A 114,110-nucleotide genomic window follows, 5' to 3' on the forward strand; every position below is an offset into this window, starting at 1 on the left:
GGGCCGAGTGCCCGTCGGACAATCCGCAGCCGCAGCGTGTTGCGGTGAACGCCGACCATCTGGCGTATGTGCTGTACACCTCCGGCACCACGGGGCTGCCCAAGGGGGCGATGGTCACGCATCGCGGGCTGAGCAACCTGCTGCTCTGGTGTCAGCGGTTCTGCGGCGAACGCGGGAGCATGCTGCACAAGATTCCATTCGGTTTCGACGCTTCGGCCTGGGAGATCTTCTGGCCGTTGCTCACCGGGGGCAGGCTGGTCATCGCCCGTCCCGGCGGGCATTTCGAGCCCGGTTACCTGGCGCAGGTGGTACGCGAACAAAGCGTCACCGCGATGGTGTTCGTGCCGGCCATGTTGCAACTGTTTCTGGAGGTCGAAGAGGTCAGCGCCTGTCACACCCTGAAGGATGTGTTCAGTGGCGGCGGGGAGCTGTCACCCGCAGTGGCCAGGCTGTTTCAGGCGCGTCTGCCACATGCCCGCCTGCATAACGTCTATGGTCCGACCGAAACCACAGTGATCAGCAGTGTCTGGACGCTGGAGCCCGGTGCCGACGTTCCGCCGCGCCAATTGCCCATTGGCCGGCCCATCGCCAACACCCGTTTTTACGTGCTCGACGAGCGTGATGCGCCGGTGCCGGCCGGGGTCACCGGTCAGTTGCACATTGGTGGTGTCGGCGTTGCACGGGGTTATCTGGGGCTGGACGAGCTGACTGCCGAACGGTTTATCGATAACCCGTTCGTTGCCGGTGACCGGTTGTACCGCAGCGGCGATCTGGCGCGTTATCGTCCGGACGGTCAGTTGGAGTTTATCGGTCGCAACGACTTTCAGGTCAAGTTGCGCGGCATTCGCCTGGAACTGAGTGAAATCGAAGCGCGGCTCGACCTGTTCCCCGGTATTCGCACCAGTGTGGCGTTGATCGTCGGTGACAGCGCGCAGAACCAGCGCCTGGTGGCGTGCTGCGTCACCGACAGCGCAGTGGACAAATCCGCACTGCGTGCGCACCTGGCAACGACTCTGTCCAGCGCCGTCATGCCCAGCGCTTATCTGTGGCTGGACGCCTTGCCGCTGACGGTCAACGGCAAGATCGACCGTGCCGCACTGGCGGCACTGGCCGATCAGGATCTGGCCGACCGGCAGGGCAACCTCGGCAGCCCCAGAGACCATATCGAGCTGACCCTGTATCAGATCTGGAAAGACCTGCTGCTGGTGCCGCAGATCGGCATTCGCGACAACTTCTTCAACGTCGGCGGGACATCGATTGCGGCGATCAAGATGGCCTACGAAATTGGCCGGGCGTTCAGCGTCGAGGTGCCTGTGCGTGTGATCCTCGGCCACCCGACCATCGAGGCGCTGGGCGGCTGGCTGCGTACCGGCGCCAGCCTGGCCGCGGCGCAGGACAACCTGATCGAATTCCGGCGCGGTGCCGGGCAACGCAACGTGGTGTGCATTCACCCGGCGGGCGGCACGGCGTTCTGCTACCTGTCGCTGGCCAAGGAGCTGCCGGAAAGCATCGGTGTTTACGGTGTGCAATCGCCGGGGTTGAACCCTGGAGAAAGCACCGAGCCGAGCGTTGAAGCGATGGCCGACGCCTATCTGCGGCGGATCGCGGCGTTGACCTCACAACCGCTGGTGCTCACCGGGCTGTCGTTCGGTGGTCTGGTGGCGTACGAAATGGCCCGGCGTCTGACGGCTGCCGGCCATCGTCAGGTGACGGTGGTGCTGCTTGATACCCAGGGCTCGGATGACCCGGGGTTCCGGCAACAGATCGGGACGGTGGACATGGCTGAGTTCCGCGACAAGCTGGTGCGCTTCAACGGCATGTACCCCGGCATCGAAGACGCGCAGGTCGAGCGGTATTTCCACCTCTACAACTACAACCGTCTGGCTATGGCCGCTTACGAGTGTGCGCCACACGCCGGACGCATTGTGTTGATTCAGGCCCGTGAAGGCTTCAGCCGCACGCAGTTGCATGAGCTGCGCAGCTTCTGGCGTCGCCGCGCGGGTGACGGTTACAAGGCCCGGCTGGTGCACGGCGGGCACTGGGACATGCTGGAAAGTGCCGAGGTGCATCGTGTCTCGCAGACGCTCAGGCAAGAGTTGCAACGTTTCGACACGCAGGAGGCGCAATGATGAGTCGGCACGAGGAGAACATCGCCCGCAACTCCATGACCCTGCTGTCGCGTTTTGCCGAGCAGGTACGCCGTAATCCTCAGGCGCTCGCCGTAATCGACCGGCAGGTACGGCTGACCTACGCGCAATTGGCCAGCGCCAGTGAACGCATCGCCAAAGGGCTGCTGGCACAAGGCGCAGGCCCTGCGGAGCCGATTGCCCTGTGCATGCCGCGCGGCTGGCAATGGGTCGCCACGATAATCGCCGTGCTGAAAGTCGGGGCTGTGGTGGTGCCGCTGGATCGGGCCAGCCCGGCCCGGCGTCGACAGCTGATGCTCGACGACGGGGGTTGCGTCGGGCTGGTGACCCTCGGCGAAGACGCGGACACCCTGGCAGCGCCACAACGTGGCTGGTACGTCAGCGTCGAAACCCTGCTGGAATTCCCCGATCAACCGGCACTGCCGCTGCCCGAGGATTTCGCTGCGTCGAGTTTCCTGTTCTACACCTCAGGCACCACCGGCACCCCGAAGGCTGTGGAGGTGGGCGAGCGCGGCCTGTTGCGTCTGGCCCGGACCGACGGCTGCCTCGACATTCGCGCAGGCGAGCGCGTGGCCTGCCTGTCCAACCCGGCGTTCGATGCCTGTAATTTCGAACTGTGGGCACCGCTGCTCAACGGCGGTTGCTGCGTCATCATTGCCGACGCAGACCTGCAGGACGCGCAACAGCTGGCCAGCGTGCTGGAAACGCAGCGGGTCGACAGCCTGTTCATGACCGTTTCGCTGTTCAACACCTTGAGCGCAGATAACCCCACCTGTTTCGCCAGCCTGCGCCAGGTGCTGATCGGCGGTGAGCAGGTCAGCGCCGCGGCGGTGCGTGCCTGGTATCAGGCCAATCCCGACAGCCGCTGCCGGATTTTCAACGCCTACGGACCCACTGAATGCACCACCTTCGCCGTGTGCTATCCGATCCCCCGCGACTTTTCCGGTGATGCGGTGCCGATCGGTCGGCCATTGCCCGACACCGGCGTGCAAGTGCTCGACCCGCAACAGCGCCCGGTTGCTCAAGGCGAGGCGGGTGAGCTTTACCTGAGCGGCAGCGGGATCGCACGCGGTTACCGCAACCGTCCCGCAGAGACCGCGCAGCATTTCCTGCGCCTGCCGACAATCGAGGCCGGTGACGTGCTGCATTACCGAACCGGCGATCAGGTGCGGGTCAATGCCGACGGGCTGATCGAGTACCTGGGGCGGATTGACCGTCAGGTGAAGGTCCGCGGTTTTCGCATCGAGCCGGGCGAGGTCGAGCAGCGTATTCTGGAGCACCCGAAGGTGGCGCAGGTGCATGTCTGTACGCGCAGGCAGGCAGCTGAAGACCACCAGTTGCTGGCCTTCATCGTGCCGCGCGAAGCGCTGGACTATCGCGATTTCGATCAGCACCTGCGCGAAAACCTGGCGGTATGGATGCGCCCGCATCAACTGTTTGTGCTGCAGCGCCTGCCGTTGACCCGCAATGGCAAGATCGATCAGCGTGCGCTGCTGGAGCAGCCCTTGAAGCCGTGGCGACCACAGGCCGGTTCACGTCCTGACGAGCAACACTCGCCCACGCTGGACTGGCTGCTGACCCAGGCCCGCAGGTTGCTGGCGCAACCTGAGCTGAACGGCGAGGATGACTGGCTGGGCAGCGGCGGCGACTCGCTCAAGGCCATGCGTTTGCGCTCTGCAATCCGCACACACTGGCGCCGGGAAATCACCCTGGGTGCGCTGCTGAGCGAATCGTTTTCGGCACTGGCCGAGCGCCTTGGCGATGATCAGGGTGCGGAATCTGCCTATCCGCCCGCGCCGCCCGTCAACCGTTCAGGGCGTGCGCCGGCCACTGCCGAGCAAAGTCGCCTGTGGTTGATGCAGCAGCGCGCGCCGCAGGCGACGGCCTACAACGTGCCAATCATCCTGCACCTGGCGGCAGGCGTGGAGCTGAACGCATTGGCCGACGCCGTGCAGCGCCTGCTGACTCGGCACAGCGGGCTGCGCACGGCGTTCGTGTCCGCTGCCGACGGTCTGCATCAGCAGGTTCACCAACGGGACGCGGTGTGCCAGACCTTTGCCACAGGAGCGTTCAGTGAACAGACCTGGCGCAGCTTTGCAGCCCTGGTGTTCGGCACACCTTTCGATCTGGCAACATCGGCGCTGTGTAAGGCCTGGCTGCTGCCGTTTGCCGATGGCAGCTGTCGCTTGCTGCTGAACCTGCACCACGTGGCCATCGACGGCTGGTCGATGAACCTGTTGTTCGATGATCTGGTGCAACTGTACGACGATGCGCTGCAGGGGCGGCCGAGTGCCGAAACCTCGCCCGGTCTGGGCACGCTGGAGTTCGCACTCTGGCAACGGCAATGGCGTGTCGACCCGCGTTACCGCGATCAGCGCCGCGCCCTGGCCGGGTTGCACGGTCAGCACCCGGCGCCTTCGCCCGCGCTGCTACCGGTTCGTGAGCCAGACCCGCAGGCACGGCTCTATCGTCAGCCGCTGGGAGCCACGCGCAGTGCTGCACTGGATCGGTTTTGCAGCCGCCAGCGTGTCACTCGTTATGAGGTGCTGTTCAGCGTTTATGCCTGGAGCATTTACGCCCTGACCGGTTGTGAACGGCCACGCATCGCCAGCCCGGTATCCAACCGTCCTCTGAGCGAATTCGAAGACGCAATCGGGATGTTCGCCAACACCGTGCTGATCCCCACGGCGTTCGACGGCGACAAGCCGCTCGACCAGCAGCTGCATCAGCAGACCGCCACAGTGCGTGAGGTGCTTGCCTTGCAGGACGTCGCTCTGGCGGACCTGGTGGAAGACCTGCGGCTGTCGTCGAGCAGTGCGCTGTTCGATTTCATGTTCGTACTGGAAAACACCGACTACGCCAGGCTGGCCCATACCGGCCTGCGGGCCACGCTGGAATTCAACGAGACGGTGCAGGCCAAGTGCCCGCTGACCTTGCTGGTGGTCGATGCCGGGTCACAATTGGAATGCTGGTGGGAGTACCAGTGCAGTTATTTCGATGCGGCACAAATGGTCGCCGTCAATCGGCTGTTGCAACAGGGGCTTGATCTGCTACTGGAGAAGCCGTTGGCCACCCTCGATGCGCTGCTCACGCCTTACCGCTTCAGCCTGCCGCCCGCCAGTCAGGGCGACAGCGCTGAGCCGCCGTTCAACACCGTGGCCGACTGGTTCGCCTATCAGGTCAGTTGCACGCCGGATGCTCCGGCACTGGTCGTCGATCAGCAGTGCATCAGCTACGCCGAACTGGATGCACTGGCCGATACGCTGGCGGCCACCCTGATCGAGCAGTGTCCGTTGCCGGAGGAAAATGGTGCGCCGCTGCAAGTGGTCCTGTACCTCGAGGCGTCGGTCGAGCACATCGTGGCCTTGCTGGCGCTGGCCAGGCTCAACCTGACGGCTGTGCCCCTCGATCCTGGCTATCCGCTGGCGGTGCAGCGTCAGGTCATGCAGCAGGCACAGCCCGGCTGTGTGCTGTACAGCGCGGCCACCGAGGCGGCACTGGAGCAATTGAACGCAGACCGGCAGATCTGTCATCAGGTCGACCTGAGCGCTGCGGCGCGACCGTTCGAGCGTCGCCGTCACGCGGGGCAACGACCGTTGTACACGCTGTTCACGTCCGGTTCGACGGGGACCCCGAAAGGGGTTCAGGTGCCGGACCGGACCCTTTGCAATCTGTTGCACTGGCAGCGCAATGAGGGGCAGTTGCCAGCGAAGTCCGTGACCCTGCAATTCTCCATGCTGTCGTTCGATGTGTCGTTTCAGGAGATTTTCAGCACCCTCTGCGGCGGAGGCTGTTACCACCTGATCAACCCGCGCTGGCGGCAGGATGCCCAGGCATTGCTGAGCTATCTGGTGCAGACGCGCATCGAGCGGTTGTTCCTGCCATGCGTGGCCTTGCAGCATCTGGCGCAGACCGCTGTCAGCCAGGGCGTGTATCCGCAGGCGTTGCGCGAAGTGATCACGGCGGGCGAGCAACTGCTGTGCACCGAGGCATTGCGCAACTGGTTCGGCGGCATACCCCAGGCACGGCTGTTCAATCATTACGGCCCGACCGAAACCCACGTGGTCAGCGCCTGGCGCTTGCCTGCGGCGGTTCAGGACTGGCCGCTGCGCGCGCCGATCGGGCGTGCAGTGAGCAATGCACGTCTGCTGCTGGTGGATGAACACGACCGGCCGGTGCCGCGTGGCAGTCAGGGCTATCTGCTGGTGGCAGGGCCGATGATTTCGCGCTGCTACCTCGCTGACCCGGTGCTGAATGCCGCGCGCTTTGTCGAGTTGCCGCAAGCTGAGGGCATGACCCTGTTCTATCGCACCGGGGATCTTGCGCGGGCTGATGAAAACGCCTGCCTGCACTACCTGGGTCGGGACGATCAGCAGATCAAGATCAGTGGCCAGCGTCTTGAACTGGGGCAGATCGAGGCCGCGCTGATGCAGGTCGCTCAGGTGAGCAACGCGGTGGTGGCCACGCAGGGTGAGCCGCCCCGGCTGGTGGCCTGGTTGCACAGCGAGGGTACGCTGCCCGATGCACAGCAGTTTGACCGACAGATCAGCCTGCACCTGCCAGCGCATGTGCGTATTGACGAGTACCGGCGGGTTGTCACCTGGCCGCGCACGCCGAGCGGCAAGGTTGATCGCAGGGCGCTGGGAGATCTGGGCGAGGTGTTGCAACGGCAGCGCACCGGGCTGCCTGCGGCGCCGTTGAGCGCACTTGAACAGCAATTGAGCGAGTTGTTCGTGGCGGTCATCGGTCGCGACATCGAGCCTGATCAGACCTTCTTCGAAGCCGGCGCCACCAGCCTTGGCCTGATGCGCCTGCACGCCCGTTACAACGAAGCACTGCCGCAGCCGGTGGCAATGGCAGCGTTGTTCGAGCATGTCAGCGTGCGTCGCCTGGCGCAGCATTTGTCCTTACCAGCAGGGCAAATGCCCGCGGCTGCTGAGGGCAATGAGCGAGGTGCCAAGGCTGGCGAACAACCCATGGCGATCATCGGCATGTCGGTGAATGTGGCCGGGGCGAGCAACCTCGCCGAGTTCTGGGCGATGGTCCAAGGAAACCGGTTGGGCATCGAGCAGTTCGACGCCGCCGAAGGGCTGGTCGGAGCGCGCAGTCAACTGACCGGCCTGCTGGATTTCGATCCCGAGTATTTCGGCATCAGCCTGCAGGAAGCACGGTTGATGGACCCGCAACAGCGGCACCTGCTGATGGGCTGTGTGCAGGCATTGCAACATGCCGGGCTCACGCCCAAAGCCGACGGTCCGCGCATCGGCCTGATCGCCAGTTGCGGCGAAACCACGTATTTCCAGCAAATGCTGCGAGAAACCGCTGAGGGTGATCTGCCGGACGGCTTTCAGATGGCGCTGCACCACGACAAGGACTTTCTGGCCACCAAGGCGGCTTACCACCTCGACCTCGGCGGCCCGGCACTCAGCGTCCAGGCGGCATGCGGCAGCTCGCTGATTGCCGTGCACCTGGCCGCGGCGATGCTGCGTCAGGGCGACAGTGACGTGATGTTGGCCGCCGGGGTGTTGATCGACCGGACTCTGACCGATGGCTACCGCTATCGTCCACAGCACATTTTTTCCCGCGACGGGCTGTGTCGCCCGTTCAGTGACGACGCCAGCGGCACCATCGGTGCCAGCGGTTATGGTGTGGTAGTACTTAAACCGCTGGACCGTGCCCAGGCCGACGGCGACCGGATCTACGCACTGGTCGAAGCCTCTGCGCTGAACAACGATGGCCGCGCCAAGATGAGTTACACCGCGCCGTCGGTGGCGGGGCAGAGTGCTGTGATCAGCGAGGCGTTGCGCAAGGCCGGGGTCAGTGGCGCCGACATGGGCTACATCGAGGCCCACGGTACCGGCACACTGTTGGGCGACCCGATTGAAGTGGCTGCCTTGACCAAGGCGTTCGGCGCGGCGCCGGCCGCCAGTTGCGCACTGGCTTCAGTGAAAAGCCAGGTGGGTCATCTGGGCGCGGCTGCCGGCGTGGTCGGGTTGATTCGCGCGACGCTTGCCGTGTTCCACGGAGTGATCCCGCCCAACCTCGGCTTTGCCCGAATCAATCCTCAAGTCGATCTGCAGCGCTCGCCATTCTACATACCCAGCACCTCACGGCCCTGGCCCGAGGGGCGTCGGCGTCTGGCCGGGGTCAGCAGTTTCGGCATCGGCGGCACCAACGCGCATGTGATTGTCGGCGCCGCGCCGCAGCAGACAGACCGCGTCGAGGATTGCCCGGCGTGCCTGCTGCTGTCAGCGCACAGCCGTACTGCCCTGGAGCGGGACATGCTGGCGATTGAAGCCTGGCTCAACGCCTTTCCCGAGCAGCAGGCCGCGTTGCTGCGTTACCTGCAAAACGGTCGACGCGCGTTGCCCTGGCGCTTCGCGATGATCTGCCCGCCCGGTCAGACGCCGCGCCTGCAAGCCTCGTCGATCCAGGAGGTGAAGCTTTCTGACGTGCGAGTAAACGCCAGCGAGCATTCGCCGCAGGCCCTGCTGGACGCTTGGTATGCGGGGGCCAGTATCGAAGGGTCGACCGGTTCGGCGCCGCCACCCTGGGACTTGCCACCGTCGGCATTCGATCTGCAGACCTTTCGCTTCAAAGCGGCCGCTCGCACCGAGCTGCAGAAATCGTCAGTCGTCGAGCGCCAGCCGCTGGCGGACTGGTTCTATCAGCGTCAGTGGCAGCGGGTAAACCGTCTGCGTACAAACCCGACTGGCGAGGGTCGTGAAGTGCTGGTGGTGTGCAGCCATGAGCGTCTGGATGCCACCACGCTTGGCAGCCTGCAGAGCGTCTATCGGCACGTCATTGAGGTGCAGGCCGGCAATGGCTACCAGCAGCTTGGCCCGAATCGTTATGAGCTCGACCCGCTGGACCCTGTGGCGTTGGGTCGATTGATCAGTGCGCTCGATCAGAGTGGGCAGACGGCGACCGAACTGGACTGGCTGCATGCCTTGCCGCTGTCGGTGGGCGGGGCGGTTGACGAGCAAAGCCTGGCGGCCGCGCAATGGGCCTGTCTGGATACGCTAAGCGCGTTGTTGCAGGCCTGGGGGCAGAACGCACAGAAGACCGCCCTGCGGCTCTGGCTGCTGTCCTGGCGAGCGTGCCCGGTGAACGGCCAGGTCATGCGCCCGGAACTGGCGGCGCTGGCCGGTATCACCGAAGTGGCGCCGCAGGAGTACCCAATACGCTGTCACTGGCTGGACCTGCCCACGGCGCAGTTGAGCACCCAAGCTCCGCACCTCGCAGCGCTGCTTGCCGAACCGGCGTCGCTGCCGCGACGCATGGCCATTCGTGATGGTTATCTGTGGCAGCCACAGCTGCTGGCCAGTCCGCTGGCGGCTCCGACGGCGGCTTCGAATCTGCTGCCGGCGAACGGCACGTTCCTGGTGCTGGGCGGCACAGGCGGCATCGGTCGTACCTTGTGTGAACACCTGCTGCGATCCAGCCAGCGCCGGGTAGTGCTGCTGTCGCGAGGTGGCGGGTGCCCGAAAGAACTGCACGCCTATGCTTCGCGCATCGACAGCATCGCTGCGGATATTGCCGACCTGGCGCGCTGGCCCACGGTGCTGGAACACTTGCGTGAGCGTTATGGTCACTTTGACGGCGTGATTCACGCGGCTGGCACCGGAGCAGGCAGTCTGATCCGTCAGCGCGATGCTCAGGTGCTGTCTGAGGCGATGGCCAGCAAGACCCGCGGCATGCTGGCGGTCGAAGCGTTGATCGAGCAGATGACGCCGGGGTTCGTGCTGTACAGCTCTTCGATGTCGGCACTGTTCGGCGGCGCCGGGCACCTGGACTATGCCGCCGCGAGTGCCGTGCTTGACGGTTTTACCCACCACCGTGCGCATGCCGAAAATGGCTGTGTGCGTCTGGGCATCAACTGGGACATCTGGCGCGATGTCGGCATGGCCGCTGCCAGTGGTGTCGGGGATGACGCGCATCAGCGACACCTGGCGGTCGGCATGTCGGCACAGGAGGGTTGCCGGGTATTCGATGCAGCCATGACGGCTCAACTGCCGCAACTGCTGATCTCGACCACCGATCCGGACACGGCGCGACAGTTTTACCCGGTTCGCCACAGCGCAGGTTCGACGCTGGCCGACACTGCGCCAGTGCTGGCGGCAGACACTGCAGCGCCGGACCGTCTGCCCGAGCATCTGCATGACTGCCTGTGCAAATGGCTCGGCGTGAGTGCGCTGCAGCCGGATGCCTCGCTCTATGAGCTGGGCGCCGATTCTCTGACCCTGCTGGACCTGATCGACGAACTGCAGGCCGCGACTGGCGTGGTCTTCCAGTTGTCGCAGTTCAGCCACAAGGTCAGCCTGGCCGAGGTGCTGGCGCTGGTGCGGACGTCAGTGCCCGAACCGGCTGCGGACGAAAACCAGTGGGCTGATGCAGTGAGGATCGATCAGTGGCATGCGGGCGCGGGCCGCGAGCGCCTGTATCTGATTCACCCGGTGGGTGGCGACGTGCAGGCGTATCGCGAGCTGGCCTCGGCGCTGCACCCTGATCTGGGCGTGTGGGTGATCGCCGATCCGGCCTTGCGCCTGCCCGAACTGCCGAACATCAGCGTGGATGAGCGCGCGCAGCTGTATCTCAAGGCGTTGCAGGCCCATCACCCCGACGGCACGGCATGGCGTCTGGCTGGCTGGTCGTTCGGCGCATGGGTGACGCAGGCGATGTGCAGCCTGCTGACGGAGGATTGCGAGCAGCCGTTGTTGTACCTGATCGATCCCCCCGCGCCGGATGCGGGTAACGAGCTGGCGCAGATCGGTGAAGCGCAGATTCAGCAGGTCTTCCAGCGCGAGTTTTCTGCACGGCGCGGCCTCAACACAGCCACCGGCACGACCAGCGAAGACACATCGCGTTACCTGCAAAGCCTGATTGTCTGCTGCCAGAACAACATGGCGAGCATGGCGGGCCACCGGCCCGTGGCGTTGTCGCGCACTCCCGTGCGGCTATTCATTGCCACGCAGCCCAATCCTTATGGCATGGGCAGCGCCTGGCGGATGGCCGATCTGCAGCGGGCCTGGCAAGGGCTGTTGCCGCACCTGCTGAGCTGGCAAGCACTGGACACCGATCACTACGGCATTGTCGCAGCGCCCTGGGCGCAGGTGATGGCCGAGATGATCAATGCCGATCTGTCGGCGGAGCAGGGCTGAACGTCAGCGGCAGGCTTTTCAGGCGGGGCTTATGTCCCCGCAAACGAACCACGGGCATGGTGATCGGCCATGCCAACAACCTGAAGGTGAGGGATCATGGATCAAATGGCACTCAAGGCCATAGAAGGCATCGCAGGCGCCGTGCGTGCGCCGTATCAGAGCATCACGGTCGACCGCCTGACACCGATCATCGGTGCCGAGGTCAGCGGTGTCGATCTGTCGCAGCCACCCAGTGCGGAGCAGTTGACAGAAATTCGCCGGGCCTTTCTGGAAAATCATGTGCTGGTGTTTCGCGATCAGCACCTGACGGTCGAACAGCACAAGGCGTTCGGTCGACTGTTTGGTCCGTTGCGCGCCTTGCCGGTGGACAGCATCGATGGCGATGACCCGGAACTGGTCGTGGTGCGCGCCAATGCGCAATCGCGTTTCGCTGCGGGCGAGCTATGGCACACCGACGGCACCGCTGATCTGGAGCCGTCGATGGGCTCGATGCTGTACGTCAAGGAAACCCCCGCCATCGGCACCGGCGGCGACACACTGTTTGCCAACATGCACCTGGCCATTGAAATGCTCTCGCCGGCGATGCAGCAGTTTCTCGGCGGGCTGACAGCCATTCACGATGGCGAGATTCCGTGGAAAGGCTATCAGCCGCCCGCCAACCTTCCGAAAAGCGAACACCCAGTGGTGGTTCGTCACCCTGAAACCGGGCGCCGCAGCCTATTCGTGAATTCCGGGTTCACCTCGCATATCGTGCAACTCTCGCCCGGCGAGAGCCGCACCGTACTGAATATGCTGTTCGATCTGATCGCCCGCGAACCCTGCCTCAGTTGCCGCGTGCGCTGGGAACCGAACACGCTGGTGTTCTGGGATAACCGCTGCACCCAGCATCACGCGGTGTGGGATTACTTCCCACACTCGCGCTATGGCGAGCGAGTGACGATTCTCGGAGGGCGGCCCCAGGCCTGAAGGTGTTTGCGATTGACCGGCGAACGCCGGTCAGTTGCTTCATCAGCGCAGTGGCAGGTGGTATATCAGGTCGTCGAACCACTGATCGCCGATTTGATAGGCCTGCGGGACACGGCGCTCGAAGGTAAAGCCGCATTTCTCCAGAACCTTGCAGGAGGCGATGTTGCCGTCGGTCACGGTCGATTCCAGTGAATCCAGGCCGATGGCAGTTGCGTAGTCGATGATTGCGCGGCGTGACTCGGTGCCGAAGCCCTTGCCTTGATGTTCCGGCAGTAACAGACAGCCCACTTCGGCATGACCCGGCGACAGGATGCGAAAGCCGCTGACCCCCAGCTCTGCATCGTTTTGTGTGTCGGTGACCACCAGGCACAGCCAGTGATCGGACTCCGGCGTCCAGTCGGGGAGGCGATGATCGAAGCCTTTGCGGATCTGCGCTTCTTCGATTTCTCCGAATACGTAGCGCATGGTCTCGGGCTCGGAGTGCAGCCTGAAAAACAGCGGCCAGTCGCTGGCGAGCAGGGTCCGCAGATAAAGTCGTTCGGTGTGTAGTTCCAGCATCCGTTGCTCCCGGGACAATCAAAAAAGGCACAGGGTTTTGTACCCGGCCTGCGGCCAATGATCAATAATGCACGCGCATTTCATTGCCATTGCTCACGGCAATCGTGGCGCAACGAGGCAGGGTCACATCCTTCTGCAGGTCAGGGACGAGTCAATGGCATTTCGCGTATTGGTCATCGGCGGCTACGGCAACTTCGGCAGCCTTATCTGCAATCATCTGGCGATGATGCCGGACATCGAACTGGTCATTTCCGGTCGCGACCCGCGCAAGCTGGCGGAAAAGGTTGCCGCACTGCAAACGCTGGCTGGCAGATTCTGCGAGAGCTGGTGCGTGGACATCATGCAGGACGGCGCGGGCAGTGAGCTGGGTGAATTGGGCATTGATCTGCTTATCCACACGGCGGGGCCTTTTCAGGGGCAGTCGTATGCCGTGGCCCGGCATTGCATCGAGGCGGGTGTGAATTATTGCGACCTGGCGGATTGCCGGGCATTTGTCGCCGGTATCGCCAGCCTCGATGCCCAGGCGCGTGAGGCAGGTGTCAGCGTGCTGAGCGGTTGCAGCTCGGTGCCGACGCTTTCGGCGGCCATCATCGATCAGCATCGCCAGCGTTTTCTGCGCATCGATTCGATAGAGCATGGCATCTCCTCGGCAGCGAAAATGCCCGGTCTGTCGACCGTACGTGGCGTACTGGCCAATGCCGGGCGGCCGATCAGGCAACTGCGCAACGGCAAGGTCCACGAAGTCCATGGCTGGATGGACCTGACCCTGCGCCGGATGCCCGGCATGGGCACACGGCTGGTGGCCAATGTCGACGTCCCGGACCTGGATGTATTCGCGACACGCTATGCCGCGCAGCATCTGAGTTTCAAGGCCGGCTCCGCGCTCAAGGCCGGCGGCATCGCGACCTGGCTGCTGGCGCTGGCGATTCGCTGTGGGCTGCTGCGCGATCCTGCGTCGTGGGCCGAGCGCCTGTACCGTTGGGGCGCGCGCTTTGAACAGTGGGGTGATCGAAAGAGCGCGATGTACATCGATGTCGATGGCGTCGACCTCGCCGGCCAGCCGTTGTACATGCGTGCGCAATTGACTGCACTGAACGACAAGGGCCCGGAGATCCCCGGCAGTGCTGCCGTCGCGCTGAGCAGCAAAATGGCCGGTGGCTATCGCCCACAACCGGGCGCACGGGCCTGCGTCGGAGAAATCACCGTAGACGAGTACCTGGCAGCGATCAACGAGCCGGAAAACATCCGGCTGGATGTTCATTTCACCGACCGCAACGTCTGACGCTGTTGCCAATCTCCGATGGCTCCGTACAGGCGAAGATCAAGGCAGTTTCATTGCGTGATCTTCCGGTTTCGCGCGGTGCCAATCATCGGAAAAATTCTGCTCAGGCGATTTAAATAAATATTCATCATCGCGCGCCGGCCCCGTAATTCATGGGCTTCAGGGTGCCTTCGATTGGCGCGTGCGTGATTCCGATAACGTTAACTATCAAGTTAAATCTTTCAGCGCCGACTCACGGGTATTCCGAAAAATCAAAGGCACACATGCAATGAGCGCAAAATGGTTGGACAATCTGAAAGTCAGCAAGAAGCTCGGGCTGGGCTTTGCCGCTATTTTGCTCGGAGTACTGACCGTCACCGTCATCGGCTACTCCAGCACCAACCTGCTGATCGAGCGCATGGGCAAAAGCAGCAAGGTCGCCGAGATCAAGGCTGACGTCCTGAATGCCCGGATTGCTGCGCAAGCCTATGCGACCGGCCCTACCGCCGCAGGTGTGCAGAATTACGCCAGCGCGCTGGATACCTTGAGCCGCAGTGTCGATCAGGGCCTGCAGGTGTTCGTGATCTCGAGCAACCTCGCCAAGCTGCGCGAGATCAAGGAGCAGGTGGGCGGTCTGAAGCAGACGTTCGACCAATTGGTCGGCATCAATCAGAAAGTCGACGAGGCGTTGAAACCGATCATCAAGGTGTCCGATGACGTCAGCGCGACCTTCGAGAATCTGCTGAACAAGACCATTGACGACACCTTGCGCTCGCCAAATGAAACCGGCATCAGGCAGGTCAAGATCGCTGGCGACCTGCGTAACGGCATGACCAATTTCCGTCTGGTGTTTCGTCGCTACCTGAGCGTTCCGAATGCCGACAACCGTCAGGCCACCTATAAGGCCGCCGACGCCCTGATCGCACAAGTGGACGCCGCTCGCAGCCAATTGCCTGTCGAGGCAAATGCTGCAGTGGATGCCGCGCTGGTGGCGTTGAAACAATACAAGGTCCTGATGTCGTCGATTTCGGACATGCTTCAGCAGACCGAGCAGATCCGCAACGATCTGCAACAGCAATCCGTAGCGACCGCAGCCCGTGCCGATGATCTGGCAGCGCTGCAGGTCATCAGTGCCAAGAAGGAACAACAAACCGCTGTGGTGCAATTGCTCAGCGTAGCGCTGGTCGTGCTGCTGGTCGGCATCTTTGCTGCGTTCCTGATCACGCGTCAGATTACCGTACCTTTGAACAGCACCGTGATTGCGGCGCGCCGGATTGCCGACGGTGATCTGACCCATGACAGCAGCACCACCCGCCAGGACGAACTGGGCCTGCTGCAGAACACCATGCAGCACATGACTGTTTCGCTGCGCGGCCTGATCGGTGGCATCGGCAACGGTGTTACGCAGATCGCCACGGCGGCCGAACAATTGTCTGCGGTCAGCGAGCAGACCAGCGCGGGTGTCACCCTGCAGAAAAACGAAGTCGATCAGGTCGCCACTGCCATGAACGAAATGGCCTCTACCGTACAGGAAGTGGCGCGCAACACCGAAGACGCTTCGCAAGCCGCCAAACAGGCCAGCGAGCGCGCTGCTCACGGTAGCAGTGTGGTGCAGCATGCTACGCGCGAAATCGGGCAATTGGCCGGTGAAGTGCAGCAATTGGGTGAAGCCATGCAGCGTCTGACCGAAGACAGCGGCAAGATCGGCAGCGTGATTGACGTGATCAAAGCGGTCGCCGAGCAAACCAACCTGCTGGCGCTCAACGCAGCCATCGAGGCCGCAAGGGCAGGCGAGCAGGGTCGCGGTTTTGCCGTGGTGGCTGACGAAGTCCGCTCGCTGGCTCAACGTACGCAGAACTCCACAACTGAAATCGAAGCGCTGATCCAGGCGTTGCAAAAAGGTACAGGCGCCGCCTCGGGCCTGATGGACGCCAGCCTGCAGCGCACTGAAGGCACCGTGGTGCTGGCTCGTCAGGCCGAACAGGCGCTGGTGGAAATCAACCAGTCCATCGGCACCATCGAACAGATGAGTCAGCAGATTTCCGCCGCGGCCGAGCAACAGAGCGCCGTGACCGAAGAAATCAACCGCAGCGTACTCAGCGTTCGCGACATTGCCGATCAGTCCGCTTCTGCCACTGAGCAAAGCGCTGCGTCGACCGTCGAGCTGGCCCGTCTGGGCAGCGATTTGCAGAGCATGGTCGCGCGTTTCAAGATTTAACCTGCGCCAGGCTCTGTACGAAAAGTCGGCGAGCGAAGGTCAGGCGAGGCAAAAACAGGCGAGGAACGGCCGGGGTCGCGTTCGACTCTACGTGTTGTAAATGAGCATTCCGATTGGACTCGCCCCCGAGCCTGTTTTTAACGAAGCATCACCGAGCGCAGCCACTTTTCTTACAGAGCCTAAGCAAAGTCGGCCTCCTGACCCCATCAGGAGGCCGACTGCCGTTGTTCCGCCCGCACCACCATCCACACGCCGATACCTGACACCGCCATGCCTGACGCCATCTGCCAGGACAGCGGTTCGTCGAACATTGCCCAGGCCCAGAGCATCGTCACCGGTGGGCTGAGGTACAGCACGCTGGCGACGCGGGTCGCCGTCGCGCGGCGCAGACACACCCAATACAGTCCGTACCCGCCCAGGGTTGCCAGCCCCACCGTCCATAGCACGCTCAGCGCAAAGCCGGTACTGGCTACAGGCGCCAGGCTGCCCTGTGTGCCCTGAATAATCGCGAAGGCCATGCTGGAAACAGCGCATTGCAGCCACAGGTTGGGCAGCAGTGCCATAGGCTGTGCGGTGCTGGACTGTTTCTGCCACAGCGTCGCGATGGCCAGTGACAACATGCCCAGCAGCGGCAGGCCGTAGGCCCACAACGGTGCGTCACCTACCGCCAGCGCGCTGTAGGTCACCAGCACTACACCGATCAGCCCGACCAACAGTCCCGCCCAGATTTGCCAGGCCAGCCGTTGTCCGAGCACCACTGCCGCCAGGAGCGCCATGCCCATGGGCAACAAATCGGCAAACAGTGCGGCGAGTCCGGCGGGCACGCCCAGCGCAATGCCCTGCGTGACACCGGCGACGTAGCCGGCCATGGCCAGCAGGCCGATACCTGCGTTTTTCAGCAGCGTGGCCGGCGCGATCGATCTAAGTTGCCTGGCGACAAAAGGCAGCAGGATCAGGGTGACCACCACACAGCGCCAGAACACCACCAGCAGCGGCGGCGCATGTTCCAGCGAAAAGCGTGCGCCGACGAAGCCCGAACTCCAGGTCAGAACCAGCGCAGCTTCAAGCAGGGGCAAGGGAATGGCCTGGTGCCAGGCAGGCCGCGAGACGCTCGGAGCAATCGACAGGTATGGGTTCATGGACGCAGGTTACGAAAACGGCGTAGTCTAATAAATCAAAATTAAATGCATGACTTATTCAGGAAATCTGAATCATGACGGCCATTCTCGACATCGAACTGGTGCGCACCTTCCATGCGGTGGCGCGGATAGGAAAGTTTTCGGCGGCTGCCGAACAACTTCATAAAAGCCCGGCAGCAGTAAGTGTGCATATCCAGCGCCTCGAGGCCGTAGCGGGCGGGCGCTTGCTCAACCGTGACAACCAGGCGGTGTCGCTGACGCCACTGGGCAAGCGCCTGCTGTTGTCGACGACAGAGTTGCTGTCCACGCATGACCGGGTGCTGGCGGATCTGCAAGGTACTCATCTGGCCGGACGCATCACGCTGGGGGTTCCGGATGAGTACGCCGTGCATGTCATTCGCGACATCCTGCCAGTGTTCGCGGCCGCGTGGCCCAATGTCGTGCTGGAGTTGAAATCCGCACCCAGCTACGCCCTGCGCGAGCAGGTTGCGCGCGGCAAGTTGCAGACAGCAGTGATCGCGCAACCCAAAGGGCAGCTGAGTGCTGATACGCAGTTTCTGGTATCGACCAAGCCGGTCTGGGTCGGGCCGGCCAGTGCCGCACTGGGATCTGCGGACCCGTTGCCGCTGGCGATTCACGCAGCGCAATGTCCTTATCGTGGAGCCATGCTGGCGTCACTCAAAGACAACGGCCGCAAAACCCGTGTGGTTCTCGAAAGCCCGTCCAACCAGGCGATCAAAGCCTGTGTGGAAGCGGGTCTGGCGATCAGCCTCATCGATCGGAGCGGGGTCACGGAAGCCATGCAGATTCTCGATGACCTGCCTGAAATACCCGAGCACGAAATCGTCTTCCTGCGCTCGCTGTCGTCGCAGAACGACGAGGCGGTGAGCCTGCTGGCGCAGGCGCTGCAGAAGTATTTTCGGGTTTAGCCGGGAACACTGCAGCCGAAGTGTGTTATCGACTGCAGGAACGCTTTCGGCTCAACCGTCCTTGAACAGGAAGCTGTAGGCATTCAACGCCGGCACGCCGCCCAGGTGGGCGTAGAGCACTTTCGAGCCTTCGGGGAATTCGCCGTTGCGCACCATGTCGATCATGCCGTGCATGGATTTGCCTTCGTAGACCGGGTCGGTCAACACGCCCTCCAGGCGGGCGCAGAGGCGGATGGCTTCGAGGGTGCCATCGTTCGGCAGGCCGTATTCCGGGTAGGCATAGCGGGTGTCGAGCACCACGTCTTCGGCGGTGATTTCGCGGCCCAGCTCCACCAGTTTTGCGGTGTTCTGAGCGATACGCAGAACCTGCGCGCGGGTCTTTTCCGGTTTGGCTGACGCGTCGATACCGATCACACGCTGTGCCCGGCCATCGGCAGCGAATCCCACCAGCATGCCTGCGTGAGTACTGCCGGTTACCGAGCAGACCACGATGTAGTCGAACTTGAAGCCCAGTTCTTCTTCCTGCTGGCGCACTTCATCGGCAAAACGCACGAACCCCAGGCCGCCATAAGGGTGCTCCGAGCAGCCCGCTGGAATCGGAAACGGTTTGCCGCCGCTTTCCTCGACGTCGGCCATGGCCTTTTCCCAACTCGGGCGAATGCCGATATCGAAGCCTGCCGAATCCAGGCGCACATCGGCGCCCATGATGCGCGACATCTCGATATTGCCGACCCGGTCGTACAACGCGTCGGAATAGTTGACCCAATTCTCCTGAACCAGCACGCACTTCATGCCCAGATGCGCCGCGACGGCTGCCACCTGACGGGTCTGGTTGGACTGGATGCCACCGATCGACACCAATGTGTCGTAGCCGCCGTCGATGGCTTCCGGCACCAGGTATTCCAGTTTGCGGGTCTTGTTGCCGCCGAAGGCCAGACCGCTGTTGCAATCCTCGCGCTTGGCGTACAGCTCGACCTTGCCGCCCAGATGCTCACTCAAGCGTTTCAGTGGGGTAATGGGCGAGGGGCCGAAGGTCAGAGGGTAGCGCTTGAACTTGCTCAGGTTCATATCGGGTCTCCGTTGATAAGTTGATCCGGGCATTGAAGGTGGAACTCGATGTGTTTATCGAGCGGCCCGGCATGGCTCCCATCATAGGAAAACTGCGAATAATCGTGGTTGCAAAGAATTGTCTATCTACAAAATAAACGTTAGCCTGAACACAACTAAACAGACTTTTATTCTGTGAATTTCATTATGAAAGCAATAAATGAACGCACTAAAAAGTCCGGTGCTGACATGACGCCGCTGCTGGACAGGATTGACCGCGCCATCCTCAAGACCCTGCAACGTGACGCGTCCATTTCCAATGTGGCACTTGCCGAGAAGGTCAAACTGAGTCCGCCTGCGTGCCTGCGGCGCGTCGAGCGGCTGAAAGAGGCGGGCGTGATCAAGGGCGTGGTGGCGTTGCTCAATGGCGATGTTCTGGACGCAGGCATGGTGGTGCTGATCGGTGTCGTACTGGACCGCTCGACACCGGATTCATTTGCTCAATTCGAAGCCGCCGCGCAGAAAGTTTCCGGCTGTATGGAGTTTCATGTCGTCACCGGCGAGTTCGACTACTTCATGTTGCTGCGCACCAAGGACAGTCAGAGCTTCAACCGCCTGCACGCCGAACAGTTACTGTACTTGCCCGGTGTCAGACAGATCCGTTCGTTCATGGGGCTGCGTCAGGTCGTTTCCACGACACAGTTGCCCATTTGACGGGTTTCGGCGTGGCCTGTTTGCTGCATGCAGCGTCAAACGTTCACGTCTGACCAAGGTCAGAGTTGCTGACTGCCACACGATTGACTCTGGCGCATGATTCAATCAGCGCCGTTTCTTTTTTTTACTTGCTCAAGGATTTTCATTTTGGCTGCTGGAAGCTTGCTTACCCTGCTTGACGATATTGCGACGTTGCTCGATGACGTGGCGCTGGCCACGAAGAAGACGGCGGGTGTGCTGGGTGATGATCTGGCGCTCAATGCCCAGCAGGTCACCGGTGTTTCAGCGGATCGCGAATTGCCGGTTGTCTGGGCCGTGGCCAAGGGGTCACTGCTCAACAAGGCCATTCTGGTTCCGGCAGCGCTGTTGATCAGTGCCTTCGCACCCTGGGCTATTCTGCCGTTGCTGATGATCGGCGGTGCGTTTCTGTGCTTCGAGGGCTTCGAGAAAATCGCCCATAAATGGCTGCATCCCGAAACCGGTGAAGAGCATGAGCAGCGCAAGCAGGCGTCGACGGATGCGTCCGTGGACATGGTGGCGTTCGAAAAGGAGCGCGTAAAAGGCGCGATTCGCACGGACTTCATTCTTTCGGCGGAAATCATCGTGCTCGCGCTGGGCGTGGTCTCGGCCAGACCCTTCATGGATCAGGTCGGTGTGCTGGTCATCGTCGCAGTGCTGATTACCGTAGGGGTCTACGGGCTGGTGGCCGGTATCGTCAAACTCGATGACCTGGGCCTGTACCTGAAGAAAAGTGCAGCTTCGGTGTCACAAAAGATCGGTGCCGGCCTGCTGTGGCTGGCACCGGTGTTGATGAAAGTGCTGTCGATCGTCGGTACTGCCGCCATGTTCATGGTCGGCGGCGGGATCCTGGTCCACGGCCTGCCGTTCGCTCATCATTGGGTCGAAGGCGTGACTGAAGCGGCAGCCGGTACGGTTGGCGGTCTGTCGATGATCGTTCCGACGCTGATCGATGCTGTTGCCGGGATCATTGCCGGTGCCGTGCTGGTGCTGGTCGTGACGCTGGTTGGCAAGGTCTGGAAAGCTGCGAAGGAGTGAGTGGAGGCGGTCTCCACACTTCTGATCCAGGGCCGTGGGGGGCGAGCCGGGTGACGCTTGGCTTGCTTGCGAAGGGGCTGGTACAGCCAACCGAAGGGTGTCTGAAACACCGCCTTCGCGAGCAAGCTCGCTCCCCAGAGACCTATGTAACGTAGAGCTTGGGAGTGAGCGTCATCACCGTCAAACAACGTGCTTAGAAGAACACCTTCACCAGCAAACTCGCGGTGTTCTGATCGGTGTCGAAGGAGCTGGTGTCCTTGATACCGTATTTGTTGGTCCAGTAGTCGTACTCAATACCCACGTAGAGCTGCCGCTCCGGATAATTCAGTGCCTTGCCCAGGTCATACTTGATCTGCGGGTTGAAGTGCAGGTTGGAGTGGTAAGTGCCACGCGAGGTTTTGTCGTTGTCGACCACCCAGTCCATGAAGCCGTCGATCAGCACATCCGATTTGCCCACCGGGATGGTGTAGGACCACACCGGAGTGATCTGCCACACGCCGTCGCCCGGGCGATTGCCTTCGGTCTGGCGCTGGTAGAAGTTAAGCTGGAAGTAGTCGAAACCCGGGATCTTCAGGTCGAACGCCGGACCGATCAGGTACGACTCGTTATCGCCTTCACCGAACTCGTAAGTTGCGGCAATCAGCACATCGCTGATCGGCCCGAACTCGAACTTCTGGCCGAAGATCTTGCCCAGCGACAGGCGTGGCGAGAACTCGCCGTAATAGGTGTTATCGCCAGCGGTTGCGTCTTTCTTGCCGTTGTAGAAGATCTTGTCGACGAAGAAGAAGTTGTCGCCGTACTTCCAGCTGTCCGCGTGCTCAAAGGTAAAGGTCTGCTGATTTTCCGGGTTGACAGCAAAGTCTCGTCCATTGAGATAGGTCAGGCTATTACTCTGCCACTGGAAGATATCCCCTGCCATGGCGGGTGCGGCAGCCAGCAGACTGCTGGCCAGTAATGCACTGGAAATCGTACGGTTCATGCGGTGAGCCCCTTGATGTAGATCGTGATTTTTTCGGACTGGCGCTCTATGCGTGACGCCTTGTCGGTGGTTGCAATAATTTGTCTGTCTGGTCAGCTTTGTGTTGTTAGCAAGAGCTGCGCCAATCAGTGAAAAAAAGTTTAAGTAACCCTTAAAACCGATATCGAAGTGTCGATTTCAGGTCTTTTTTTCCAATGCACAGCGTTCTGCGTGCCGTTCAGCCAGTGGGCCGCCCGGTCGGGTTCAGTTAGCGGGAAGTGGTGGGCGGGTTGGCAGCGGCGGCGGAGGATACTGACTCGCGTCGCCGTGCTCAAGTGCTCCAGAGCAGGGCGCCTGGAGCGAAAACAGGGCAATGCCCGTTGCTTCAGTTGATGTGTGCGCCCTGATCGATCCAGGCGCCTACCAGATCACGTTCCTGCTGGGTCATCTGGGTAATATTGCCCAGCGGCATGATCGGCGCGGTGATCGCCTGCGCCTTGATACGCGGCGCCTGTTGCTGGATCTGCTCAGGCGTATCGAACATCACGCCGGCCGGAGCGACGCTGAACAACTGACTGGTAGGCGTGGCCGAGTGACAGACCGAGCAACGTTGCCGAATGACGTCGTGCACCGTGTTGAAGTCTGCACCTGCCACCTTGGCAGGTTCGGGCTGGGCAGACGCTGCCTGGGCAGGCGCAGCGGCGGGTTGCGCAGGTTGCTCATCAGCCCGATGACCGCCGACCGCTGTACCGGGCAGTGGCTGATAGACGATCCTGGCCGGTGGTTGCGCAGGGCCGGTGACATACGCCAGGCACAGCATGCCCAGCGCCGCGACCGGCAGGGTCCAGGCGAAGCGGTGGCTGTTGTGCCGCGTATTGAAGTAATGGCGGACCAGCACGGCCAGCAGCGCGATGCCTGCGAGAATCAGCCAGTTGTACTCACTGCCGTAAGTGCTTGGAAAGTGATTGCTGATCATGATGAACAGCACAGGCAGAGTGAAGTAGTTGTTGTGCCGTGAACGTAACAGGCCCTTTGCCGGCAGGCTTGGGTCCGGCGTACGGTTCTCGGCAATGGCGGCTACCAGCGCGCGCTGGGCCGGCATGATGATGCGGAACACGTTGCCGACCATGATGGTGCCCATGATCGCGCCCACATGCAGATAGGCACCGCGACCGCTGAACACTTTGCTGAACCCGTATGCCGCCGCGACCAGCAGCACGAACAGGACCACGCCCAGCAGGGCAGGGCGCTTGCCCAGTGGCGAGTCACACAGAAAGCTGTAGATGAACCAGCCGACGAACAACGAACCCAGGCCGATGTGCACGCCCTCGGCACCACTCAGGCTGCTGCCCGGTGCCAGCAGGTACAGCGTCGGGTTGGCGTAGAACACCACGCACAACAGCGCGACCCCTGACAGCCAGGTCGAATAGGCTTCCCATTTGAACCAGTGCAGATTCTCCGGCATGGTCGGCGGTGCGAGCTTGTACTTCTCCAAGTGGTAGATGCCGCCGCCGTGGATCGCCCACAGATCACCCGACAGGCCTTCACGCGGGTTACTGCGGTTGAGGTTGTTCTCCAGCCAGACGAAGTAGAACGATGCGCCGATCCAGGCGACGCCGACAATCATGTGAATCCAGCGCACGCCCAGATTCAGCCATTCCATCATATGTGCCAGCACGGTGTTTACCCTTCCAGTGGGTGGGGATCGAGAACCAGCAACTGGCTCTCGGCAAAGTAATGCTCGTCGCAGTTGTTGCCTTCGCCACTGCGATCAACCACCAGGAAGTCATCCCGCTTTTCGATCGTCAGCACCGGATGGTGCCAGACGCCGCGATGGTAATTGACACCCTGCCTGCCGTTCGACACGAAGGCGCGGGTCAGCTCTGATTCAGGCACATCGCCAACCGGCGCGACCACGATCAGAAAGGGGTTGCCGAGCAACGGCACGAACGCCTGACTGCCCAGCGGATGACGCTCCAGCATGCCGATGGTCAACGGCATCGGCAGCGCTTCGGCGCGGAAGATGCTGATGATCGCCTTGTCTTCCGGCTGCGCGGTCTGCACATCAGCCAGACGATGAAAGCGCATGGTCGAGCCGTTATTGATCATGAAGTGATCGCTGCCGTCGGTTTCAATCACATCACCGAATGGCGCAAAGGCTTCCTTGGTCAGTGGCTCGATTATCAGTTTGCGCATGCGGGTTCTTCTTCAATGGTTTTGAGGGTGGGTCGTTTGCACATTCGTATTGATGACTATCGTGCCAATGCTCTGCGTTGGCATGCATTTCGTGACGCTCTGCGTCACAACTCTACGCCGCGCCACACATACTCAAGACTGGACGCAGAGCGTCCGGAACTGCATTCCCACGCAGAGCGTGGGAACGATAGCCTGTTGCCTTCTGCTGACTTCCGACGCGTTGTTACCTGGCCACCTTGCCCAGTACTCGCAGGCGGCTCACGCCCCCGTCCGGGAATACGTTCAGGCGGATGTGGGTGATCGGGCCGATCGCCTTGATCTGCTCGGCGAACTCGTGTTCTGCGTGCATGGTCAGCTTCTGGCTGGGCAGCAACTCGCGCCAGAACAGGCTCTGGGTTTCGATCTGGCTGTCGGTGCCACCCTTGACCAGAGCGCCCTGAATCGAGCAGCTGTCCGGGTAGTTACCTTTGAAGTGCAGGGTATCGACGATGACTTTCTCGACTTCGCCCTTATGCCCGAGTGCCACAATCACCCAATCGTTGCCGGGTGTGCGGCGGCGCGCGGTTTCCCAGCCGTCGCCCATGTTCACACCGCGCCCAGGGTTGAGGATATTGCTCATGCTGCCGTAATGTTCATCGGAGCAGGCAATCGATCGGCCGCCATTGAGCGCTGCAACCAGATCGATCTGCTCGTCCTCGCTGACTTTCGACCAGTCGCGATGCGGCACACCGTACACGCGCAGACGCGCGACGCCGCCATCCGGGTAGATGTTGAAGCGCAGGTGGCTGAACGCCTGATCGTTGCTGATCTCGTGGTAATGATGGCTGTTGCCTTGCAGCTCCACAGACGGCAGCACTTCGGTCCAGGCAGTGTTTTCATCGGGCTCGCCCGACGCCAGGAAGCACGCCTCCAGCGACGCGGAAGGCGGGAAGTTGCCGGTGAAAAACGAGGTGTCGATGTCCACACCCTTGATGGTTCCTGCCACACCGAGGCGAATCACTGCGCTGTCGTACCCTTCGAAACGCTTGCGGCGCGACTCCCAGCCGTCCATCCACTTGCCGTTGTCGTCGAACACGCCTTCTTTCCAGACGGCCGGGGTCGGCTGGAACAGCCGGTTGGCGTCGGCGAACCAGTCATCGGTGACCGAAAGGATTTTGGTGCCCAGACGTGCGTCGGCCAGGTTCACGAACTTCTCGAACGGTGCGGCGTAAACTTTCATGCTCTTTGTCTGCCTTCTGAATACGGTTATGACTGCGACGCTCAAAGCGCCTGTAGACGAAACAGTGCGATCTTGTTGATCTCGGCCAGGGCGCAAGCAAACTCGGCCTCGGGCGAGTGGTGGATGCGTTGTTCGAACGCTGCCAGAATTTTGTGCCTGTCGCTGCCCTTGACCGCCATGATGAACGGAAAGCCGAAGCGGGCCTTGTAAGCCTCGTTCAGCTCGGTAAAGCGCTGGAACTCCTCAGGCGTGCAGTGGTGGATACCGGCGCCGGCCTGTTCATCGGTACTGGCCTGAGTCAGCTCGCCCTGGACGGCAGCCTTGCCTGCCAGGTCCGGGTGGGCATTGATCAGTGCCAGTTGTTGCTCGTGTGTGGCACCCAGCAGGATCTCGCTCATGCGTGCGTGAAGGGTCTCGACCTGATCGAGATGCGCGCCTGTGCTTTGGTCGAACGCTTGCTGCGCGACCCACGTTGAGTGTTCGTAGATATCGGCAAAGGCCGCGATGAACGCCTCCCGGCCCAGGCTTGAAGGTGTCAGTGTCTTGAACGTGCTCATTGCTCGGCCTTGCCGCTAAACGGATGTTCAGTGTGCCAGTGCCGGGCGATATCGACACGACGAGTGAACCACACCTGCTCATGGCCTTTGGCGTACTCGATGAAACGCTTGAGTGCGGCGAGGCGGGCGGGGCGGCCGATCAGGCGGCAATGCAGGCCGATGGAAAGCATCTTCGGTGCGTCTTCGCCTTCGGCATACAGCACGTCGAACGCATCCTTGAGGTACTGAAAGAACTGCTCGCCATTGTTGAAGCCCTGCACCTGGGTGAAACGCATGTCGTTGGTGTCCAGGGTGTACGGAATCACCAGATGAGGCTTACCGGTCGGGTTGTTCGGCTCCCAGTACGGCAGGTCGTCGTCGTAGGTGTCGCAATCATAGAGAAACCCGCCTTCCTCCATGACCAGGCGCCGGGTGTTGGGGCCGGTGCGCCCGGTGTACCAGCCCAACGGCCGTTCGCCGCTGATGTCGGTGAGGATCTGGATCGCCTGGCGCATGTGCTCACGCTCCTGGGCTTCGTCCATGTTCTGGTAGTCGATCCAGCGATAGCCGTGGCTGCAGATCTCATGACCTTCGGCGACCATGGCGCGGATTACATCCGGATGACGTTGCGCGGCCATGGCCACGGCAAAAATGGTCAGGGGGATATCGAACTGCCTGAACAGCTTGAGAATGCGCCACACACCGGCGCGGCTGCCGTACTCGTACAGCGACTCCATGCTCATGTTGCGCTGGCCCTGGAGTGGCTGCGCGGCAACCATCTCGGACAGAAAGGCTTCTGATTCCTTGTCGCCATGTAGAATATTGCGCTCGCCACCTTCCTCGTAATTCAGCACGAAAGACAAGGCAATGCGCGCATTACCCGGCCAGCGTGGGTGAGGCGGGTTGTTGCCGTAACCGATCAGGTCGCGTGGGTAGTCAGCGCTCACTGCAAGCTTCCTTTTTCTACATGGGGTGCGTTGGATGCGTTAAGTCAGGTGCAATGCCAAGAGCGGTCAAGGCACTGCTGGGTCAAGATTGTATACAATTTTGTTTTCAGCTTGTAACCCTGTACGTTTCTGCACCGAAGCGTCTTGGTAGGCGTAAAACAAGCAAGAAACCTGCCTGACTGGTCAGCTAATCGTAAAAAACCTGATATTTTTCCTCTGCTTCCTATATCTCTGGCCAATCCTGCGCCCAGCCGGCGTCCTGGCCACGGGCTGTTGAACGATCAGGAATTTATTGTGTACAGCTTTTCCCGAAAGTGTCTTAATCGGTCGCAATCGCACGATGTAGAGCACTTCATTGGTGCACTGCTTGACCATGGCCGGATGTGAGGAGTGAAGTTTTGGGAAAATTGACCACACATGTACTGGATGCCGCCCACGGCTGCCCAGGCAGCGCCATCCACATAGAGCTGTACCGGGTCGAAGGCCAGCAACTGCTGCACGTTGTCAGTGCGCTCACCAATAGCGACGGGCGTTGCGATGCGCCGCTGCTGCAGGGCGAGGCCTATCAATCCGGCGTCTATCAGTTGCACTTCAAGGCTGGCGATTATTACCGCGCGCGGGGCGTGGCCCTGAATGAGCCTGCCTTTCTCGATGAGGTGGTGCTGCGCTTCGGCATTGATGCAGGTCAGGAACACTTTCATGTGCCGCTGTTAATCTCGCCATACAGCTACTCGACGTACAGGGGCAGCTGAATACCTCTTGCCCGCCCACACTGCGGGCTTTTTTTGCGCGTGTCTGCGCTTTTGCCCTGTGTACAATGCGCCAGTCCCGATGCCGTCATCCACCTGCGCACGAGTGCCCATGAACGACCAGTCCCTGCCCCTCAAGAAACAGCCGCGCAGCCTTGGCTCAAGCCGTAACGTCACGCAGGACGATGTCGTTTACGAACATGTCTTCGATGCCATTCTGGAACAGCGGCTGGCGCCGGGTACCAAATTGAGTGAAGAGGCGCTGGGCGAGATTTTCGGTGTGAGCCGTACCATCATTCGTCGCGCCCTGTCGCGGTTGGGCCATGAGGGCGTCGTGCTGCTGCGCCCCAACCGTGGCGCGGTGGTCGCCAGCCCCAGCGTTGAAGAGGCGCGGCAGGTGTTTTTCGCCCGGCGTATGGTCGAGAAGGCAATCACTGAACTGGCGGTCGAGCACGCCACTGCCGAGCAACTGGCCGAGCTGCGCCAGATGGTCAGCGACGAGCGCGACAGCTTCGCCCGCGGTGATCGGGGTGCCGGTATTCGTTTGTCCGGCGAATTCCATCTTCAGTTGGCCGTGGCCGCTAGAAACGCGCCGCTGATCAGCTTCCAGCGCAGCCTGGTGTCGCAGACCTCGCTGATCATTGCCCAGTACGAAACCGGCAATCGCACGCACTGTTCCTACGATGAGCACAACCAGTTGATCGACGCCATCGAAGCCCGCAATGCGGCACTGGCCGTCGAATTGATGATGCATCACATGGACCACATCGACAGCAAACTCAACCTTGACGAAGACAGCGCCACGGATGATTTGCATGCGGTGTTCTCGCACGTCATGGGCCGGAAAAAACCGGGCCGTTGAGGCTGTGTGGATGAACAATTATCGTGCGACGCAGAGCGTCGCGACCTGCATTCCCACGCGGAGCGTGAGGAACGATCATCTCAACTATCGTGCTGATGTCCTGCGTCGGTCTGAACAGACAATCCGATTATCGTGCGACGCTCCGCGTCGTCATGCCGTTCCGGACGCTCTGCGTCCTCTTGGCGACGCAGAGCGTCGAGACCTGCATTCCCACGCGGAGCGTGAGGAACGATCGTCTCAACTATCGTGCTGATGTTCTGCGTCGGTCTGAACAGACAATCCGATTATCGTGCGACGCTCCGCGTCGTCATGCCGTTCCGGACGCTCTGCGTCCTCTTGGCGACGCAGAGCGTCGAGACCTGCATTCCCACGCGGGAGCGTGAGTGGCGAGAGTTGTCCCGAGAGCAGGTTCAACTCCGCTCATGCACCAATCGCCCACCTGACCAGGTCTGCTTCACAGTCCGGTCATCACCAATCGTCATCAGCACGAACAGAATCTCTTCGATGCCTTTGGCTTGCTTCAAACGATACGACAGCAGCGGGGTGGCGTTGTAGTCGAGCACCAGGAAGTCAGCCTCGTTGCCTGGCTTCAGGCTACCGACCTTGTCTTCCAGGCGCAGAGCCCGCGCGCCGCCCAGCGTCGCCAGGTACAGCGACTTGAATGGATTGAGCCGCGCGCCCTGCATCTGCATGACCTTGTAGGCCTCGTTCAGGGTCTGCAGAATCGAAAAACTGGTGCCGCCGCCCACGTCGGTACCCAGACCGACATTCACCTTGTGCTTCTCGGCCATCGGCAAGTTGAACAGGCCGCTGCCCAGAAACAGGTTGGAGGTCGGGCAGAAAGCAATCGCCGAACCGGTCTGCGCCAGTCGGGCGCATTGTTCGTCGCACAGGTGCACGCCATGGGCGAACACCGAGCGCTCGCCGAGCAGGTTGAAGTGATCGTAGACGTCCAGGTAATGCTTGCGCTCCGGGAACAGCGCCTTGACCCACTCGATCTCCTGAAGGTTCTCGCTGATGTGGGTCTGCAGGTACAGGCCGGGGTATTCGGTCAGCAACTGGCCGGCCAGACTCAACTGCTCCGGGCTACTGGTTGGCGCGAATCGTGGGGTCACTGCGTAGCTCAAACGCCCTTTGCCATGCCAGCGCTCGATCAAAGCCTTGCTGTCGGCATACCCGGATTCTGGCGTATCGACCAGGTAGTCCGGCGCATTGCGGTCCATCATCACCTTGCCGGCGATCATGCGCAGATCAAGTGCCTGCGCCGCGCTGAAAAACGCCTCGACCGATTCCTTGTGCACGCTGCCGAACACCAGTGCCGTGGTTGTACCGTTGCGCAGCAGTTCCTTGATGAAGATGTCGGCCACCTGTGCTGAATGCGCGGGGTCGGCGAACTGGCTTTCGCAGGGGAAGGTGTAGGTGTTGAGCCAGTCCAGCAACTGCTCGCCGTAGGAGCCGATCATGCCGGTTTGCGGCAAGTGAATATGGGTGTCGATGAACCCCGGTGTGATGAGTGCGTCCGGGTACTCGATCAGCTCGACATCGTCGTCGAGGCGCTCCAGCAGATCGGCAGCGTGACCCACCGAAACGATCTTGCCGTCCTCGACCAGCAGCAAGCCGTCGGCAAAGTATTCACAGGATGCCTCCAGCGCCACTTCGGCCGGGTCGGCGAGGCTGTGAACGATGGCGGCGCGGTAGGCTTTACGGCGGGAAACTGAACTCATGGCACTCTCGTTGTGACTCATTGCGACTGACTGCGGCGCGATGCAGGCAGCAGTCTGGCGATAGGTTCGGCGTTGGCGGTGTGTTGGCCAAAGCTGACATTGTAAGTGGCGATTATTTCCGCGGCGATCGACACCGCGATCTCGATGGGCAGCTTGCCTTTGACCTCGGCCAGGCCCATCGGGCAACGCATGCGTTGCAGCAGACTGGCGTCGAAACCGCGTTCCCGCAAGCGATGTTCGAACTTGACCCGTTTGGTTTTCGAGCCGATCAGTCCGAAGTAACCGAAGTCACCACGCCCGAGGATGGCGGCGGTCAGTTCCAGATCCAGTTGATGGTTGTGGGTCATCACGACGCAATAGGTGCCCACAGGCAGTTGCGCGACCTCGTCGACCGGCTCGTCATTGACGATCTTCATCACGCCATCGGGCATCGACTCGGGGAATTCATGCTCGCGGCTGTCGATCCAGCGCACCCGGCAGGGCAGGCTGGCCAGCAGCGGCACCAGCGCGCGGCCGACATGACCGGCACCGAACACGGCGATCTGCGCGACGGGCTCGCCCATCGGTTCGAACAACAGTACGTTCACGCCGCCGCAGCACTGGCCCAGGCTTGCACCCAGGTTGAAACGTTCCAGGCGCGTCTGCCGTGTGCCGCTGGCAAGCATCTCGCGGGCGATCTCCATGGCCTTGTATTCCAGGTGGCCGCCACCGATGGTGTCGTGGATGCGCTCGGCGCAGACCACCATTTTCGATCCGGCATTGCGCGGCGTGGAGCCCAGCTCCTCGATGATCGTCACCAGAATGCCGGGTTCACCACGGGCCTGCAGCTCGGCCAGGGCGCTGATCCAGTTGTTCATTTCTGCTCCAGGACAGAGTGATCCAGGCCAGGCGCCTTCGCGAGCAAGCTGGCTCCCACGGGGGCATCCTGAATAGGTAAGGGCGAGCCTGGCGAAGCTTCACTTGCCCGCGAAGAGGCGGAAACAATCGGCTCGGCGCCTTCGCTGGATGCGCGACGCGCGGCGCTGTTCTGGCGCATCTGTTCACAGCCCCACAGCACTTTTTCCGGCGTCGCCGGGGCGTCGATGTTTGGTTGATGACGGTAGTCACCCAGGCTCGCCACGGCGTCCTTGATCGCGCACCAGGCGGCGATGCCGAGCATGAACGGCGGCTCGCCGACGGCCTTGGAATGAAACACCGTGTCTTCCGGGTTCTTGCGGTTCTCTACCAGCTTGATGCGCAGATCGAGCGGCATGTCCGCCACTGCCGGGATCTTGTAGGACGCCGGGCCGCTGGTCATCAGCTTGCCCTTGTCATTCCACACCAGTTCCTCGGTGGTCAGCCAGCCGGCGCCTTGAATGTAGCCGCCTTCGACCTGACCGATATCGATGGCCGGGTTCAGCGACGCGCCGACGTCGTGCAGGATGTCGGTGCGCAACATCTTGTATTCGCCGGTCAGCGTATCGACGATGACTTCCACGCAGGCTGCGCCAAAGGCGTAGTAATAGAACGGCCGGCCACGCGCCTGGCTGCGGTCGTAAAAAATCTTCGGCGTCTTGTAATAGCCGGTGCTGGACAGCGACACCTGGCCCATCCATGCCAATTGCGCCAGTTCGGCGAACGGCAGGAACAGCTCGCCGATCCGCACATGGCCATTGCGGAACTCGACGTCCGCTTCGCTTACCTGATAGTGCCTGGCGGCAAACTCCACCAGCCTTTGCTTGAGGATTTCAGCGGCATTCTGTGCCGCCTTGCCGTTCAGGTCCGTACCGCTCGAAGCGGCAGTGGGCGAGGTGTTGGGCACCTTGTCTGTGTTGGTCGCGGTGATCTGGATGCGCTCGATGTCCACCTGGAACACCTCGGCCACGACCTGCGCAACCTTGGTGTTCAAGCCCTGGCCCATTTCGGTGCCGCCATGGTTCAGGTGGATGCTGCCGTCGGTGTAGATATGAATCAGCGCACCGGCCTGATTGAGAAAACTGGCGGTGAACGAGATACCGAACTTGACCGGCGTCAGCGCCAGGCCTTTTTTCAGCACCGGGCTGCCGGCATTGAACGCACGAATCGCTTCGCGGCGCTCGGCGTACTGGCTGCTTTGCTCGAGGTCGGCGGTCATCTCTTCCAGCAGGTTGTGTTCGACCGTCTGGTAATAGTGGGTGACGTTACGCTCGGTCTTGCCGTAATAGTTGGCCTTGCGCACGTGCAGCGGGTCCTTGCCCAGGAAGCGTGCGATGCAGTCCATGACCTCTTCGATGGCGACCATGCCCTGCGGGCCGCCAAAGCCCCGGTAGGCGGTGTTGGAGGCGGTGTGCGTCTTGCAGCGGTGGCCGTTGACGGTGGCTTCGCCGAGGTAATAGGCGTTGTCGGCATGAAACATGGCGCGGTCGACGATGGATGCCGACAGGTCCGGCGAATAGCCGCAGTTGCCGGCCAGATCCAGTTGTATGCCCTGCAAGCGACCGTCATCATCGAAACCCACGTCGTACTCGATGTAGAACGGGTGGCGCTTGCCGGTCATCTGCATGTCTTCGAAGCGTTGCAGGCGCATCTTGGTGGGCTGGCCGGTCAAGCGGGCAATCACGGCGCACAGGCAGGCCGGGCTGGCCGCTTGGGTTTCCTTGCCGCCAAAACCACCGCCCATGCGCCGCATGTCGACCACGATGCGGTTCATTGGCACGCCCAGCACCTCGGCCACCAGCTTTTGGATTTCCGTGGGGTTCTGGGTCGAGCAATAGACGATCATGCCGCCGTCTTCGGTCGGCATCACCGACGAGATCTGGGTTTCCAGATAAAAGTGTTCCTGGCCGCCAATGTGCAGGTTGCCCTGAAGGCGGTGGGTTGCGCTTGCCAGCGCAGCGGCAGAGTCGCCACGCTTGTGCGTATGGCTGTCGAGCACGAAGTGTTTCTGGCGCAGGGCCTGGACCACATCCAGTACCGGTTCCAGGTCTTCGTATTCGATGATCGCCGCCATGGCCGCCTGGCGTGCAATGTCCAGGTCGCGAGCCGCCACGGCGAGCACCGGTTGCCCGACGAACTCCACCTTATCGATGGCCAGCAGTGGGTCGCCGGGCAGCAACGGCCCGATGTCCTTGAGCCCCGGAATATCCTGATGGGTAATCGCGATGCGTACACCTTCGAAGGCGTAGCAGGGCGAGGTATCGATGCTGACGATACGCGCATGGGCACGGTCGGAAAGACGTGCGTACACGTGCAACTGGTTGGGAAATTCCAAGCGATCGTCAATGTACACCGCTTCGCCGGACACGTGCTTGTCGGCACTGTCGTGCTTGACGCTGCGGCCGACGCCGGTGTTCAGGCCTTGTTGAAATACTGCAAGCATCTCGGCCTGGGTGAGGTGTGGGGAATGCTCAGACATAGTCAGTCACCCGCGTTGGAACGGCTGGGGTCTGTAACTCGATGAAGTACTTGCGCAGCAGGTTTTGCGCGCTCAACAGGCGGTATTCCTTGCTTGCACGGAAATCCGACAGCGGAGTGAAATCCTCGCTCAGTGCAGTGCAGGCGCGTTCGACGGTTGCATGGCTCCATGGTTGCCCGATCAGCGCCTGTTCGCAGGCCGCTGCACGTTTCGGAATCGCCGCCATGCCGCCGAACGCTACGCGAGCCTCGTGGACCACGCCATCTTCCAGGGTCAGGCGAAAAGCCGCGCAGACCGCCGAGATGTCGTCATCCAGCCGCTTGGAGACTTTATAGGCGCGGAAGATCTGCCGCGATGTGGCGGTGGGCACGATGATCTTTTCGATGAACTCGCTTTCCTGGCGGGCCGTGACCTTGTAGTCGATGAAATAGTCTTCCAGCGCCAAAGTACGCTGACTGTTGCCTTTGCGCAGCACGACCTGCGCGCCAAGGGCGATCAGCAGCGGCGGGGAATCGCCGATGGGGGAGGCGTTGCCGATGTTGCCACCCAGCGTGCCCTGATTGCGGATCTGCAACGAGGCGAAGCGCTGCAGTAACTCGCCAAAGTCCGGGTACTCGGCCTTGAGTGCGGCATAACAATCGGTCAGCGGAGTCGCTGCGCCGATCTCCAGGCGGTCGTTGAAACGCTTCACGCCCTTCATCGCGTCGATGTGTCCGACGTAAATCATCACCGGCAACTGTTTGTGAAACTGCGTGACTTCCAGAGCCAGATCGGTGCCGCCGGCCAGCAGGCGCGCCTGCGGATGGCTGTCGTAGAGGTCCGCCAGATCCGCCACGGTCAGCGGAATGAAGCAGCGTTTTTCGCCGTCATTCAGTTCATCGGTGCCGGCCGGAGCGATGGCGCGCAAGCGTTCGACGGTCTGCGCCTGGCGCTGATCGAACTGATCCGGCAGGCGCTGCGCGCAAGACTGCTCGGCAGCGGCCAGAATAGGGCGGTAGCCGGTGCAGCGACACAGGTTGCCGGCCAGGGCTTCGTGGGCCTGATGGGCATCGGCTTCGCTGCTGTTCTTTTGCAGGGCAAACAGCGACATCACAAAGCCCGGGGTACAAAAGCCGCATTGCGAGCCATGACACTCGACTATCGCCTTCTGCACGCTGTGCAACTGGCCCTGATGCCTGAGGTCTTCGACGCTGATCAATTGCTTGCCGTGCAGCGACGCCATAAATGTCAGGCACGAATTGAGGCTGCGATAACGCAGCGTTTGCTCGCCGTCAGCGTCACTGTGCAACTCGCCCACCACGACGGTGCAGGCGCCGCAGTCACCACTGGCACAACCTTCCTTGGTACCGGGCTTGTGTGCCTGCTCACGCAGGTAGGTCAGCACGGTCATGTTCGGATTCAGGCTGCGCTCGGTTTTTAGCTCTTGGTTCAAAAGGAACTGAATCACGGCGCAAAGCCCTCACGTTTATTGTCATCAGACATGTCGATGAATCTATCAGCTCTGTTTATTGGGTCAATTTGTTTCTGACTTCGGAGTCAGGAAATTGAGTTTTTCGACGATCTGCCGATCAAACAGCCTCTGGTTCTTGAATCGCCTGCCGGGTGTATTCAAGGTTTTGCGTATTTCGTGCCAGTTTCCGTGTTTATGGCCCTGCGCCACCCGTGCCGGTTGCGATACACTCCGCGACTTGCATGCTGAACTGGTTTTTTCTGAAGGATAGTCATGACGTTCAAGGCCCCGGACAGCCTCGCTGAGCAAATTGCTCATCATCTTGCCGAGCGGATCATTCGCGGTGAGCTCAAGCCTGGAGAGCGTATTCAGGAGCAGAAAGTCACGCAGGCGTTGAACGTCAGCCGTGGCTCCGTGCGCGAAGCACTGCTGATTCTGGAGCGCCGCCACCTGGTGGTGATCCTGCCGCGTCGTGGCGCGCAGGTCACGGTGCTCAACGCCCATAACGTCACCAGCCTGTGCTGCCTGATGAGCGAGCTTTACATTCTGCTGGCCAATGCGGTGGTCGAGCGCTGGAAGACCGAGGACGATCTTGCGCCGTTTCTGCAGATACAACAGCGTCTGCAGGGCAGTTTCCAGCAGCAGGACGTCAACGCATTCGTCGAAGAGAGCTTCAATGTGATGCGCGCGGCCTATCCGTTCGCCAACAACCCGTACCTCGAGGAAACCGTCGAGAACCTGCAGCCTTCCATGAGCCGCAGCTATTTCCTCGCGCTCGAGCAACGCAAGGCCGATATGGGCGACTACCTGGCATTGTTCGACGAACTGCTTGGCGCAGTGGTGGCGCGGGACATACCGAAGATTCGTGTCGTGCTGGTCAGCTACTGTCAGCGCAGCTGCCAGCTGGTGCTGGCCGCCCTGGCAAAGGGCTGACGCCGTGCGCCTGAAGTGCATCAAGCTGGCGGGGTTCAAATCTTTCGTCGACCCCACCACGGTGAACTTCCCCAGCAACATGGCGGCTGTCGTCGGCCCCAATGGCTGTGGCAAATCCAATATCATCGACGCCGTGCGCTGGGTGATGGGCGAAAGCTCGGCCAAGAACCTGCGCGGCGAGTCGATGACCGACGTCATCTTCAACGGCTCCACCAGCCGCAAACCGGTCAGCCAGGCCAGCATCGAACTGGTCTTCGACAACTCGGACGGCACGCTGGTCGGCGAGTACGCGGCGTATGCGGAAATCTCCATTCGCCGCAAAGTGACCCGCGACAGTCAGAACAGCTACTACCTCAACGGCACCAAATGCCGCCGTCGCGACATCACCGATATCTTTCTCGGCACCGGCCTGGGGCCGCGCAGCTATTCGATCATCGAACAGGGCATGATCTCCAAGCTGATCGAAGCCAAGCCCGAAGACCTGCGCAACTTCATCGAAGAGGCCGCAGGGATTTCCAAGTACAAGGAGCGGCGCCGGGAAACCGAAAACCGCATTCGTCGCACCCACGAGAACCTGGCGCGTCTGACCGACCTGCGTGAAGAGCTCGAGCGTCAGCTGGAGCGTCTGCACCGACAGGCTCAGGCCGCCGAGAAGTATCAGGAATACAAGGCCGAAGAGCGTCAGTTGAAAGCGCAATTGTCGGCCCTGCGCTGGCAGGCGCTGAATGATCTGGTGGGGCAGCGCGAGGCGGTGATCGGCAATCAGGAGGTCGGCTTCGAGGCGCTGGTGGCCGATCAGCGCAGTGCCGATGCGAGTATCGAAAGGCTGCGCGACGGCCACCATGATCTGTCCGAGCGCTTTAACCTGGTGCAGGGCCGCTTTTATTCGGTCGGCGGCGACATTGCCCGCGTCGAGCAGAGCATTCAGCACGGTCAGCAGCGGCTGCGCCAATTGCAGGATGACCTGCGCGAAGCCGAGCGTGCCCGCCAGGAAACCGAATCGCACCTTGGGCACGACACCACCTTGCTCGCCACCCTCGGCGAAGAGCTGGAGATGCTCGAGCCCGAGCAGGAAATGACCAGCGCCGCCGCCGAGGAGTCGGCCATCGCTCTGGAAGACGCCGAAGCGGCCATGCAGGGCTGGCAGGAGAAGTGGGACGTCTTCAATCAGCAATCCGCCGAGCCGCAGCGTCAGGCACAGGTCCAGCAGTCACGCATTCAACAGCTGGAACAGAGCATCGAACGCCTTGCAGAGCGCCAGCGGCGGCTGGCCGAAGAGCGTCAACTGCTGGCCGCTGACCCGGAAGATGCGGCCATTCTGGAATTGAGCGAAGACCTCGCCGCCCGTGACATGACCCTTGAAGAGCTGCACATGGGCGAGGAGCAGGCGGTCGAGCGTCTTGAACAATTGCGCGAAGCGTTGCAGCACGCCAGCCAGGCGCAACAGCAGGCGCAGGGCGAGCTGCAACGTCTCAACGGCCGGTTAGCGTCCCTGGAAGCGTTGCAGCAGGCGGCACTTGACCCGGACACCGGCACTGCCGAGTGGCTGCGGGATCAGCAACTGGCCGAACGGCCGCGTCTGGCCGAGGGGCTGAGCGTCGAAGCCGGCTGGGAACTGGCCTTGGAAACCGTGCTTGGCGCGGATTTGCAGGCCGTGTTGGTGGATGACTTCGACGGGCTCGATCTGGCCGGTTTTCAGCAGGGCGATCTGCGCTTGATCAGTGCGGGTGCCGACACGGTTCGCGCGCCCGGTAGTTTGCTGGAAAAGGTCGACAGCACGGTTGATCTGTCCGCCTGGCTGGGTCAGGTGATACCGGTGGAGAACCTGGACCAGGCGCTGGCGCGGCGTGCACAACTCAGCGCCGGGCAAAGCCTGATCAGCCGTGACGGCTACTGGGTGGGGCGGCACTTTTTGCGTGTACGCCGCGCCAGCGAAGCGCAGAGCGGGGTGCTGGCGCGCGGTCAGGAATTGCAGCAGCTGGGTCTGGAGCGCGACGAGCGCGAAGCGACTCTGGCCACCCTGGAAGAGCAGTTGCTGGTCTTGCGCGAGCAGCAGTCGCAGCAGGAAGACGCTCGTGAGCAGTTGCGCCGTCGCGTGCAGGACGAAACCCGTCAGCAAAGCGAACTGAAAGCGCAGTTGTCGGCGGTCCGGGTAAAAGTCGAGCAGTTGACCCTGCGGCGCACTCGTCTTGATGAAGAATTGGCCGAGTTGGGTGAGCAACGCGCTGTCGAGCACGAGCACCTCGGCGAATCGCGCCTGCAATTGCAGGATGCACTGGACAGCATGGCGCAGGATACCGAGCAGCGCGAGGTTCTGCAGGCCCAGCGTGATGCGCTGCGTGAGCGTCTGGACCGGATACGTCAGGATGCGCGGCAGCACAAGGATCACAGTCATCAGCTGGCGGTGCGTCTCGGCTCGATCAAGGCGCAATACGATTCGACCCGTCAGGCGCTGGAGCGCCTGCGCATGCAGTCCGAAAGGCTGACCGAGAAGCGCGAGCAACTGAGCCTGAATCTGGAGGAGGGCGAGGCACCGCTCGAAGAACTGCGCCTCAAGCTTGAAGAACTGCTGGAGCGGCGCATGGTGGTCGATGACGAAATGCGCATCGCCAAGAACGCACTCGAAGACGCTGACCGCGAATTGCGCGAGGCAGAAAAGCGCCGCACCCAGGCCGAGCAGCAATCGCAGCTGCTGCGTGGCCAGCTGGAACAACAGCGTCTGGAGTGGCAGGCGCTGACGGTGCGTCGCAAAGCCTTGCAGGACCAGTTGCATGAAGACGGCTATGACCTGCATGGCGTGCTTGCGACACTGACGCCGGAAGCCAGCGAACAGGCTGCCGAGCAGCAACTGGAAAGCATCGCCGGGCGTATTCAGCGCCTGGGCGCGATCAACCTCGCGGCCATCGACGAGTATCAGCAGCAGTCCGAGCGCAAGCGCTATCTGGATGCGCAGGATGCCGATCTGGTCGAAGCGCTGGACACTCTGGAAAACGTCATTCGCAAGATCGACAAGGAGACCCGAAACCGCTTCAAGGATACCTTCGATCAGATAAACAGCGGAATTCAGGCACTTTTCCCAAAAGTTTTCGGTGGCGGCTCCGCTTATTTGGAACTGACGGGCGAAGATTTACTCGATACTGGGGTGACAATCATGGCGCGTCCCCCCGGCAAGAAGAACAGCACCATTCATTTGCTGTCGGGTGGTGAAAAAGCCCTGACGGCGCTGGCGCTGGTTTTTGCCATTTTCAAACTCAATCCTGCGCCGTTTTGCATGCTTGACGAGGTGGATGCGCCGCTGGATGACGCCAACGTGGGTCGCTATGCCCGTTTGGTGAAAGAAATGTCACAAACGGTGCAGTTCATCTATATCACCCACAACAAGATCGCCATGGAAATGGCTGATCAGCTGATGGGGGTAACGATGCACGAGCCCGGTTGTTCGCGGCTGGTGGCGGTGGATGTGGAGCAGGCGATGGCGCTGGTGGATGCCTGATTCGACGCCTCGTTCTGCGGGCAAGTGGCTGTCCAGAGGCCTGAAAACGAGACGCTGGTACATGAGATGGCAACTTGGGCGGCGAAGAGACGTAACAGACGGTGTAAAGTTACCTTTGGTCGTGCTAGTTTAGTGACCACTTTTTATTTTCGCGTGGGCGAATTGCCAGTCAGAACATGGACTTGGCACCACGTATTAAAGGGGTTTAGGCCCTTATTTTCAGATTTCTTCATTAGAGGCACTGGATTACATGGAAATCGGTCTGCGCGAGTGGCTGATCGTCATCGGCATAATAGTCATCGCCGGTATTCTCTTTGATGGCTGGCGCCGTATGCGCGGCAGCAAGGGTAAATTGAAATTCAGACTGGATCGGAGCTTCTCCAACCTTCCGGATGAAGAAGAGACCACGTCTGCCGAATTGCTCGGGCCGCCTCGTGTGCTGGATACCCACAAGGAGCCGCAGCTCGACGAGCACGATCTGCCGTCCATGAGCGCCAGCCCGCGTGAAGGCAAGCGTGGCAACAGCGAGAAGCGCAGTGACAAGAAGCGCAAGGATGAGCCACAGCAGGGCGACCTGAACCTGGATCTCGACGGCCCGAGCCTGTTTACCGCACGCGACGACGATTTCCCGGACGACAAGCCGGCCCAGCGCATCACCGAAGACAAGGACCTGCCTCCGGTAGAGGAAGTACTGGTCATCAGCGTGATTTCGCGCAGCGAAGGCGGTTTCAAGGGCCCGGCGCTGTTGCAGAACATTCTGGAAAGCGGCCTGCGTTTCGGTGAGATGGATATTTTCCACCGTCACGAGAGCATGGCTGGCAACGGCGAAGTGCTGTTCTCGATGGCCAATGCGGTCAAGCCCGGCGTGTTCGACCTGGACGATATCGACCATTTCAGCACCCGTGCAGTGAGCTTCTTCCTCGGCTTGCCAGGCCCTCGTCATCCCAAGCAGGCATTCGACGTGATGGTTGCCGCCGCTCGCAAGCTGGCTCACGAGCTGGATGGCGAACTGAAGGATGATCAGCGCAGCGTCATGACCGCGCAGACCATCGAGCATTATCGCCAGCGCATCGTCGAGTTCGAGCGTCGGGCGTTGACCCAGCGTCGCGGTTGAGCAAACCCTTGGGCAGGTCTCCGATCATGAGCGTGCTGCGGCCCGCTCTGGTGGGGACTGACCTGAACAGAACAGAGCCAACAGATTAAGCAGCCTCGGCTGCTTTTTTGCTTTTTGAGAGAACACCGTATGAAGGCCGTCGAAACCCGAATCCTGGAACTGCGTGCACAGCTGGATGAGCACAACTACCGCTACCACGTTCTGGATGAGCCGAGCATTCCGGATGTCGAATACGACCGCCTGTTTCACGAGCTCAAGGCCCTGGAGGCGGAAAACCCTCATCTGGTCACTCCCGATTCGCCGACGCAGCGGGTCGGAAGCGCGGCCTTGTCGGCGTTCACCCAGGTGCGCCACGAAATGCCGATGCTCAGCCTGGGCAACGCGTTCGAAGAAAACGACATGCTCGAATTCGATCGCCGGGTCACCGAGGGGCTGGATCTGCCGGCCGGCGACCTGTTTGGCGAAGGCAGCAAGGTGCAGTACAGCTGCGAGCCCAAGCTGGACGGTCTGGCAGTCAGCCTGCTGTATCGCGACGGCGCGCTGGTACGGGGGGCGACGCGCGGCGACGGCACCACCGGCGAAGACATCAGCGTCAATGTGCGCACAGTGCGCAACATCCCGCTCAAGCTGCAGGGCAAAGGCTGGCCGGATGTGCTGGAAGTGCGCGGTGAAGTGTTCATGTCCAAGGCCGGTCTCGAGCGCCTCAACGCCAGTCAGCTGGAAATCGGCGGCAAGACCTTCGCCAACCCGCGCAACGCAGCGGCAGGCAGCCTGCGTCAGCTGGATTCGAAGATCACGGCCAACCGGCCGCTGGAGTTTTGCTGCTATGGCCTGGGCCAGACGTCGGCGGAAATCGCCGACACTCATATTGGCGTGCTTGAAACGTTGAAAAAATGGGGAATGCCGGTCAGCCGCGAGCTGAAACTGGCGAATGGCGTCGAGGAGTGTCTGGCCTATTACCGCGATATCGGTGAGCGACGCCTGGCGCTGACTTACGAGATCGACGGCGTGGTGTTCAAGGTCAACAACCTCGCAGCGCAGCGCGAACTGGGCTTTCGCGCCCGTGAGCCGCGCTGGGCGATTGCCCACAAATTCCCCGCCATGGAAGAACTGACCGAACTGCTGGATGTCGAGTTCCAGGTAGGCCGCACGGGCGCAGTAACGCCGGTCGCGCGGCTCAAGCCGGTCAAGGTGGCAGGCGTCATGGTCGCCAACGCCACGCTGCATAACATGGACGAAGTGGCGCGGCTCGGCCTGATGATTGGCGACACGGTAATCATCCGGCGTGCCGGTGACGTGATTCCGCAGGTAGTGCAGGTGGTTGCCGAGCGCCGCCCCGAGGATGCCAGGGCGGTGCAGGTTCCACAGACCTGCCCGGTGTGCGGCTCGCATGTCGAGCGCACGCAGCTGATCAAACGCAGCAAAGGCAAGGAAACCGTCACCGAGGGCGCGGTGTATCGCTGTGTCGGGCGTCTGGCCTGCGGTGCGCAACTCAAGCAGGCGATCATTCATTACGTATCGCGTCGCGCCATGGACATCGAAGGGCTGGGTGACAAGACCATCGAGCAACTGGTCGATGAGAAACTCATCGGCTCGCCTGCCGATCTGTACAAACTGAAATACGAACAGATCATTGACCTGGAAGGTTTCGCGGAAATCTCCAGCAATAAATTGCTCAAGGCCATCGCCGACAGCCGACAGCCGACCCTGGCGCGTTTCATCTATGCCTTGGGCATTCCCGATGTGGGTGAAGAGACGGCCAAGGTCCTGGCGCGTTCGCTGGCGTCGCTGGAGCGTGTCCAACAGGCCTTGCCGGAAGTGCTGACCTACCTGCCGGATGTCGGCCTGGAAGTCGCATACGAGATTCACAGCTTCTTCGAGGACGAGCACAACCGTAGCGTCATCGATGCGCTGCTCGGTGAATGCGGTTTGCAATTGCAGGACCAGGGCGAGCTGGGCGCCGAGTTCGCGGCCAGCACCACGCTGGAAGGGATGATCGACAAACTGCACATTCCGTCGGTAGGGCCGGGTGCTGCGCAGAAACTGGCGGACCGGTTCGGTACGCTGGAGGCCATCATCAGTGCCGACTGGCTGGACATGCGTCAGGCACTGCCGGAGAAACAGGCCAGGTCGGTTCGCGATTTCTTCGACGACAGCGCAAACGCCGAGCGCGCCCGCGCCATCGAAGCCCAGCTCAAGGACTTCGGCATGCACTGGCGCAGCGAGAAAAAAACCGTCGAAGGTTTGCCGCTGGCTGGCCAGACCTGGGTACTGACCGGCTCGCTGGAACGCATGAGCCGCGATGTCGCCAAGGAAAAGCTCGAAAGCCTCGGTGCCAAGGTGTCCGGCTCGGTCTCGGCCAAGACCCACACCGTGGTTGCCGGGCCGGGTGCTGGCTCGAAACTGACCAAGGCCAACGAACTCGGCCTTACCGTGCTGGACGAAGATGCACTGCTCAAACGCTTGACCGAGCTGGGTGTGGCGGTTGATTGAGGAAGACCGACGCTCCGTATGCCCTGATTATCGTGCGACGCTCCGCGTCGTATGCAGTTCTGGACGCTCTGCGTCCGGTCTTGAGTGTGATGGTGCGGCGTAGATCTGTGACGCGGAGCGTCACGCACGGCATTCCCACGCTGGAGCGTGCGGAACGATAATCCCAACTACCGTGCGATGCTCTGCTTAGGCATGTCTTGATTATCGTGCGACGCTCCGCGTCGCATGCAGTTCTGGACGCTCTGCGTCCGATCTTGAGTGTGATGGTGCGGCGTAGATCTTTTGCGCGCAGCGTCACGCACTGCATTCCCACGCTGGAGCGTGAGGAACGATAATCCCGACTACCGTGCGACGCACCGTTTTGGCCCATGAACACGCCGTAAGCCTCATCATCCATGCCGCTCGATAATATTTTGAACCCCTGAAGCGTCGGTATGATCTAGTCCATGCAAGGTCAACGGGAGATCGCCATGTATCGCTTTTTCGAGCAACTGAGTTCACGCATCACCGCCCCATTTGTCGGCGAATCCAAACGTAACAGCAAGGTCTGGCAGTGCACCTGTGGCCAGTCGGTGTTTTTCCCCAATACCCAATGCCTGGCCTGTTCTGCAGCGCTGGGCTACCTGCCTGAGCAGGGGCGTGTCGCTACGCTCGAAGCGGGGCCTGAGCCTACTACCTGGCGCCTGAGCGATGAGCCGGGTGCCGGGTTGTATCGGCGTTGCGCCAACCTCGGCACCCCGGCAGCCTGTAACTGGCTTTTTCCAGAGCATAATTCCGGCGAATTCTGTGTTGCGTGCAGCCTCAATCACACCATTCCCGACCTGTCGGTGGTTGAAAACGGCGAGCGCTGGCGCAAGGTCGAGACCGCCAAACGGCGTCTGGTCGCGCAGCTGATTTCCCTGGGCCTGCAGGTCATTCCCAAGACTGTCGACGAAGAGACCGGCCTGGCCTTCGACTTCGTCGGTGTCGATCTGGAGGGCAACCTGCCAACCACAGGCCATGCCAACGGCCTGATCACCCTGAACATCGAAGAAGCCGACGACGCACACCGTGAAGCGATGCGCGTGCAGCTGCACGAACCCTATCGCACCTTGCTTGGCCATTTCCGTCATGAAGTCGGCCATTACTACTGGGATCGGCTCATCGCCAATACCCACTGGCAGGACAGTTATCGCAACCTGTTCGGCGACGAGCGCGCCAGCTACGCCGACGCGCTCGATCATCACTACCAGAACGGTGCGCCGGACAACTGGCAGGAAAGCTTCGTCAGTGCCTACGCGACCATGCATCCGTGGGAAGACTGGGCCGAAACCTGGGCGCATTACCTGCACATGATGGATGCGGTCGACACCGCGCTGGGGTTTGGCATGAGCGCTCGCGACATGGAGCTCGATTACCAGCCGTTTCCGCTGGAAGTACTTTACGACCCTCAGCATCCGGGCGGCCCGGCGTTCCTGTCGTTCGTCAATGCCTGGATTGAGCTGGCGAGCATGCTCAACGAGTTGTCACGCAGCATGGGGCAGCCGGATTTCTATCCGTTCGTGCTGCCTCAAGCGGTCATCGCCAAGCTGCACTTCATCCACTTGGTGATTCAGGATGCCGGTGGCAAGGCCGATGAGGTTTTGCAGGCCCAGTAACGCGGGCCGTGCCTGACACGCTTCGGCGGCGTGTCAGGCCTTTGTGCCAAAGCGGCTCAAAGCGTCAGGGTCAGCCTGCGCTCGAAACCGATCCGCCCGCGATACGCCTCACCGGTATCGATCCAGCCCTGGCCGGTATAAAGCCCGATGGCGGCCGAGTTGTCCGCATCCACCGACAGCATCAATTGAGTGATGTCCGGCCATTTCAGGCGCAACGCCGCAGGCAACGCTTGCAGGCACGCCTTGCCCAGTCCCTTGCCCTGTTCACGGTGATCGACCTGCAACGCATGCAGTGTCGCCGTCAGAGCCTCCTGAGCCCAGTGCGGCAGACAATCATCGCGCTTGAGCAGGAAGAACCCGACCGGCTTCTCGTCACTGAGCAGCGCGAAGCCGCAAATATTCGGGCTGGGTCTGACCAGAAGCGTATTGAGCGCGGTATAGATGTCGCCGGAGAACTGTATCTGTTCCTGCGTAACCTCAAGGTATCCGAGCTGTTGGCGTTGAGAGGCGCTGAGGTCGTGGTAGTCGACCAATCGAGTCTGCATGAGCAACCTGCTGGCTGATTATGGTTGAGGCGGGCAGGGTACAGGATCGAACGGGGCCGTTTCGAGGATTTGTAACGCTGATGACCGGCACGCATTTGCCTTTCAGCCCCGGCACACAAGTGCTTGAGCCCCCTCGAAATTTTTATCCGCAGCAACGGTTGTAAACTCGCGCAAGACCGGTACAATGGCGCGGCTCGCCAACTGGTGAGTGTCGTTATGGTGACCCCATCGGTCCCCCCGCAACGATTACCCGTGAACCTGGTCAGATCCGGAAGGAAGCAGCCACAGCGGGAACATTGTGTGCCGGGGTGTGGCTGGTGGGGGCACCACCTATCTCAAGGTCCTTTTCTGAAAGTGGCCTGCTCGTAAAAATGAAAGCCTATTCCTGTTTCGACGGTGCCCTGCGCTGGCGAGAACTTCGTGCGTCTGTAAAAACAGTCTGCCCGGCACGGAGATAACCGCCGGATGTCTCCAGGCCGGCGGTTAATCCTGCATGGCCTGCCTTACTGCCATCGTGCCAGGAAGATGGAGCGACCACTCTGATGGGGCGAGCGGTGTACCAGTTTGGGAATGCTGTCTTCGCAAATACCTTTGCCCGCAAAGAAATAGAAGCGGTCTTGCTTGGCTTCTCTGGTTCTCTGCTCGACCGCCCTGGCATCCAGAGGCGTCATTTTCCCAAAATGCCCCGCTTCAAATATTCCTTCTGATTCTGCGCGCTTCACGTATTCGGTGCCGCGCCCCTCGATGGTGGCGATGCAGATGACCTTTTTCGGCCCCTTATCCTGATGCCATTGGTCTGCGCCCTGATTTTTGGCCCTTCGCAGTTGGAACTCATGAGGCCTCAATTGTTGTTGCTTCCCGGTAAGAGTGGTTGCAATGTCCTACGCTACGGCTGTTGTTGATCGTTCGTAGTCGGTTGCTTTCAAATCAATAACCTTTCCAACGGTCTCCTGTCTCCAGGCGGGGTTACTGAGACTGCTTTGCTCATGCAAAAAACGTCTTGTAGGTTCTGCTATGGGAACGGTGAAATACCCTTTCTCCATAAGTTTTGCCGTCTTTTCCTGAATCTGTTCCGGCTTCAGCTTCAACTCATCAAAAGGCTGGGGCTGGGTGTAGTAAGCCGATGTGCCAACTCCGCCGCGAATGCCGTAGGTCACGGATATTTTCCTCTGCTTGAATGTGGTGTTAACCACGAATTGGCCTTTTGGGCCGCTTGAACGCATGGGGCTTGGTAGCCCGTCGCTCGGGGCCGTGAGTGGCAACTCATTGAGGAGAGGTTCCATGCTGTCCGATCAGTTTCGACGAACAGTGAAAACTCGGTGTGCGTTCAGGTGATCGATCAATAGCCAATTCAACTGAACCCTCACTTCCACACACCCCCTAACTCCTTACGCGTCGCTTGAAACCGTTTTACGGCAAGGGGCAATTCAAGTCGCTGCGGGTGTCACGGGCTTTTCGGTCAGGCGTCTCGCAGCAGTGGAGCCGGGGGCCGGATGGAACAGGACATCATCAGATTTTTTACAGACTCGCAATTTCTGGGCATATCGCTCGCCAACTGGATACTGGCTATTTTCGCCTCGACCCTGAGTTTTATTCTGGTCAGGGGCGTGATCGGTTTTGTGCTCAGAAAGATGCGCTCGCGTGCGGATGCGCCCAGCACGCATATGCGCTACATCGTGGTGCAGGTGCTGTCGGGCACCAGTAATACGTTATTGCTGCTGGCTTCCATTCTGATCGGCATCGGCATGCTTGATCTGCCGGAGCGCTGGCTCGGGCGGGTCAGCAGTCTGTGGTTCGTGGTCGCCGCATTACAGGTCGGGCTGTGGGCGAACCGGGCAATCGCGCTCGCCTTGCAGCGCTACTTCGTGCGTCACAACGCTGGCGGCACCTTTCAGGGCAGCGCGCTGGCTACGTTGAGTCTGTGGGGGGCGAAGGTGCTGCTGTGGGCCACGGTGGTCATGGCGATGCTCTCGAACGTCGGGGTCAATATCACCGCGTTCGTCGCCAGCCTCGGGGTCGGCGGCATTGCGGTCGCACTCGCGGTGCAGAACATTCTGGGCGACGTGTTTGCTTCGCTATCCATCGCCGTGGACAAGCCTTTCGAGGTTGGCGACTTCATCGTCGTCGGTGCGTTGTCCGGCACGGTCGAGCACGTGGGCCTGAAGACCACGCGGATCCGCAGCCTGGGTGGCGAGCAGATCGTGATGGCCAACGCCGACATGATCAACAACACCATCCAGAACTACAAACGCTTGCAGGAGCGACGCATTGTCTTCGAATTCAGGCTGACCTATGACTGCTCGGTCGATCAGATAAGGGAAGTGCCGAAGAAAGTCGAAGCGATCATCAACGCGCAGAAGCTGGCGCGTTTCGACCGTTCGCATTTTCGGGGGTTTGGCGAGACATCGCTGGAGTTCGAGACCGTTTTTATCGTGCTCGACCCCAGCTACAACGTCTATATGGATGTGCAGCAGGCGATCAATCTGGACATCATGGAAGCCTTTGCCGAACTGGACGTGCGTTTCGCGTTCCCGTCCCGCACGGTGTACGTGGCGTCCCTGCCACCGGTGAAAACCGCTCGTCCGACTGCGCTGGAGGCTGCCGACGCGACCACCTGACGGGATCAGGCCGGAAACTGCAGCGCGTTGGTCAGGTCGCCCATCGGCGCCTGGCCACGCGCGATCATGGCCTCGTCACGGCGTTTCAGGCCGTCGAGTTTTTCCAGGCCATGCACGCGGGTGATCAGGCGCAGGATCGAGGCGGTGTCGTAAACCGTGTGGTCGACCTTGCCCTTGCGGGCGAAAGGGGAGATGACCAGAGCGGGAATGCGCGTGCCGGGCCCGAAGCGGTCGCCTTTTGGCGGCGCGACATGGTCCCACCAGCCGCCGTTCTCGTCGAAGGTGAGGACGATCACCATGTTGTCCCACTGCGGGCTCTTGCGCAGCACCTTGATCACCCGGTCGATGTGCCGGTCACCCGAAGCAACGTCGGCGTAACCGGCGTGCATGTTCAGGTTGCCCTGGGGCTTGTAGAAGGTTACCGCAGGCAACTTGCCCGCTTCGGCATCGGCGAGAAAGCGATTGGTGCTCGACTCGTCACCCAGCCCGCCGTCACGCAGGCGCTTCTTGCGCTCTTCAGGGTGCTGCGGCCCCTGCTGCTTGAAGTAGTTGAACGGCTGGTGATGGTATTGAAAGTTGGGGATTTTCGGGATCCCGGTGGAGTCCTTGAATTCATCCAGCGTCACTTGCCAGGCACCGGCGTACCAGGCCCAGTCAACATTCCTTTTCGACAGCTTGTCACCGATGTGCTCGTGGCTTTGCGGAACCAGCACGTTGGGCAGATCCGGTTTCGAGTAATCAGGGTTTTGCGGGTCGCGCAGCCAGGTTGGCCAGTAGGGCGGGGCCATGGTGTTGACGGCGTAGTTGTCCGGCGTGATGGCGCTGGGGCCAAATTGTGGCGGTCCGTCCATGGCGCTGGCCGGCGACTTGTCGAGCGGTTTGAGGCGCGGATCCTGCGGGTTGAAACTCTGCAAGGTAGCGATTTGCGACTTGGCCGGAGATTCGGCGGCGTTCGGGTAAATAGGCGCGGTGGCTGAAATCAGGTACTGGTGATTGAGGAACGAGCCGCCGAAAGCACCCTGAAAGAAGTTGTCACACAGCACGAACTCCTCGGCCACGTCCCACAGGCGCAGCGAATACTGAGTCTGTGCATAGTTGCCCATGGTCAGGCCGCCCGCATCCGCCCAGGCCACGAAGCGATCGTTCTTGCCGTCGTTGATCTGCATCTGGTTCTGGTAAAACACGTGCCACAGATCGCGGGTCACCAGGCTCAGCGGCAGGTCTTCACCGTTCGGTCCCTTGAGCGGGAACGGCGCGTTGGGCAGGTCTTGCTGAAACTGCTCGCCTACCGGATAAGTCACGCCATCGACGGTTTGCGGTCCTACCTGCAGCACGCCTCCCCAGGCAGGTGGCAGTTTGGACAATCGCGTGCCGTCGCGGTCGCGCTGCTCGTAATCGGAAGGCCTGAGCGAGGAGAGCGGCTTTTCGACACCGGGGAAATCGCCGAACAGGTTATTGAAGCTGCGGTTCTCGGCGTAGATCACCACAATGGTTTTCACATTTTCGCGCAAGGCGCGATCCAGCGCGGGTCCGGCAAGGTGATGATGCCGTTCGTTGTCGCCGGGCGGCTTCTCGTGGGCGGAAACGTAGCTGCTAAGGGTGACACCTGCACCCAAGGCAGCCATCCCGCCCAGAAAACGACGGCGGCTGGGGTTTTCGTTGGTATCTTCGTCGTCTGGTCTGTCGCTCATCGCCAAATACTCGCGCTGGTTAATGTGTTACCAAAGATTTCACGCGAGCGTAACCATGGAATATGACGCTATTGCGACAGCGCAGATGAAGGATCAGGGGGCCGTGGCCATTGTGTAGTGATCAATGATCTGCTGGATCTCGCCCGACAGACGCATCTGCACCAGCGTGCGCAAAATTCTGCCCACTGGCAGGTCGGGGTTATTGCGGATCAGGCAGGCGGCTGGTTGTTCGGCGACCAGTGATATCGGCTTGAGCCTCTTGCCGACAGGCAGGTTCCGGTTGGTCCATTCGAGGATCAACTGATTGGTTACCGCGTAGTTGTAGCGCCCGGCCATCAGCTTGCCGAGCGTCTGATTCTGGGTGCGCGCGTCTTCACGGACCAGTTTGTGATTCTCGAAAAGATGCTCCAGGGCCGGGTAGTTGTAGCCCAGCACGGTGCCGACGGTTTCGTTGTCGAACTGCTCGGGGTAGGGGCCGGCAGCCGTCGCCGCCGAAGCGACCAGCCAGTCGCGCTGATAGAGAATCGGCAGGCTCCAGAGATAATCCCCGGACAAGTCCGGGTACCACGCCTGGGCGCTGTAACAGTGCATATCGACTTCGCCGCGCTCCAGCGCCGACTGGATGCGCAGGCGCGGCATTACGTGATAACTGGCCTCGAGGCCCACGTGGTGCGCAAGGCTTTGCATGATGTCGAACAGAATGCCGGATTCGGGACGAAAGTCGGTGATGTGCATCATCGGCATGGTCCAGCCTTCATTGACCGCAAAGCTCAAGGTCCTCTGCGCCGCGCTGCCGCTTTGCGGCACCAGCAATAGCAGGCAGGCCGCCGCTGCACGAGGCAGCCGCGGCGTGGTGAAGGCCCGAATAAAGCGCGTCAATAGAGTCATTTGCACAGCTTAGCCACAATAGAGACGGACACCAGATGCAATTTTGCCCCTGCTCGGCTAGCATTGGCGGTCTTCCGCTTACCAGTTGCGACGGTTTTAAATGAGTTATCAGGTTCTTGCACGTAAATGGCGTCCGCGCTCGTTCCGCGAAATGGTCGGCCAGGCTCATGTGTTGAAGGCCCTGATCAACGCGCTGGACAGCCAGCGCCTGCACCATGCCTATCTGTTTACCGGCACACGGGGCGTCGGCAAGACGACTATCGCGCGGATCATCGCCAAGTGCCTGAACTGTGAAACCGGCATCACCTCGACGCCCTGCGGCACCTGCTCGGTGTGCAAGGAGATCGACGAGGGCCGTTTCGTCGATCTGATCGAAATCGACGCCGCCAGCCGTACCAAGGTCGAAGATACGCGTGAGCTGCTGGATAACGTGCAGTACGCGCCGAGTCGCGGTCGCTTCAAGGTCTACCTGATCGACGAAGTGCACATGCTTTCCAGCCACTCGTTCAACGCCTTGCTCAAGACGCTTGAAGAGCCGCCGCCCTACGTCAAGTTCATCCTTGCCACCACCGATCCGCAAAAGCTGCCAGCGACCATTCTTTCGCGTTGCCTGCAGTTCTCGCTGAAAAACATGACGCCTGAACGCGTGGTCGAGCATCTGACCCATGTGCTGGGCGTCGAGAACGTGCCGTTCGAAGACGACGCGCTGTGGTTGCTAGGGCGCGCCGCCGACGGTTCGATGCGTGATGCAATGAGCCTCACCGATCAGGCCATTGCCTTCGGTGAAGGCAAGGTCATGGCTGCTGATGTACGTGCCATGCTCGGCACGCTGGACCACGGCCAGGTCTTCGATGTACTGACCGCATTGCTGGAAGGCGATGCGCGTGGCGTGCTGGAGGCGGTACGCCACTTGGCCGAGCAGGGCCCTGACTGGAACGGCGTGCTCTCGGAAATTCTCAACGTGCTGCACCGTGTGGCGATTGCCCAGGCGTTGCCGGAAGGCGTCGACAACGGTCATGGCGATCGTGACCGGGTGCTGGCCCTGGCGCAGGCCCTGCCTGCCGAAGACGTACAGTTTTACTACCAGATGGGCTTGATTGGTCGTCGTGACCTGCCGCTGGCCCCTGATCCGCGTGGTGGCTTCGAGATGGTCCTGTTGCGCATGCTGGCGTTTCGTCCTGCCGACAGCGAGGACGCGCCGAGGCAGCCGCTAAAGCCAGTGGGGATCAGCCAGGCCACGGTTGATTCCCGAAAAGCAGTGGCTGATGCGACACCTGTTGCATCGGCAACTCCCGCAGTGTCGACCGCCCCGGTGATGGCCGCACCTGATCCAGCCTTCGAAGCGCTGCCGCCTGCAGCGGCTCCGATGCCGGCCGCCGTCCGGCCAGCGCCCGCGGTACAACCGGAATCGAAGCCAGAGCCACAAGCCGCGCCGGTTGAAGACCTCGACCTGCCGTGGAACGAGCCGAAAACCCCGGCTGCCGAACCCGCCGCCGAAACTGCGCCTGATACTGAAGCCGCTGCCGAGCCAGTAGCCGAGCCAGTAGCCGAGCCAGTTCTGGAGATCGTTTCCGAGCAGCCCGACCTGACGCCCATGCCGACGCCTGCGCCCGCCAGCCCGGTGCCGGCCGCACCTGAAGCCGAGCCGGCGCAGCCGGTTGCCGAGCAACAGGACACGCCGGCAATGCTCGAAGCCATCCCGGACTCTGCGTATCTGTCCATGCACACCGATTCGATGTCTTCCGACTCCGGGCCGATGGGCCGTGATGACGAACCGCCAGCGGACGACGATTACGTCGAGCCGGACATCGATATAGATCCGGCGTCCTACAGCTATCTGGATGAGCTGGCCCACGAAAGTGTTGTCGAACTTGAAGCCGTCGAGCCGGAGCCCGCTCCTGCCGCCAAACCGGCCACCGGTCTTGCGGCCGAATGGCTGGACGTGTTTCCCAAGCTGCCGATCTCCGGGATGACCGGCAGCATCGCGGCCAACTGCACATTGATTTCAGTCGATGGCGACCACTGGCTGCTGCACCTGGACCCTGCGCACAGCGCGCTGTTCAACTCGACGCAGCAGCGGCGCCTGAACGATGCGTTGAACCAGTATCATGGGCGCACGATCAATCTGAGTATCGAGCTGATCAAGCCCGAGCAGGAAACCCCTGCGCAGGCTGCTTCACGGCTGCGGGCCGAGCGCCAGCGGCAGGCCGAAGCCTCGATTCAGGCCGACCCGTACATCCAGCAGATGCTGCAACAGTTTGGCGCTGTGATCCGGGAAGACACGATCAAGCCCGTTGACACACCTGCGGCGCAGGCTCAATAACTGAACACAGGGCGCCGCTGGCGCCACGCAAACGAACCATCCATTTTCGAGGAGATATCCCATGATGAAAGGTGGCATGGCTGGCCTGATGAAGCAGGCGCAGCAAATGCAGGAAAAAATGGCCAAGATGCAGGAAGAACTGGCCAACGCGGAAGTCACCGGTCAATCGGGCGCAGGCCTGGTGAGCGTGGTGATGACCGGTCGTCATGACGTCAAGCGCATCAATCTGGATGACAGCCTGATGCAGGAAGACAAGGAAGTGCTGGAAGACCTGATCGCCGCCGCCGTCAACGACGCCGTGCGCAAGATCGAGCAGGCCAGCCAGGACAAGACGGCTTCCATGACGGCTGGCATGCAGTTGCCGCCCGGTATGAAGCTGCCGTTCTGACGCTCGCCCGAATCATGATCAGTGCCAGGCCCTGTGCCTGGCATTTTTCTGTCTGCTGTCTGGCCGCGCGCCGCCATTCGGCGCCGGTATAACCATCAGCATTTGGCCTGACCGACCGAATTGAGCGACAATCGTCCCCCGTCTCTGGAGTGCCCCATGTCTGAGCCCATTGAAAACCTCACTGTCGACGCCGAGCTGGACGCCGTCGGGCTATTTTGTCCGGAGCCGGTGATGATGTTGCACCAGAAGGTGCGTGACCTGCCCGCGGGCGGTCTACTCAAGGTCATTGCAACCGATCCGTCCACGCGTCGCGATATCCCGAAATTCTGTGTATTTCTCGGTCATGAGCTGGTTGCGGAGCAAGCCGAAGAGGGCACGTTCCTGTACTGGATCCGCAAGAAGTCCGACTGATCACCACATCGCTGCAACCCGCGCCTGTTCACGACGCACCTGTTCCCGATTCGAGCAGGTCCCTGTTCGCCAGACCCAGAGAGTCTTCCATGCGCATTGTTGCTGACGAAAATATTCCCCTGCTCGACGCTTTTTTTGCTCATTTCGGTGAGATTCATCGCTTGCCGGGCCGCGCCATGGACCGAGCTGCTGTAGCGGATGCCGACATCCTGCTGGTTCGCTCGGTCACCGCCGTGACCCGCGAACTGCTTGAGGGCAGCCCGGTGCGTTTTGTCGGGACCTGCACCATCGGCACCGATCACCTGGATCTGGACTGGTTTCAGCAAGCCGGTATCCAGTGGGCCAGCGCTCCGGGCTGCAATGCGCGCGGCGTGGTGGACTATGTCCTAGGCAGCCTGCTGACCCTGGCTGAAATCGAAGGGGTCGATCTTGCGCAGCGCACCTACGGTGTGGTCGGTGCAGGGCAGGTGGGTGGTCGGCTGATCAGCGTATTGAAGGCATTGGGCTGGAACGTGCTGGTCTGCGATCCGCCACGCCAGGCTGCCGAAGGCGGCGACTTCGTCAGCCTTGACGAGATCCTGCAGCGCTGTGACGTGATCAGCCTGCACACGCCTCTGAACAAAACCGGGGCGTCACCGACCTGGCACTTGCTCGACGACGCGCGTTTGCGTCAGCTCGGCCAGGGTGCCTGGCTGATCAATGCCAGCCGTGGCGCCGTAGTGGATAACGCGGCGTTGCACGACGTGCTGCTTGAGCGGGAAGACCTGCAGGCCGTACTGGATGTGTGGGAGGGCGAGCCGCAGGTCAACGTCGCGCTGGCTGACTTGTGCGTTCTGGGTACACCGCATATCGCCGGTTACAGCCTGGATGGCAGGCAGCGCGGTACTGCACAGATCTATCAGGCGTTGTGTGGCTTTCTTGATCAGCCTGCGACGATCGAGCTGGACGATCTGCTGCCAAAACCCTGGCTGGCGCAGGTCAGTCTCGACGCGGCCTGCGACCCGGTCTGGGCGCTTAACATGTTGTGCCGCGGCGTGTATGACCCGCGACGTGACGATGCGGATTTCCGCCGCAGCCTGACCGGTGACACCGCCAGCCAGCGTCTGGCCTTCGATGCATTGCGCAAGCAGTACCCGCCACGCCGGGAAATCGAAGGGCTGAAGGTTCATCTGGAGGGAGAATCCGAGGCATTGGCACAACTGGTGCGGGCGCTGGGTGCAGTGCTGGTCTGATCGCCAGCCGGGTCATCAGGCAATAAAAAACCCGACCGAGTGGTCGGGTTTCAAATATCTGGTACGGCTTGGTTTTATTTTTCCGGGGTTACCCAGTGCTTGTCGCATTCCTGGCAGGCAGCCTGAACCATTTCTTCGGTGATCAGGACTTCTTGTCCGTGCTGGTCAAGAATGGCACCGCCAACCGGCAGATTAGGCGTGGCTCGAACAACCTGAACTTCATTGCTGCGCTCTTGCGGGTTCATGGTGTTTCTCCTTTCATCAGGTAACGGCGTTAAGTTAACCGCGCTTGATGACCGGTCCGTGACAGGTACTGTCAGCCGCTCAAACGCGCTGCAAGTGCAACAGATATGATGCAAATCTGCCAGCAGGCGCTTAGATCGATGTCTTATAGCGGCCTCTGTAAAGCAGTCATAACCTGACTCTGGAAGCCAGCCGCAAGTTCATTCGAAATGATGTTCGGCGCCCTGGCCACACAGGTGTAGGCTTTGCAACTCAGACAGATCGGGCACACAGGCAGGTCATCGTTCATGATTTCACGGATTACCCGACGTCATCGCCAGGCCTTGCGTCTGGCTGCGAGCTTCATCGCGCCGTATCGCTGGCAGGCGCTCGGCGCGTTGTTGGCATTGGTCATCACCGCAGGTATTACCCTGTCGATCGGGCAGGGCATCAAACTGATGGTCGATCAGGGTTTCATGACCCGCTCACCGCAGCTGCTCGAGCGCTCGATCGGGTTTTTCATGCTGCTGACGGTCGGCCTCGCCGTCGGAACCTTCGCCCGCTTCTATCTGGTGTCGTGGATCGGCGAGCGTGTGGTTGCCGACTTGCGCAAGAAAGTATTCGATCACCTGATCGAACTGCATCCGGGCTTCTACGAAAACAATCGCAGTTCGGAAATCCAGTCGCGACTGACCGCCGACACCACGCTGTTGCAGTCTGTCATCGGCTGGTCACTGTCGATGTTCCTGCGCAACGCGCTGATGGTCATTGGCGGCATCGTGTTGTTGTTCATCACCAACCCCAAACTCACCAGTATCGTGGTGGTGGCGTTGCCGCTGATCATCGCACCCATTCTCATGTTCGGGCGGCGGGTACGAAATCTGTCGCGCGAAAGTCAGGACCGGGTCGCCAATGTCGGCAGTTACGTGGCCGAAGCCCTGGGGCAGATCAAGACAGTGCAGGCGTACAACCATCAGCAGCAGGACAAGCAGCGTTTTTCGCATACGGTGGAGCAGGCGTTCGAGACCGCTCGTAAACGTATCCTGCAGCGCTCATGGCTGATCACGCTGGTGATCGTTCTGGTGCTGGGTGCCGTGGCGGTGATGTTGTGGGTCGGCGGTATGGACGTGATCAGCGGCCGCATCTCAAGCGGTGAGCTGGCAGCGTTCGTGTTCTACGCGCTGATGGTCGGTATGGCGTTCGGTACGTTGAGCGAGGTGATTGGCGATCTGCAGCGCGCCGCCGGTGCCGCAGAGAGGATCGGCGAGCTGCTTCAGGCACGCAGCGAGATCAGTGTGCCGACCACGGATCTGCAGAGCCTGCCGCAGCGCATCAGTGGGCGTCTGGCGCTGGAGAATGTCACCTTCGCCTACCCATCGCGTTCTGAGCGCAATGCGCTGGATAACCTGACCCTGAGCATCGAGCCCGGTGAAACCCTGGCGCTGGTCGGGCCCTCCGGCGCGGGCAAGTCGACCATTCTGGATCTGCTGTTGCGTTTTTACGACCCGATTCAAGGGCGCATTCTGATCGAGGGCGTACCGATCGCGCAGCTCGATCCCCATGATCTACGCCGCTGCTTCGCGCTGGTTTCACAATCGCCCGCCCTGTTTTTCGGCAGTGTCGAGGACAACATTCGTTACGGTAACGCCACTGCGAGCCTTGAGCAGGTACAGGCGGCGGCGCGCATTGCCCATGCGCACGAGTTCATTCTCGACATGGCCAACGGCTACGGTACGCATCTGGGTGAGGGCGGGGTGGGATTGTCCGGCGGACAGCGTCAGCGTCTGGCGATTGCCCGTGCCTTGCTGGTCGATGCGCCGATTCTGCTGCTGGACGAGGCGACCAGTGCGCTGGACGCGCAGAGTGAGCACTTGATTCAACAGGCCCTGCCGAGCCTGATGCAGGGGCGTACGACGCTGGTCATCGCCCACCGGCTGGCCACGGTGCAGAATGCCGACCGGATTGCCGTCATGGATCAGGGGCGGTTGGTGGCCGTGGGCACCCATCAGCAGTTGATCGCCAGCAACCCGCTTTATGCGCGACTGGCGGCGTTGCAGTTCAATGCCGGGGTTGAGTAGGAGAGGGTGAGGAGGGCCTGTGGGCAACGTGGGAGGTCAAGCCTCCCACTCGCTGAGTCTCAGCGATATTCGCACAGGTAGGCGGTATCGACTTTGACCTTGAGCTGGAACTTGCTGTTGGCCGGTACGTTGAACTGGTTGCCGGTGGCAAAGGTTTCCCAGTCAGTGCTGTCCGGAAGCTTCACGCTCAACTCGCCGGAGATCACATGCATGATTTCCCGTTGCGCCGTACCGAACTCATATTCGCCCGCTGCCATGACACCGATGGTTGCCTCACCATCGGCCTGGGTGAAGGCGATGGATTTGACGGTGCCGTCGAAGTACTCGTTGACCTTGAACATGGGCGATTCCTTTTGAAAGGGCTGAAAATGGCTCGCCAGTATGCCCAACACGTTAAAACTCGTCACGCCCCTTGCACATCGACGCTGACGAAACGTCGACCTGCAGCGGCATTCAGTTGGGCAGAATCAACGGCAGCAGCCTGGCAGTATTGCGCGCATCGACCAAGGCGCGGTGCTGTTGCCCGCTGAACTGCATGCCTGCCAGTTGCAAGGCACTGTTCAGCCCCATCGGTTTCTGCAAATGGCGAGCCTGGGCGAAACGCTGTTTGAGATTGACGTGCGGCATGCTGGACAGTGCACTGTCGAGGTGATGCTGACGCCATTCCTCTTCCAGTTGCTGACGATCGTAATCCCCCCAACTGGCCCAGCCCACGATACGTGCACGGTGATGGCTCAACCAGCGCTCGAACTGCGGCCACACCGTCGTCAGCGGTGCAGCGCTGTCGATGCTGCTCTGGTTGATATGGGTCAGCTCGCGGCAGAAATGGGTCAGCAGCGGCCTGCGCGCCGGGCGCACGAAGCGTTCGAAATGGTCCAGCTCGCGTCCGTCCTGATTGACCAGTGTCGCGCCTATCTCGATGACTTCCATTTCTGCGACCGGCCACCCACCTTCTTCGGTCGTAGCCTCAAGATCAATCACCAGCCAGTGCGGCATCATCAAGCTTCCTTACGATAGTCAATGGCTTGAGCGTAGCCAGATTAACCCGTTGCGCACACCCTGAGCCTTGCATCGGCACCCTTGTTGTAACAACTGCCCCTACAGTGACCACGGGTGATTGCATTGGTGCCTCGCAGGCGGCTGTCACTTGCCTGGGCGAATACCGCAAGGATGCCGCAGAGCGCTGACGCCGTCGATTTGACAGTTGTTTAAATCATGGAAACCGCATAGTTTGAACGGCTTTGATTGATGTCGTGTTTTATGAAAAGACTTGCAGTGTTAATTGACGGTGTGGCGCGCAAGATCGTTACCGGCGTCATGCTCTTCATTCCGTTGATGGCAACGCCGCAGGTCTTCGCCGCGCAGATCGTGCGCGTGGCCGCAGTGCACTTCCCCCCTTATATGGTGCGCCCTGAAAAAGGTGAAGACGCCGGTCTTTTACCCAGGTTGATCGACGCCCTGAATGGCGAGCAGGACGACTACGAATTCGTCATGATCCCGACCTCGGTGCCCCGGCGTTTTCGTGATTTCACGGAAGGGCGTTTCGATGTTGCAGTCTTCGAAAACCCTGACTGGGGCTGGAAGGACATTCCACATGAACAGCTCGATATGGGGCTCGAGGATGCCGAGGTCTATGTGGCGCGCCGGGAAGAAGGGCGGGGGCAGGATTACTTCGACACCCTGGCTGACAAACGTCTGGCATTGTTCAGTGGCTATCATTATGGATTTGCCAACTTCAATACCGATCAGAAGTACCTGAGCGAGCACTTCACCATTACCTCCACGTACTCCCACGACAGCAACTTGCTGATGGTGGTGCGCGGCCGCGCCGATATTGCACCCGTTACCCGTTCGTACCTGATTGATTTCATGGCGCATAACAAGGATGAAGCGGCGCAGTTGATGGTGTCCGACCGTGTCGATCAGATCTACCGTCAATATGCGTTGTTGCGCCCGAACGGCAACATTGATGTTTCGCACTTCAGGCAATTACTGGAGAGGTTGCGTGCAGATGGGCAGTTGGCGAAGATTTTCGAGCCGCTAAATATCAAGGTGCTTCCGATAAACGCCGAGATGCCTGACAAGTAGAGGGTGGCAGGTGTCCGCCTGCCACCCGGAGGCACTTAGCGGTCCTTGGCGTCCTTGGCATCCATTTCTGCGTTGCGCTCGTGGACGCGCTTGAGCTGTTCTTCAGTGAGGGGCAGTTTCTTGGCTGTGTCGCGCAGCATCATCAGACCGCCGACGACCGAGCCAATGGCTACGAGCAGAATTAACCAGGCATACCAGGGCATAGCGCTCTCCTTGTTGTGATACCGGTTTGAGCAGCACGGCTACCCAATGGTTCAAGTGTATGCGCCTTGAAGGGGTTGCGTGCGAAAGCATTCGCCCGCAACCCGAAGAACTCCGGTGATTACTCCCCGGTCAGCATCGCGTCGGTCGGCGCGTCGGCGCGGGATTTGGCGGTCAGACTGAAGTAGATAAAGCCGATGGCCATCAGGCCCAGGAAAATCAGGCCGATCAGTGCGTTGAACCAGGCCATTGCCACCAGGCACACGACGGCCAGCGCCAGAGCGATGCCGGGCACCACTGGATAACCGGGTGCGCGGAACGTGCGCTCCAGGCCAGGCTCGGTCTTGCGCAGTTTGAACAGGCTGAGCATGCTCATGATGTACATGACGATGGCGCCGAACACGGCCATGGTGATCATCGCAGCGGTCAGCGTCATGCCGCTCAGGTTGATCAGGCCGTCGCTGTAGATCGCGGCGATGCCGATCAGGCCGCCGGCGATGATTGCCCGGTGCGGTGTCTGGAAGCGCGAGAGTCTGGCCAGCGAGGCGGGCAGGTAGCCAGCGCGGGCAAGGGCGAAGAACTGGCGCGAGTAACCCATGATGATCCCATGGAAGCTGGCGACCAGGCCGAACAGGCCGATCCACACCAGCATGTGCAGCCAGCCGGAGCTGTCACCGACCACAGCTTTCATGGCTTGCGGCAGGGGATCGTTGATGTTGGCCAGGGTGCGCCAGTCACCCACGCCACCGGCAAACAGCATGACGCCGATCGCCAGTATCACCAAGGTCAGAATGCCGCTGATATAGGCCTTCGGGATGGTACGTTTCGGGTCCTTGGCTTCTTCGGCGGCCATTGCAGCGCCTTCGATGGCCAGAAAGAACCAGATGGCGAAGGGAATGGCAGCGAACATGCCGGCAATGGCTTCGGGTCCGAAAGTCTGCGAACCGGCCCAGCCGTTCAGGGCGAAGTTGCTGAAGCTGAACGCAGGTGCAACCACGCCCATGAACACCAGCAACTCGGCCACAGCCAGAATGCACACCACCAGCTCGAAGGTTGCCGCGAGCTTCACGCCCACGATGTTGAGCGCCATGAACACGATGTAGGCGCCGACTGCCGCATGCTTGGGGTCAAGACCCGGGTATTGCACGTTGAGGTACGCACCGATGGCCATGGCAATCGCCGGTGGCGCAAAGACGAATTCGATCAGCGTGGCCATGCCGGCGATCAGTCCGCCTTTTTCGCCAAAGGCGCGACGGCTGTAGGCGAACGGACCGCCTGCGTGGGGGATGGCAGTGGTGAGCTCGGTAAAACTGAAGATGAAACAGGTGTACATGGTTGCAACCATCAGGGCTGTTACCAAAAAGCCCAACGTACCCGCGACGCCCCAGCCGTAGCTCCAGCCAAAGTATTCGCCGGAAATCACCAGCCCTACCGCGATCCCCCATAAATGAATCGTGCCGAGCGTCGGCTTGAGTTGTGTGCTCATTGTTCTCTCCCTGGGATTCGATAAACGTTGAAACATCCTGTTGCAGAGGCCGTGCCAGTGCACGCATCGGTGTCGTGATGCTTCAAAACGGGTCGTTTACAGAACGTCAGGGTGAATCGATTCAACTCGTTGCAAAGCTTTGGTCCGGATTGGTGCGGCGATGACCGCCAGGGGTGCATGGAATTCAGAGGTGTCAGGACGCTGTTCGGGCAAATGCCGATCTACGGGTCCCGCCAGTGCGCCGGTTCAGCTACAATGCGCGCCGATTTCGACTTACCTGAGACCACGCTCATGTCCGCCTGCCAGACTCCTGTCATCGTCGCCCTGGATTTTCCGACCCGCGAAGCCGCCTTGCGCCTGGCTGATCAGCTCGATCCCAAACTGTGCAGGGTCAAAGTTGGCAAGGAACTGTTCACCAGTTGCGCGGCCGACATCGTCGAGACCCTGCGCCACAGGGGCTTCGAAGTGTTTCTGGATCTGAAATTCCACGACATCCCCAACACCACGGCGATGGCGGTCAAGGCGGCGGCCGAGATGGGCGTGTGGATGGTCAACGTGCACTGCTCGGGTGGCTTGCGCATGATGGCGGCCTGTCGGGAAGTGCTTGAGCAGCGCACTGGCCCACAGCCGCTGCTGATCGGTGTGACCGTTCTGACCAGCATGGAACGTGAGGACCTGGCCGGTATCGGCCTGGACATCGACCCGCAGGTGCAGGTGCTGCGCCTCGCTGCTCTGGCCGAGAAAGCCGGGATGGATGGTCTGGTCTGCTCGGCGCTGGAAGCGCAGGCTCTGAAAGCCGCTCACCCGTCATTGCAACTGGTGACACCCGGCATTCGTCCGGCGGGCAGTGCGCACGACGACCAGCGTCGTATCCTGACCCCTCGTCAGGCACTGGATGCAGGCTCTGACTACCTTGTCATCGGCCGCCCGATCAGCCAGGCGGCTGACCCGGCGAAGGCCCTGGCGGCGGTGGTTGCCGAGCTGGCTTGAGTGGATGGGTTCGTAGCGTCACGGCTCTTTACCTGCATCGTGGGGAAGGGCTGTGACGCTGCGAAAACCCTGCGGGTTTATTCCACTTTCAGGATCAGCTTGCCCTGATTCTCACCGCTGAACAGCATCTGGAAGGTTTCCGGGAACGTCTCGAGGCCTTCCACGATGTGCTCCTTGCTCTTGAGCTTGCCTTCCTTGATCCAGCCGGCCATGACCTGGCCCGCTTCTGCAAAGCGCTCTGGGTGGTCCAGTACGATGAAGCCTTCCATACGTGCACGGTTGACCAGCAGCGACATGTAGTTGGCCGGGCCTTTGATCGCCTTGGTGCTGTTGTACTGGCTGATGGCGCCACAGATCACCACACGCGCGCCGACCGCCAGTTGGCTGAGTGCCGCATCGAGGATGTCGCCACCGACGTTGTCGAAGTACACATTTACGCCATCCGGGCAGTGACGTTTCAGACCGTCCATGACGTCTTCGGATTTGTAGTCGATGGCGGCGTCAAAGCCCAGCTCCTCGGTCAGCAGACGGCATTTTTCCGTGCCTCCCGCAATGCCGACGACCCGGCATCCCTTGAGCTTGGCGATCTGCCCGGCCACGCTGCCGACAGCGCCTGCCGCACCGGAAATCACCACGGTGTCACCGCTTTTCGGTTGGCCGACATCCAGCAGCGCCAGGTAGGCGGTCATGCCGGTCATGCCCAGTGCTGACAGATAAAGGGGCAGTGGCGCAAGGTTCGTGTCCACCGTGTAGAAACCCTTCGGTTCACCAGCAAAGTAGTCCTGCACGCCCAGGGCGCCCTGAACATGGTCACCTACGGCGAACTTGGGGTTTTTCGATTCAATTACTTCACCCACGCCGAGGGCACGCATTACTTCGCCCAGCTTTACGGCTGGAATGTAGGATTTGCCGTCATTCATCCAGCCACGCATTGCCGGGTCCAGTGACAGGTATTTGCTCCTGACCAGAATCTGCCCGTCGGCAAGTGCGCTGACCGGGACTTCCTGATAGGTGAAGTCTTCACGGCGCGCATCGCCCGAAGGGCGCTTGGCGAGCAGGAACTGGCGGTTGGAAAGATCGGTCATGGCAGGGTCTCCTGAAAAGGGTTCAAGAATGGATTCAAACGCTCATCGCGCCATTCGGACAAGAAGCGATCACCCAGCGAATGCCGTTTGATCCATGTGATTGATAGGAGTCCGTTGCGCCGCTGGCGTTCAGACGGATCTGCGGATGAGCCATGCTGATGACGGATATGGCTTGAGTCGCGCCCCCTCAGTGCTCTAGGCTCTGTACGAAAAGTGGCTGCGCTCGGTGATGCTGCGTTAAACACAGGCTCGGAATGTTCATTTACAACACGTACACTCCGCTTCCTCGCCTGTTTTTGCCTTGCCTGACCTTCGCTCGCCGACTTTTCGTACAGAACCTAGATTCCTAGTTCGATCAACGCTTGGACGACCGTGATGCCTGCCACCTCTTCAAACACTCTTCACCCCCGGGCTCTGCGAGCTGGCGACGCCGTGGCACTGGTCTCTCCGGCAAGCCCTGTGGACCCCGGCAAGATCCAGGCGGCGGTGGCGGTACTTGAGGGGTGGGGGCTGCGCCCGCGGGTCTATCCGCATGCGCTGGGCAACTACTCGTTCTATTCGGGGACCGATGAAGAGCGGCTCGCCGACCTCAACGCCGCGCTGGCCGACCCGGAAATCCGCGCGGTCATCTGCACTCGCGGTGGCTATGGCGTGCAAAGGATTGTCCAGCAGGTGGATATGGACGCGGTGCGTCGTGATCCCAAGCTGGTGACTGGCTTTTCTGACATCACCGCGTTGCACTGTGCGCTGTGGAACCATGCGCGCCTGGCGACCATTCATGGACCGGTCGCTTCGCAGCTGGAACGTGGCGGTCTGTTCGTCAGCGGTATGCGCCATGTGTTGATGAGCACAGAGCCGGTCCTGCTCAAGGCTGATCCGGCCTCGCCAACGGCCAGGGTCAGAACCGCTGGCAGCGCACAGGGCCTGCTGTTGGGCGGTAACCTGTGCATCCTCGATACCTCTGTGGGTACGCCGTTCATGCCTGACCTGAGCGGCGCCATCCTGCTCATCGAAGAGGTCAACGAACCCGCCTACCGGGTCGACCGCATGCTCACCCACCTGGGCAACTGCGGGATTCTTGCGTCTCTGGCCGGCATTGCCGTCGGCGAATTTACCCCTGCTCCAAACACTGGCCGCACCATCAGCCCCGCGGATGTGCTGCTGGAGCGGCTGGGCAGTCTCGGCATCCCTGTGCTCGGCGGTCTGCCGGTAGGGCATGGAGATCCCAATCAGGCAGTGCCCCTGGGCACCCAGGCGATACTCGATGCCGACGCCGGAACCCTGCTGGTAGCGGCTGCCGCGCGTAGTTGATCTCTCCCGCGCTGCCAGCGGTTGGCCTAATCGGCCTTGCGTGTGTTCAGGATCAGCAAGGTCAGCAAACCCGCGACGATGCCCCAGAATGCCGAGCCTATGGAAAACAGCGTGAGTCCCGAGGCGGTTACCATGAAGGTGATCAAGGCGGGTTCGCGTTCCCTCGGTTCGGCCATCGCAACGGTCAGGCCATTGGTGATCGACCCGAGCAGCGCCAGCGCGGCAATCGAGAGCATCAGTTCCTTGGGGAACGCACTGAACAGACCCGCCAGGGTGGCACCGAAAATGCCGGCTATCGCATAGAAAATCCCGCACCAGATCGCCGCTGTATAGCGTTTGGACTTGTCCTCGTGCGCATGAGGGCTGGTACAGATGGCGGCACTGATCGCGGCCAGATTGATCCCGTGGCAGCCAAACGGTGCCGTGAGCAATGAGGCAAAGCCTGTCACCGATATCAGCGGCGAAACAGGCGGGAAGTAGCCGTCGGCTCGCAACACGGCCACACCCGGCATGTTCTGCGAGGTCATGGCCACCACGAACAGCGGGATGCCAATGCTCACTGTCGCTGCCCATGAAAACGCCGGGGTGGTCCAGACCGGTATGGCGACTTCCAGCGCCAGGCCGTCAAAGTTCAGCAAACCCAGCATGCCAGAGATGCCGATACCGACCAGCAGCGCGAGCAGCACCGAGTAGCGCGGCGACAGGCGCTTGACCAGCAGGTAAGTGAAAAACATGCCCATTACCAGGCTGGTGTGGTGCTGTGCGGCAATAAAGATCTCACTGCCGATCCGGAACAGAATCCCTGCCAGCAAGGCCGCAGCCAGCGACGCTGGCAGACGCCGCACGATGCGCTCGAAACTGCCGGTCACCCCGCACAGAATCACCAGCAGCGCGCTGGTGATGAACGCGCCAATGGCCTGCGGGTAGCTGACGCCGCCCAGGCTGGTGATCAGCAGTGCGGCGCCGGGTGTCGACCACGCCACGGTAATTGGCATGCGGTAGCGCAGCGAGAGGCCGATGCTGCACACCGCCATGCCCATGAACAGCGCCCACAGCCACGATGAAATCTGCACGCTGCTCAGCCCTGCCGCCTGGCCCGCCTGGAAAATCAACACCAGCGAACTGGTGCAGCCGGTCATCATGGCGATGAAACCGGCAACCACCGCCGACGGCGATGAGTCTGTCAGCGGGCGCAATGGCACCTTCAGGGATTGGTTCATGCTGGGCGTTCCTTGAAACGGGCAGGTAGCAAAGGGCGCCAAGCCTAAACGCCTGGCCGCTCGGCCTTGCAATACAGCGACACGAGTAAACGCCAGCACAGTTACGGCCGTGGCGTTTACTCGGTGTCAGCCTCGGTCGGGCAGGCGCCCGACTGCAGGGTCTGCCCCAGGGCCCGATTGACCGTCAGCCAGCCATCCACGGCATCCTGACCTGCTTCGGCGAACACCCGCTGCAGCAGTTTGACCTGTTCGCGGCGCAAGCCCTGTTCAAAGAGGGCGCCTTCATCGGTGAGGCCCAGCAGTCGTTTGCGCTTGTCATTTTCGGGGGCCGCGCTGTGCACCAGATTCATGGCGATCAGCTGACGTAGCGGGGCATTGAGGGCCTGTTTGCTGACGCCCAATACGGTGAGCAGCTCCTTGACGCTCAGGCCGGGGTAACGGGCGATGAAAAATACGATGCGCTGGTGCACGCGACTGAAGCCGCGTCTGGCCAGCATTTCATCAGCCTTGGCAGTGAATGCCTGATAGCCGAAGAAGAACGCTTCCATGGCCATTTGTTGATTGGCAGGTTTTTTAAGGTCAAGCATGTTGACGTATCCGGGTTGATCGTCGTAATTTGAGTCAACCAGTTTGACGTATTTCCAATTGTCTCGGCTACAGGTAACTGCCATGGCTTTCTCCGAACGCGTTTCCCGTCTGAAAAGTTCTCTGATTCGCGAGATCCTCGCCGCCGCTCAGCGCCCGGAAGTGATGTCGTTCGCCGGTGGGCTGCCCGCCGAGTCAATGCTGCCCAAAGTGGAGTGGGCCGACATGCCCGTTGCGCTGGGTCAGTACGGCATGAGCGAGGGCGAACCTGCACTGCGTGAAGCGCTGGCCGCCGATGCCCGCGCTCTGGGTATCGACTGCGACGCCCGTCAGGTAATGGTGGTCAGTGGTTCTCAGCAGACACTGGACCTGGCCGCCAAGCTGTATATCGACAAAGGCACCGAAATTCTCCTCGAGGCGCCCACCTATCTGGCGGCGTTGCAGATATTCCAGCTGTTCGGCGCCGACTGCATCACCGTGCCCTTGCAGGCCGAAGGCCCGGACCTGCTTGCGATGCGTCAGCGTCTGGAACAGCACAAACCAGCCTTCGCCTACCTCATCCCGACGTTCCAGAACCCCTCGGCGGTGCGCTACAGCCAGGCCAGTCGCGATGCCGTTGCGGCCTTGCTCGATGAGTTCGGTGTCACGTTGATCGAGGACGAACCGTACCGTGAACTGAGTTTTGACGGCGGCAGTGCCAGGCCGATTGTCAGCAGTCTGAAAACGGCCAGCTGGATTTATACCGGCACGGTTTCCAAGACACTGCTGCCAGGCCTGCGGGTGGGTTATCTGATCGCCAGCCCCGATCTGTTTCCGCACTTGCTGCGTCTGAAGCAGTCGGCCGATCTGCATACCAATCGCCTCGGCCAGTGGCAGGCCTTGCAGTGGATTGGTACTGAGCACTATCGTGAGCATCTGGTGACGCTGTGCGAGTTTTACCGGGGCCGTCGTGATGCGTTCGAGAGTGCCTTGCAAACGCATTTTTCAGACCTGGCCACCTGGAACAGCCCGCAAGGCGGACTGTTCTTCTGGTTGACGCTGAAGCAGCCGCTGGATACGCGCACCTTGCTGGATGCAGCGCTGGCGCACGATGTGGCGTTCATGCCGGGCGAACCTTTTTTCGCCGATCCGGACGCCAATCACGGTCACTTGCGGCTCAATTTCAGCCATATCGACCCTGCACGGCTCGATGAGGGTATAAAACGTCTGGCGTCGGTGGTCCGCGCAGCACACCTTCTGCAAGCCGCCTGATTCAAGACGTCAACATAGACGCAGCAAGGGAGCAGTCTGATGTACAAGGTTTATGGCGATTACAACTCGGGCAACTGCTACAAGGTCAAGCTGATGCTTAATCTGCTGGGCAGCGAGTACGAGTGGGTGCCGGTCGATATTCTCAACGGCGAAACACAGACCCCGGCGTTTCTGGAAAAGAATCCCAACGGCAAGATTCCGGTGCTGGAGCTGGAGGATGGCACTTGCCTGTGGGAGTCCAACGCGATTCTCAACTTTCTGGCTGACGGTTCTTCGTACCTGCCAAGCGAACCGAGGTTGCGCACCCAGGTTCTGCAATGGCAGTTCTTCGAACAGTACAGCCATGAGCCGTCGGTCGCAGTGGCCCGTTTCATCCAGTTCTACCTGGGCTTGCCGGCTGAACGCATGACCGAGTATCGCGCCATGCAGAAAGCCGGCTATCGCGCACTGGCGGTCATGGAGCAGCAGCTCGACCGTACGCCGTTTCTGGTCGGCGAGAATTTCTCCATCGCCGACATTGCCTTGTATGCCTACACCCACGTCGCGCATCAGGGCGGTTTCGATCTGGCACCCTATACCGGGATCCGCCGTTGGCTGGATCGGGTCAAGGCACAGCCGGGTTATATCGGTATGCTGGACTGACACGTCCGTCATTTGAACAAAGGGAAATGTATGCGCGTTTCAATCGTACTTCTGGGTGCTTTCATTGCGCTGGGTATCGGCTGCTCGGCCCAGGCCGAGGACTGCGACGCCAATCAGGCCAGCATGAACCGCTGCGCTGCCAATCAGCAGGCAGCGCTCGATGCCGAGCTCAACAAGCAGTACAACGCGCAAATGGCGTGGTTGAAGACCCCGGCGAAAAAGCAGGCACTCAAGGATGCACAACGAAAGTGGATAGCCCTGCGTGATGCCGATTGCCTGTATCAGGCGGGCAAGCCCGAGGACTCAGGCTCTATCTGGCCATTGCTGCAATCGCAATGCCTGGCCGAGCAGACCCGTGTGCGTCTCAAGCAACTGCAAGCCTATGTGGCTTGCCGCGAGGAAGGTTGCCCGCGCTGAGAGGCGCCGGCCAAACAGCGGTCAGATCGCTCCGAAGCGCTGGTTCAGATAGTCGATGATCACCTTGGATTCATACATCCATACGGTTTTGTCACCTTCCTCGATGCGCAGGCAAGGCACCTTGATCCTGCCGCCCTCGTTGAGCAGTGTCTGGCGATCAAGCTCATTGTTTTTCGCATCGCGCAACGCGACCGGAACATTCAGGCGGCGCAGGGCGCGACGTGTCTTCACGCAGAACGGGCAGGCATGGAACTGATACAGCGTCAGGTCCTGAGCCGCTTCAGCGACAGCCGCCTGGGCCTGCGGGTCACGTTTTTTCCTGCTCGGGCGAGTCAGGAAATCAATGCCGATGACGAGTTGGCCGAGGCCGACTCTTAACGCTTTCATGAACAAGGTCATACCTCTTGCGGGCGGTGGCGTGGCCAGCCGTGCATTCAGCGTGCCTCACGGCAGGTGAACGCAGGCTGAACGGTCACTTGATCAGGCTGAGAAACTCGCTGCGGGTGGCCGCGTTTTCACGGAACTCGCCCAGCATCACCGAGGTGATCATGGCCGAGTTCTGCTTCTCGACGCCACGCATCATCATGCACATGTGCTTGGCTTCGATCACCACCGCAACGCCCAGCGCGCCGGTGACCTGCTGAATGGCCTCGGCGATCTGGCGGCTCAGGTTTTCCTGGATCTGCAGACGGCGGGCATACATGTCGACGATCCGCGCTACTTTCGACAAACCAAGCACCTTGCCCTGCGGGATGTAGGCCACGTGTACCTTGCCAATGAACGGCAGCAGATGGTGCTCGCACAGTGAGTACAGCTCGATGTCCTTGACCATCACCATTTCACTGGCATCGGAGCTGAACAGCGCGCCGTTGGTCACTTCTTCCAGGGTCTGCGCGTAGCCGCGACACAGATACTGCATGGCCTTGGCGGCGCGCTTGGGGGTGTCCAGCAGACCTTCGCGCGAGACGTCCTCGCCCAATTGCCCGAGGATGGCGGTGTAATTCTGTTCCAGTGTCACAGAGGGTGATTCCGTATAGGTTTCAGAGCGGTACGTTTGGGCCTGTACCGATTTTTTACCAATCGAGCTGGTGTCCCGTTTGCCGATCCCGCTCCAGTGGAATTGGGCGATTTCGCATACGTGACCTGCGGATCTCGTTGATTGGCGATGAATGCGGGGTTTATCCCGGCGATTGGGCACATGGTAGCGTAGGTGTGCTCGCAGTTGTACTGCCGTGGCCTCGTAATGCTTTCGCAATCAGCTCCGGTTTTTAGACTTTGCCCGGCATTGCGCTATAGCCAGGTGCTTTCCAGAGTCGCAGAAAAGCGAATGCAGAGAGCATGTGTTTTGGCTTGGGCTCTCCGACATGCGTTTCTGTCGCCTTGATTGGAGCGCTGGAATGACATATGCCGTAGCTTTTTCAAGCATCTGCAAAGCAGATGTGAAGCGTATCCTTTTCATGAAAGCGGCTTGCGAGATGCAATCCAAAGTCTGACAGGAGGTTGGATGGCGAATCAAAGAGACGAGCTTGAGCTTGAGAAACTCCAGGCTGAGGTTCACAAGTTTGTGGCTGAGGCGCGAAAAATGATTGCGGAGACCGATAAGCTCAAGCGCGAAACAAGCTTTTATCCATTTGTGGCGGCTGGTGGTTGATCACCGTAATCGTTACGGCTGCCGCTTTCATCCACAAGCTTCAGGCAGCCAGTATTCAGTAGCGGACATGACCTGCAGCGCTTGAGATTCAGGCTGGACCAAGCGAAGGTGTGCACATAACGCACGAATCGGCATTTCGAGAGAAGATGAGTATGAGTCACGATCAAGTCATAAAGCGGATGCGCGAAGACCTTGAGCAGTTGGGCAACGAGGTCCGCAATATGTCTGCCCATGAACCACGAAACGTCCTGGTGTCTGCTGCATCCGGTGCAGTATTTGCTCTGGTTTTTTCATGGCTTGCATTCAAGGTCTGGTTCTGAACGCCTGCGAGAGCTAGGCCACGGCAGTTAATCGCCTGAGTCAGGCCAAGGCCATATGGCTTTTTTGTGTCTGACGGCCCGTGTCTTGTTTGCCCTTGGAAATCCGCTTTTACAGCTTTTGTATCCTCTCGCTTACACGTTGGCGACCAGATCGCTACCCACTTCTGACGTCCATCACGGTCTGAGTAGGCAGGTCATCAATCCATTGCCTGTCTAGAGAGTAAACCCGGATGTTGAGTCGAGTAGCAAAAATAGCGTTGTTCGCGATTGTACTGTCGTCCGTTTCCGGCTGCTGGCCGTTCTGGCCTGGCCCGGGCGGACATGGCGGCGGCGGTGGCGGTCACCATGAAGGCGGTGGCCCTGGTCCTGGCGGCCCTGGCCCGGGTCGCTGATTCACCAGCAGGGCCGGCGTACAGGGTCTGACTGACTGGAAGGGCGCGGCGGGTTCTACTCGTCGCGCCCTTCCATCATGGTGCGCCTGAGGATTACGTACACTGCGCCTGCACCACCGTGTTTGGCCAGGCAGGAGCAAAAGCCCAGTACCTGCGGATGCTGACGCAGCCAGGTGTTGACGTGGCTTTTGATCATCGGTCGCTTGCCGTCCAGGCGTACCGCCTTGCCATGGGTGACACGTACGCAGCGTATTTCCAGACGCGTCGCTTCAGCCAGAAATTCCCACAGCGTCTCTCGCGCCACTTCCACGCTCATGCCATGCAGGTCAAGGCTGCCCTCGAAGCTGATCTGACCGAGTTTGAGCTTGCGCATCTGGCCTTCCTGCACGCCGTCACGCGACCAGCTCAGGACATCCTCAGGACCGACGTCGATCACGAATTGATCCGACAAGCCGTCGACGGTCACCGAGTCGGTACGCACGGTTGCCGACTGGCGCAGACGGGCCAGCATTTTTCGATCGGTCTTGGGTTTGCCGACATCGGCGTGTTCATGCTTGAGCGGCTTGACGCCGCGTGTCTCGCTTCTGAACAGGGAAAAATCGTCGTCTTGCATGGGGCCTCCGCGAAGGAGGCCATTCTAACCGCTCAGGCGAGAGGGTCAGTTGTGTTTTTTCATCAGATGCGAAGAGATACTCAAGCCGCCGCCACTGCGCTGACGACGGCAGCGGCGCCATAGCCAGACGCCCATGTACAGCACCAGCAATCCGCCGATGGCGACAAACGCCGCGCCGCCCGGGCTGGCATTCAGTTCGCCCAGCATCTGCGGGTGAACCGTGAGGCTGGATGCACCGGCAACTGCCAGCAACAGGCCTGCGACCACAAGGAGCAGTGCGATCAGCGTGCCGATGCGTTTGCCCCAGTTGCCCTGACCCCTGGGGCGCAGGCGACGTGCATCGAAACCATCTGACGTTTTCATGCCTTTTCCTCAACAGGTATCAGCTCAATGGAGTATCGGCGCTCTGACCCGGGGAAGGAGGGGTGGTTCCCGCCTCCGGGACGATCCATGACGGCAAAGGATGGGCGGTTATGTGAACGCTGTCACACGCTCCTTCGCCTGTGTAGCGTCAGACAAGGTCTTTGGTCAGTGCCAGGGTGGCGAAGTTGTCGGCCATGATTGCCATCTCGGTTCTGTGCACGACCTCAGCGCTGACCACGCCGTGCGGGCTCGGCAGGTCACGGGTTGCGCAGGCATCGTCGACCAGGGTGCAGCGATAGCCGTAGTCCTTGGTGGCGCGAACCGTGGTGCTGATACTCGAATGGCTCATGAAGCCGCAGACGATCAGGTCCAGGTGCCCTAGGCTCTGCAGCAGTTCATGCAGTCCGGTGCCATTGAAGGCATTGGGCAGGCGTTTTTCGACCAGATGTTCATCACCCTGCGGCAACAGCTCCGGCACCAGTTCGCCGCGCTCGCCATGTGGATCGAACGGGCCGCCCACAGTGCCCAGATGGCGGATGTGAACAATCGGGCACTTGACCGCCCGTGCTTTCTCGACCAGTCGGCCGATGTTGGCCATCGCTTCCCTGACGCCGGTCAGGGCCAGCGGGCCGCGAAGGTATTCTTTTTGCGCGTCGATGATGATCAGCGTCGCGTTACTCAGATGGGCAGGCGCATGCACCCGGCCACTGAGTTGAAACATGGTCTTTAAATCGGACATTCACGGGCTCCTTGGTGTGGGGCTTTTGCGACATTGTCCTCTGGCTGAAGCGTTCTGGGAATGGCAACCATCGCAAGCCACGGTTTTTATGGCCTGCAGGGCAGTTGGAGGAGGGGATGGATGGCGGTTTGCCTTGATGGCGGTACGCGAATCATGGAAACTTCCCCGTCTATCGGGTACGAAGAATGCACGTTGTTCGTAACCAGACTGTTCACCGAGGCTCGTCTTACAACAGTTCGTGCCTTTCAAGGAGTTTGTCCATGATCACTTCCCGTCTGCGTACCGTGCGCGACCATATACGCTGGGCCGTCAGCCGCTTTCACGAGGAAGACGTATTTTTCGGTCATGGCACCGACAATGCCTGGGATGAAGCGCGGCAACTGGTACTGGGCGCACTGCACCTGCCTTGGGAAATTGCCGACAGCTACCTGGATTGCCGCCTGGAAGTCGACGAAATATCCGAACTGCAACGCTTGATCAAGCGGCGCATCGATGACCGTGTGCCGACCCCGTACCTGCTGGGCGAGGCCTGGTTCTGTGGCATGTCGTTCATTGTCGATGACCGCGTCCTGATCCCGCGCTCACCTATTGCCGAGCTGATCGAAGAGCGTTTCGCCCCTTGGCTGGCCGACGAGCCGGCGCGGATTCTCGACCTGTGCACTGGCTCCGGTTGCATCGGTATTGCCTGTGCCGATGTGTTCCCGGAAGCCGAGGTGGCCCTGGCCGACCTGTCCTACGACGCGCTGGAAGTGGCCAACCAGAACATCGAACGTCACGGCATGGAGGACCGGGTCTACACCGTTCAGGGCGACGGATTCGACGGCCTGCCGGGTCAGCGCTTTGACCTGATCGTTTCCAACCCGCCCTATGTGGACGCCGAAGACTTTGCCGATATGCCTGACGAGTATCAGCATGAGCCGGAGCTGGCGCTGGCCTGTGGCAGCGATGGCCTGAACCTGGTCCGCCGCATGCTCGCCCAGGCCGCCGATCATCTCAACGAGAAGGGCCTGTTGATTGTCGAGGTCGGCAATAGCCAGGTGCACGTGCAGGCGCTGTATCCGGAGGTCGATTTCGCCTGGCTGGACTTCCAGCGGGGCGGGCATGGTGTGTTCATGCTCACGGCAGAACAGTGCCGCGACCATCAGGCATTGTTCCAGTCGAAGGTTTGAGCTCAACAACTGCGATAAGCGGCTGAGACCAAAGGGAGGCTGATATCAGCCTCCCTTTTTATCGGCGTGTCTTTTATCGGTGCGTCGCGATCCAGATCAGCAGTCCGGCCTGAAAGACCGCGAAGGTCACCAGGCAGGCAATCGTGAAGCGCAGGCCGCTGTCCTCACGCTTGTATTTGCTCACCCGGTCTTCATGCTGACGGATCGTCACCTCCTGTTCGATCAGGTTTTTCTCGGCCTTTTCCAGCATTTGCGAGGCTTCGAGAATCTCGATGATCTGCACCTTGTCGTTGTTCCAGGTGCTGTGCAGGTTGCCGACGTGTACATCCTTGATCGCGCCTTTCATGTGCTGGGCATCGGCATACGTCACTTCAAAGCCCAGAGTGCGCAGAAAGTGATCGCGACGCAGACGTGTGTCTTCGTTCAGACCGTCCTTGCTGGCCAGCGCCACGCCTTCAATCTTGTAGGAAGACCATCTTTTCTGCGCCCAATGCACCGCATGCGCAATCATGAAGCGCCCGATGCCGCGGTTCCATGGCTCGATCTGCAAGCCTGACTCGGGACCGAAGCGCACCATGCGCTTTTCGTGGTCGGCCCAGATATCCAGATGGTTCTGTTCCTTGCGGACCCGCTGACCTGGCAATTGCACCGTGATCCGCAGCAGGCTCAAGGCCTTGCTGTGCCGCTCGGCACGCCCGAACTGTACGAAGCGCAGAGGGCGGCCGCCGGTAGCACGGTCGGTAGGCAGTGGCGACAGACGCAGCATCTGAAAGCTTTCGGGCAGAACGTCTTCCCACGGCTGCGGGGGTACTGGCACTGCGACTTCTGCGCTGGCCGGTTCTGCGAGGGTTTCAGTCATGGTAGTTGCGTCTGTCATAAGGGTGTCCTTTCCTGGGCCTTGCCCCGGAGCATGTTTGCCGGGGCATAAAGGTGCCGAAACACTAAGGTGCCGGAACACAGGGCCAGCACATTGCTATCGGCCAGATTTGCCAGGACTGAAGGGCTATTGACTCGTGCGCGTCAGATCTTTTTTCCGTGTGGGGCGTCCGGGGCAGGGAGTGCCTTGATGAAGCTCAGGATCCGCTCGGTCACTTCACTGGCCAGCGGCTGGGTCGGATTGCGGTAGGAGAGCAGTTGCTGCTGCAAATCGTCCGGGACGATGCGCAGCACATGATTCATGCCATCGATCAGGGCCAGTTGGGCATCCGGTTTGGCTTTCTGCAGCAGCAGCGCGTCGCCCACACCGACCTGAATATCGTTGCGACCCTGAACGATCAGCGCCGGAATGTGCAAGGCACCGAAAGCCGCCGCCGGATCCTGGCGGAACAGCGAGATCAGGTACGGCTGGACACTGGGGCGGAACACCACTTCCAGCTCGGCGGGCACGTTGTCATCGGTCTTGCCAGCCTTGAGTTCGTCGAGCAACTGATCGCTGCGCTGCAGCAGGTCCGGTGGCAGGCGCTCCTGAAACTGTTCACGCAGCACCTGATCCACCGGGCGTCCGGTGCCGGCCACGGAGATCAGCGCTGCTGCACCTACCTTCTCAGCCGCCAGCGTCGCCACCAGCGCACCTTCGCTGTGGCCCAACAGAATCAACTGGCCCAGGCGCGGGTTGGCTTTCAGTGCTCTGGCCCAGAGCTGGACATCGGCCACGTAGCGCTCGACGCTCAGGTTGCGTTCATCCGGTGTGACCGCCTTGCTGGCCGCGACGCCACGTTTGTCGTAGCGCACGCTGGCGATATTGTTGCTGGCCAGGATCACTGCCAGGCGTTTCATGCTGTCGTTGCGTCCACCTTCCGGGTTGTTGCCGTCGCGGTCGGTGGGGCCGGAACCGGCGACGATCAGCACCACCGGCACCGGTTTGTCGGAACGCGGCATCAGCAGCGTGCCGTACAGCTTGCCGTTTTCGGTGTCCACGCTTATCGGCCGCTGCACCGTGCCGGGTGCAGCAGCGCTGGCGGTTGCGGCGGCCAGGCTCAGGATCAGGGTTATCGGCAGGGCCAGCAGACGCAGCGCGTTGGGAACTCGAAGCAGGGAAATACCGGATAACATCGCAAGGCCATCATTGGGGGAGTCACGCTTGGACGCACGCCGTGACAGAAGGTTCGAGGATGAACTGAACCGCGAGCCTGCGTATACTGGCGCGCTTGGTTTAACGATCTGGTTTTTTGGCTGATTTTTCGGAGCGCCCGCATGTCCGGCAACACTTTCGGCAAGCTGTTCACTGTCACCACCGCCGGCGAAAGCCACGGCCCGGCGCTGGTCGCTATCGTCGACGGCTGCCCGCCGGGGCTGGAGCTGGACCTGCAAGACCTGCAGCGCGACCTGGATCGGCGCAAGCCGGGCACCAGCCGCCATACCACGCAGCGTCAGGAGGCCGATGAGGTCGAGATTCTCTCGGGTGTCTTCGAGGGCAAGACCACCGGTGCGTCCATCGGCCTGCTGATCCGCAACACCGATCAGAAGTCCAAGGACTATTCGGCGATCAAGGACCTGTTCCGCCCGGCCCACGCCGATTACACCTATCACCACAAGTACGGCATCCGCGATTACCGTGGTGGTGGCCGCAGTTCGGCAAGGGAAACCGCCATGCGTGTGGCCGCAGGGGCCATTGCCAAGAAGTATCTGGCAAGCCAGGGCATCGTCATTCGCGGCTACATGAGCCAGCTTGGCCCGATCCAGATCCCGTTCAAGACCTGGGATTCGGTCGAAGACAACGCGTTTTTCTGCCCCGACCCTGACAAGGTGCCGGAGCTGGAAGCCTACATGGACCAGCTGCGCCGTGATCAGGACTCGGTTGGTGCGAAAATCACCGTGGTCGCAGAAGGCGTGATGCCGGGGCTCGGCGAGCCGATCTTCGATCGTCTGGACGCTGAGCTCGCCCACGCGCTGATGAGCATCAACGCGGTCAAGGGTGTGGAGATCGGTGCCGGTTTCGACTGTATTGCCCAGCGCGGCACCGAGCACCGCGACGAGATGACGCCCCAGGGTTTCCTGTCCAATCACGCGGGCGGCATTCTCGGCGGCATTTCCTCCGGCCAGCCGATCATCGCGCATCTGGCGCTCAAGCCGACCTCCAGCATCACCACGCCAGGGCGTTCGATCGATGTCGATGGCAACGCCGCCGACGTGATCACCAAAGGTCGGCATGACCCGTGTGTCGGCATCCGTGCCACACCGATTGCCGAGGCAATGATGGCCATCGTTCTGCTGGATCATCTGCTGCGTCATCGCGGTCAGAACGCGGACGTCAGCGTCAACACGCCTGTGCTGGGGCAGGTGTAATGCACGCTGTTACGGTTGCGGAGTGCTAGCGTGGCGCAACCTGCCGGCGGACAGCTGCCTTACTGGCGGCTGTCCGGGTTCTACGTATGCTATTTCGCCTTGCTGGGCCTGTCGGCGCCTTTCATGGCCCTTTACCTGCATCATCTGGGTTTTTCCAGCGCACGGATCGGCGAACTGGTCGCCATCCCCATGCTGATGCGCTGCGTTGCGCCCAATCTCTGGGGGTGGCTGGGTGATCACACCGGTTGGCGTCTGACCATTGTGCGGTCTGGCGCCATCTGCACATTACTGGCGTTTTCGCTGATCCTGGTCGAAAAAAGCTATGCCTGGCTGGCGATGGTCATGGCGCTCTACGCGTTCTTCTGGCACGCCGTGCTGCCGCAGTTCGAAGTCATCACCCTGGCACACCTGCAAGGCCAGACCTCGCGTTACAGCCAGATCCGCCTGTGGGGCTCGATCGGTTTCATTCTGGCGGTCGTGGTGCTGGGGCGGGTGTTCGAATGGTTCAGCCTGGACCTGTTCCCCTACATCGCACTGGCGATCATGTCCGGTATCGTTGTCAGCAGCTGGTGGGTGCCGAATGCGCATCCAGCACCGTCGAGCCTTGAAACCGGGCCGGGCGGCTTTCTCAGGCAACTGACGCGCCCCGGTGTATTGGCGTTCTACCTCAGTGTCGCGCTGATGGTGCTCAGCCATGGCCCGTATTACACCTTTTTGACCCTGCACCTCGAAGCGCTTGGTTACAGCCGGGGCCTGATCGGCCTGCTGTGGGCGGTCGGCGTGGTGGCCGAAGTGCTGATGTTCACGGTCATGAGTCGGATTCTGCAGCGCTTCACCGTGCGCCAGGTACTCTTCGCCAGCTTTCTGCTGGCCGCATTGCGCTGGCTGCTGCTGGGGCTGTTTGCCGATCACCTCACCGCGCTGCTGATCGCGCAGGTGATGCACGCCGCGACATTCGGCAGCTTTCACGCCGCTGCCATTCACTTCGTGCAAAGTAGCTTCGGTCCGCGTCAGCAAGGTCAGGGGCAGGCGCTTTATGCCGCCTTGTCCGGCGTCGGCGGGGCGTTGGGTGCTCTGTATTCCGGTTACAGCTGGAACGCACTGGGCCCGGTCTGGACCTTTGCCATCGCCAGCCTTGCAGCCTTGGCCGCTGCCGTCATGATTGTCACACCCAAGAAAGAGGAAGGTGTATGAGCCGCGAACAATTGAGCCTGGAAATCATCGAGGCCGGGCGTTTTCTGTACGGCCGTGGCTGGTCGCCTGCCACCAGCAGCAATTACTCTGCGCGTCTTTCTGCCAGCGAGGCGCTGTTGACCGTGTCCGGCAAGCACAAGGGCCAGTTGGGCCCTGACGATGTGTTGGCCACCGATCTGGCTGGCAACAGCCTGGAACCCGGTAAAAAACCGTCTGCCGAGACCTTGCTGCATACCCAGCTGTACAGCTGCAGGCCGCAGGTCGGCGCCGTGCTGCACACCCACTCGGTCAACGCGACCGTGTTGTCGAGGCTGACCACGGCCGATCATCTGGTGTTCGAGGATTACGAACTGCAAAAGGCCTTTAGCGGCGTGGTGACTCATGAGTCGCAGGTCGTGGTGCCGATTTTCGACAACGATCAGGATATTGCCCGCCTCGCGGCAAAGGTGCAGCCTTGGCTGGACGCCCATCCCGAGTGCGCCGGCTACCTGATCCGCGGTCATGGCCTCTACACCTGGGGCGCTAAAATGAGCGACGCCTTGCGCCAGATCGAAGCGTTCGAGTTCCTGTTCGAGTGCGAACTGAAAATGCGCGCGGTATTGAACCGCTGATCGTATCCCGCCCCAACCAGCCTGTAAGCCTGACCGGCCTGTAAAAGCCGGAAGGCGTTGCACCAAACCGAGGATTTCACGCATGAGCAGCCTGTCCGTTTATCACGTTTCAAGCCCTGATATGCCCAACAAGGTGCTGACCCATCTGGAAGACATCGCGTCGACGCTGGCCGAGCACGGGGTGGCGTTCGACCGCTGGGAGGCCGCGACGCCGATCACCCCCGGTGCCAGCCAGGAAGAGGTGATCAGCGCCTATCGCACCCAGATCGACAAGCTGATGACCGAGCGCGGTTATGTCACCGTGGACGTCATCAGTCTCAACAGCGATCATCCGCAAAAAGCCGAATTGCGCGCCAAATTTCTTGAAGAGCACCGCCACGGTGAAGACGAAGTACGCTTTTTTGTCGCCGGGCGCGGCTTGTTCACCCTGCACATCGACGACTATGTGTACGCCGTGTTGTGTGAAAAGAACGACTTGATTTCCGTACCGGCCGGCACGCGGCACTGGTTCGATATGGGCGAAAACCCGCACTTCGTTGCCATCCGCCTGTTCAACAACCCTGAAGGCTGGGTGGCCAATTTTACCGGTGAAGACATTGCCGGCCGTTTTCCAAGGCTGGAAGACTGAGAGGAGCCCGATTCTGATGCCCATCAAAGCTATCCTCACGGATATCGAAGGCACCACCAGTGCAGTGAGTTTCGTGTTCGACGTGTTGTTTCCGTTCGCCAGAAAGCACTTGCCCGCATTCGTTCGCGAAAATGCCGAGCAACCGGCCGTGGCGCAGCAGCTGCAGGCGGTACGCGAGCAGGCCGCTGAACCGGACGCTGATGTCGAGCGCGTCATTGCACTTCTGCTGGAGTGGATCGCCGAGGACCGCAAGGCCACACCGCTCAAGGCCCTGCAGGGCATGGTCTGGGAGCAGGGCTACAGCGCCGGACAGCTCAAGGGCCATGTTTATCCGGATGCTGTCGAGGCCTTGAAACACTGGCATCAACAGGGTTACCGGCTTTACGTTTATTCCTCGGGCTCGATTCAGGCTCAACAATTGATTTTCGGCTGCTCCGAGGCGGGCGACCTGTCCGGCCTGTTCAGCGGTTACTTCGATACGACGTCCGGCCCCAAACGCGAAGCGCAGTCCTACCGGACGATAGCGCAGGCAATGGACTGCCCTGCCGGGGAGATTCTGTTCCTGTCGGATATCGTCGAAGAACTCGATGCCGCACAGGCCGCCGGCATGGCCACCTGTGGTCTTGCGCGTGATGGCGGGGCACTTGCCGGGCACCGACATGTGGCCAGTTTTGCGCTTATCGATCCAGCGTCTTTCTAGAAAACTCCCGCCTGCTGTGCGCGGCATCGCCCTGATGCCGCTGCATTGAAATATGCCTGCCACAAGGCTCACACATTACTTTTGTAGGGCTTTTCCTGTTATCGAGTGAGCTGTTGCCTGGTCGAAAGTGCGTTGAATCTGTTTGTTCTGTTCGCGGTTTTTCAACGTGATTATTCGTGTAAGTTCTGCGCCATCGTCACCGGGGTCACGGACAACACCTGTACCGACTGCCGGGCGAAGAAGGAGCGGCAGCGATGGGCAGTGCCATGACAGAAAGCGCAACCAGGGACTTATTGATACAGCAGATGGTGAGCACGATTACCGAGCTTGATGGGCAGACTGCCATCGAAAACGCACTCGAGTGGTTACGGCGCGAATGCAGCAGCGAGCGCGCGATGTTCTTTCAGTTCAAGGGCCCGGTGTTGCTGACATTCATCACGTCCAGCGTCGACGATGCCTGGGGCGAGGCCTACCGCCAGCACGATTTGATCACGCAGGACCCGGTGATCCGTTGTTATCGCAATCAACTGGGCTTCCTGAACTGGCAGGATGCGTTCAGGCAATACCCGGTCTCCGCCTTTTATGACGAGCTCGTCGATGCCTGTGAACTGCTTCCGGCCATCTCCTACGGCTACACCAATCATTGCCGTGGTGCCGACAGCGTGACATCGGTCTGTACCCTGGGCGAAGTTGAGCGTCCCATCAGCGCTGAACAAAAGTACCTCATGAGCAGTCTCATGCCAGTGCTGCACAGTGTCGCGCGTGGTCTGAAGTTCTGTTCACGCGGTCTGACTCATCGCGAACTGGAAGTGTTGCAGTGGGCCAGAGACGGGAAAACGGCCTGGGAGATCTCGATGATCCGCGACGTATCGGAATCGACGGTGAAGTATCACCTCAAGACCATCTACTCCAAGCTGGGCGTTGCCAACAGGGCACAGGCGGTGGGCGAAGCACTTTGTCGTGGTCTGATCAGATAGTCGGCCGACAAAACGCAGGCAAAAAAAAGCCGCGAGAACAAAGTGTAATCGCGGCAAACAAGGGATGAGAGAGCGTACAGCGGGTGCCACCCAAGAGGGTGGCGGGCAAAATCAACGTGTGTGGTACGTCGGCAGATCAAAACGGTGCTGGCTTTGCAGCATCGAGATAGCTGGCAGCTCGCTGGCTTGTGCAGCCAGGTCGCGGCGGATGGCGCTGATTACCCATTCCAGTTGAACTGGTGTGTGCAACTGAGCATAAGAGACTGAGCGACGGATCTGCTTACCATCCTGGGTACGCAGTGACAACAGAACACCACCATCTGGGCGCGGCTGGGTAGTAACGGTGTAGTCGGAGAATACGGAAGCGAATTTTTCTTGAATAAAAGTCATGTGAGGCGGCTCCATTGCTCATGGGATAACAAGCTTGCAAGTACTATTGCAGTGTCTGTGCCAGTCTTTCCCTTAAAATAAATCCTTTAAAATCAATGACTTGTAATATCCTCTAATTTCAGTCTTCGTGCATTTTGCATGAACACCCGTCGTGCGCCCTGCATTTTGCCGTTTCCTGCACGATGGGGATCGGGCAGAAGGGGGATTGCATGGATAGCGGCGATCAGGAGCAGGCATTGCGCATCCGCGTCGATGCTGATCGAACAGCTGGCGAGACTTGAGGTCAGTGTGTGTATCGACGCCGGGTCAACGCATGCCCGGAGTACCGTGCGCCAAGGAGTAGTTAATGACCGATACAGATATCAGCGCTTCGAAAACCATGACTGAAGACGAAGCCGCCGAGTTCGCCGAGCAGGTATTCGATGTGGCTCGCCAGGGAAATGCAGTCATGCTGGAGCGCCTGCTTGAAAAGGGCCTGCCTGCAGATCTGCGCAACCACAAAGGCGATACGCTGCTGATGCTGGCCAGCTATCACTGCCATGCGGATGCGGTCCGTGTGCTGCTGAACCACAAGGCTGATCCTGAAATCCGCAACGATAACGGCCAAAGCCCCATCGCCGGTGCAGCGTTCAAGGGCGATCTGGCGGTGGTCAGGTTGCTGGTCGAGGCGGGTGCCGACATAGACGGTGCCTCTGCTGATGGCCGTACCGCATTGATGATGGCGGCGATGTTCAATCGCAATGAAATAGTCGATTACCTGATCAGTCAGGGCGCGGACCCGCATGCCACTGACGCCAAGGGCATCACTGCACTGGGCGCCGCTCAGGCAATGGGCGCGACCGTCACCATTGAGCAGTTGACCAGAATGGGCGTGCAGCCAGCCCGGTCCTGACAGCGAGTGCAGTGACGGCAAGGCATGAACACATAGAGGCGCGATGGATTTACCGTTATCCTTCGCGCCTCTTTTTTTGCCCGCTATCAGGATCGCCCCCCATGAAAGACTCACTGGTCGAATTAATCAGCAAAGTCAGCTCCGGCTGCATGGGCGACGATGAAATCGTGCATATCGCCGATGAAGCCGCGCAGGCGTATGCCGATCCGCAGGCATTTCTGGCCGCCAACCCTGATATCAACTACGACGATACATTCCCGATCCCGCTGGGCGAGTGGGTCGTGGTGGGCAGTCTGCCGGAAACCGTTCTGTTCCAGGCCGACAGCTACATGGACCTGTTCGAGCAGATCGTTCAGTCGTTCGGCAAGGACGTGACCTTCAACATCAAGCCCAGGCAGCTGGCCAAGGTCGAGCCGCTGGTCGCGCTCAATCGCATTCAGATTCAGTTGAGCAGTATGAACAAGGAGATGGGCGGCTATGTGCTGATGAACTTCAGCCAGCCACTGGATGACGAGTTGCAAGCGGTGCTGGTGTACGGCCGTGACGAAGCGCGCGTAGTCGAGCTGGCAGCATCGGCGGGCATCCATGCCGCACCTGCACTGCAGGCATTGCGCGGTTAACCCAGCGCCGTATCGAGAAACATCATCACCGCAAAGCCGCCCATAAGGCCCAGGGTTGCCGAGGTCTGATGGCCATTGCGGTGGGTTTCCGGGATGACTTCATGGGACACCACGAAGATCATCGCGCCTGCTGCCAGCCCCATGCTCAGCGGATAGGCGATGGCAAAGCCGCTGGAGATACCCAGGCCCACCAGTGAGCCCAGTGGCTCCATGAGGCCGGAACCGATGGCCACCAGCATCGCCTTGAAGGCTGACAGGCCGGTGGCGCGCAGGGCCAGCGCAATGGCCAGACCTTCGGGAATGTCCTGAATGGCGATGGCGGTGGTCAATGGCAGGCCGACATTCATGTCGCCGCTGGCGAAACTGACGCCAATCGCCATGCCCTCAGGCAGGTTATGCAGGGTGATCGCCAGCACGAACAGCCAGACCCGACTGATTCGCTCCGAATGAGGTCCCTGGCGGCCTACGCTTTCATGCTCGTGCGGGGTGAATTTGTCCAGTCCCAGCATCAGCAGCACACCCAGTCCCAGACCGGCAACAACCGTCGCAGCTGCCCATGGGCCGCTGTCGGTAATGTCCCGGGCGGCTTCCAGGCCTGGAAGAATCAGCGAGAACGAACTGGCCGCCAGCATCATTCCGGCGGCAAAGCCGAGCATGATGTCCTGAGCGCGTTGCGAAACATTGCGCAGGGCAACCGCCATCACGGCGCCTAGCGCCGTGGCCAGAAAACCCGCGATGCCGCCCAGCAGGGCGTGATTGAAGTTGACCTCACTGGTGCCATGGAAGGCGTTATAAAGACTGATGCCAACGAGGCCGACGACGATCAGCAGGGCGAGGGCAAAGCCCAGGCTCACCAGTGGGCTGCCCTGGAACTGGTTTAACCAGGCCGCCCAGGGCGTTCGGGGTTGTGCGGGCGTAGGCATTGACAGGCTACCTTTGATAAAGGGGGAGCGATGGTGACTGAAATACAAAGTCGACCCCGTCTGGGAGCCCGAGAATATAAGGTTGGTTCAACGGAACCCCCGAACGGCGCTACTATCCTAGGAGGGTAAGCATTCAATTTAGGGGCAACACCATGGGTTCTAGCTTCAACGGCCTGGTCGGCTTGATCATTCTGGCGCTCGATATCTGGGCCATCATCAACGTCTTGAAAAGCGGTGCCGAGACCGGCAAGAAAATCCTCTGGGTATTGCTGATCGTACTGCTTCCTGTGGTAGGCCTGATCATCTGGGCAATCCTCGGACCGCGTGGCAACGTACGCATGTGATACGTCCACACGCTGGGCAAAACAACGCTTGATTACCTTGGGTAATCAGGCGTTTTTCGTTTCATGCGCCGGGCATTCGCAGCGGCAATGGCACGCGAGGCTGCATAGAGGTTCGACCTGTCATGTTCCTCGACGTAGAATGCGCGCCTTTGTTGTGGGCGGTCGGCCGTCCTGTCATCAGTACCCAGCGGGAGCTTACCCATGAGCGATTATCAGGAAACGTTATACGAAGGCTACGGCCAGCGCTTTCGTATGGAAAAAATGCTTCACGAAGTACGTACCGATCACCAGCACCTGGTGATCTTCCAGAACCCGCGCATGGGCCGTGTCATGGCGCTGGACGGCGTCATTCAGACCACCGAAGCCGACGAGTTCATCTACCACGAAATGCTCACCCATGTGCCGATTCTGGCGCACGGTGCAGCCAAGCGTGTGCTGATCATTGGCGGCGGCGACGGCGGTATGCTGCGTGAAGTCGCCAAGCACATGAGCGTCGAACACATCACCATGGTCGAAATCGATGCGACCGTGGTCGAGATGTGCAAGGAATATCTGCCCAATCATTCCAGCGGCGCCTTTGACGATTCGCGTCTGAACCTGGTCATCGACGACGGCATGCGCTTCGTCGCGACCACCGAAGAAAAGTTCGACGTGATCATCTCCGACTCCACCGATCCGATCGGCCCGGGTGAAGTCCTGTTCTCGGAAAACTTTTATCAAGCCTGCCATCGCTGCCTCAACGAAGGCGGCATTCTGGTCACCCAGAACGGCACGCCCTTCATGCAGTTGAGCGGTGTGCAGACCACGGCCGGGCGTATGAACGGTCTGTTTGCCGACTGGCATTTCTATCACGCTGCCATCCCGACCTACATCGGCGGAGCGATGACCTTCGCCTGGGGCTCGACCGACAAGAGCTATCGCAAATTGCCGCTGGAAACCCTGCGTCAGCGTTTCTCGGGCAGCGGTATTGTTACGCGTTATTACAATCCGGAAGTCCACATCGGTGCGTTCGCCTTGCCGCAGTACGTTCTGCAGGCCGTGGGCAAGGCCAGCAACGACTGATGAGTCGGTCCGGCTTCTCGAGCCGGATTCTCTCGAGCGTCGCCTGCAAGGCTTTATAAGCGCTTAATTCGCGACAGAAATTTCACACGTTCTGTCACAGAATTGCGCGCGAAGCTGAACAGGCACGCGTCTTCATGGGCTGACCTGGCCCCTGGCGACCCGCAATCAAGTAATATCTGCGCCCTGTCGCGCGCCGTCTGCCTCAAGAGCAAGGCGGCGCTGCACCCTGAACCTACCCCTGAATCCACCGGATCCTGACAACCATGGCCAAAACGGACGCCCAGATTCATCGGCAAGCCCGCCTGCAAAATCCCACTGTCAAATCGCATCTGGCTTACATCCTGCTCAGTGGCTTCGCCCTGATGGTGATGTACACGCTGTTGCGTATCGGTCTGCTGGTCTACAACCGCGAGATGATTGGCGACACGCCTGCCTCGACGTTCCTTGAAGCACTGTTCAACGGCACGCGCTTCGACCTGCGCCTGACCATGTACCTGTTGATTCCGCTGGTGCTGTCGCTGTTCAGCGCACGCGCCATGGCGGCACGCGGGTTCTTCCGTTTCTGGCTGACCCTGGTCGGTAGCATCACGCTGTTCTTCGGCTTGATGGAAATGGACTTCTACCGTGAGTTTCACCAGCGCCTGAACGGCCTGGTGTTTCAGTACGTCAAGGAAGACCCGAAGACTGTCCTGAGCATGCTCTGGTACGGTTTCCCGGTGGTCCGCTACCTGCTGGCATGGGCCGTGGTGACCTGGCTGCTGAGTCTGGTGTTCAAGGGTATTGACCGTGCAACCCGTCCACGTGTGGCTGCAAAAACCAGTCCGGAGGCCACTCGTTCCATTGCTCCGTGGTACGTGCGCGCCGGTGTGTTCGTGCTGGTGTTGCTGGTCATGGTGGTCTGCATCCGTGGCACCTTGCGCCAGGGCCCGCCTTTGCGCTGGGGCGACGCCTACACCACCGAGTCCAATTTCGCCAACCAGTTGGGCCTCAATGGCACTCTGACGCTGATCACGGCGGCCAAGAGCCGTATGTCCGAAGATCGCGACAACATCTGGAAAGCCACGCTGCCACAGAACGAGGCCCAGCAGACCGTGCGCGACATGCTGCTGACCCCGAATGACAAGCTGGTCGAGCCGGATATTGCCGCTGTGCGTCGCGACTTCACGCCACCGGCAGAGAACACCTTGCCGATCCGCAACGTGGTCGTGATCCTGATGGAAAGCTTCGCCGGTCACTCGGTAGGCGCCCTGGGCAACGATGCCAACATCACGCCGTACTTCGACAAGTTGTCCAAGGAAGGCCTGTTGTTCGATCACTTCTTCTCCAACGGTACCCACACCCACCAGGGCATGTTCGCCACCATGGCGTGCTTCCCGAACCTGCCGGGCTTCGAGTACCTGATGCAGACGCCGGAAGGCAGCCACAAGCTGTCGGGTCTTCCGCAATTGCTGAGTACGGGCCGCAACTACGACGACGTCTACGTCTATAACGGCAACTTTGCCTGGGACAACCAGTCGGGTTTCTTCAGCAACCAGGGCATGACCAACTTCGTCGGCCGCGAGGACTTCGTCAATCCGGTGTTCTCCGATCCGACCTGGGGTGTTTCCGACCAGGACATGTTCGACCGTGGTGCGCAGGAGCTCAAGGCCCGTCAGGACGGTAAGCCGTTCTATGCCTTGTTACAGACCCTGTCCAACCACACGCCGTATGCGCTGCCGGATCCTCTGCCGGTCGAGCGCGTCACCGGGCATGGCTCGCTGGACGAGCATTTGACCGCCATGCGTTATGCCGACTGGGCGCTCGGCCAGTTCTTCGAGAAGGCCAAAAAAGAGCCTTACTACAAGAACACGTTGTTCGTGGTGCTGGGCGACCATGGTTTTGGTAACGATAAGCAACTGACTGAAATGGACCTGGGCCGTTTCAACGTGCCTCTGCTGCTGATCGGCCCTGGTGTGCAGGAGAAGTTCGGCCAGCGCAGCAGCATTGTGGGTACGCAGGTCGACGTAGTACCGACCATCATGGGGCGTCTGGGTGGCCTGAACCGCAACCAGTGCTGGGGCCGCGATCTGCTGAACCTGCCTGAGGGTGACAAGGGCTTCGGTGTGATCAAGCCGTCGGGCAGTGAGCAGGTGGTCGCTATCATCAGCGGCAATCGCATCCTGATCGAACCGACCGAGATGCCTGCCAAGCTGTTGACCTACACGCTCGGTGCCAAGCCGCATGCCGAAGAAGTGCCTGATGCGCCGGACACGCAGGAGCTCAAGCGCAAGCTGGAAAGCTTCCTGCAGACGGCCACCAAGAGCCTGCTGGACAACACGGCCGGTGTAGAAGCCAGCAAAAACCGCAACTAATGACAACCGACTCGTCCGGCTGACCGGCGAGTCGAATCAGTCTGGCGACAAGGGCCCTCGGCATTGACTGCGAGGGTCTTTTTTTTACCCGTCATGGGTGGCCCTGCGGCGTAATCGGTTGAACGAATGCGCGGGCCAAAAGGTCCAGATCACATAAGCCAGAGTGCCTGGCTTCGTATGGGAGGCATTGATGAAACAGTGGGCCATTTTGTATCTGGACAAGGATGGTGTGCAGCAGCGCCGCGAGGCTGGTTTTGATGAGCGTCCCAGTGAGGAAGAGGCTGCGCGTTTCCTGCGCAAGGACCTTTACCCAATGACCGACGAGCTGGATCTCAATGATCTTGACGGGCGTACTGAGGAGCCTACCGTGAAGACGCTCAAGGACCATAACAGTGTGCAGATTATTTCCATTACAGAAGTTGCCTGATCTGCGCTGATTCAAAAACCTTTTCGTGGCAACCACTTGGCATCCGGCCCACGATGGGGCTACTCTGCAGATGAGGCTGTTCAGACGGCCTCTGACATCTCGATACCCGACCGGCGCCAAGCCTGGTCCGGTCAGCTACATGCTTGATTCCCCACGCCAGATTATCTGTCGTGAGGCGGCCCCCGAGGACTCGGCGGTCGCTCTGGAAGAGTTGAAACTCTATCTATCGTTGCATAGGAGGACGTTTCATGAGCACAGCCTATCAAGAGGACATCAGCAGTAACGTACTGCGCCGCATGAAAGAAGGCGGTTTTGACTTCGCGCGAATCTATCCCATCGAGTTCTACGCCATCTTCCCGGATGAGGAACGGGCACGGCAGGCCGCAGAGCAATTTCGCGGCGAATCCCTCAACACCCAGGTAAACGTACGTGATGACGGCCATTGGCACCTGCAATTGAGCAAAGTCATGTACGCGACTTATCACGGCATTGGTGACTTCGAGCAGGACTTCCAGACGGTCATTTCACCTATGGACGGCGAAGTCGAGGGATGGGGCGTTACTCAGGAGATCAGAAGACTGCACGCTTGATGGCTGCGGATTGTCAGGCATACACCACCGGCTGATTCGGGACACGTTCCGGATCGGCCGGTTCTGTTTTCGGCCCGCGTTCATAAACAGTGGTCAAAAAAAAGCCACTCAAACGAGTGGCGCAAAGGGAAGTCTGTTTAAAATCCGCAGGCGTTCTTCATCTGCTGGACAAAATATCGGTTGCGGCAAAAAACGGCGTTTGGTGCCCTGTTTGCTCGGTTGCTGTGGAGTGTGGCGAACTAATGCTGTTGGCGGAAATCAACTCTGACTATGCTGATCATAGATTTCACGGTTGAATGACGCTTCCGAATGAGGCGCAAAAGAATTGGCTTGGGCGTTTAGTGCACAGGAATGGTGCGTAGAACGTCGAGTGTTTACCTAACCTTTTGAAATTAAAGCGTTTATGCCGGTGGCACGGGCTTTGCGATGGTCTTGGTGTCCATGGTGACAAGGAGTACGGCATGATCCGCACCTTTTATGACGAGATGTACGATGCGGGCGGCGTAGTCCGTCCGCACTATCGGGAGTTCGCCCGCTGGCTGGGTGATACGCCTCCCGAGCTTTTGGCTCAACGCAGGCGCGAAGCCGATCTGCTGTTTCACCGTGCCGGGATCACGTTCACACTCTATGGTGATGAGCAGGGCACCGAGCGGCTTATCCCTTTCGATACCATCCCGCGCAGCATCCCGGCCAGCGAATGGCGGGTTGTCGAGCGTGGCTGCATTCAGCGCGTCAAGGCCCTGAACATGTTTCTCGCGGATCTGTATCACGACCAGCGGATTATCAAGGCCGGGATCATTCCCGCCGAACAGGTGCTGGCCAACGAGCAGTACCAGTTGGCAATGCAGGGCCTGAATCTGCACCGCGATCTGTACTCGCATATTTCCGGCGTCGATCTGGTGCGCGACGGTGATGGCACGTATTACGTGCTGGAAGACAACCTGCGCACTCCGAGCGGCGTGAGCTACATGCTCGAAGACCGCAAGATGATGATGCGCCTGTTTCCGGAGCTGTTTTCCGCACAGCGCATTGCGCCGATCGATCATTACCCGAACCTGTTGCTCGACACGCTCAAGAGTTCCAGCCATCTGGACAACCCGAGTGTCGTGGTGCTGACGCCTGGCCGCTTCAACAGCGCCTTTTTCGAGCATGCGTTTCTGGCTCGCGAGATGGGCGTTGAACTGGTGGAAGGTGCCGACCTGTTTGTCCGTGATGACCGCGTGTTCATGCGCACCACCGACGGCCCGAAAGCCGTTGACGTGATCTATCGTCGCCTCGATGACGCATTCCTAGATCCGTTGGCCTTCAACCCTGATTCGATGCTGGGCGTCCCGGGGCTGCTGTCGGCCTATCGATCCGGCAACGTGGTGCTGGCCAATGCCATCGGTACCGGCGTCGCGGATGACAAGTCGGTTTACCCCTACGTCACCGACATGATTCGCTTCTATCTGGACGAAGAGCCGATTCTCAAAAACGTGCCGACCTGGCAGTGCCGCAAGCCGGAAGAGCTGTCACATGTATTGGCCAACCTCGGCGATCTGGTCGTCAAGGAAACCCAAGGCTCCGGTGGCTACGGCATGCTGGTCGGCCCCGCAGCGACCGCCGCCGAGATCGAAGCCTTCCGGGCGCGCCTCAAGGCCAAGCCGCATGCGTACATCGCCCAACCCACCTTGTGCCTGTCGACCTGTCCGACCTTTGTCGAGAACGGCATAGCCCCGCGACATATCGATTTGCGCCCGTTTGTTCTGTCCGGTCGTGAAACCCGCGTTGTGCCTGGCGGGCTTACCCGAGTGGCCTTGCGTGAAGGCTCACTGGTGGTCAATTCGTCACAGGGTGGCGGAACCAAAGACACCTGGGTGGTCGAGGATTAAGGATGCCTGCCAATGTTAAGTAGAACTGCCTCTGATCTTTTCTGGATGTCGCGTTACCTGGAGCGAGCGGAGAACCTCGCCCGCATGCTGGACGTGAGCTATTCGCTGTCGCTGATGCCGCAGGACGGGCGGGGCGACGGGCTGGATGAAATAGCCATGCCGTTGCTGATCACCGGAACGCTGGAAACCTATATCGAGCGTCATGGCGAGCTGCATGCCGAGCGCATGCTGCATTTCTTTGCCCTGGACGCCACCAACCCCGCCAGCATCTACAGCTGCCTGGGCGCAGCGAGGGCCAGTGCGCACGCGGTGCGCGGGCGCATCACCGCAGACATGTGGGAGAACATCAACTCCACCTGGCTGGAGATTCGCGGCATCGCCCAGCAGGGCCTGACCCGCTACGGCATGAGCCGTTTCTGTGAATGGGTCAAGGAGCGTTCGCACCTGTTCCGTGGCGCGACCTACGGCACCATCATGCGTAACGATGCGTTCCGTTTCATCCGTCTGGGCACGTTCATCGAGCGCGCCGACAACACCATGCGCATGCTCGATGCCCGCTATGAAATGCTTGAATTGCGTGGGCCACAGGCCAATGCTGCGGCAGACAACTCGGCGGCCGGTTATTACCAGTGGAGCGCCTTGCTGCGCGCACTGTCCTCGTTCGAGGCTTACACTGAAGTCTATCGGGATGCGCCAGGCGCGCGTCAGGTTGCTGAACTGTTGTTGCTGCGTGCTGACATTCCACGCTCGCTACGCGCGTGCCTGGAAGAGATGGACGTCATTCTGGCCAGCCTGCCGGGCGTCAACGGGCGTCCCGCACAGCGCATGGCGGCCGAGATGGATGCCAGATTGCGCTACACCAGCATCGACGAGATCCTGGCTGAAGGCCTGCACGAGTGGTTGAACGAATTCATTCCGCTGCTGGCCCAACTGGGTGATGCCATTCACACTTCGTACCTGGAGGCTGCATGAGACTTTCGATAAGCCATGAGACCACCTATCACTACGATGACCAGGTGCGCTCGAGTATCCAGTATCTGCGCCTGACGCCTCACGACAGTGAGCGCCAGCAAGTGCTCAGCTGGCAGCTGACGTTGCCACGTCCGGTGCGTGCGCAGATCGATCCCTTTGGCAATATCCTGCACGTCCTGAGCCTGGAAGAGCCGCACGAAGCGATCATCATCGGCGCGCGCGGGCAGGTGGAAATCGACGAAACCCGCGAGGCCGAGCACGAAAGCCAGTCGGCATTACCGTTTTTGCGCGTGACGCGACTGACCGAGCCTGACGAAGCGATTCGCAGTTTTGCGGCGATGGAGTGTCGCAAGCGGGCTGACCGCACAGGGTTGATCGACCTGATGCAGGCGCTCAACCAGCACATGACCTACACCCAGGGCGCGACCGAAGTGGACACCAGTGCCGCGCAGGCCTTCGCCGGACGCTCTGGCGTCTGTCAGGACCATACTCATGCGTTTCTGGCCTGTGCCCGCAGCCTTGGGGTGCCGGCCCGTTATGTTTCCGGTTATCTGTGCAGCGAAGACAGCGAGCATCTGTCCAGCCACGCCTGGGCCGAGGCCTGGATAGACGACGCCTGGTACAGTTTCGATGTCACCAATCAGTTGGCGATCCCCGAGCGCCATTTGAAACTGGCGGTCGGGCTGGACTATCTGGACGCCTGTCCGGTGCGCGGCATGCGGCGCGGCGGCGGATCCGAGCAGATGCACGCCAAGGTCGTGGTGTCGCCCATGACCGGCACGCCGAAAGTGAAAACCCGCGTGCAGGTCCAGACGCAGCATCAGTAACCCGCAGCGGGTCTGCGCATCATGAAATGGCCGGGCTCAACTACCCGGCCATTGTTCATTCGGCAGGGTCGTCGGTGATGTCGTAGAGCGCGTTATGCAGCTCTTCATAGTTGCCGCCATTGATGACGCTGAAGTAGCCCGCAGCCCTGAGCTGTTCCTGAGCCTTGTCGGCCTTGCTGTCCGTGCTGCTGAAAATGACGAACACGGCATTGCGGTCGTTGAGCACCTGTTTCATCTGATTGACCAACCGTCGGTCATCGACGCGTACGGCGTTCAATACCGTGCCTGCGTCATAGTCGGTCTGGCTACGTACATCCATTGCCAGTTTGCCTTCCTTCAACGCTGCCACGGCCGCAGCCTGATCGACCATCCCCGCGTGTGCTGCGAAGCTGCTGACAAGTGCCCAAACAGCAATCCATTGGCGCATAAACCCACCTCCCTCAGTGCGAATGGAAAGAGTGGCACAGTTGAACATAGTTCGAAAGTGCGTGGATCAGCCAAACAATCGATTCAGGTTAGGCACGATCAATAACAGCGCAGTGGTAAAGAGGATCAATCCCGCCTGACGTACTTTGGAGTGCTTGAACTTGAACATGGCTGACCGCCTTTTGTTGTTATTCCTGAGCGACAGAAGCAGGCCGATCCGCAAAACGGATCATCGACTGCTGGCAAGGTTGCGCATTGAACAGGTGGGTCCGGTCATTCGACCGCTGGCCCGAGCGCTGAAAGGATTTTGCGCGCTTCCTGTTACAGATCTAACCATAGAGCCGAGGTGCCCTGGAGTTTAGAACTGTTGGGAATCTAAAATTGCTTATCTAGAAGCGAAAGCTATTATCGGAAGGGGCGCTGAATCAACAGGCCTTTTCTAGACGCTTCGTCTTTGCCCGTCAGCTTTGCACCGTTCGTCCGGGACAGATTTTTCCTACATGGAATAAACGTCTGAAGCGGGACGGGGCGCTGCTTGATTTGCCGAGGCCTTCAAGGCAGGCTCTGCCGGTGCGCTACTGCCTCATTACTGCTTCAGGGTCCCTTTTATGTCTTTACGCATCTGTATTCTGGAAACCGACAATCTGCGACCTGAACTGGTCGAGCAATATCACGGGTATGGGCGGATGTTCGAATTACTCTTCGCTCGCCAGCCCATCGCCGCAGAGCTGACGGTTTACAACGTGGTGCAGGGCGACTATCCACCTGCAGACGAGCAGTTCGATGCTTACCTGGTGACCGGCAGCAAGGCCGACTCATTTGGCACCGACCCCTGGATTCAGACCTTGAAGGTCTATCTGCTGGAACTGTATCAGCGCGGCGAAAAACTGCTGGGCATCTGCTTCGGTCACCAGTTGCTGGCCTTACTGCTGGGCGGCAGGACCGAGCGTGCCGTGCAGGGGTGGGGCGTCGGGATTCACCATTATCAACTGGCCCCCGCCAGGCCGTGGATGACACCGGCGATGGACACGCTCACGCTGCTGATCAGTCATCAGGATCAGGTCACCGCGCTGCCCGAGAACGCCACGGTCATTGCGTCCAGCGAGTTCTGCCCGTTTGCGGCTTACCATATCAATGATCAGGTGCTGTGTTTCCAGGGGCATCCCGAGTTCATCCATGATTTTTCACGCACCTTGCTTGACCTTCGTCAGGAAGCGCTGGGCGAGCAGATTTACAAGCAGGGTGTGGCCAGCCTTGACCACGACCATCATGGCGCGACAGTGGCGGAATGGATGATGCGCTTTGTGGCGCACAAACCGGAAAAACAGTCAGTCTGACCCGGCGCATGGCCCATCGTCATGCGTTCGCCGGACTGTTTGAATGAGGTTGCAGTGGCGGGTTTATAGCCAGCCGGAGCGCTTGAAGCTGGCGAACAGTGCCGTACACCCGCCCAGAATGACGCCCAGCACGATGAAGTAGCCGTATTCCCACTTGAGTTCAGGCATGTTCTCGAAATTCATGCCGTAGATACCGGCAATCGCTGTCGGGAACGCCAGAATCGCTGCCCAACCGGCGAACTTGCGTTGCACGATGCTCTGCCGCGAAGACTCCAGCAGCAGGCCGATTTCGATCGTCTGGCTGGCGATATCACACAGGTTGCCCAGGTCTTCCATCTGGCGCTTGACGTGAATTTCGACATCGCGAAAGTAGGGGCGCATGTTCTTGTCGATGAACGGAAAACTCAGTCTCTGCAATTCTTCGCCCACTTCCACCATGGGTGCCACGTAGCGACGCATGCGTAACAGGTCGCGGCGCAGGGCATGAATGTGCTGGATGTCGGACTCGCGCAACGAGCCACCGATGACGCTCTGCTCCAGTTGCTCGAGCTCGGCGTGAATGGCTTCGGTCACCGGCTGATAGTTCTCGGTCACGAAGTCCAGAAGCGCGTAGAGCACGAAGTCTTCGCCGTGCTCCAGCAGCAGTGGTCTGGCCTCGCAACGCTGACGCACCAGCCCGTAGGACTTGGAGTGGCCGTTGCGCGAGGTGATGACATAGCCCTTGCCGGCGAAGATATGGGTTTCGATGAACAGCAGCTTGCCGTTGTCGCGTACGGGGGCGTAAGTCACGATGAACAGTGCATCGCCAAAGGTTTCCAGCTTCGGACGGCTATGCACCTCCAGCGCGTCTTCAAGGGCCAGCTCATGCAGATTGAACTGCTCCTTGAGGCTGGTCAGCTCCGCGTTGGTGGGCTGCTCCAGTCCTATCCAGACAAAGTGATCGGGCTTGGCTGCCCAGGCGGCGCCCTCATCGAGGGTGATATCACGGACTTTTTTACCCTTGCTGTACACCGCTGCTGCAACAACTCGACCCATGGTGCTATCGCTTCTTCAATTTGTCAGTGGCGCAAAAACATGCGCGGTCGCTGATCAGATTGATCAAATGCGTATGAGTTCGCCGATAAACGAAAGCCCGTTGGCGCGGGCTTCGGTCGAGCCTCAGAGCATGTGCTGCCGATCCTGTTCGATCGCTGCCTCCAGCGTGTCGAGCAAGGCCTTTCTGACCTTGAGTTTGGTCTTCCTGTGCGCGCTCATGTTGATCTTCTTCAATTGCCCGGCGACGGCCAGCGCGGTGCTCTGCAGCTCCTCGACGCTGACCACGCGGTCGAGGAAGCCGGCGGCCATCGCTGCTTCAGGGTCGAACATCTCGGCGTTGATCACTGAGCGATTGAAGGCTGACTTGCGCAGGCGATCGCGCGCCAGCTCTATACCGGCATGGTGCATGGTCATGCCGATCTGCACTTCGTTCAGACCGATACTGAATGGCCCGGCGACGCCGATTCGATAATCGGCGGACAGCAGCAGAAAGGCGCCCTTGGCAACCGCGTGGCCGGGGCAGGCGACGATGATCGGGAAGGGGTGCGACAGCATGCGCCGCGCCAGCGTCGAGCCCTGTGCGACCAGCTCGATCGCGGCCTCGGGGCTGGAGGTCATGACCTTGAGGTCGTAACCGCCCGACAGAATGCCCGGCTGGCCGGTGAGAATAACGATGGCCCGATCCTTTTCGGCCTGGTCCAGCGCGGCGTTGAACGCAACGATCACGTCCGGGGAAATGGCATTGACCTTGCCGTTGTTCAGGGTCAGCGTGGCGACACCGTCGTCCAGATGGTATGAGACCAGATCACTCATGACGTGATTCCTTTATTGAAGTGAGCAGACGTTACTCATCCATAGGGAGCAGGTAAAGCGCTGACTGCCGGGTCACTGAATGGCGTGCCGATCAATGGCGGATTCAGCGCCGACTGCGCTCTGCGTCATGGCTGGATATCGTTGAATCCGCAATATTCTTCCCAGTCCATCCCCAGCGCTTCGGCGACCTGGCGGTGTGCTTCCAGACGCATGCTCTGCAACTGTTCGGGCGACTCGGCAATCAGTTCCAGTGCCAGCTCCCAGGTTTCGATACCCTGGCTCTCGGCCTCGTCTTCGAACGCCCACTGCACTTGCTGCTTTTGCTCCTTGGGGCTCAACGCGCTGATCTCATCCTTCAGGGTCGGATGGGTCGCGAGGTATTTCGCCAGCGCGGCCTCGTTCCACTCAAGCGTATTCATGTGGTTTTTCCTCAAACGTTTCGATAGCCAGGCTGTCTCTTGGAATAGCCCGGCAAGACGGCGTGATTGTGAGGGAGCTGGCCTTTGGTGTCAGCACTTGCAAGCGGCTGTCCGCACGAATTTATCGACCACTTGAAGAGGAGCCTGTCGTTATGATCAAAGTCAGCGTGCTGTATGCGTATGAAGAGGGTGCCCGTTTCGACCACGATTACTATCGTGACAAACACATGCCGCTGGTGCAGGAGCTGATGGGCAAGTACTGCAAGGGTTACAGCGTGGACCGAGGCATAGGCGGGGCAACGCCAGGCTCGGACCCTGTGTATATCGGCATGTGCCACATTTATTGTGATTCCATTGAAGACTTTGAAGCCGGCATGGGGCCGCATTCAAAACAGATCAATGCCGATATCATCAACTACACCGACCTGATCCCTGAAATTCAGATCAGCGAAGTGCGCGCCGATGTGAAAAACGTTCTGTAAGTTATCGAGCGCTGTCCTGAAGGGCCGGCCGTTTTTTCGAGGACATTCCACCCGACGGATCGAAACACTGACTGTCGTAATGCGGGCTTTGGCACTGCGAGGGGACGTTCGGGGGAGGCGGGCGGTTTCGCTGGAAAGCCTTGTAGCGCTCGGTCTCGATCACCTGCACCCGAGTGCGACCGCCGACCTTCAGGTATTCGGTCGCCTTGAGGTTGGTCTTGTGAACATAGTCCAACGGCTCGTCGTCCCATCGCATGTATGGCGGCCCCTGGCGTTGCAATGCGCTTTGCGCGCTTTCATCGCAGGGGATGGATGCATAACTCACCTTGCCCTGAGGTGATGTGCATTTGAAGATCTCGCCGTATGTTGCGCCACTGCCCAGCAAAGCGAACATCGACAGCGTTAATGAAAGCCTTTTCATGATGTACTCCCGGCAGACGCAAGCATGGCGCAAGGCTACCATTTGCTCTTTGCCGCTGCCATATCCCTCTGCCAGGCCCGTTCGTCAGACACATCGCACGGCTGTGGTCACAGGCTCTCTGACTATCAGGTCCTGAATTTAACAAACGGAGGCGCACATGACCGGCACCCAGCCAGGCAGCAGCAACGGAAACAACAACGATCAGGGTTTCGACGAGAAGTCGCCGGACGCCAAAGACCCGCAGATCGACCCTACCGAGCCTGCGAAGACTCCTGCGACCGAAAAAGGCAGCAAGGATGATTACCCGCCTTACACACCGGACAAGTAACTGACAGATTGCCCTCGGTGAGTACCGGGGGCGATTTATAGCTGAACCTCGCTTTACCCCTCGTACTACTTGTTGGCATCCAGGTATTCCAGCAGATCTTCCATTCGCTCATCATTACCCATCCACCACAGTTTCATGCGAGTGCCGGGGACAACTTCGCTCGGGTCCTTGATGTAAGTGCGCAACTCTTCGCGCGTCCAGACCAGCCCCGAGTTCTTCATCGCGTCGGTGTAAACGTAGCCTTCCTGTTGCCCCGCCTGACGACCAATGATGCCGTTGAGGGGCGGGCCAAATGCGCTGCGTGCAGAGGGGCCGATCTTGTGGCAGCCCGAGCAGAGGCGGGTGAAGACTGCTTTTCCGGCCTCTGCATCACCTGCGCCATAAGCCAGCGGTTGCAGTGCCAGCGCCACTATGAATAAGGCAGTTTTTCTCATCGATATCCCACAGCGCGTGCGGCCGTCTGGTCAAAAGCGCCGAATGTTAGCGCAATTATCGGAGGTTCACTTGCTGGCAGGTATCTGGCTCGACAGTTCGTCGAAGTCACGCTTGTAACTCGCCATCTCGGCTGCGCTGACAAAGCTCTGCTCAAGAACCAGTTTCTTCGCTCCGGCTTCGATGGTCTCCAACTGGTGAAGAAAGCGCTTTTTCTTTCTGGCTTCCATCCGTGTGCCAGCCTCATCGATAGCCGTGCGTAGCTCAGTTGCTCGCTGGTTTACGAAGTCCTGGCCTCGACGATCAACGGTGAGCCCGTCGTTTTCGACATAGCCCTCCAGCCCGGTTTTCTTCAACACCAGCCAAAGCGCCTGATCCGGCGTGAACGTACCCTTGAATTTCTTGACCTTTCTGCTGCTGTCCGCGCCCAGATCGACCTTCACCGGGCAGCCGGATCGATGCGCCAGTTGCTGCAAGGCCTCGTCCAGACGTTGCGAAGGCATGTCATACGCCACCGGCGCCATCTGACACGCAGCGAACACGGGAGCAGCCGCCAGACACGCAACGGCGAGGAGCAGTTTTTTCAGGGTGTTTTTCATGATTGCAGGGTTTCATCCGGGAGGTAGGACTTGGAAATCGTTTTCTGCATGATGTTCCCTGTCTGCCCGACGCTTGCTTGAGCAGTCGTGTCCCTGATGTCTCTTGACCCATGCCAAACGCTGCATGCTCAAATCGCAGACAAAGAAAAGCCCGCGATGGGGGGTAGCGGGCTTAAGGTCTTGCTGGGAATTGAGTTAACAATAAACCCGCGAACGTGAAAAAAGCGTGAACTGCCGGATACAATTTACAAACAATTCAAATCACGGCTCGCCGTCCCAGTAATCGAGGTTTTCCGTGGTCCGCTGGTTGGCGGTGAACACTCGGGTCCCTTGAACCGAAACCATCGCCTGGTACTTGCCCGAGTCCGGGTACTCACACACTTCGGGCGTTTCCCGGGTGCTGATCGACAGGTACTTCAGCGGCGCCTGTGAGGTATTGATGATCTGGTGCGGGTAATCGGCACCCGCGGGGATAAATACGATGTCACCCGTTCTGATCGGCAGCATCTCGCCCGCAACACGCAAACTGCCTTCACCCTCGACGATCACGAACATCTCTTCCTGCACATGATGAAAATGATAAGGGCAGGAGCGCTTGCCCGGCGCCACGACATCAATCGAGGCCCCCAGCTTTTGCGCGGCCGTGCCTGTGCCCAGGCGGGCTGCCGAGCTTTCATAGAGTGGTTCACGAACTTCATGTTCGAGGTGAGCCTCATTGAAATTGCGAATCAGACGAGACGCCAGTTCACGTGCGCGTTCATTCATGTTGGTCGACGCTCGGGGAGTTCAGGAAAGGGTACTTTAGACCAGAGAGCGTGATGCGTTGCAGGCAGTTGCCTCGATCAGGAAAAACAGTCCCGGGTAGTCGCCACAAAAAGCCCGCTGCGCCGTATGCATCCGTTGCGCAACTCGGAAACCTATTCACCTGAAACTCGTCTACACTTCAAATCACGATTTGGCCCTTACCAGAGGACGCACCATGTTTTCAAAACCCGACATTCAGCGCGTTCTTGAGACAGCTTTTCTGCCTTCCAGGTGCGAGTGCGTTGTAGCGCCAAATGAAACCTTCTCGGTGAAGCTTCTCCATCCCGAGTCAGGTGATATCCAGCTCTACGTAACGGGGCTGTCCTTGTCCGAGGTAGACAGCAGCCGATCCATCGCACGGCTGGTGCTTTCGCTGAGGGAACAGAGAGATCTGATGGGGTTGATGGATTTGTCCATGAGGCGGTTGGCGTAGGGACTGGGCTTGGATTTTGATTGGGATTATTTGATTGCATTCAGGAAGTCGTATCGTTTCTAGGCTTATCGTGTGTATCCGCCCGTGCGGCGTCTGATAGCTGTTTTTTTAAACGTCAGAAAACGCAAAGCCCCTGAATTCTGTTCAGAGTTCGGGGGCTTTGCGTTTTATCGAGATGGCGGTGAAGGAGGGGCTCAAGTAATCGTCAATGGCGTGGTGCGATCCCGAAGTGTCTATCCTAGGTGGTCCATCACCAAGACAACGACTCAATGCTTTCCTGAGAAACGAACCTTGAGTTGGGCCTGAGGTTGATTCCCTTTCGTAAGGAAAGCCGCGGTGCTCGCGTTTTGAACACACAATATGATGCACAAGCACCGGTGCCCGATGACAGGAGCCGCATTTGCAAATGGATGTTGGGAACTGCAATCACGGCACTAGCAAGTAATATCCCACCTTTACCTCAGTTCATACAGCCGCACAGGCGCTGCCATTTGGTGAGCTACGCTGGGAGAATTTCGAAAACTGACTTACAGAGATTTAGAGAAGGCCTGTACGGCGTTCTTCGCCGGAGGCTGGTGGGCGAGGATTGATATGTTCTACATCGCCTTTGCAATGTCGACTGGATTGCATCGAGTCGCAGGCGTCTCCGCTTGGGCTTTAATCTGCCGGTGGCGCCCGACCACTATCGGCCAAAAGTGGTCGTTCACGAACGGCGGAGACTGGGTCAATTTTGGACTGCCGCCTCTCCTGACCATTAACCACTCACCCAACTAATGTGTGCCGTTGGTTTAAAAAGTGATTAGCTCTCAATCCCCGAATTTTCTTCGCTGGTTTGCTGCGTCAAAAATAGGTTTTGTATATCGATCGCAAGTGATTAATAGCTAAAAAAATAAATAATTAAGATTTCATTTGTCGCGCTCCCTGTCAATTACTGGTAGCTTTTGATGTCAACAAGCCACTATTAGTATCTGCAGAAAATTACAGGGAGTGCTATGACCGAAGTCTGGACAAAAATCAGTCAATTAAAAGAACCCATGAACGATGCATATAACTATAAGGGCAGACATCATAAGGAGTTTTTTTCAAAGATATTTCTTCAGACCGAAGAATTGCAGAAATGCCTAAATCCAGATATCTATTTTTTGATAGGAGAGAAAGGCTCTGGTAAAACAGCATATGCTGTTTACTTGGAAAATAATCCTGACAGGCATCATGTTTCCAAGCTTACATCAATGACTGAGACTCAGTATAAAAGATTTATCAGTCTTAAGAAGCAGAGCAAGCTTAATTACAGTGATTATGCCAATATATGGAGATCAATGCTCCTTTTTATTATTAGTCAGATGATAATTGAAAAATCAAAGAAAGCCCTTCACCGGTTTACTGGAAAATTTAGAGCTCTCGAAGATCAGATTTCTAAGTGGACAAAAAATGCTCTAAACCCAGAAGTCGAAACAGCATTCGATGCTTTGAATGAATTGGTTTTTTCGGCGAGCGCAAAAGTACCAAATCTAGATCTAAGCGCGATATCTAAACAAGGTGAGTCCGAGAAGGGGCAAATACTCAAGCATCACCTTCTTAACCTAGAGCAGTCATTCAAAGAAGCTATCGCAGACTTGTCGCTTGGCAAATCCCACGCCCTATTCATAGACGGAATAGACTTTCGGCCTGAGCAAATTAGCCATCGGGAGTATATAGAGTGCATAAAAGGTTTGGGTGAAGCTGTGTGGCAGTTGAACACTGATTTCTTTTCCGGCATTAACGACTCTAAAGGGCGGATAAAAATATGCTTGCTCGTGCGCCCTGATGTTCTAAACACTCTAAACCTTTACAACTCTAATTCTCGAATCCAAGATAATTCCATACTGTTAAATTGGTCGACTGACGAAAGGGATCACAAGCAAGCAGGTATATATAAGCTATGCGACAAGTTTCTTGCCAGTCAACAAGCTACTAAGAATCAGATTGGGGTAAGCTGGGAGCACTATTTCGATACGCCTCGTGAGCCTAGCAAAGTATTCAAGCATTTGCTCAAAACTACTTTTCATAAGCCGAGAGATTTTTTAACTTTTATAAAGATCTCCCGCGGGCTTGAGATAAAATATGGCAAGGGAGGGAATGATGTGTTTTCTCCCGATATGATAAATTCGTCAAGATTCTCAAAAGAATTCTCCGAGTATTTACTAGGTGAAGTAAAAAATTATGCGGCATTCTATATGACGCAAGAAGATTTTACTAAGTATATAAAGTTTTTTCAGTTTTTGGATGGGCGAAGTAGATTTCCCACTGCTCACTTTGTGGAGGCCTTCACTGCTTTTAAGAAGTGGGCCAACGGGGAAGAGTTCGACGCTCCCCGTTACTTGACTGATGCGGAGACATTGCTGCAGTTATTTTTTGATGTGAATGTTATTGGGTATAAGGACGTGACATCTTCTGGCAATAGCGTTTTCTATCATTGGGCATACCGTGAGAGAACACTTAACAATATTGCTCCAGCGGTTAAATTTGGCGCAGATTTACTGCTAAACCCAGGCATTGCTAAAGCATTGGACGTGGGGAGTCAGTTTAAATCGGTTTCACACGTTAGCGAGCGTAAAGCTAAAGTAAAAAAACGCGTAAGGCGCAACCCACCTCGTGAGCGCTCCTGAAGAGTAAGACGATCGTCCCTTTATCATTGCTAAGATGACAAGGTGGAGGATAAATCCTTGTTCAATAGGCTCCCACATCGTAATCTGGTAGGGAGCCTTTGCCCTTTCAATGGAAACCTTCCAGATAGTAATACCCATTTTCCACCTTGGCCCTCCTAGTTAAATCACATGCGGCAATGCTTGCGGATTCTATTATCGCTGGTTTGCCTATATCCACTCGCGCAGTGAACTTGCCTTGGACTTGCAAGTGAATATTTGTGAAGACTCAATGTCAGCTTCTGGCCGATTGCTGCATGTTGCGAGGGGCCACAAACGATTCAAAGCTGACATTGCCTGTAGCTGAAGTTTACCGGCCATGAGTCAGTATCGCAGTCATGGGATTGATATGGCCTTCCGGCCGAGTGCTTTCTCGGTTTACAGCTTTCCTGAAGCCTTCCGGCACAAGATAAATATGCAAATACCTAGAGGAGTGTAGGGGGGGCTGGCGCAAAGCCGAAATGACAGCTCATTCGCATCCCGTTCAACCCCGACTGAACTGTCGAGCCCTCAAGGGGCCTGAACTTAACACCCCTTGAAGGAGCTACCCCCATGAACAGCGATCAACTCAATCAATACGACGCCGAGCGCCTTCACCAGCGAGTAGCGGCCGAACTGGGCATTACGGCCGAAGAGCTGACCACCTGGATGATCAACGATATCGAGCGCGTGACCGAGGGCGGCAAGGACGTCGGGCACATGGTGGTCTTTCGCGAGTCGACCCCTGCGGAGGTTCTCGACAAGGTTCAGCACAAGCAAAGCCATTTCACGGCCATGACCGGTGTAATCGATCTGAGCTAAGTGCAGCGGGCTTTGATGTTCAAAGCCCGCAGACTCAATAGCCTGCCCCGGTGCCTGCGCCTGTCACGATCGCAATCCCGGAACTGGTCCCCAGGCGTGTTGCGCCGGCTTCGATCATTGCTCTGGCCGTGGCCACGTCACGCACTCCGCCAGACGCCTTGACGCCGATGTCAGGGCCGACCACCCGGCGCATCAGCGCCACATCCTCAAGCGTTGCGCCACTGCGGCTGAAACCGGTGGAGGTCTTGACGAATGCCACGCCTAGCTCGCGGCAGATCTCGCAGGCGCGGACCTTCTGCGCTTCATCGAGCAGGCAGGTCTCCAGGATCACTTTGAGCGGCACCTTGCCACAGGCCTGCAACACCGCGGCGATATCGTCGCGGACCTCATCGAACAGACCGTCCTTGAGCCAGCCGATGTTCAGCACCATGTCGATTTCCTGCGCTCCCGCGGCGATCGTCAGGGCGGCCTCCGACGCCTTGCTTGCACTCAGCCCTGCGCCCAGCGGAAAGCCCACCACCGCACAGACCTTCACGGCAGAGCCCGCCAGTTGTCGAGCGGCAAAAGGCACCTGGCCGGAGTTCACGCACACCGAGTAGAAACCGTGCTCCCGGGCTTCGGCGCAAAGTGTGGCAATCTGCTCTCGGCTGGCATCCGCCGCCAACAAGGTGTGATCGATGGCCTGGGCCAGTGCAGCGGGTTCGAGTGAATTCATCAAGGGATTCCTGTCATCAGTAAAAACACTTGGGTGGATACCCATAAGTTAAAAAATTAACACTTGGTGTTACTCTAGCGACACCTCCAACGGATTGCCGGGATGCCCATGGACGTCAAGAAAAACGACCGCATCAAACAGATTCAACAGGCCCTGCAAGATCAGAAAGCCATCCATCTGCGGGAGATGGCGGCGCTGCTCGATGTGTCCGAAATGACCTTGCGCCGTGACCTCAGCCGGCACCCCGAGCAGTTACGGCTGCTGGGCGGCTACATCACCCGCGCCCATGATGATCCTGAACCGGGGGATTACCGGGTCAGCGAGCAGGACACCCGTCATGTCGAGGAGAAGCGCCGCATCGGCAAGCTGGCCGCCACCTTCATCCGGCCCGGCGACACGGTGTTTTTCGACTGTGGCACGACGATCCCCTTCGTGGTCGATTTCATCCCCGACGAGCTGGAGTTCACCGCGGTGTGCAACTCGCTCAACGTGCTGCTCAAGCTGCAACAGAAACCCAACTGCAGCATCGTCCTGTGCGGCGGCATGTTCCACCGCAAGAACCAGGTGTTCGAGAGCCACGCCGAAACCAGCATCCTCGATGGCGTGCGCCTGACCTGGGCCTTTGTCTCGGCGGCCGGGGTCAGCCTGGACTGCGGTGTCACCTGCTTCAACTTCCACGAAGTGGAGGTCAAGCAGAAGGTCATGCGCCAGGCCCGGCAAAGCCTGCTGCTGGCTGATCATTCCAAATTCGACGCCGTACGCACTGCGCACTTCGGTGCCTTGAGCGATTTCCATTGCGTGGTCAGCGATAAGAAAATCCCGCGTAGCTACCGCGAGGCCATCGAGGCGAGCGGGGCGCAGCTTGTAATCTAGAGGCATCACGGTTGCAGCGCCCGGCGTTCGGCTGCGTTCAGGTAACCGGTGGTCAAGCTGAACTCGGCGCTGGCACCGGGCGCGAGGCTGCGCACGTTGCCTTTGGCGAGTTCGGCGCGGTAGCCCTCCGGTTCACAGGTGGCCGGCAAGATGAAGGCCGCCACCTGCTGATCGGTGTTATGCAGGATCCAGCGCGCGGCATGTTCAAATTGCCGGGGGCTGTAGCGGGTGTAGAACGCCGCGCCGTCGGGATGATCAAGGAAGAAGTGCGCCTGCCCCTGAGCGTCGCTGCGCACGTCGTCGAAGAAGCAGACGATTTCCGGGTCATACAGCGCGGGCGAGTCGAGCACCTTGAGGCGGGTCGGGTCCTCGCTCAGTTCTGCTATATAGGCGCTCCAGGTCGGCGTCGGCCGCACATGGGCCGGCACGCTGGCACGCACCCGTGTGCGCTCGCAGCCCAAGGGCTGGGTGAGGCGGGCGCCGTCGACGTAGGCGTAGTTCATGTGCGCCATGTACATCAGGTCCATGGGCTTGCCGGCCATATTGACCACCTGCATGCCGATCTCGAACAGCCCGCTGGCCGGGCGCAGGGTCACGCTCGGACTGGCCCGGTAATGGTCGCCGAAGCCCTGCACGTATTCGCAGGTGCCGCCGAGGCGCAGATAAGCGCCGTGCTCGTCTTCACCTGCCTGCAGCCAAGCATCGTCCATCGGCGCGCAGGGCATTTCGCCGTGCAGCGCATGATCATCCTCGGGCCCCGGGCAACCGTTGCGCAGCAGGCCGCTGTGAAACATGAAACAGCCGTAGGTGCCGATCACGCTGGCACTGGGCCGCGGCTGGGTGAACATATTGAGCATGGTCAAATCAACGCCGTCGAATTCGGCCGACCAGATCATTTGCCCCTGCCAGGGCAGGATCACCAGCTTGCCGCGGCTGTTTTCCAGTGACAGCGCCTTGACCCCGCTGGGGTAGGTCCAGGCACGCACGCTGAAATTCTCGGATTTGAGCAGCAGCCGGCTGGTCTGGTCCCAGAGCTGAGGGTAGAGCGGCAGGCGCAACGCTTCGCTACTCATTGCACCACCGCCGTGGCCGAGCCACCCAGCACCGGTTGCGGCTGACGCATGCAGTACATTGCGTACATCACGATGGCCACGAAGCACAGCAGCGGCACGCTATAGGCAATCTGCATGTTGCCGCCATTGGCGTCGCTGAGCAGGCCTTGGAAAATCGGCATCACGCCACCGCCAACGATGCTCATCACCAGCAACGAGCCGCCGACACCGGTGTCCTCGCCGAGCCCGTCAATGGTCAGACCATAGATGGTCGGCCAGCAAGGCCCGAGAAACACACTGACCCCCACGGCGGCATACACCGCGGTGATGTTCGGCACCAGAATGGTGTAGGCCAGCAGCACTATGCACAGCACGCCATACACCGCGAGGACTTTGGCCGGGTGCATTTTGCGCATCAGCAGGTTGGCAATCATCTTGCCGATAAAATAGGCGGCAAAGGTGGTCAGCAGGAACCACGAGGCACTGCGCTCGTTCATGCCGCCCATTTGCATGGCCAGGCGAATAGTAAAGCTCCACACCCCGACCTGCGCGCCCACGTAGAGGAACTGCGCCAGTACACCGAAGCAGAAGCGCGGATTGCGACGCAGGCGGCCGAGGCTCTGGCCGATGCTCGAACGCGATTCGCTGACGGTGCCGTTGCCCTTGCACGCGGGGAAGCGGGTGATGGCGATCAGGATGAACATCAATATGAGTACCGCGATCATCCATTTGTACGGCAGCAGGGTCGACTGGATCATTTGCAATTGCTGCGCTGCTGCCTCGCTGGCGCTCATCTGGGCCAACTGTTCGCTGGTGGCGTCGGTGTCCTTGAACATCACGAAGCTGCCGACGTACACCCCGGTCATGGCGCCAAACGGGTGGAAGGTCTGCGAGATGTTCAGGCGCCGTGTGCCGGTTTCCCGCGGCCCCATCAGTGTCGAATAGGTGTTGCACGCGGTCTCGAGAAACGACAGGCCGGCGGCGATGACGAACAGTGCCATCAGGAACATGCCGTACTTGGCGGTCGACGCCGCTGGAAAGAACAGGGCGCAGCCGAACAGGTACAGCATCAGGCCGATGAGGATGGTGGTCTTGTAGCTGAAGCGGCGCACCACCAGTGCCGCCGGAATGGCGACGAAAAAGTAGCCCAGGTAGAACGCCGACTGGACGAAAGCGGTCTGGAAGTCGCTGAGCTGGAAGGCCTTCTTGAAGTGCGCGATCAGCACGTCGTTCATGCTCGCGGCCGCCGCCCACAGGGCGAAGATGCTGCAGAGCAGGAGGAAGGCGAACCACGGCGTACGGTTCAGGTAGAACCCGTCCGGGGTTTGTTGCAGCGCAGGCTTATTCATTATTGTTCTCCGCGAGATGCTGGTGAGTGTCAGTTGGCCGATGCATCGAGGAAGCGCGCAAACGTCGGCGCATCGGGGTAAGAAGATTGCGTGCCGAGGCCGGTGACCGAGCAGGCCGAGTAGGCCACCGCCTGGTGCATGGCCTGGCGAATATTGCCGTCCTGGCTCCAGTGCCGGGCGAAGCAGCCAATGAAGGCGTCACCTGCACCCGTGGTGTCACGCGCCTGCACCTTGACCCCTGGCACCTGCCACTCGCCTTCGGTACCGACGTACAGCGCCCCTTGTTCGCCCAGTGTGACGATGACGTGGCGTACACCCAGCGTGACCAATTGCCGTGCCGCCTGAGCCGCCTCTTCGGCGCACGTCACCGGCTGGCCGCTGATCAGTGCCAGCTCGCTTTCGTTGGGGATCAGGAAATCCAGCTGCGCCAAGTGCTCGCGGCTCAGGCCGGCCAAGGCCGGGGCGGGGTTGAGCAGCACCGGGATGGCATGCCGGTGAGCGAAGGCGATGGCGTGGTAAACGGTCGCCAGCTCGACTTCCAGTTGCAGCACAATCAAAGCGCAATCGCGCAGATGCGCCTCGGCCCGGTCGATATCGGCCGGGCTCAGGTGGGCATTGGCACCTTTGACGATGAGGATGCTGTTATGGGAGTTCTCCTGGACGAAGATCGGCGCCACGCCGCTCGACACGCCGGGCACCCGTTCAACGAAGCGCGTATCAATACCCAGTCGCTGAAAGTTGGCCAAAGTGGTATCGGCGAAAGCATCGTCGCCGACCTTGCTGAGCATCAGCACGTCGGCACCCAGCAGCGCTGCGGCAACGGCCTGATTGGCGCCCTTGCCGCCGCAGCCCATGGCAAAGCGCGGTGCTTCGAGCGTTTCGCCCTGGGCGGGCATGCGTTCGATGTAAGTAATCAGGTCGACCATGTTGCTGCCGATGACTGCAATCTTGCTCATTGTTATTTTGACCTCACCAGCGCCGATGGAAGCCTCGACGGCTTTATTTATGTTATTTAAATAACATTTTCTGTGAGGATTCAATCTTTATTTTTTGATGTGAGCGTGCGCTATCAAAACGCCTGCAGGGCGTTTGGGTGGCCGTTCCGGATCGGAGAAAGGGGGGCGCGTGTGAGGCCTGCTGCTAAGCAATCGATCCCACGACCATTTTTTCAGACCCCGGAAACCACAAAACCCCTGAATTCGTTGAAGAATTCAGGGGTTTGTGTGTTTCAAATATGGCGGTGAAGGAGTCCGCCTAACAGCTGATTCATTGCCTAATCCCACATCACTATAAATCATACTGGAGGCCTTAATCTGCGGGCTTATCCTGTTATATCTGTTTCACTACGCTTCAATTAGATTTATGCTGTGGCACAACCTAATGGTGGGTAAGGTGGTGGGTATGGCTGGCAAGGGTAATATCGGGTCCGATAGGGCGCTGAAGAAAATGATTTCTGAAGCCTCTGCTGGAACGCATCGAGTCAACGACGGCCTTTATCTGCAAGTGAGCAAAAGCGGCAGCACCAGTTGGATTTTTAGGTTCCAACTGGGTGGCAGGCGTCGCGAAATGGGATTGGGAACCTACCCTGACGTTTCGATGCTTGCAGCCAAAGAGGCGTCAGAGGATGCACGACGCCTAGTAGCGAAACGAATCGATCCGATCACAGCTCGCGATCAAGCGTTGGCGGATGGACGCGCTCAATCTGAGAAGGTCGTTACCTTCAAGGCCTATGCACTGGACTACATCCAAACACACCGAGCTGGATGGTCGAACGTCAAACATGCCCAACAATGGGAAAACACGCTTACCACCTACGCGTTTCCAGTTATTGGTGAAAAGCCTATATCCGCCGTTAATACCGATGATTTACTTAAAATTCTAAGTCCTATCTGGTCAGTTAAAAACGAGACCGCGAGCAGGGTGCGCAACCGTTTAGAAGCGATAATTTCATCAGCGAAGGCCCGACGGTTATTTGAGGGAGAAAACCCGGCGTTATGGAAAGGGCATCTCGAAACGCTCTTACCTAAACGTAATAGCCTAAAAAGGGTGAAGCATCATGCGGCCCTACCATATGCAGAAATCCCGGAATTCATTTTTCAGCTTAATCAGCAAGCCGGACTCTCTGCGCGAGCACTATTACTGGTCATATTGACAGCGTGTCGTACCAGTGAAGTTCTGCAAGCCACCTGGACTGAGTTTGACTTAGACGCTGCCGTTTGGACGATCCCCGCAGCAAGGATGAAAGCGAGACGTGAACATAAGGTCCCTCTATCCGCTAATGCGGTGGCCATCCTGCGGTCAACACCTCAACTTTTAGGCTCCCCGTATGTGTTTCCAGGAACCCGCCCTGGCAGACCGCTTTCGCAGATGGCAATGGCAATGCTGTTGCGTCGAATGAAGTGTGTTGACTTGACCGTCCATGGGTTCCGTTCAACCTTCCGGGATTGGGCGGCTGAAGAGACTAGCTTTCCCAATATGGTAGCGGAAATGGCCCTAGCACATACCGTTGGCAATGCTGTGGAGGCCGCATATCGTAGGGGTGATCTGTTGGCAAAAAGGAAGGAGCTGATGCAGGAGTGGGCAGACTACTGTGTCGGACTTAATACCGTTCATCGGTAAGTTTGGCGCTGTGCTATACCTTGAATTCACTCGCCATAACGCTGTTTCACTATAGGTAATTCTATAAAAAACAGGAGGTTGCGGCTAAAAACTTCCTATTATATTGTGAAACAACAAGACCAGCATAATGAATGGGCTTGGCAAAAATGAGGGGGCGAAATGTTTACGAGACATTTGCCCCCAAGACTGACAAGCCGAAGCAAATCAGTGCGTAGGTCACGCCTGGTAATCGTAGCTCACTCTCAATTGCTACGCAATGCGTCGGCCCTATTAGGGCAACCAACATGCAAGAGCATGACAAATTTCTGAGCACCAAAACCGTTTGCTCCACACTGAGCATAAGCCGCATTACTCTGTGGCGCTGGCAGCGCGATGGCATTTTTCCCCCGTGCCGATATATCGGGCCTCGTCGGGTTGCGTGGCTTGAGTCTGAAGTTAAGGCTTGGATGGTGTCACGCCCCGTGTTTTCGGGGGAGTAGCGATGGAAAATCTTCGCATCTGGCCTAGTGCCGGAGGGATACGGACGACCCGTAATCCCTATAAAACGGCTCGATTCCTTCGCATCTATAAGGTTCTGGCCGAGTTGATAAAGGCGTCACGCCCGCGCCGCCTACCTCTCGAACCTTCACGCTTGGACGCACTTCGCTTTCAGCACGCCTACTGGGCTATTGAAGCTATCCTGCTGGCCGACCCCAACGACAACCGCGTACAAGCCATCATTGCCGACCTGGCGCGCATGGCTCCTGCTGATCGGCCTTGGTCTATTACCCGCCTGGATGCCGAACGCCTGTGGCTCGATTGTCTCATCACCCTTCGCCAGCAGGGTGCTCTATGAGTTTGCGCCCGATAGACGTCGTCCTGTCCCGTTTGGACAAGTGCAAGCCATCAGGAAAGGGCCGTTGGAGCGCTTGCTGTCCCGCGCACACTGATAAGAGCCCTAGCCTGGGCATAACGGAAGCTGAAAACGGCGACGTGTTGCTGTACTGCCGTGCGGGTTGCGAAACCAAAGATGTAGTTAGCGCGGCTGGCCTAAAAATGCGGGACCTTTTCACCGGTAGCCTGAGCCCAGAAGTAAGAGCGCAACATAGGCGCCAGGCAGCCGAGGCAGAGTTTGCAAAAGAGGCGCTAATTGCAACGATTGGCGAAAGCCTTATTGATCGCGGCGAACAACTGTCCGATACGGACATGCTACGTCTGGTCGAGGCGCAAACGCGTAAAGATGCGCTCGCGCATCAGCTTCGCAAGCCCGCCAATAACATTGAAGTTGTTCAAATGCTCGCGCAAGTCGGCGTTTACGTGGACTGCAATATGCGTCAAGAGCCATACGCCAACCTGGCGAACGCCTGCGCAGTCCTTCGCGATCATCCAATGTTCGCCAGAAAAATCTGGTACGACACGTTTCACCAGGAAATCATGACGACCTGGGACTGTGACCGTCCGCGCAAATGGGTGGACTCTGACCGCCTTCAGCTGACCGAGATTTTCCAGCGCGACTTCGGATTGGTGAAGTTCGGTGACGAGACGATAGAGAAAGCCGCCATATCAGTGGCACAGCATGACCAACGCGACGAGCTGGCCGACTGGCTGCGTAGTCTGATCTGGGATGGCGTACCCCGCCTGAACGGCTGGCTGGTAAACGCGGTGGGCGCGAGCCGTGACCCGTACCATGACGCTGTCGGAGCGAACTTCCTGCGTTCGCTGGTGGCACGCGGCCTGATGCCAGGCAGCAAGGTGGACACTATGCCAGTGTTCGAAGGTCCGCAAGGTTCAAACAAGTCCACTATGCTTTCAGTGCTGGGCGGCGAGTATTACGCCGAGCTGACGGAAAGCCTGGAGACAAAGGACTTTTTTGTGGTGATCCAGGGCAAATGGCTAGTCGAAATTGGCGAGCTGAACGCCATGCGCAAAGCTGACGTGACAAGGATCAAACAGATACTAAGCTCAAGCCAAGATCGTTGCCGCCTGCCTTATGCAAAGCGTGCAATTGATTTGCCGCGTCGTGTCGTCTTCGCTGGTACTACCAACGAACACGAATACCTGCGCGACAGCACTGGGGCGCGCCGTTTCTGGCCAATCTCCATCGAGCGCATCGACCTGAATTGGTTACGCGCAAGCCGTGAACAATTGCTTGCCGAAGCGGTGAACCAGGTTCTGGAAGGCGCTACCTGGTGGGAAGTCCCGACCGAGGAAGCCGACGCGCAGACCGAAGACCGTCGCGAAACGGACGTCTGGGAAGCCAGGATAGAAGAGAAGTTCGGCAGCCAGGCGAGGGTCACCACCAGCGAAGTGTTGGAAGGGCTGGGCTTTGAATTCTCACGCATGACGCAAGCAGACCAGGCACGAGCTGGCAAGGCGCTAAAGGCTATCGGGTTCGTGCGCAAGAAAATGCGTTTCCCTAGCAATCCAGTTGCGGTATGGGGCTTCGAACGTAAGTCAGCTCGCCCACGTCCACGCACCGACGCGCCATTCTAAGAGACTACCGACATGGGTTATCAAGTTCACATTCACACCCTGACCAGCGACGAAATCTGTGTTGTCCTCGCAATGCGCCAGATTCACGCAACTTATGCCGAGGCCGAAGCCGCAGCAGCTGAAGACCTGCGAATATTTGTTGAGACGCTGGAGCCTGGATGCCAAGCGGTTCACTCAATCACCGACATTGGACCGGCTACCATCCTGCCTTTCAGGGAGCGATAGCGGCCTGCCCAAACTCCGATTGGCCTCGAACCCTTCGCCCTGGCACTTGCCGGGGTTTTTTTCGACTGGTTAGCATTCGTTCCTCCTAATGAGGGGAACACAGGTATTGAGGGGAACATGCTAACTCGCTGATTTGGTTGACTTGTTCCCCTGTTCCCCCTTGTTCCTCTAGAAATAGGTAAAAGATCAACAGTGCATGTTTGGGTAAGTGTTGGGATTGCGCCTTTCGCAGGAACAGGAGGAACAGGAGGAACAGGAGGAACACTGATCCCTGCTTCGTCAGTGTCACCGCGCCTGTTGCTGAGCGTGTCGTCTGGTGGTCAGCGCTGCTTGCCACACTGAATCCGGATGGCGCACCGAGTTGGTGCGGGGTCGGTCGGTTCCGGGTCCTCCCTCGCGCCCTAGGCCATGCGGGGACATTGCCTCCGCGTAATCCCATATCTGCGTGATCTACCGAATCCAATTTATTAATTATAAAATTCATGTTTATTGGCTTTGGCATGAATGGTATTCATGTATGGAGGTACGTTTTTCAAGACAAATCTAAACCCCTCGCTTGGAAAAACCCCAAGTGGAACGCGCTCCTAGCTTCGCTGAGAATCTAATCGTAAGACCTAATCCATCTATCGAGAATGATTCAATATGCGCTTACTTCAAGACATGATCCGCGCCGCAATGAACCACCAAGGCGGCGTTGCAACCCTCGACGGCAACGGCGACGTTGCGCAGTTCCGCGCTGTTCCGCCTGCCGCAGTTCGCTATGTGACCCTTGGCGAAAACCTTCCGGTAAAGGATGGGGTTCGCACTGTCAGCGCCAAAGAGCTGCGCAGCCAGGGCATCACTGGCCGACTGGAAACCCTGCCAGCGAACGATTATCACGGCGTTGGCTCGCGCAGCTTCCTGCCTGCTGGCACCGCAGTTGGCAAACAGAATGACCTTTCCGTAACTCTGCTGAACAACAGCCTGGTGGCACAGGCCGGTGCCCGCATCATCATCGTGCCAGGCCCTGAGCAAGCCACTACCGGCCCTGGCGTCAACGTCGAGCACCCTGCCGCGTTCGTCGTAGTTGAGGCTGGCAAGTTCGAAGCGGTCGCAGACGGCGCAGACCTGGCAGCAAGCGAAATCCCTTTGAGCCGCACCGAGCTGGCCAAAGACGTGCCTGCCGTTGGTGTCCGCTTCGACCTTACCCGTCGCCAGCTGAAAGACCTGTCCGAAGACGTGACGACCGATGCCATCTGGACCTCCATCGGCATGGGCATGGCCAACGAGGCTGACCGCCTGTTGTTGGCAGTCCTGAACACCGGCACCCTGAATTCGTTCTCTCTGTC

Annotated in this window: 104 protein-coding genes, 1 other RNA gene and 2 pseudogenes (2 of these 107 running past the window's edge); 61 read left to right on the top strand and 46 right to left on the bottom strand. The window is 59.6% G+C overall.

Annotated features, from left to right (window positions below):
* The 3 genes from AO388_RS00585 to AO388_RS00595 all read left to right on the top strand — a co-directional run.
* Nucleotides 1-2,129: the 3' portion of a non-ribosomal peptide synthetase gene (locus AO388_RS00585; protein ID WP_058415909.1), read on the top strand. The gene continues 1,984 nt to the left of window position 1, outside the view; only the last 2,129 of its 4,113 coding nucleotides appear in the window; its start codon lies beyond the left edge, outside the window; its stop codon occupies nt 2,127-2,129.
* Nucleotides 2,126-11,308 carry a non-ribosomal peptide synthetase gene (locus AO388_RS00590; protein WP_083515741.1) on the top strand — a complete coding sequence of 3,061 codons (9,183 nt, stop codon included), beginning with the start codon at nt 2,126-2,128 and terminating at the stop codon, nt 11,306-11,308. The genes AO388_RS00585 and AO388_RS00590 overlap by 4 nt, the downstream gene beginning before the upstream one ends.
* Nucleotides 11,309-11,404: 96 nt before the next feature.
* Nucleotides 11,405-12,274, top strand: a complete 870-nt coding sequence (locus AO388_RS00595; protein ID WP_003371417.1) for a TauD/TfdA dioxygenase family protein — start codon at nt 11,405-11,407, stop codon at nt 12,272-12,274.
* Between the two features lie 42 nt (nt 12,275-12,316).
* On the opposite strand, the gene AO388_RS00600 is transcribed toward AO388_RS00595, so the two are convergent.
* Nucleotides 12,317-12,832 carry a GNAT family N-acetyltransferase gene (locus tag AO388_RS00600; RefSeq protein WP_003371419.1) on the bottom strand — a complete coding sequence of 172 codons (516 nt, stop codon included), beginning with the start codon at nt 12,830-12,832 and terminating at the stop codon, nt 12,317-12,319.
* A gap of 154 nt (nt 12,833-12,986) precedes the next feature.
* Between AO388_RS00600 and AO388_RS00605 the strand changes: the two genes are divergently transcribed.
* From AO388_RS00605 to AO388_RS30155, 3 genes and pseudogenes are all read left to right on the top strand, one after another.
* Nucleotides 12,987-14,114, top strand: a complete 1,128-nt coding sequence (locus AO388_RS00605) for a saccharopine dehydrogenase family protein (RefSeq protein WP_058415960.1) — start codon at nt 12,987-12,989, stop codon at nt 14,112-14,114.
* 397 nt (nt 14,115-14,511) lie between these two features.
* Nucleotides 14,512-15,405, top strand: a pseudogene (locus AO388_RS30150) (methyl-accepting chemotaxis protein); the annotation flags it as partial.
* A gap of 201 nt (nt 15,406-15,606) precedes the next feature.
* Entirely contained in the window at nt 15,607-16,311 is a 705-nt protein-coding gene (locus tag AO388_RS30155) for a methyl-accepting chemotaxis protein (protein ID WP_371124565.1), read from the top strand.
* A 206-nt stretch (nt 16,312-16,517) separates the two neighbouring features.
* Here AO388_RS30155 and AO388_RS00615 read toward each other — a convergent pair whose 3' ends face one another.
* Nucleotides 16,518-17,450 carry a DMT family transporter gene (locus AO388_RS00615; RefSeq protein ID WP_003371426.1) on the bottom strand — a complete coding sequence of 311 codons (933 nt, stop codon included), beginning with the start codon at nt 17,448-17,450 and terminating at the stop codon, nt 16,518-16,520.
* A gap of 74 nt (nt 17,451-17,524) precedes the next feature.
* On the opposite strand from AO388_RS00615, the gene AO388_RS00620 reads away from it, so the two are divergent.
* Nucleotides 17,525-18,379 (top strand): LysR family transcriptional regulator, encoded by an 855-nt coding sequence (locus AO388_RS00620; RefSeq protein WP_058415911.1) that lies wholly within the window; start codon nt 17,525-17,527, stop codon nt 18,377-18,379.
* 51 nt (nt 18,380-18,430) lie between these two features.
* Here the strand turns inward: AO388_RS00620 and AO388_RS00625 are convergent, their stop codons facing one another.
* Entirely contained in the window at nt 18,431-19,447 is a 1,017-nt protein-coding gene (locus tag AO388_RS00625) for a 1-aminocyclopropane-1-carboxylate deaminase (protein WP_002552793.1), read from the bottom strand.
* A 186-nt stretch (nt 19,448-19,633) separates the two neighbouring features.
* On the opposite strand from AO388_RS00625, the gene AO388_RS00630 reads away from it, so the two are divergent.
* A complete protein-coding gene (locus AO388_RS00630; RefSeq protein WP_032609981.1) occupies nt 19,634-20,140 on the top strand; it encodes an Lrp/AsnC family transcriptional regulator in 507 nt (168 codons plus the stop codon).
* A 147-nt stretch (nt 20,141-20,287) separates the two neighbouring features.
* The gene (locus AO388_RS00635) at nt 20,288-21,196 is read left to right on the top strand and encodes a DUF808 domain-containing protein (protein WP_058415912.1); all 909 of its coding nucleotides are present in this window, start codon (nt 20,288-20,290) and stop codon (nt 21,194-21,196) included.
* A gap of 193 nt (nt 21,197-21,389) precedes the next feature.
* Here AO388_RS00635 and AO388_RS00640 read toward each other — a convergent pair whose 3' ends face one another.
* From AO388_RS00640 to puuE, 6 genes are all read right to left on the bottom strand, one after another.
* Nucleotides 21,390-22,175, bottom strand: a complete 786-nt coding sequence (locus AO388_RS00640) for an outer membrane protein OmpK (protein WP_003423373.1) — start codon at nt 22,173-22,175, stop codon at nt 21,390-21,392.
* A gap of 364 nt (nt 22,176-22,539) precedes the next feature.
* A complete protein-coding gene (locus tag AO388_RS00645) occupies nt 22,540-23,832 on the bottom strand; it encodes a urate hydroxylase PuuD (RefSeq protein WP_004413965.1) in 1,293 nt (430 codons plus the stop codon).
* A gap of 5 nt (nt 23,833-23,837) precedes the next feature.
* Nucleotides 23,838-24,350, bottom strand: coding sequence for an ureidoglycolate lyase (locus AO388_RS00650; protein ID WP_003371439.1), 513 nt, complete (start codon nt 24,348-24,350; stop codon nt 23,838-23,840).
* A gap of 223 nt (nt 24,351-24,573) precedes the next feature.
* Nucleotides 24,574-25,569: an allantoicase gene (gene alc, locus AO388_RS00655; protein ID WP_003371441.1), complete on the bottom strand. Its 996-nt coding sequence runs from the start codon at nt 25,567-25,569 to the stop codon at nt 24,574-24,576.
* A gap of 41 nt (nt 25,570-25,610) precedes the next feature.
* The gene (gene uraD, locus AO388_RS00660) at nt 25,611-26,126 is read right to left on the bottom strand and encodes a 2-oxo-4-hydroxy-4-carboxy-5-ureidoimidazoline decarboxylase (RefSeq protein WP_003371443.1); all 516 of its coding nucleotides are present in this window, start codon (nt 26,124-26,126) and stop codon (nt 25,611-25,613) included.
* On the bottom strand, nt 26,123-27,052 hold the full coding sequence (gene puuE, locus AO388_RS00665; RefSeq protein WP_003371445.1) for an allantoinase PuuE: 930 nt from the start codon (nt 27,050-27,052) through the stop codon (nt 26,123-26,125). The genes uraD and puuE overlap by 4 nt, the downstream gene beginning before the upstream one ends.
* Before the next feature lie 398 nt (nt 27,053-27,450).
* Between puuE and uraH the strand changes: the two genes are divergently transcribed.
* Together uraH and AO388_RS00675 are read left to right on the top strand one after the other, a co-directional pair.
* On the top strand, nt 27,451-27,804 hold the full coding sequence (gene uraH / locus AO388_RS00670; protein WP_004413963.1) for a hydroxyisourate hydrolase: 354 nt from the start codon (nt 27,451-27,453) through the stop codon (nt 27,802-27,804).
* Between the two features lie 109 nt (nt 27,805-27,913).
* On the top strand, nt 27,914-28,663 hold the full coding sequence (locus AO388_RS00675) for a GntR family transcriptional regulator (RefSeq protein WP_004413961.1): 750 nt from the start codon (nt 27,914-27,916) through the stop codon (nt 28,661-28,663).
* 410 nt (nt 28,664-29,073) lie between these two features.
* Here the strand turns inward: AO388_RS00675 and guaD are convergent, their stop codons facing one another.
* The 4 genes from guaD to xdhA are packed head-to-tail and all read right to left on the bottom strand — an operon-like array spanning nt 29,074 to nt 35,207.
* Nucleotides 29,074-30,387 (bottom strand): guanine deaminase, encoded by a 1,314-nt coding sequence (guaD, locus tag AO388_RS00680; RefSeq protein ID WP_058396613.1) that lies wholly within the window; start codon nt 30,385-30,387, stop codon nt 29,074-29,076.
* Between the two features lie 17 nt (nt 30,388-30,404).
* On the bottom strand, nt 30,405-31,244 hold the full coding sequence (gene xdhC, locus AO388_RS00685; RefSeq protein ID WP_003371452.1) for a xanthine dehydrogenase accessory protein XdhC: 840 nt from the start codon (nt 31,242-31,244) through the stop codon (nt 30,405-30,407).
* On the bottom strand, nt 31,241-33,760 hold the full coding sequence (gene xdhB, locus AO388_RS00690; protein ID WP_058415913.1) for a xanthine dehydrogenase molybdopterin binding subunit: 2,520 nt from the start codon (nt 33,758-33,760) through the stop codon (nt 31,241-31,243). Before xdhB ends, xdhC begins: the two co-directional genes overlap by 4 nt.
* Nucleotides 33,753-35,207: a xanthine dehydrogenase small subunit gene (gene xdhA / locus AO388_RS00695; RefSeq protein WP_058396611.1), complete on the bottom strand. Its 1,455-nt coding sequence runs from the start codon at nt 35,205-35,207 to the stop codon at nt 33,753-33,755. The genes xdhB and xdhA overlap by 8 nt, the downstream gene beginning before the upstream one ends.
* Before the next feature lie 276 nt (nt 35,208-35,483).
* Between xdhA and AO388_RS00700 the strand changes: the two genes are divergently transcribed.
* The 5 genes from AO388_RS00700 to AO388_RS00720 all read left to right on the top strand — a co-directional run bounded on the left by AO388_RS00700 (nt 35,484) and on the right by AO388_RS00720 (nt 44,880).
* Nucleotides 35,484-36,143, top strand: a complete 660-nt coding sequence (locus AO388_RS00700) for a GntR family transcriptional regulator (RefSeq protein ID WP_003371456.1) — start codon at nt 35,484-35,486, stop codon at nt 36,141-36,143.
* A gap of 4 nt (nt 36,144-36,147) precedes the next feature.
* Complete coding sequence (gene smc / locus AO388_RS00705; RefSeq protein WP_058396610.1) at nt 36,148-39,636, top strand: chromosome segregation protein SMC; 3,489 nt, start codon at nt 36,148-36,150, stop codon at nt 39,634-39,636.
* A gap of 250 nt (nt 39,637-39,886) precedes the next feature.
* Nucleotides 39,887-40,750 carry a cell division protein ZipA gene (gene zipA, locus AO388_RS00710; RefSeq protein ID WP_003371459.1) on the top strand — a complete coding sequence of 288 codons (864 nt, stop codon included), beginning with the start codon at nt 39,887-39,889 and terminating at the stop codon, nt 40,748-40,750.
* 129 nt (nt 40,751-40,879) lie between these two features.
* Nucleotides 40,880-43,243 (top strand): NAD-dependent DNA ligase LigA, encoded by a 2,364-nt coding sequence (gene ligA, locus AO388_RS00715; RefSeq protein ID WP_058415914.1) that lies wholly within the window; start codon nt 40,880-40,882, stop codon nt 43,241-43,243.
* 470 nt (nt 43,244-43,713) lie between these two features.
* A complete protein-coding gene (locus AO388_RS00720; protein ID WP_003371461.1) occupies nt 43,714-44,880 on the top strand; it encodes a zinc-binding metallopeptidase family protein in 1,167 nt (388 codons plus the stop codon).
* A 56-nt stretch (nt 44,881-44,936) separates the two neighbouring features.
* On the opposite strand, the gene AO388_RS00725 is transcribed toward AO388_RS00720, so the two are convergent.
* Entirely contained in the window at nt 44,937-45,425 is a 489-nt protein-coding gene (locus AO388_RS00725; RefSeq protein ID WP_046719711.1) for a GNAT family N-acetyltransferase, read from the bottom strand.
* Nucleotides 45,426-45,651: 226 nt separating this feature from the next.
* On the opposite strand from AO388_RS00725, the gene ffs reads away from it, so the two are divergent.
* Nucleotides 45,652-45,748, top strand: an RNA gene (gene ffs / locus AO388_RS26725) — signal recognition particle sRNA small type.
* A 180-nt stretch (nt 45,749-45,928) separates the two neighbouring features.
* On the opposite strand, the pseudogene AO388_RS00730 reads toward ffs, so the two are convergent.
* A pseudogene (locus tag AO388_RS00730) lies at nt 45,929-46,582 on the bottom strand (DUF1826 domain-containing protein).
* A 336-nt stretch (nt 46,583-46,918) separates the two neighbouring features.
* Here AO388_RS00730 and AO388_RS00735 point away from each other — a divergent pair.
* Nucleotides 46,919-48,043 carry a mechanosensitive ion channel family protein gene (locus AO388_RS00735; RefSeq protein ID WP_003315176.1) on the top strand — a complete coding sequence of 375 codons (1,125 nt, stop codon included), beginning with the start codon at nt 46,919-46,921 and terminating at the stop codon, nt 48,041-48,043.
* A 5-nt stretch (nt 48,044-48,048) separates the two neighbouring features.
* On the opposite strand, the gene acpA is transcribed toward AO388_RS00735, so the two are convergent.
* On the bottom strand, nt 48,049-49,734 hold the full coding sequence (gene acpA / locus AO388_RS00740; protein WP_004413947.1) for an acid phosphatase: 1,686 nt from the start codon (nt 49,732-49,734) through the stop codon (nt 48,049-48,051).
* A 93-nt stretch (nt 49,735-49,827) separates the two neighbouring features.
* A complete protein-coding gene (locus AO388_RS00745; protein WP_024663019.1) occupies nt 49,828-50,622 on the bottom strand; it encodes a substrate-binding periplasmic protein in 795 nt (264 codons plus the stop codon).
* A 100-nt stretch (nt 50,623-50,722) separates the two neighbouring features.
* On the opposite strand from AO388_RS00745, the gene dnaX reads away from it, so the two are divergent.
* The 4 genes from dnaX to pdxB all read left to right on the top strand — a co-directional run bounded on the left by dnaX (nt 50,723) and on the right by pdxB (nt 54,976).
* Entirely contained in the window at nt 50,723-52,945 is a 2,223-nt protein-coding gene (dnaX, locus tag AO388_RS00750) for a DNA polymerase III subunit gamma/tau (RefSeq protein ID WP_058415915.1), read from the top strand.
* Nucleotides 52,946-53,006: 61 nt separating this feature from the next.
* On the top strand, nt 53,007-53,333 hold the full coding sequence (locus tag AO388_RS00755) for a YbaB/EbfC family nucleoid-associated protein (protein ID WP_002552818.1): 327 nt from the start codon (nt 53,007-53,009) through the stop codon (nt 53,331-53,333).
* Between the two features lie 156 nt (nt 53,334-53,489).
* Nucleotides 53,490-53,744 carry a sulfurtransferase TusA gene (gene tusA / locus AO388_RS00760; protein WP_003371482.1) on the top strand — a complete coding sequence of 85 codons (255 nt, stop codon included), beginning with the start codon at nt 53,490-53,492 and terminating at the stop codon, nt 53,742-53,744.
* Nucleotides 53,745-53,833: 89 nt separating this feature from the next.
* Nucleotides 53,834-54,976 carry a 4-phosphoerythronate dehydrogenase PdxB gene (gene pdxB / locus AO388_RS00765; RefSeq protein WP_003436743.1) on the top strand — a complete coding sequence of 381 codons (1,143 nt, stop codon included), beginning with the start codon at nt 53,834-53,836 and terminating at the stop codon, nt 54,974-54,976.
* A gap of 74 nt (nt 54,977-55,050) precedes the next feature.
* On the opposite strand, the gene AO388_RS29275 is transcribed toward pdxB, so the two are convergent.
* A complete protein-coding gene (locus AO388_RS29275) occupies nt 55,051-55,221 on the bottom strand; it encodes a PA1571 family protein (RefSeq protein WP_003371488.1) in 171 nt (56 codons plus the stop codon).
* Nucleotides 55,222-55,506: 285 nt separating this feature from the next.
* Here AO388_RS29275 and AO388_RS00775 point away from each other — a divergent pair, with 285 nt between their 5' ends.
* Nucleotides 55,507-57,276: an ABC transporter transmembrane domain-containing protein gene (locus tag AO388_RS00775; RefSeq protein ID WP_058415916.1), complete on the top strand. Its 1,770-nt coding sequence runs from the start codon at nt 55,507-55,509 to the stop codon at nt 57,274-57,276.
* A 59-nt stretch (nt 57,277-57,335) separates the two neighbouring features.
* Here AO388_RS00775 and ppnP read toward each other — a convergent pair whose 3' ends face one another.
* Entirely contained in the window at nt 57,336-57,617 is a 282-nt protein-coding gene (gene ppnP / locus AO388_RS00780; protein ID WP_003371493.1) for a pyrimidine/purine nucleoside phosphorylase, read from the bottom strand.
* A gap of 112 nt (nt 57,618-57,729) precedes the next feature.
* On the bottom strand, nt 57,730-58,272 hold the full coding sequence (locus AO388_RS00785; RefSeq protein ID WP_003371494.1) for an exonuclease domain-containing protein: 543 nt from the start codon (nt 58,270-58,272) through the stop codon (nt 57,730-57,732).
* Between the two features lie 252 nt (nt 58,273-58,524).
* Here AO388_RS00785 and AO388_RS00790 point away from each other — a divergent pair, with 252 nt between their 5' ends.
* Nucleotides 58,525-59,364, top strand: coding sequence for a substrate-binding periplasmic protein (locus tag AO388_RS00790; protein ID WP_032609972.1), 840 nt, complete (start codon nt 58,525-58,527; stop codon nt 59,362-59,364).
* A 35-nt stretch (nt 59,365-59,399) separates the two neighbouring features.
* Here the strand turns inward: AO388_RS00790 and AO388_RS26730 are convergent, their stop codons facing one another.
* Together AO388_RS26730 and eat are read right to left on the bottom strand one after the other, a co-directional pair.
* Nucleotides 59,400-59,567, bottom strand: a complete 168-nt coding sequence (locus AO388_RS26730; RefSeq protein WP_003371498.1) for a DUF2897 family protein — start codon at nt 59,565-59,567, stop codon at nt 59,400-59,402.
* Between the two features lie 119 nt (nt 59,568-59,686).
* Nucleotides 59,687-61,051 carry an ethanolamine permease gene (gene eat / locus AO388_RS00795; RefSeq protein ID WP_003436737.1) on the bottom strand — a complete coding sequence of 455 codons (1,365 nt, stop codon included), beginning with the start codon at nt 61,049-61,051 and terminating at the stop codon, nt 59,687-59,689.
* Nucleotides 61,052-61,342: 291 nt separating this feature from the next.
* Here eat and pyrF point away from each other — a divergent pair, with 291 nt between their 5' ends.
* Complete coding sequence (pyrF, locus tag AO388_RS00800; RefSeq protein ID WP_003436736.1) at nt 61,343-62,041, top strand: orotidine-5'-phosphate decarboxylase; 699 nt, start codon at nt 61,343-61,345, stop codon at nt 62,039-62,041.
* Between the two features lie 77 nt (nt 62,042-62,118).
* On the opposite strand, the gene AO388_RS00805 is transcribed toward pyrF, so the two are convergent.
* Nucleotides 62,119-63,126 carry an NADP-dependent oxidoreductase gene (locus tag AO388_RS00805; RefSeq protein ID WP_003436735.1) on the bottom strand — a complete coding sequence of 336 codons (1,008 nt, stop codon included), beginning with the start codon at nt 63,124-63,126 and terminating at the stop codon, nt 62,119-62,121.
* A gap of 375 nt (nt 63,127-63,501) precedes the next feature.
* On the opposite strand from AO388_RS00805, the gene AO388_RS00810 reads away from it, so the two are divergent.
* Entirely contained in the window at nt 63,502-64,437 is a 936-nt protein-coding gene (locus AO388_RS00810; protein ID WP_054081136.1) for a S66 peptidase family protein, read from the top strand.
* Between the two features lie 26 nt (nt 64,438-64,463).
* On the opposite strand, the gene AO388_RS00815 is transcribed toward AO388_RS00810, so the two are convergent.
* Entirely contained in the window at nt 64,464-65,657 is a 1,194-nt protein-coding gene (locus AO388_RS00815) for a benzoate/H(+) symporter BenE family transporter (protein WP_024663024.1), read from the bottom strand.
* 116 nt (nt 65,658-65,773) lie between these two features.
* On the bottom strand, nt 65,774-66,244 hold the full coding sequence (locus AO388_RS00820; RefSeq protein ID WP_058415917.1) for a MarR family transcriptional regulator: 471 nt from the start codon (nt 66,242-66,244) through the stop codon (nt 65,774-65,776).
* Between the two features lie 82 nt (nt 66,245-66,326).
* Between AO388_RS00820 and AO388_RS00825 the strand changes: the two genes are divergently transcribed.
* The 3 genes from AO388_RS00825 to AO388_RS00835 are packed head-to-tail and all read left to right on the top strand — an operon-like array spanning nt 66,327 to nt 68,552.
* Nucleotides 66,327-67,493, top strand: coding sequence for an aminotransferase-like domain-containing protein (locus AO388_RS00825; RefSeq protein WP_003436731.1), 1,167 nt, complete (start codon nt 66,327-66,329; stop codon nt 67,491-67,493).
* 39 nt (nt 67,494-67,532) lie between these two features.
* A complete protein-coding gene (locus AO388_RS00830) occupies nt 67,533-68,135 on the top strand; it encodes a glutathione S-transferase family protein (protein ID WP_003343108.1) in 603 nt (200 codons plus the stop codon).
* Nucleotides 68,136-68,165: 30 nt separating this feature from the next.
* The gene (locus tag AO388_RS00835) at nt 68,166-68,552 is read left to right on the top strand and encodes a lysozyme inhibitor LprI family protein (RefSeq protein WP_003436730.1); all 387 of its coding nucleotides are present in this window, start codon (nt 68,166-68,168) and stop codon (nt 68,550-68,552) included.
* A gap of 21 nt (nt 68,553-68,573) precedes the next feature.
* Here AO388_RS00835 and AO388_RS00840 read toward each other — a convergent pair whose 3' ends face one another.
* Together AO388_RS00840 and folE are read right to left on the bottom strand one after the other, a co-directional pair.
* Nucleotides 68,574-68,951 (bottom strand): glutaredoxin family protein, encoded by a 378-nt coding sequence (locus tag AO388_RS00840; protein WP_003315148.1) that lies wholly within the window; start codon nt 68,949-68,951, stop codon nt 68,574-68,576.
* 73 nt (nt 68,952-69,024) lie between these two features.
* Nucleotides 69,025-69,570 carry a GTP cyclohydrolase I FolE gene (gene folE / locus AO388_RS00845; protein ID WP_003436728.1) on the bottom strand — a complete coding sequence of 182 codons (546 nt, stop codon included), beginning with the start codon at nt 69,568-69,570 and terminating at the stop codon, nt 69,025-69,027.
* Nucleotides 69,571-70,056: 486 nt separating this feature from the next.
* On the opposite strand from folE, the gene AO388_RS29100 reads away from it, so the two are divergent.
* Together AO388_RS29100 and AO388_RS29280 are read left to right on the top strand one after the other, a co-directional pair.
* Nucleotides 70,057-70,203 (top strand): hypothetical protein, encoded by a 147-nt coding sequence (locus AO388_RS29100; RefSeq protein ID WP_330219493.1) that lies wholly within the window; start codon nt 70,057-70,059, stop codon nt 70,201-70,203.
* 152 nt (nt 70,204-70,355) lie between these two features.
* Nucleotides 70,356-70,523 carry a hypothetical protein gene (locus AO388_RS29280; protein ID WP_003371518.1) on the top strand — a complete coding sequence of 56 codons (168 nt, stop codon included), beginning with the start codon at nt 70,356-70,358 and terminating at the stop codon, nt 70,521-70,523.
* Nucleotides 70,524-70,970: 447 nt separating this feature from the next.
* On the opposite strand, the gene AO388_RS00855 is transcribed toward AO388_RS29280, so the two are convergent.
* From AO388_RS00855 to AO388_RS00865, 3 genes are all read right to left on the bottom strand, one after another.
* Nucleotides 70,971-71,528, bottom strand: a complete 558-nt coding sequence (locus tag AO388_RS00855) for a Smr/MutS family protein (RefSeq protein WP_003371521.1) — start codon at nt 71,526-71,528, stop codon at nt 70,971-70,973.
* Between the two features lie 45 nt (nt 71,529-71,573).
* On the bottom strand, nt 71,574-71,891 hold the full coding sequence (locus tag AO388_RS00860; protein WP_003371523.1) for a hypothetical protein: 318 nt from the start codon (nt 71,889-71,891) through the stop codon (nt 71,574-71,576).
* Nucleotides 71,892-72,039: 148 nt separating this feature from the next.
* On the bottom strand, nt 72,040-72,630 hold the full coding sequence (locus AO388_RS00865) for a cysteine hydrolase family protein (protein WP_003315142.1): 591 nt from the start codon (nt 72,628-72,630) through the stop codon (nt 72,040-72,042).
* Between the two features lie 260 nt (nt 72,631-72,890).
* On the opposite strand from AO388_RS00865, the gene prmB reads away from it, so the two are divergent.
* Entirely contained in the window at nt 72,891-73,799 is a 909-nt protein-coding gene (gene prmB, locus AO388_RS00870; RefSeq protein ID WP_003371525.1) for a 50S ribosomal protein L3 N(5)-glutamine methyltransferase, read from the top strand.
* A gap of 73 nt (nt 73,800-73,872) precedes the next feature.
* Here prmB and AO388_RS00875 read toward each other — a convergent pair whose 3' ends face one another.
* Entirely contained in the window at nt 73,873-74,676 is an 804-nt protein-coding gene (locus AO388_RS00875) for a hypothetical protein (RefSeq protein WP_003315140.1), read from the bottom strand.
* A 143-nt stretch (nt 74,677-74,819) separates the two neighbouring features.
* A complete protein-coding gene (locus AO388_RS00880) occupies nt 74,820-75,851 on the bottom strand; it encodes an alpha/beta hydrolase (RefSeq protein WP_003436719.1) in 1,032 nt (343 codons plus the stop codon).
* A 141-nt stretch (nt 75,852-75,992) separates the two neighbouring features.
* Here AO388_RS00880 and aroC point away from each other — a divergent pair, with 141 nt between their 5' ends.
* The 6 genes from aroC (at nt 75,993) to AO388_RS00910 (ending at nt 81,194) form a co-directional block, all read left to right on the top strand.
* Nucleotides 75,993-77,084, top strand: a complete 1,092-nt coding sequence (gene aroC, locus AO388_RS00885) for a chorismate synthase (RefSeq protein ID WP_058415918.1) — start codon at nt 75,993-75,995, stop codon at nt 77,082-77,084.
* Nucleotides 77,085-77,114: 30 nt separating this feature from the next.
* Nucleotides 77,115-78,278: an MFS transporter gene (locus AO388_RS00890; RefSeq protein ID WP_003371532.1), complete on the top strand. Its 1,164-nt coding sequence runs from the start codon at nt 77,115-77,117 to the stop codon at nt 78,276-78,278.
* Nucleotides 78,275-78,889 (top strand): methylthioribulose 1-phosphate dehydratase, encoded by a 615-nt coding sequence (locus AO388_RS00895; protein ID WP_003371534.1) that lies wholly within the window; start codon nt 78,275-78,277, stop codon nt 78,887-78,889. The genes AO388_RS00890 and AO388_RS00895 overlap by 4 nt, the downstream gene beginning before the upstream one ends.
* 82 nt (nt 78,890-78,971) lie before the next feature.
* Nucleotides 78,972-79,517 (top strand): 1,2-dihydroxy-3-keto-5-methylthiopentene dioxygenase, encoded by a 546-nt coding sequence (locus AO388_RS00900; protein WP_003371536.1) that lies wholly within the window; start codon nt 78,972-78,974, stop codon nt 79,515-79,517.
* Nucleotides 79,518-79,533: 16 nt separating this feature from the next.
* Nucleotides 79,534-80,217: an acireductone synthase gene (gene mtnC, locus AO388_RS00905; RefSeq protein ID WP_003371538.1), complete on the top strand. Its 684-nt coding sequence runs from the start codon at nt 79,534-79,536 to the stop codon at nt 80,215-80,217.
* 254 nt (nt 80,218-80,471) lie between these two features.
* Nucleotides 80,472-81,194 carry a helix-turn-helix transcriptional regulator gene (locus AO388_RS00910; RefSeq protein WP_003436709.1) on the top strand — a complete coding sequence of 241 codons (723 nt, stop codon included), beginning with the start codon at nt 80,472-80,474 and terminating at the stop codon, nt 81,192-81,194.
* Nucleotides 81,195-81,305: 111 nt separating this feature from the next.
* On the opposite strand, the gene AO388_RS00915 is transcribed toward AO388_RS00910, so the two are convergent.
* Entirely contained in the window at nt 81,306-81,584 is a 279-nt protein-coding gene (locus tag AO388_RS00915; RefSeq protein ID WP_003315128.1) for a DUF3509 domain-containing protein, read from the bottom strand.
* A 346-nt stretch (nt 81,585-81,930) separates the two neighbouring features.
* Here AO388_RS00915 and AO388_RS00920 point away from each other — a divergent pair, with 346 nt between their 5' ends.
* Nucleotides 81,931-82,476 (top strand): ankyrin repeat domain-containing protein, encoded by a 546-nt coding sequence (locus tag AO388_RS00920; RefSeq protein ID WP_003436706.1) that lies wholly within the window; start codon nt 81,931-81,933, stop codon nt 82,474-82,476.
* Between the two features lie 101 nt (nt 82,477-82,577).
* Entirely contained in the window at nt 82,578-83,096 is a 519-nt protein-coding gene (locus AO388_RS00925; RefSeq protein ID WP_003371543.1) for a hypothetical protein, read from the top strand.
* Here the strand turns inward: AO388_RS00925 and AO388_RS00930 are convergent.
* A complete protein-coding gene (locus AO388_RS00930) occupies nt 83,093-84,019 on the bottom strand; it encodes a ZIP family metal transporter (RefSeq protein ID WP_003436702.1) in 927 nt (308 codons plus the stop codon). The genes AO388_RS00925 and AO388_RS00930 overlap by 4 nt on opposite strands.
* A gap of 152 nt (nt 84,020-84,171) precedes the next feature.
* On the opposite strand from AO388_RS00930, the gene AO388_RS00935 reads away from it, so the two are divergent.
* The 8 genes from AO388_RS00935 to AO388_RS00970 all read left to right on the top strand — a co-directional run bounded on the left by AO388_RS00935 (nt 84,172) and on the right by AO388_RS00970 (nt 92,463).
* Nucleotides 84,172-84,363 carry a PLDc N-terminal domain-containing protein gene (locus AO388_RS00935; protein ID WP_003315122.1) on the top strand — a complete coding sequence of 64 codons (192 nt, stop codon included), beginning with the start codon at nt 84,172-84,174 and terminating at the stop codon, nt 84,361-84,363.
* Nucleotides 84,364-84,564: 201 nt separating this feature from the next.
* Complete coding sequence (speE, locus tag AO388_RS00940; RefSeq protein WP_003371548.1) at nt 84,565-85,425, top strand: polyamine aminopropyltransferase; 861 nt, start codon at nt 84,565-84,567, stop codon at nt 85,423-85,425.
* Between the two features lie 263 nt (nt 85,426-85,688).
* Nucleotides 85,689-87,776: an LTA synthase family protein gene (locus AO388_RS00945; RefSeq protein WP_003436699.1), complete on the top strand. Its 2,088-nt coding sequence runs from the start codon at nt 85,689-85,691 to the stop codon at nt 87,774-87,776.
* 190 nt (nt 87,777-87,966) lie between these two features.
* Nucleotides 87,967-88,203 carry a hypothetical protein gene (locus tag AO388_RS00950; RefSeq protein ID WP_003436696.1) on the top strand — a complete coding sequence of 79 codons (237 nt, stop codon included), beginning with the start codon at nt 87,967-87,969 and terminating at the stop codon, nt 88,201-88,203.
* A gap of 248 nt (nt 88,204-88,451) precedes the next feature.
* Nucleotides 88,452-88,793 carry a ribonuclease E inhibitor RraB gene (locus AO388_RS00955; protein ID WP_003371555.1) on the top strand — a complete coding sequence of 114 codons (342 nt, stop codon included), beginning with the start codon at nt 88,452-88,454 and terminating at the stop codon, nt 88,791-88,793.
* 461 nt (nt 88,794-89,254) lie between these two features.
* On the top strand, nt 89,255-90,664 hold the full coding sequence (locus AO388_RS00960) for a circularly permuted type 2 ATP-grasp protein (RefSeq protein ID WP_003371557.1): 1,410 nt from the start codon (nt 89,255-89,257) through the stop codon (nt 90,662-90,664).
* Between the two features lie 12 nt (nt 90,665-90,676).
* Nucleotides 90,677-91,636 carry an alpha-E domain-containing protein gene (locus AO388_RS00965; RefSeq protein WP_003371559.1) on the top strand — a complete coding sequence of 320 codons (960 nt, stop codon included), beginning with the start codon at nt 90,677-90,679 and terminating at the stop codon, nt 91,634-91,636.
* A complete protein-coding gene (locus AO388_RS00970) occupies nt 91,633-92,463 on the top strand; it encodes a transglutaminase family protein (RefSeq protein ID WP_003371560.1) in 831 nt (276 codons plus the stop codon). The genes AO388_RS00965 and AO388_RS00970 overlap by 4 nt, the downstream gene beginning before the upstream one ends.
* A 55-nt stretch (nt 92,464-92,518) precedes the next feature.
* On the opposite strand, the gene AO388_RS00975 is transcribed toward AO388_RS00970, so the two are convergent.
* Nucleotides 92,519-92,890, bottom strand: a complete 372-nt coding sequence (locus tag AO388_RS00975; RefSeq protein WP_005731508.1) for a rhodanese-like domain-containing protein — start codon at nt 92,888-92,890, stop codon at nt 92,519-92,521.
* Nucleotides 92,891-93,497: 607 nt separating this feature from the next.
* Between AO388_RS00975 and AO388_RS00980 the strand changes: the two genes are divergently transcribed.
* A complete protein-coding gene (locus AO388_RS00980; RefSeq protein WP_003436690.1) occupies nt 93,498-94,226 on the top strand; it encodes an amidotransferase in 729 nt (242 codons plus the stop codon).
* A 63-nt stretch (nt 94,227-94,289) separates the two neighbouring features.
* Here AO388_RS00980 and AO388_RS00985 read toward each other — a convergent pair whose 3' ends face one another.
* The 3 genes from AO388_RS00985 to AO388_RS00995 all read right to left on the bottom strand — a co-directional run bounded on the left by AO388_RS00985 (nt 94,290) and on the right by AO388_RS00995 (nt 96,493).
* Nucleotides 94,290-95,261, bottom strand: coding sequence for a magnesium and cobalt transport protein CorA (locus AO388_RS00985; protein ID WP_003371567.1), 972 nt, complete (start codon nt 95,259-95,261; stop codon nt 94,290-94,292).
* A gap of 123 nt (nt 95,262-95,384) precedes the next feature.
* Complete coding sequence (locus AO388_RS00990; RefSeq protein WP_003371569.1) at nt 95,385-96,074, bottom strand: crotonase/enoyl-CoA hydratase family protein; 690 nt, start codon at nt 96,072-96,074, stop codon at nt 95,385-95,387.
* Between the two features lie 125 nt (nt 96,075-96,199).
* Entirely contained in the window at nt 96,200-96,493 is a 294-nt protein-coding gene (locus AO388_RS00995; protein WP_003405751.1) for a DUF6388 family protein, read from the bottom strand.
* 152 nt (nt 96,494-96,645) lie between these two features.
* Between AO388_RS00995 and AO388_RS01000 the strand changes: the two genes are divergently transcribed.
* Nucleotides 96,646-96,975, top strand: coding sequence for an EthD family reductase (locus AO388_RS01000; protein WP_003436688.1), 330 nt, complete (start codon nt 96,646-96,648; stop codon nt 96,973-96,975).
* Nucleotide 96,976: 1 nt separating this feature from the next.
* Here AO388_RS01000 and AO388_RS01005 read toward each other — a convergent pair whose 3' ends face one another.
* Complete coding sequence (locus AO388_RS01005) at nt 96,977-97,396, bottom strand: hypothetical protein (protein WP_058415919.1); 420 nt, start codon at nt 97,394-97,396, stop codon at nt 96,977-96,979.
* A gap of 157 nt (nt 97,397-97,553) precedes the next feature.
* On the opposite strand from AO388_RS01005, the gene AO388_RS29285 reads away from it, so the two are divergent.
* Nucleotides 97,554-97,724 (top strand): DUF6021 family protein, encoded by a 171-nt coding sequence (locus tag AO388_RS29285; RefSeq protein ID WP_003371575.1) that lies wholly within the window; start codon nt 97,554-97,556, stop codon nt 97,722-97,724.
* Nucleotides 97,725-97,789: 65 nt separating this feature from the next.
* On the opposite strand, the gene AO388_RS01010 is transcribed toward AO388_RS29285, so the two are convergent.
* From AO388_RS01010 to AO388_RS01020, 3 genes are all read right to left on the bottom strand, one after another.
* Nucleotides 97,790-98,158 carry a c-type cytochrome gene (locus AO388_RS01010; RefSeq protein WP_058415920.1) on the bottom strand — a complete coding sequence of 123 codons (369 nt, stop codon included), beginning with the start codon at nt 98,156-98,158 and terminating at the stop codon, nt 97,790-97,792.
* A gap of 66 nt (nt 98,159-98,224) precedes the next feature.
* A complete protein-coding gene (locus AO388_RS01015) occupies nt 98,225-98,755 on the bottom strand; it encodes a hypothetical protein (protein WP_058415921.1) in 531 nt (176 codons plus the stop codon).
* A 261-nt stretch (nt 98,756-99,016) separates the two neighbouring features.
* Nucleotides 99,017-99,520 (bottom strand): cupin domain-containing protein, encoded by a 504-nt coding sequence (locus AO388_RS01020; protein WP_058415922.1) that lies wholly within the window; start codon nt 99,518-99,520, stop codon nt 99,017-99,019.
* Nucleotides 99,521-99,734: 214 nt separating this feature from the next.
* Between AO388_RS01020 and AO388_RS01025 the strand changes: the two genes are divergently transcribed.
* From AO388_RS01025 to AO388_RS01035, 3 genes are all read left to right on the top strand, one after another.
* Entirely contained in the window at nt 99,735-99,992 is a 258-nt protein-coding gene (locus AO388_RS01025) for a DUF1652 domain-containing protein (protein WP_058415923.1), read from the top strand.
* Between the two features lie 992 nt (nt 99,993-100,984).
* Complete coding sequence (locus AO388_RS29290) at nt 100,985-102,640, top strand: P-loop ATPase, Sll1717 family (protein ID WP_058415924.1); 1,656 nt, start codon at nt 100,985-100,987, stop codon at nt 102,638-102,640.
* Between the two features lie 588 nt (nt 102,641-103,228).
* Nucleotides 103,229-103,477, top strand: a complete 249-nt coding sequence (locus tag AO388_RS01035; protein ID WP_032698248.1) for a hypothetical protein — start codon at nt 103,229-103,231, stop codon at nt 103,475-103,477.
* A 34-nt stretch (nt 103,478-103,511) separates the two neighbouring features.
* Here the strand turns inward: AO388_RS01035 and deoC are convergent, their stop codons facing one another.
* Nucleotides 103,512-104,192, bottom strand: coding sequence for a deoxyribose-phosphate aldolase (deoC, locus tag AO388_RS01040; protein ID WP_046237056.1), 681 nt, complete (start codon nt 104,190-104,192; stop codon nt 103,512-103,514).
* Between the two features lie 108 nt (nt 104,193-104,300).
* On the opposite strand from deoC, the gene deoR reads away from it, so the two are divergent.
* Nucleotides 104,301-105,065, top strand: a complete 765-nt coding sequence (gene deoR / locus AO388_RS01045; RefSeq protein WP_032609997.1) for a DNA-binding transcriptional repressor DeoR — start codon at nt 104,301-104,303, stop codon at nt 105,063-105,065.
* A 5-nt stretch (nt 105,066-105,070) separates the two neighbouring features.
* Here deoR and AO388_RS01050 read toward each other — a convergent pair whose 3' ends face one another.
* From AO388_RS01050 to rbsK, 3 genes are read right to left on the bottom strand one after another with little or no spacing between them, the layout of a single operon-like run.
* Nucleotides 105,071-106,138, bottom strand: a complete 1,068-nt coding sequence (locus tag AO388_RS01050; protein ID WP_058415925.1) for an aldose 1-epimerase family protein — start codon at nt 106,136-106,138, stop codon at nt 105,071-105,073.
* A complete protein-coding gene (fucP, locus tag AO388_RS01055; RefSeq protein WP_058415926.1) occupies nt 106,135-107,466 on the bottom strand; it encodes an L-fucose:H+ symporter permease in 1,332 nt (443 codons plus the stop codon). Before fucP ends, AO388_RS01050 begins: the two co-directional genes overlap by 4 nt.
* 29 nt (nt 107,467-107,495) lie before the next feature.
* Nucleotides 107,496-108,422, bottom strand: a complete 927-nt coding sequence (gene rbsK, locus AO388_RS01060; RefSeq protein ID WP_058415927.1) for a ribokinase — start codon at nt 108,420-108,422, stop codon at nt 107,496-107,498.
* Nucleotides 108,423-108,867: 445 nt separating this feature from the next.
* Between rbsK and AO388_RS01065 the strand changes: the two genes are divergently transcribed.
* The 6 genes from AO388_RS01065 to AO388_RS01085 all read left to right on the top strand — a co-directional run.
* Nucleotides 108,868-110,085: a tyrosine-type recombinase/integrase gene (locus AO388_RS01065; RefSeq protein WP_063613795.1), complete on the top strand. Its 1,218-nt coding sequence runs from the start codon at nt 108,868-108,870 to the stop codon at nt 110,083-110,085.
* Nucleotides 110,086-110,369: 284 nt separating this feature from the next.
* Nucleotides 110,370-110,564: a helix-turn-helix transcriptional regulator gene (locus tag AO388_RS30160; protein WP_083515744.1), complete on the top strand. Its 195-nt coding sequence runs from the start codon at nt 110,370-110,372 to the stop codon at nt 110,562-110,564.
* Between the two features lie 152 nt (nt 110,565-110,716).
* Nucleotides 110,717-110,920: a hypothetical protein gene (locus AO388_RS28310; RefSeq protein WP_058415928.1), complete on the top strand. Its 204-nt coding sequence runs from the start codon at nt 110,717-110,719 to the stop codon at nt 110,918-110,920.
* On the top strand, nt 110,917-112,557 hold the full coding sequence (locus AO388_RS01075) for a virulence-associated E family protein (protein WP_083515746.1): 1,641 nt from the start codon (nt 110,917-110,919) through the stop codon (nt 112,555-112,557). The genes AO388_RS28310 and AO388_RS01075 overlap by 4 nt, the downstream gene beginning before the upstream one ends.
* Before the next feature lie 12 nt (nt 112,558-112,569).
* Nucleotides 112,570-112,782: a hypothetical protein gene (locus tag AO388_RS01080; protein WP_058415930.1), complete on the top strand. Its 213-nt coding sequence runs from the start codon at nt 112,570-112,572 to the stop codon at nt 112,780-112,782.
* Between the two features lie 642 nt (nt 112,783-113,424).
* Nucleotides 113,425-114,110, top strand: partial view of a hypothetical protein gene (locus AO388_RS01085; RefSeq protein ID WP_058415931.1) — the 5' portion only. It continues 295 nt past the right edge of the window; the window shows 686 of its 981 coding nt (coding positions 1-686); its start codon is at nt 113,425-113,427; its stop codon lies beyond the right edge, outside the window.

The sequence above is a fragment of the Pseudomonas sp. ICMP 10191 genome (genome assembly GCF_001467335.1).
Classification (GTDB): domain Bacteria; phylum Pseudomonadota; class Gammaproteobacteria; order Pseudomonadales; family Pseudomonadaceae; genus Aquipseudomonas; species Aquipseudomonas cerasi.

Coding starts and splice junctions, on each gene's coding strand:
- AO388_RS01015 (WP_058415921.1), bottom strand. CDS start 98,755: ATGAAAAACACCCTGAAAAAACTGCTCCTCGCCGTTGCGTGTCTGGCG.
- AO388_RS00605 (WP_058415960.1), top strand. CDS start 12,987: ATGGCATTTCGCGTATTGGTCATCGGCGGCTACGGCAACTTCGGCAGC.
- AO388_RS29290 (WP_058415924.1), top strand. CDS start 100,985: ATGACCGAAGTCTGGACAAAAATCAGTCAATTAAAAGAACCCATGAAC.
- AO388_RS26730 (WP_003371498.1), bottom strand. CDS start 59,567: ATGCCCTGGTATGCCTGGTTAATTCTGCTCGTAGCCATTGGCTCGGTC.
- AO388_RS01020 (WP_058415922.1), bottom strand. CDS start 99,520: ATGAATGAACGCGCACGTGAACTGGCGTCTCGTCTGATTCGCAATTTC.
- AO388_RS00980 (WP_003436690.1), top strand. CDS start 93,498: ATGTCTTTACGCATCTGTATTCTGGAAACCGACAATCTGCGACCTGAA.
- mtnC (WP_003371538.1), top strand. CDS start 79,534: ATGCCCATCAAAGCTATCCTCACGGATATCGAAGGCACCACCAGTGCA.
- AO388_RS00895 (WP_003371534.1), top strand. CDS start 78,275: ATGAGCCGCGAACAATTGAGCCTGGAAATCATCGAGGCCGGGCGTTTT.
- AO388_RS00945 (WP_003436699.1), top strand. CDS start 85,689: ATGGCCAAAACGGACGCCCAGATTCATCGGCAAGCCCGCCTGCAAAAT.
- AO388_RS00900 (WP_003371536.1), top strand. CDS start 78,972: ATGAGCAGCCTGTCCGTTTATCACGTTTCAAGCCCTGATATGCCCAAC.
- deoR (WP_032609997.1), top strand. CDS start 104,301: ATGGACGTCAAGAAAAACGACCGCATCAAACAGATTCAACAGGCCCTG.
- AO388_RS00745 (WP_024663019.1), bottom strand. CDS start 50,622: ATGACTCTATTGACGCGCTTTATTCGGGCCTTCACCACGCCGCGGCTG.
- AO388_RS00835 (WP_003436730.1), top strand. CDS start 68,166: ATGCGCGTTTCAATCGTACTTCTGGGTGCTTTCATTGCGCTGGGTATC.
- prmB (WP_003371525.1), top strand. CDS start 72,891: ATGATCACTTCCCGTCTGCGTACCGTGCGCGACCATATACGCTGGGCC.
- AO388_RS00910 (WP_003436709.1), top strand. CDS start 80,472: ATGGGCAGTGCCATGACAGAAAGCGCAACCAGGGACTTATTGATACAG.
- AO388_RS00830 (WP_003343108.1), top strand. CDS start 67,533: ATGTACAAGGTTTATGGCGATTACAACTCGGGCAACTGCTACAAGGTC.
- AO388_RS00960 (WP_003371557.1), top strand. CDS start 89,255: ATGATCCGCACCTTTTATGACGAGATGTACGATGCGGGCGGCGTAGTC.
- xdhC (WP_003371452.1), bottom strand. CDS start 31,244: ATGAACAACTGGATCAGCGCCCTGGCCGAGCTGCAGGCCCGTGGTGAA.
- AO388_RS00625 (WP_002552793.1), bottom strand. CDS start 19,447: ATGAACCTGAGCAAGTTCAAGCGCTACCCTCTGACCTTCGGCCCCTCG.
- AO388_RS00755 (WP_002552818.1), top strand. CDS start 53,007: ATGATGAAAGGTGGCATGGCTGGCCTGATGAAGCAGGCGCAGCAAATG.
- AO388_RS00840 (WP_003315148.1), bottom strand. CDS start 68,951: ATGACCTTGTTCATGAAAGCGTTAAGAGTCGGCCTCGGCCAACTCGTC.
- AO388_RS00925 (WP_003371543.1), top strand. CDS start 82,578: ATGAAAGACTCACTGGTCGAATTAATCAGCAAAGTCAGCTCCGGCTGC.
- AO388_RS00640 (WP_003423373.1), bottom strand. CDS start 22,175: ATGAACCGTACGATTTCCAGTGCATTACTGGCCAGCAGTCTGCTGGCT.
- speE (WP_003371548.1), top strand. CDS start 84,565: ATGAGCGATTATCAGGAAACGTTATACGAAGGCTACGGCCAGCGCTTT.
- eat (WP_003436737.1), bottom strand. CDS start 61,051: ATGAGCACACAACTCAAGCCGACGCTCGGCACGATTCATTTATGGGGG.
- AO388_RS00880 (WP_003436719.1), bottom strand. CDS start 75,851: ATGTTATCCGGTATTTCCCTGCTTCGAGTTCCCAACGCGCTGCGTCTG.
- AO388_RS00935 (WP_003315122.1), top strand. CDS start 84,172: ATGGGTTCTAGCTTCAACGGCCTGGTCGGCTTGATCATTCTGGCGCTC.
- AO388_RS29100 (WP_330219493.1), top strand. CDS start 70,057: ATGGCGAATCAAAGAGACGAGCTTGAGCTTGAGAAACTCCAGGCTGAG.
- AO388_RS00815 (WP_024663024.1), bottom strand. CDS start 65,657: ATGAACCAATCCCTGAAGGTGCCATTGCGCCCGCTGACAGACTCATCG.
- AO388_RS01065 (WP_063613795.1), top strand. CDS start 108,868: ATGGCTGGCAAGGGTAATATCGGGTCCGATAGGGCGCTGAAGAAAATG.
- AO388_RS00790 (WP_032609972.1), top strand. CDS start 58,525: ATGTCGTGTTTTATGAAAAGACTTGCAGTGTTAATTGACGGTGTGGCG.
- AO388_RS00970 (WP_003371560.1), top strand. CDS start 91,633: ATGAGACTTTCGATAAGCCATGAGACCACCTATCACTACGATGACCAG.
- ligA (WP_058415914.1), top strand. CDS start 40,880: ATGAAGGCCGTCGAAACCCGAATCCTGGAACTGCGTGCACAGCTGGAT.
- AO388_RS00600 (WP_003371419.1), bottom strand. CDS start 12,832: ATGCTGGAACTACACACCGAACGACTTTATCTGCGGACCCTGCTCGCC.
- AO388_RS00735 (WP_003315176.1), top strand. CDS start 46,919: ATGGAACAGGACATCATCAGATTTTTTACAGACTCGCAATTTCTGGGC.
- xdhB (WP_058415913.1), bottom strand. CDS start 33,760: ATGTCTGAGCATTCCCCACACCTCACCCAGGCCGAGATGCTTGCAGTA.
- ppnP (WP_003371493.1), bottom strand. CDS start 57,617: ATGTTCAAGGTCAACGAGTACTTCGACGGCACCGTCAAATCCATCGCC.
- AO388_RS00785 (WP_003371494.1), bottom strand. CDS start 58,272: ATGCCGCACTGGCTGGTGATTGATCTTGAGGCTACGACCGAAGAAGGT.
- pyrF (WP_003436736.1), top strand. CDS start 61,343: ATGTCCGCCTGCCAGACTCCTGTCATCGTCGCCCTGGATTTTCCGACC.
- AO388_RS00855 (WP_003371521.1), bottom strand. CDS start 71,528: ATGCAAGACGACGATTTTTCCCTGTTCAGAAGCGAGACACGCGGCGTC.
- AO388_RS00875 (WP_003315140.1), bottom strand. CDS start 74,676: ATGACAGACGCAACTACCATGACTGAAACCCTCGCAGAACCGGCCAGC.
- AO388_RS00595 (WP_003371417.1), top strand. CDS start 11,405: ATGGATCAAATGGCACTCAAGGCCATAGAAGGCATCGCAGGCGCCGTG.
- dnaX (WP_058415915.1), top strand. CDS start 50,723: ATGAGTTATCAGGTTCTTGCACGTAAATGGCGTCCGCGCTCGTTCCGC.
- aroC (WP_058415918.1), top strand. CDS start 75,993: ATGTCCGGCAACACTTTCGGCAAGCTGTTCACTGTCACCACCGCCGGC.
- pdxB (WP_003436743.1), top strand. CDS start 53,834: ATGCGCATTGTTGCTGACGAAAATATTCCCCTGCTCGACGCTTTTTTT.
- AO388_RS01000 (WP_003436688.1), top strand. CDS start 96,646: ATGATCAAAGTCAGCGTGCTGTATGCGTATGAAGAGGGTGCCCGTTTC.
- AO388_RS00915 (WP_003315128.1), bottom strand. CDS start 81,584: ATGACTTTTATTCAAGAAAAATTCGCTTCCGTATTCTCCGACTACACC.
- AO388_RS01035 (WP_032698248.1), top strand. CDS start 103,229: ATGAACAGCGATCAACTCAATCAATACGACGCCGAGCGCCTTCACCAG.
- AO388_RS00700 (WP_003371456.1), top strand. CDS start 35,484: ATGACGTTCAAGGCCCCGGACAGCCTCGCTGAGCAAATTGCTCATCAT.
- AO388_RS00860 (WP_003371523.1), bottom strand. CDS start 71,891: ATGAAAACGTCAGATGGTTTCGATGCACGTCGCCTGCGCCCCAGGGGT.
- AO388_RS00950 (WP_003436696.1), top strand. CDS start 87,967: ATGAAACAGTGGGCCATTTTGTATCTGGACAAGGATGGTGTGCAGCAG.
- AO388_RS00975 (WP_005731508.1), bottom strand. CDS start 92,890: ATGCGCCAATGGATTGCTGTTTGGGCACTTGTCAGCAGCTTCGCAGCA.
- AO388_RS00615 (WP_003371426.1), bottom strand. CDS start 17,450: ATGAACCCATACCTGTCGATTGCTCCGAGCGTCTCGCGGCCTGCCTGG.
- AO388_RS00990 (WP_003371569.1), bottom strand. CDS start 96,074: ATGAGTGATCTGGTCTCATACCATCTGGACGACGGTGTCGCCACGCTG.
- AO388_RS29275 (WP_003371488.1), bottom strand. CDS start 55,221: ATGAACCCGCAAGAGCGCAGCAATGAAGTTCAGGTTGTTCGAGCCACG.
- AO388_RS00820 (WP_058415917.1), bottom strand. CDS start 66,244: ATGCTTGACCTTAAAAAACCTGCCAATCAACAAATGGCCATGGAAGCG.
- AO388_RS00825 (WP_003436731.1), top strand. CDS start 66,327: ATGGCTTTCTCCGAACGCGTTTCCCGTCTGAAAAGTTCTCTGATTCGC.
- AO388_RS30160 (WP_083515744.1), top strand. CDS start 110,370: ATGCAAGAGCATGACAAATTTCTGAGCACCAAAACCGTTTGCTCCACA.
- fucP (WP_058415926.1), bottom strand. CDS start 107,466: ATGAATAAGCCTGCGCTGCAACAAACCCCGGACGGGTTCTACCTGAAC.
- rbsK (WP_058415927.1), bottom strand. CDS start 108,422: ATGAGCAAGATTGCAGTCATCGGCAGCAACATGGTCGACCTGATTACT.
- AO388_RS29280 (WP_003371518.1), top strand. CDS start 70,356: ATGAGTCACGATCAAGTCATAAAGCGGATGCGCGAAGACCTTGAGCAG.
- alc (WP_003371441.1), bottom strand. CDS start 25,569: ATGAAAGTTTACGCCGCACCGTTCGAGAAGTTCGTGAACCTGGCCGAC.
- AO388_RS00965 (WP_003371559.1), top strand. CDS start 90,677: ATGTTAAGTAGAACTGCCTCTGATCTTTTCTGGATGTCGCGTTACCTG.
- AO388_RS01005 (WP_058415919.1), bottom strand. CDS start 97,396: ATGAAAAGGCTTTCATTAACGCTGTCGATGTTCGCTTTGCTGGGCAGT.
- guaD (WP_058396613.1), bottom strand. CDS start 30,387: ATGAGTTCAGTTTCCCGCCGTAAAGCCTACCGCGCCGCCATCGTTCAC.
- AO388_RS00675 (WP_004413961.1), top strand. CDS start 27,914: ATGAACGACCAGTCCCTGCCCCTCAAGAAACAGCCGCGCAGCCTTGGC.
- AO388_RS00630 (WP_032609981.1), top strand. CDS start 19,634: ATGAAAGCAATAAATGAACGCACTAAAAAGTCCGGTGCTGACATGACG.
- AO388_RS00865 (WP_003315142.1), bottom strand. CDS start 72,630: ATGTCCGATTTAAAGACCATGTTTCAACTCAGTGGCCGGGTGCATGCG.
- deoC (WP_046237056.1), bottom strand. CDS start 104,192: ATGAATTCACTCGAACCCGCTGCACTGGCCCAGGCCATCGATCACACC.
- AO388_RS00725 (WP_046719711.1), bottom strand. CDS start 45,425: ATGCAGACTCGATTGGTCGACTACCACGACCTCAGCGCCTCTCAACGC.
- AO388_RS00775 (WP_058415916.1), top strand. CDS start 55,507: ATGATTTCACGGATTACCCGACGTCATCGCCAGGCCTTGCGTCTGGCT.
- AO388_RS30155 (WP_371124565.1), top strand. CDS start 15,607: ATGGCCTCTACCGTACAGGAAGTGGCGCGCAACACCGAAGACGCTTCG.
- AO388_RS00590 (WP_083515741.1), top strand. CDS start 2,126: ATGATGAGTCGGCACGAGGAGAACATCGCCCGCAACTCCATGACCCTG.
- AO388_RS00720 (WP_003371461.1), top strand. CDS start 43,714: ATGTATCGCTTTTTCGAGCAACTGAGTTCACGCATCACCGCCCCATTT.
- AO388_RS00620 (WP_058415911.1), top strand. CDS start 17,525: ATGACGGCCATTCTCGACATCGAACTGGTGCGCACCTTCCATGCGGTG.
- AO388_RS00920 (WP_003436706.1), top strand. CDS start 81,931: ATGACCGATACAGATATCAGCGCTTCGAAAACCATGACTGAAGACGAA.
- AO388_RS01075 (WP_083515746.1), top strand. CDS start 110,917: ATGAGTTTGCGCCCGATAGACGTCGTCCTGTCCCGTTTGGACAAGTGC.
- zipA (WP_003371459.1), top strand. CDS start 39,887: ATGGAAATCGGTCTGCGCGAGTGGCTGATCGTCATCGGCATAATAGTC.
- AO388_RS00995 (WP_003405751.1), bottom strand. CDS start 96,493: ATGAATACGCTTGAGTGGAACGAGGCCGCGCTGGCGAAATACCTCGCG.
- AO388_RS00650 (WP_003371439.1), bottom strand. CDS start 24,350: ATGCGCAAACTGATAATCGAGCCACTGACCAAGGAAGCCTTTGCGCCA.
- acpA (WP_004413947.1), bottom strand. CDS start 49,734: ATGAGCGACAGACCAGACGACGAAGATACCAACGAAAACCCCAGCCGC.
- AO388_RS01010 (WP_058415920.1), bottom strand. CDS start 98,158: ATGAGAAAAACTGCCTTATTCATAGTGGCGCTGGCACTGCAACCGCTG.
- AO388_RS00930 (WP_003436702.1), bottom strand. CDS start 84,019: ATGCCTACGCCCGCACAACCCCGAACGCCCTGGGCGGCCTGGTTAAAC.
- AO388_RS00985 (WP_003371567.1), bottom strand. CDS start 95,261: ATGGGTCGAGTTGTTGCAGCAGCGGTGTACAGCAAGGGTAAAAAAGTC.
- AO388_RS29285 (WP_003371575.1), top strand. CDS start 97,554: ATGACCGGCACCCAGCCAGGCAGCAGCAACGGAAACAACAACGATCAG.
- AO388_RS01025 (WP_058415923.1), top strand. CDS start 99,735: ATGTTTTCAAAACCCGACATTCAGCGCGTTCTTGAGACAGCTTTTCTG.
- tusA (WP_003371482.1), top strand. CDS start 53,490: ATGTCTGAGCCCATTGAAAACCTCACTGTCGACGCCGAGCTGGACGCC.
- AO388_RS00805 (WP_003436735.1), bottom strand. CDS start 63,126: ATGACCGATCTTTCCAACCGCCAGTTCCTGCTCGCCAAGCGCCCTTCG.
- AO388_RS01080 (WP_058415930.1), top strand. CDS start 112,570: ATGGGTTATCAAGTTCACATTCACACCCTGACCAGCGACGAAATCTGT.
- AO388_RS00955 (WP_003371555.1), top strand. CDS start 88,452: ATGAGCACAGCCTATCAAGAGGACATCAGCAGTAACGTACTGCGCCGC.
- AO388_RS00810 (WP_054081136.1), top strand. CDS start 63,502: ATGCCTGCCACCTCTTCAAACACTCTTCACCCCCGGGCTCTGCGAGCT.
- AO388_RS01050 (WP_058415925.1), bottom strand. CDS start 106,138: ATGAGTAGCGAAGCGTTGCGCCTGCCGCTCTACCCTCAGCTCTGGGAC.
- uraD (WP_003371443.1), bottom strand. CDS start 26,126: ATGAGCACGTTCAAGACACTGACACCTTCAAGCCTGGGCCGGGAGGCG.